This is a genomic window from Caenimonas terrae (assembly GCF_042655405.1).
In the GTDB taxonomy this organism is placed as follows: domain Bacteria; phylum Pseudomonadota; class Gammaproteobacteria; order Burkholderiales; family Burkholderiaceae_C; genus Ramlibacter; species Ramlibacter terrae_A.
The window spans coordinates 1-113,617 of sequence record NZ_JBHSMF010000006.1 but is presented as its reverse complement, the minus strand read 5'-3'; the positions used below and the strand labels follow the sequence as shown (position 1 = coordinate 113,617).

At 68.7% G+C, this 113,617-nt stretch carries 97 protein-coding genes, 1 tRNA gene and 1 pseudogene; 43 read left to right on the top strand and 56 right to left on the bottom strand.

Annotation, left to right across the window (positions count from 1 at the left end; genetic code table 11):
- Positions 1-119: 119 nt before the first annotated feature.
- A complete protein-coding gene (gene pbpG, locus ACFPOE_RS07380) occupies positions 120-1,142 on the top strand; it encodes a D-alanyl-D-alanine endopeptidase (RefSeq protein ID WP_376849389.1) in 1,023 nt (340 codons plus the stop codon).
- 54 nt (positions 1,143-1,196) lie between these two features.
- On the opposite strand, the gene ACFPOE_RS07375 is transcribed toward pbpG, so the two are convergent.
- From ACFPOE_RS07375 to ACFPOE_RS07355, 5 genes are all read right to left on the bottom strand, one after another.
- Positions 1,197-1,985, bottom strand: coding sequence for an IclR family transcriptional regulator (locus tag ACFPOE_RS07375; RefSeq protein ID WP_376849387.1), 789 nt, complete (start codon positions 1,983-1,985; stop codon positions 1,197-1,199).
- Positions 1,986-2,064: 79 nt separating this feature from the next.
- Complete coding sequence (locus ACFPOE_RS07370) at positions 2,065-2,802, bottom strand: arginyltransferase (protein WP_376849386.1); 738 nt, start codon at positions 2,800-2,802, stop codon at positions 2,065-2,067.
- A complete protein-coding gene (gene aat / locus ACFPOE_RS07365) occupies positions 2,799-3,542 on the bottom strand; it encodes a leucyl/phenylalanyl-tRNA--protein transferase (RefSeq protein WP_376849385.1) in 744 nt (247 codons plus the stop codon). The genes ACFPOE_RS07370 and aat overlap by 4 nt, the downstream gene beginning before the upstream one ends.
- 63 nt (positions 3,543-3,605) lie before the next feature.
- A complete protein-coding gene (locus tag ACFPOE_RS07360; protein WP_376849383.1) occupies positions 3,606-3,755 on the bottom strand; it encodes a hypothetical protein in 150 nt (49 codons plus the stop codon).
- 130 nt (positions 3,756-3,885) lie between these two features.
- Complete coding sequence (locus tag ACFPOE_RS07355; protein ID WP_376849382.1) at positions 3,886-4,797, bottom strand: glutaminase; 912 nt, start codon at positions 4,795-4,797, stop codon at positions 3,886-3,888.
- Between the two features lie 636 nt (positions 4,798-5,433).
- On the opposite strand from ACFPOE_RS07355, the gene ACFPOE_RS07350 reads away from it, so the two are divergent.
- The 7 genes from ACFPOE_RS07350 (at position 5,434) to ACFPOE_RS07320 (ending at position 13,601) form a co-directional block, all read left to right on the top strand.
- Positions 5,434-9,636 (top strand): RHS repeat-associated core domain-containing protein, encoded by a 4,203-nt coding sequence (locus ACFPOE_RS07350; protein WP_376849380.1) that lies wholly within the window; start codon positions 5,434-5,436, stop codon positions 9,634-9,636.
- Positions 9,637-9,646: 10 nt separating this feature from the next.
- Entirely contained in the window at positions 9,647-10,180 is a 534-nt protein-coding gene (locus tag ACFPOE_RS07345) for a hypothetical protein (RefSeq protein WP_376849379.1), read from the top strand.
- A gap of 382 nt (positions 10,181-10,562) precedes the next feature.
- Positions 10,563-11,120, top strand: a complete 558-nt coding sequence (locus ACFPOE_RS07340; RefSeq protein ID WP_376849377.1) for a hypothetical protein — start codon at positions 10,563-10,565, stop codon at positions 11,118-11,120.
- Entirely contained in the window at positions 11,117-11,974 is an 858-nt protein-coding gene (locus tag ACFPOE_RS07335; RefSeq protein ID WP_376849375.1) for an RHS repeat-associated core domain-containing protein, read from the top strand. The genes ACFPOE_RS07340 and ACFPOE_RS07335 overlap by 4 nt, the downstream gene beginning before the upstream one ends.
- Positions 11,975-11,990: 16 nt before the next feature.
- Complete coding sequence (locus tag ACFPOE_RS07330) at positions 11,991-12,218, top strand: hypothetical protein (protein ID WP_376849374.1); 228 nt, start codon at positions 11,991-11,993, stop codon at positions 12,216-12,218.
- A gap of 112 nt (positions 12,219-12,330) precedes the next feature.
- Positions 12,331-12,672 carry a hypothetical protein gene (locus tag ACFPOE_RS07325; protein WP_376849373.1) on the top strand — a complete coding sequence of 114 codons (342 nt, stop codon included), beginning with the start codon at positions 12,331-12,333 and terminating at the stop codon, positions 12,670-12,672.
- 287 nt (positions 12,673-12,959) lie between these two features.
- The gene (locus tag ACFPOE_RS07320; RefSeq protein WP_376849372.1) at positions 12,960-13,601 is read left to right on the top strand and encodes a glutathione S-transferase N-terminal domain-containing protein; all 642 of its coding nucleotides are present in this window, start codon (positions 12,960-12,962) and stop codon (positions 13,599-13,601) included.
- A gap of 108 nt (positions 13,602-13,709) precedes the next feature.
- On the opposite strand, the gene glgC is transcribed toward ACFPOE_RS07320, so the two are convergent.
- Positions 13,710-15,038: a glucose-1-phosphate adenylyltransferase gene (gene glgC, locus ACFPOE_RS07315; protein ID WP_376849371.1), complete on the bottom strand. Its 1,329-nt coding sequence runs from the start codon at positions 15,036-15,038 to the stop codon at positions 13,710-13,712.
- A gap of 135 nt (positions 15,039-15,173) precedes the next feature.
- On the opposite strand from glgC, the gene ACFPOE_RS07310 reads away from it, so the two are divergent.
- Positions 15,174-15,542: a SpoIIAA family protein gene (locus tag ACFPOE_RS07310; RefSeq protein ID WP_376849370.1), complete on the top strand. Its 369-nt coding sequence runs from the start codon at positions 15,174-15,176 to the stop codon at positions 15,540-15,542.
- Between the two features lie 53 nt (positions 15,543-15,595).
- Here the strand turns inward: ACFPOE_RS07310 and ACFPOE_RS07305 are convergent, their stop codons facing one another.
- Positions 15,596-15,802: a hypothetical protein gene (locus ACFPOE_RS07305; protein WP_376849369.1), complete on the bottom strand. Its 207-nt coding sequence runs from the start codon at positions 15,800-15,802 to the stop codon at positions 15,596-15,598.
- Positions 15,803-16,165: 363 nt separating this feature from the next.
- Here ACFPOE_RS07305 and ACFPOE_RS07300 point away from each other — a divergent pair, with 363 nt between their 5' ends.
- From ACFPOE_RS07300 to ACFPOE_RS07280, 5 genes are read left to right on the top strand one after another with little or no spacing between them, the layout of a single operon-like run.
- The gene (locus ACFPOE_RS07300; protein ID WP_376849368.1) at positions 16,166-17,287 is read left to right on the top strand and encodes a sugar ABC transporter substrate-binding protein; all 1,122 of its coding nucleotides are present in this window, start codon (positions 16,166-16,168) and stop codon (positions 17,285-17,287) included.
- Positions 17,284-18,810 carry a sugar ABC transporter ATP-binding protein gene (locus ACFPOE_RS07295; RefSeq protein WP_376850618.1) on the top strand — a complete coding sequence of 509 codons (1,527 nt, stop codon included), beginning with the start codon at positions 17,284-17,286 and terminating at the stop codon, positions 18,808-18,810. Before ACFPOE_RS07300 ends, ACFPOE_RS07295 begins: the two co-directional genes overlap by 4 nt.
- Positions 18,807-19,790: an ABC transporter permease gene (locus ACFPOE_RS07290; RefSeq protein ID WP_376849367.1), complete on the top strand. Its 984-nt coding sequence runs from the start codon at positions 18,807-18,809 to the stop codon at positions 19,788-19,790. Before ACFPOE_RS07295 ends, ACFPOE_RS07290 begins: the two co-directional genes overlap by 4 nt.
- Before the next feature lie 4 nt (positions 19,791-19,794).
- On the top strand, positions 19,795-20,763 hold the full coding sequence (locus ACFPOE_RS07285) for an ABC transporter permease (RefSeq protein ID WP_376849365.1): 969 nt from the start codon (positions 19,795-19,797) through the stop codon (positions 20,761-20,763).
- Positions 20,764-20,789: 26 nt separating this feature from the next.
- Positions 20,790-21,722: an SMP-30/gluconolactonase/LRE family protein gene (locus tag ACFPOE_RS07280; protein WP_376849363.1), complete on the top strand. Its 933-nt coding sequence runs from the start codon at positions 20,790-20,792 to the stop codon at positions 21,720-21,722.
- Here the strand turns inward: ACFPOE_RS07280 and ACFPOE_RS07275 are convergent.
- Genes ACFPOE_RS07275 through ACFPOE_RS07255 form a run of 5 tightly spaced genes read right to left on the bottom strand, consistent with a single transcriptional unit; the run spans position 21,719 to position 28,079 of the window.
- Complete coding sequence (locus ACFPOE_RS07275) at positions 21,719-22,471, bottom strand: FadR/GntR family transcriptional regulator (RefSeq protein WP_376849362.1); 753 nt, start codon at positions 22,469-22,471, stop codon at positions 21,719-21,721. The genes ACFPOE_RS07280 and ACFPOE_RS07275 overlap by 4 nt on opposite strands.
- 20 nt (positions 22,472-22,491) lie before the next feature.
- Positions 22,492-23,697, bottom strand: coding sequence for a multiple monosaccharide ABC transporter permease (gene mmsB, locus ACFPOE_RS07270; RefSeq protein WP_376849361.1), 1,206 nt, complete (start codon positions 23,695-23,697; stop codon positions 22,492-22,494).
- A complete protein-coding gene (gene mmsA / locus ACFPOE_RS07265) occupies positions 23,694-25,226 on the bottom strand; it encodes a multiple monosaccharide ABC transporter ATP-binding protein (protein ID WP_376849360.1) in 1,533 nt (510 codons plus the stop codon). The genes mmsB and mmsA overlap by 4 nt, the downstream gene beginning before the upstream one ends.
- A gap of 17 nt (positions 25,227-25,243) precedes the next feature.
- Positions 25,244-26,314 (bottom strand): multiple monosaccharide ABC transporter substrate-binding protein, encoded by a 1,071-nt coding sequence (gene chvE, locus ACFPOE_RS07260; RefSeq protein WP_376849359.1) that lies wholly within the window; start codon positions 26,312-26,314, stop codon positions 25,244-25,246.
- Between the two features lie 22 nt (positions 26,315-26,336).
- Complete coding sequence (locus tag ACFPOE_RS07255) at positions 26,337-28,079, bottom strand: IlvD/Edd family dehydratase (RefSeq protein WP_376849358.1); 1,743 nt, start codon at positions 28,077-28,079, stop codon at positions 26,337-26,339.
- A 149-nt stretch (positions 28,080-28,228) separates the two neighbouring features.
- Here ACFPOE_RS07255 and ACFPOE_RS07250 point away from each other — a divergent pair, with 149 nt between their 5' ends.
- From ACFPOE_RS07250 to ACFPOE_RS07235, 4 genes are read left to right on the top strand one after another with little or no spacing between them, the layout of a single operon-like run.
- Complete coding sequence (locus ACFPOE_RS07250) at positions 28,229-28,993, top strand: SDR family NAD(P)-dependent oxidoreductase (protein WP_376849357.1); 765 nt, start codon at positions 28,229-28,231, stop codon at positions 28,991-28,993.
- The gene (locus ACFPOE_RS07245) at positions 28,990-29,868 is read left to right on the top strand and encodes an SMP-30/gluconolactonase/LRE family protein (protein WP_376849355.1); all 879 of its coding nucleotides are present in this window, start codon (positions 28,990-28,992) and stop codon (positions 29,866-29,868) included. The genes ACFPOE_RS07250 and ACFPOE_RS07245 overlap by 4 nt, the downstream gene beginning before the upstream one ends.
- Positions 29,865-30,887 (top strand): aldose epimerase family protein, encoded by a 1,023-nt coding sequence (locus ACFPOE_RS07240; RefSeq protein ID WP_376849353.1) that lies wholly within the window; start codon positions 29,865-29,867, stop codon positions 30,885-30,887. Before ACFPOE_RS07245 ends, ACFPOE_RS07240 begins: the two co-directional genes overlap by 4 nt.
- Before the next feature lie 10 nt (positions 30,888-30,897).
- Positions 30,898-31,821 carry a dihydrodipicolinate synthase family protein gene (locus ACFPOE_RS07235; RefSeq protein WP_376849352.1) on the top strand — a complete coding sequence of 308 codons (924 nt, stop codon included), beginning with the start codon at positions 30,898-30,900 and terminating at the stop codon, positions 31,819-31,821.
- 3 nt (positions 31,822-31,824) lie between these two features.
- On the opposite strand, the gene ACFPOE_RS07230 is transcribed toward ACFPOE_RS07235, so the two are convergent.
- Positions 31,825-32,787: a LysR family transcriptional regulator gene (locus ACFPOE_RS07230; protein ID WP_376849350.1), complete on the bottom strand. Its 963-nt coding sequence runs from the start codon at positions 32,785-32,787 to the stop codon at positions 31,825-31,827.
- 120 nt (positions 32,788-32,907) lie between these two features.
- Here ACFPOE_RS07230 and ACFPOE_RS07225 point away from each other — a divergent pair, with 120 nt between their 5' ends.
- The 6 genes from ACFPOE_RS07225 (at position 32,908) to ACFPOE_RS07200 (ending at position 40,317) form a co-directional block, all read left to right on the top strand.
- On the top strand, positions 32,908-34,344 hold the full coding sequence (locus ACFPOE_RS07225; RefSeq protein ID WP_376849349.1) for an aldehyde dehydrogenase family protein: 1,437 nt from the start codon (positions 32,908-32,910) through the stop codon (positions 34,342-34,344).
- 46 nt (positions 34,345-34,390) lie between these two features.
- Positions 34,391-35,350, top strand: a complete 960-nt coding sequence (locus ACFPOE_RS07220) for an ABC transporter substrate-binding protein (RefSeq protein ID WP_376850617.1) — start codon at positions 34,391-34,393, stop codon at positions 35,348-35,350.
- 8 nt (positions 35,351-35,358) lie between these two features.
- On the top strand, positions 35,359-36,867 hold the full coding sequence (locus tag ACFPOE_RS07215) for a sugar ABC transporter ATP-binding protein (protein ID WP_376849348.1): 1,509 nt from the start codon (positions 35,359-35,361) through the stop codon (positions 36,865-36,867).
- Entirely contained in the window at positions 36,867-37,910 is a 1,044-nt protein-coding gene (locus ACFPOE_RS07210) for an ABC transporter permease (RefSeq protein ID WP_376849346.1), read from the top strand. Before ACFPOE_RS07215 ends, ACFPOE_RS07210 begins: the two co-directional genes overlap by 1 nt.
- Positions 37,907-38,932, top strand: coding sequence for a galactofuranose ABC transporter, permease protein YjfF (gene yjfF, locus ACFPOE_RS07205; protein ID WP_376849345.1), 1,026 nt, complete (start codon positions 37,907-37,909; stop codon positions 38,930-38,932). Before ACFPOE_RS07210 ends, yjfF begins: the two co-directional genes overlap by 4 nt.
- Positions 38,933-39,123: 191 nt before the next feature.
- Positions 39,124-40,317 (top strand): hypothetical protein, encoded by a 1,194-nt coding sequence (locus ACFPOE_RS07200; RefSeq protein ID WP_376849343.1) that lies wholly within the window; start codon positions 39,124-39,126, stop codon positions 40,315-40,317.
- A 47-nt stretch (positions 40,318-40,364) separates the two neighbouring features.
- Here the strand turns inward: ACFPOE_RS07200 and ACFPOE_RS07195 are convergent, their stop codons facing one another.
- From ACFPOE_RS07195 to ACFPOE_RS07180, 4 genes are read right to left on the bottom strand one after another with little or no spacing between them, the layout of a single operon-like run.
- Positions 40,365-41,294: a fumarylacetoacetate hydrolase family protein gene (locus ACFPOE_RS07195; protein ID WP_376849342.1), complete on the bottom strand. Its 930-nt coding sequence runs from the start codon at positions 41,292-41,294 to the stop codon at positions 40,365-40,367.
- A 7-nt stretch (positions 41,295-41,301) separates the two neighbouring features.
- Positions 41,302-42,213, bottom strand: a complete 912-nt coding sequence (locus ACFPOE_RS07190) for a TauD/TfdA dioxygenase family protein (protein WP_376849340.1) — start codon at positions 42,211-42,213, stop codon at positions 41,302-41,304.
- Positions 42,214-42,232: 19 nt separating this feature from the next.
- On the bottom strand, positions 42,233-43,381 hold the full coding sequence (locus ACFPOE_RS07185; protein ID WP_376849339.1) for an iron-containing alcohol dehydrogenase family protein: 1,149 nt from the start codon (positions 43,379-43,381) through the stop codon (positions 42,233-42,235).
- Entirely contained in the window at positions 43,378-43,794 is a 417-nt protein-coding gene (locus tag ACFPOE_RS07180) for a nuclear transport factor 2 family protein (protein WP_376849338.1), read from the bottom strand. The genes ACFPOE_RS07185 and ACFPOE_RS07180 overlap by 4 nt, the downstream gene beginning before the upstream one ends.
- Before the next feature lie 76 nt (positions 43,795-43,870).
- Here ACFPOE_RS07180 and ACFPOE_RS07175 point away from each other — a divergent pair, with 76 nt between their 5' ends.
- Positions 43,871-44,833 (top strand): LysR family transcriptional regulator, encoded by a 963-nt coding sequence (locus ACFPOE_RS07175; RefSeq protein WP_376849337.1) that lies wholly within the window; start codon positions 43,871-43,873, stop codon positions 44,831-44,833.
- On the opposite strand, the gene ACFPOE_RS07170 is transcribed toward ACFPOE_RS07175, so the two are convergent.
- Positions 44,820-45,800, bottom strand: coding sequence for a Bug family tripartite tricarboxylate transporter substrate binding protein (locus ACFPOE_RS07170; RefSeq protein WP_376849335.1), 981 nt, complete (start codon positions 45,798-45,800; stop codon positions 44,820-44,822). The genes ACFPOE_RS07175 and ACFPOE_RS07170 overlap by 14 nt on opposite strands.
- Positions 45,797-46,990 (bottom strand): alpha-hydroxy acid oxidase, encoded by a 1,194-nt coding sequence (locus ACFPOE_RS07165; protein ID WP_376849334.1) that lies wholly within the window; start codon positions 46,988-46,990, stop codon positions 45,797-45,799. The genes ACFPOE_RS07170 and ACFPOE_RS07165 overlap by 4 nt, the downstream gene beginning before the upstream one ends.
- A gap of 139 nt (positions 46,991-47,129) precedes the next feature.
- Here ACFPOE_RS07165 and ACFPOE_RS07160 point away from each other — a divergent pair, with 139 nt between their 5' ends.
- Positions 47,130-48,113, top strand: coding sequence for an NADPH:quinone reductase (locus ACFPOE_RS07160; RefSeq protein WP_376849332.1), 984 nt, complete (start codon positions 47,130-47,132; stop codon positions 48,111-48,113).
- Between the two features lie 16 nt (positions 48,114-48,129).
- On the opposite strand, the pseudogene ACFPOE_RS07155 reads toward ACFPOE_RS07160, so the two are convergent.
- The 3 genes and pseudogenes from ACFPOE_RS07155 to ACFPOE_RS07145 form a co-directional block, all read right to left on the bottom strand.
- Positions 48,130-48,314: pseudogene (locus tag ACFPOE_RS07155) on the bottom strand (carbohydrate ABC transporter permease); the annotation flags it as partial.
- 231 nt (positions 48,315-48,545) lie between these two features.
- On the bottom strand, positions 48,546-49,280 hold the full coding sequence (locus tag ACFPOE_RS07150) for a class I SAM-dependent methyltransferase (RefSeq protein WP_376849331.1): 735 nt from the start codon (positions 49,278-49,280) through the stop codon (positions 48,546-48,548).
- A 201-nt stretch (positions 49,281-49,481) separates the two neighbouring features.
- Positions 49,482-50,579: a hypothetical protein gene (locus ACFPOE_RS07145; protein WP_376849330.1), complete on the bottom strand. Its 1,098-nt coding sequence runs from the start codon at positions 50,577-50,579 to the stop codon at positions 49,482-49,484.
- Between the two features lie 568 nt (positions 50,580-51,147).
- Between ACFPOE_RS07145 and ACFPOE_RS07140 the strand changes: the two genes are divergently transcribed.
- The 3 genes from ACFPOE_RS07140 (at position 51,148) to ACFPOE_RS07130 (ending at position 55,467) form a co-directional block, all read left to right on the top strand.
- On the top strand, positions 51,148-52,539 hold the full coding sequence (locus ACFPOE_RS07140) for a D-alanyl-D-alanine carboxypeptidase family protein (RefSeq protein WP_465251309.1): 1,392 nt from the start codon (positions 51,148-51,150) through the stop codon (positions 52,537-52,539).
- A gap of 560 nt (positions 52,540-53,099) precedes the next feature.
- Positions 53,100-55,178, top strand: coding sequence for a transketolase (gene tkt, locus ACFPOE_RS07135; protein ID WP_376850615.1), 2,079 nt, complete (start codon positions 53,100-53,102; stop codon positions 55,176-55,178).
- Between the two features lie 19 nt (positions 55,179-55,197).
- Positions 55,198-55,467 carry a hypervirulence associated TUDOR domain-containing protein gene (locus ACFPOE_RS07130; protein WP_376849328.1) on the top strand — a complete coding sequence of 90 codons (270 nt, stop codon included), beginning with the start codon at positions 55,198-55,200 and terminating at the stop codon, positions 55,465-55,467.
- Here the strand turns inward: ACFPOE_RS07130 and ACFPOE_RS07125 are convergent.
- From ACFPOE_RS07125 to rpe, 10 genes are all read right to left on the bottom strand, one after another.
- Positions 55,456-56,991 (bottom strand): mercuric reductase, encoded by a 1,536-nt coding sequence (locus ACFPOE_RS07125; RefSeq protein ID WP_376849327.1) that lies wholly within the window; start codon positions 56,989-56,991, stop codon positions 55,456-55,458. The two genes, ACFPOE_RS07130 and ACFPOE_RS07125, sit on opposite strands and share 12 nt — an antisense overlap.
- A 28-nt stretch (positions 56,992-57,019) precedes the next feature.
- Entirely contained in the window at positions 57,020-58,279 is a 1,260-nt protein-coding gene (locus ACFPOE_RS07120) for a glucoamylase family protein (RefSeq protein WP_376849326.1), read from the bottom strand.
- A 40-nt stretch (positions 58,280-58,319) separates the two neighbouring features.
- Positions 58,320-59,975, bottom strand: a complete 1,656-nt coding sequence (gene pgm / locus ACFPOE_RS07115) for a phosphoglucomutase (alpha-D-glucose-1,6-bisphosphate-dependent) (protein ID WP_376849325.1) — start codon at positions 59,973-59,975, stop codon at positions 58,320-58,322.
- Positions 59,972-61,654 carry a glucose-6-phosphate isomerase gene (gene pgi, locus ACFPOE_RS07110; protein ID WP_376849324.1) on the bottom strand — a complete coding sequence of 561 codons (1,683 nt, stop codon included), beginning with the start codon at positions 61,652-61,654 and terminating at the stop codon, positions 59,972-59,974. Before pgi ends, pgm begins: the two co-directional genes overlap by 4 nt.
- A complete protein-coding gene (gene tal / locus ACFPOE_RS07105) occupies positions 61,651-62,745 on the bottom strand; it encodes a transaldolase (RefSeq protein WP_376849323.1) in 1,095 nt (364 codons plus the stop codon). Before tal ends, pgi begins: the two co-directional genes overlap by 4 nt.
- Positions 62,742-63,458 (bottom strand): HAD family hydrolase, encoded by a 717-nt coding sequence (locus ACFPOE_RS07100; RefSeq protein WP_376849322.1) that lies wholly within the window; start codon positions 63,456-63,458, stop codon positions 62,742-62,744. Before ACFPOE_RS07100 ends, tal begins: the two co-directional genes overlap by 4 nt.
- Positions 63,455-64,897: a glucose-6-phosphate dehydrogenase gene (gene zwf, locus ACFPOE_RS07095; RefSeq protein ID WP_376849321.1), complete on the bottom strand. Its 1,443-nt coding sequence runs from the start codon at positions 64,895-64,897 to the stop codon at positions 63,455-63,457. Before zwf ends, ACFPOE_RS07100 begins: the two co-directional genes overlap by 4 nt.
- On the bottom strand, positions 64,894-65,919 hold the full coding sequence (gene gnd / locus ACFPOE_RS07090) for a phosphogluconate dehydrogenase (NAD(+)-dependent, decarboxylating) (protein ID WP_376849319.1): 1,026 nt from the start codon (positions 65,917-65,919) through the stop codon (positions 64,894-64,896). Before gnd ends, zwf begins: the two co-directional genes overlap by 4 nt.
- Before the next feature lies 1 nt (position 65,920).
- Positions 65,921-69,799: a GH36-type glycosyl hydrolase domain-containing protein gene (locus ACFPOE_RS07085; RefSeq protein WP_465251308.1), complete on the bottom strand. Its 3,879-nt coding sequence runs from the start codon at positions 69,797-69,799 to the stop codon at positions 65,921-65,923.
- A 127-nt stretch (positions 69,800-69,926) separates the two neighbouring features.
- The gene (gene rpe / locus ACFPOE_RS07080; protein ID WP_376849317.1) at positions 69,927-70,598 is read right to left on the bottom strand and encodes a ribulose-phosphate 3-epimerase; all 672 of its coding nucleotides are present in this window, start codon (positions 70,596-70,598) and stop codon (positions 69,927-69,929) included.
- 158 nt (positions 70,599-70,756) lie between these two features.
- Here rpe and ACFPOE_RS07075 point away from each other — a divergent pair, with 158 nt between their 5' ends.
- The gene (locus ACFPOE_RS07075; RefSeq protein ID WP_376849316.1) at positions 70,757-71,683 is read left to right on the top strand and encodes a 2-deoxy-5-keto-D-gluconate 6-phosphate aldolase domain-containing protein; all 927 of its coding nucleotides are present in this window, start codon (positions 70,757-70,759) and stop codon (positions 71,681-71,683) included.
- A 600-nt stretch (positions 71,684-72,283) separates the two neighbouring features.
- On the top strand, positions 72,284-72,634 hold the full coding sequence (locus ACFPOE_RS07070; protein WP_376849314.1) for a hypothetical protein: 351 nt from the start codon (positions 72,284-72,286) through the stop codon (positions 72,632-72,634).
- 31 nt (positions 72,635-72,665) lie between these two features.
- Here ACFPOE_RS07070 and ACFPOE_RS07065 read toward each other — a convergent pair whose 3' ends face one another.
- On the bottom strand, positions 72,666-72,989 hold the full coding sequence (locus ACFPOE_RS07065; protein ID WP_376849313.1) for a hypothetical protein: 324 nt from the start codon (positions 72,987-72,989) through the stop codon (positions 72,666-72,668).
- 66 nt (positions 72,990-73,055) lie between these two features.
- Here ACFPOE_RS07065 and ACFPOE_RS07060 point away from each other — a divergent pair, with 66 nt between their 5' ends.
- Positions 73,056-73,199: a hypothetical protein gene (locus tag ACFPOE_RS07060; protein ID WP_376849312.1), complete on the top strand. Its 144-nt coding sequence runs from the start codon at positions 73,056-73,058 to the stop codon at positions 73,197-73,199.
- 288 nt (positions 73,200-73,487) lie between these two features.
- On the opposite strand, the gene ACFPOE_RS07055 is transcribed toward ACFPOE_RS07060, so the two are convergent.
- Positions 73,488-74,504 (bottom strand): IS110 family RNA-guided transposase, encoded by a 1,017-nt coding sequence (locus tag ACFPOE_RS07055; protein WP_376849311.1) that lies wholly within the window; start codon positions 74,502-74,504, stop codon positions 73,488-73,490.
- 288 nt (positions 74,505-74,792) lie between these two features.
- Positions 74,793-75,923: a PAS domain-containing protein gene (locus tag ACFPOE_RS07050; RefSeq protein WP_376849310.1), complete on the bottom strand. Its 1,131-nt coding sequence runs from the start codon at positions 75,921-75,923 to the stop codon at positions 74,793-74,795.
- 1,657 nt (positions 75,924-77,580) lie between these two features.
- Here ACFPOE_RS07050 and ACFPOE_RS07045 point away from each other — a divergent pair.
- Positions 77,581-78,417, top strand: a complete 837-nt coding sequence (locus ACFPOE_RS07045) for a hypothetical protein (protein WP_376849309.1) — start codon at positions 77,581-77,583, stop codon at positions 78,415-78,417.
- A gap of 228 nt (positions 78,418-78,645) precedes the next feature.
- On the opposite strand, the gene ACFPOE_RS07040 is transcribed toward ACFPOE_RS07045, so the two are convergent.
- The 10 genes from ACFPOE_RS07040 to ACFPOE_RS06995 all read right to left on the bottom strand — a co-directional run bounded on the left by ACFPOE_RS07040 (position 78,646) and on the right by ACFPOE_RS06995 (position 87,666).
- Positions 78,646-78,721 (bottom strand) — tRNA-Asn (locus ACFPOE_RS07040).
- A 68-nt stretch (positions 78,722-78,789) separates the two neighbouring features.
- Positions 78,790-79,893 (bottom strand): NAD(P)/FAD-dependent oxidoreductase, encoded by a 1,104-nt coding sequence (locus ACFPOE_RS07035; RefSeq protein ID WP_376849308.1) that lies wholly within the window; start codon positions 79,891-79,893, stop codon positions 78,790-78,792.
- Positions 79,894-79,902: 9 nt separating this feature from the next.
- Positions 79,903-80,232, bottom strand: a complete 330-nt coding sequence (fdxA, locus tag ACFPOE_RS07030; RefSeq protein WP_376849307.1) for a ferredoxin FdxA — start codon at positions 80,230-80,232, stop codon at positions 79,903-79,905.
- A 73-nt stretch (positions 80,233-80,305) separates the two neighbouring features.
- Complete coding sequence (locus ACFPOE_RS07025; RefSeq protein WP_376849306.1) at positions 80,306-81,646, bottom strand: sulfate adenylyltransferase subunit 1; 1,341 nt, start codon at positions 81,644-81,646, stop codon at positions 80,306-80,308.
- On the bottom strand, positions 81,647-82,579 hold the full coding sequence (cysD, locus tag ACFPOE_RS07020) for a sulfate adenylyltransferase subunit CysD (RefSeq protein ID WP_376849305.1): 933 nt from the start codon (positions 82,577-82,579) through the stop codon (positions 81,647-81,649). It abuts the gene before it with no gap.
- Entirely contained in the window at positions 82,576-83,337 is a 762-nt protein-coding gene (locus ACFPOE_RS07015) for a phosphoadenylyl-sulfate reductase (RefSeq protein ID WP_376849304.1), read from the bottom strand. Before ACFPOE_RS07015 ends, cysD begins: the two co-directional genes overlap by 4 nt.
- A 68-nt stretch (positions 83,338-83,405) precedes the next feature.
- Positions 83,406-83,798 (bottom strand): DUF934 domain-containing protein, encoded by a 393-nt coding sequence (locus tag ACFPOE_RS07010; RefSeq protein WP_376849303.1) that lies wholly within the window; start codon positions 83,796-83,798, stop codon positions 83,406-83,408.
- A 2-nt stretch (positions 83,799-83,800) separates the two neighbouring features.
- Positions 83,801-85,633 (bottom strand): nitrite/sulfite reductase, encoded by a 1,833-nt coding sequence (locus ACFPOE_RS07005; RefSeq protein WP_376849302.1) that lies wholly within the window; start codon positions 85,631-85,633, stop codon positions 83,801-83,803.
- Between the two features lie 109 nt (positions 85,634-85,742).
- Positions 85,743-87,389 carry an FAD-dependent 5-carboxymethylaminomethyl-2-thiouridine(34) oxidoreductase MnmC1 gene (mnmC1, locus tag ACFPOE_RS07000; RefSeq protein ID WP_376849301.1) on the bottom strand — a complete coding sequence of 549 codons (1,647 nt, stop codon included), beginning with the start codon at positions 87,387-87,389 and terminating at the stop codon, positions 85,743-85,745.
- Positions 87,390-87,393: 4 nt separating this feature from the next.
- Positions 87,394-87,666, bottom strand: a complete 273-nt coding sequence (locus tag ACFPOE_RS06995; protein WP_376849300.1) for an oxidative damage protection protein — start codon at positions 87,664-87,666, stop codon at positions 87,394-87,396.
- Positions 87,667-87,783: 117 nt separating this feature from the next.
- Here ACFPOE_RS06995 and ACFPOE_RS06990 point away from each other — a divergent pair, with 117 nt between their 5' ends.
- The 3 genes from ACFPOE_RS06990 (at position 87,784) to ACFPOE_RS06980 (ending at position 89,991) form a co-directional block, all read left to right on the top strand.
- Positions 87,784-88,809 carry a sulfate ABC transporter substrate-binding protein gene (locus ACFPOE_RS06990; protein ID WP_376849299.1) on the top strand — a complete coding sequence of 342 codons (1,026 nt, stop codon included), beginning with the start codon at positions 87,784-87,786 and terminating at the stop codon, positions 88,807-88,809.
- 114 nt (positions 88,810-88,923) lie between these two features.
- Positions 88,924-89,370, top strand: coding sequence for a DUF2141 domain-containing protein (locus tag ACFPOE_RS06985; RefSeq protein WP_376849298.1), 447 nt, complete (start codon positions 88,924-88,926; stop codon positions 89,368-89,370).
- A 66-nt stretch (positions 89,371-89,436) separates the two neighbouring features.
- On the top strand, positions 89,437-89,991 hold the full coding sequence (locus ACFPOE_RS06980) for an NADPH-dependent FMN reductase (protein WP_376849297.1): 555 nt from the start codon (positions 89,437-89,439) through the stop codon (positions 89,989-89,991).
- A gap of 30 nt (positions 89,992-90,021) precedes the next feature.
- Here the strand turns inward: ACFPOE_RS06980 and ACFPOE_RS06975 are convergent, their stop codons facing one another.
- Genes ACFPOE_RS06975 through ACFPOE_RS06960 form a run of 4 tightly spaced genes read right to left on the bottom strand, consistent with a single transcriptional unit; the run spans position 90,022 to position 92,257 of the window.
- Complete coding sequence (locus tag ACFPOE_RS06975; protein WP_376849296.1) at positions 90,022-91,005, bottom strand: tripartite tricarboxylate transporter substrate binding protein; 984 nt, start codon at positions 91,003-91,005, stop codon at positions 90,022-90,024.
- 45 nt (positions 91,006-91,050) lie between these two features.
- Positions 91,051-91,488, bottom strand: coding sequence for a DUF6691 family protein (locus tag ACFPOE_RS06970; protein WP_376849295.1), 438 nt, complete (start codon positions 91,486-91,488; stop codon positions 91,051-91,053).
- A 9-nt stretch (positions 91,489-91,497) separates the two neighbouring features.
- Positions 91,498-91,932: a YeeE/YedE family protein gene (locus ACFPOE_RS06965; RefSeq protein WP_376849294.1), complete on the bottom strand. Its 435-nt coding sequence runs from the start codon at positions 91,930-91,932 to the stop codon at positions 91,498-91,500.
- 4 nt (positions 91,933-91,936) lie between these two features.
- On the bottom strand, positions 91,937-92,257 hold the full coding sequence (locus ACFPOE_RS06960; RefSeq protein ID WP_376849293.1) for a metalloregulator ArsR/SmtB family transcription factor: 321 nt from the start codon (positions 92,255-92,257) through the stop codon (positions 91,937-91,939).
- A 91-nt stretch (positions 92,258-92,348) separates the two neighbouring features.
- Here ACFPOE_RS06960 and ACFPOE_RS06955 point away from each other — a divergent pair, with 91 nt between their 5' ends.
- Positions 92,349-93,233, top strand: coding sequence for an MBL fold metallo-hydrolase (locus ACFPOE_RS06955; protein WP_376849292.1), 885 nt, complete (start codon positions 92,349-92,351; stop codon positions 93,231-93,233).
- An 8-nt stretch (positions 93,234-93,241) separates the two neighbouring features.
- Here ACFPOE_RS06955 and ACFPOE_RS06950 read toward each other — a convergent pair whose 3' ends face one another.
- Positions 93,242-93,892 carry an FMN-dependent NADH-azoreductase gene (locus ACFPOE_RS06950; protein WP_376849291.1) on the bottom strand — a complete coding sequence of 217 codons (651 nt, stop codon included), beginning with the start codon at positions 93,890-93,892 and terminating at the stop codon, positions 93,242-93,244.
- Between the two features lie 116 nt (positions 93,893-94,008).
- Between ACFPOE_RS06950 and ACFPOE_RS06945 the strand changes: the two genes are divergently transcribed.
- Complete coding sequence (locus ACFPOE_RS06945; RefSeq protein WP_376849290.1) at positions 94,009-94,914, top strand: LysR substrate-binding domain-containing protein; 906 nt, start codon at positions 94,009-94,011, stop codon at positions 94,912-94,914.
- A gap of 98 nt (positions 94,915-95,012) precedes the next feature.
- Here the strand turns inward: ACFPOE_RS06945 and glgA are convergent, their stop codons facing one another.
- The 6 genes from glgA to glgB are packed head-to-tail and all read right to left on the bottom strand — an operon-like array spanning position 95,013 to position 108,707.
- Positions 95,013-96,470 carry a glycogen synthase GlgA gene (glgA, locus tag ACFPOE_RS06940; RefSeq protein WP_376849289.1) on the bottom strand — a complete coding sequence of 486 codons (1,458 nt, stop codon included), beginning with the start codon at positions 96,468-96,470 and terminating at the stop codon, positions 95,013-95,015.
- On the bottom strand, positions 96,467-101,527 hold the full coding sequence (locus tag ACFPOE_RS06935) for a malto-oligosyltrehalose synthase (RefSeq protein WP_376849288.1): 5,061 nt from the start codon (positions 101,525-101,527) through the stop codon (positions 96,467-96,469). Before ACFPOE_RS06935 ends, glgA begins: the two co-directional genes overlap by 4 nt.
- Positions 101,524-103,344, bottom strand: a complete 1,821-nt coding sequence (treZ, locus tag ACFPOE_RS06930; protein WP_376850614.1) for a malto-oligosyltrehalose trehalohydrolase — start codon at positions 103,342-103,344, stop codon at positions 101,524-101,526. Before treZ ends, ACFPOE_RS06935 begins: the two co-directional genes overlap by 4 nt.
- Before the next feature lie 20 nt (positions 103,345-103,364).
- Entirely contained in the window at positions 103,365-105,476 is a 2,112-nt protein-coding gene (gene glgX / locus ACFPOE_RS06925) for a glycogen debranching protein GlgX (protein WP_376849287.1), read from the bottom strand.
- Entirely contained in the window at positions 105,473-106,771 is a 1,299-nt protein-coding gene (locus tag ACFPOE_RS06920) for a glucose-1-phosphate adenylyltransferase (RefSeq protein ID WP_376849286.1), read from the bottom strand. Before ACFPOE_RS06920 ends, glgX begins: the two co-directional genes overlap by 4 nt.
- On the bottom strand, positions 106,755-108,707 hold the full coding sequence (glgB, locus tag ACFPOE_RS06915; protein ID WP_376849285.1) for a 1,4-alpha-glucan branching protein GlgB: 1,953 nt from the start codon (positions 108,705-108,707) through the stop codon (positions 106,755-106,757). Before glgB ends, ACFPOE_RS06920 begins: the two co-directional genes overlap by 17 nt.
- A gap of 228 nt (positions 108,708-108,935) precedes the next feature.
- On the opposite strand from glgB, the gene ACFPOE_RS06910 reads away from it, so the two are divergent.
- From ACFPOE_RS06910 to ACFPOE_RS06890, 5 genes are read left to right on the top strand one after another with little or no spacing between them, the layout of a single operon-like run.
- Positions 108,936-109,934 (top strand): sulfate ABC transporter substrate-binding protein, encoded by a 999-nt coding sequence (locus tag ACFPOE_RS06910; protein WP_376849284.1) that lies wholly within the window; start codon positions 108,936-108,938, stop codon positions 109,932-109,934.
- The gene (gene cysT / locus ACFPOE_RS06905; RefSeq protein ID WP_376849283.1) at positions 109,931-110,806 is read left to right on the top strand and encodes a sulfate ABC transporter permease subunit CysT; all 876 of its coding nucleotides are present in this window, start codon (positions 109,931-109,933) and stop codon (positions 110,804-110,806) included. The genes ACFPOE_RS06910 and cysT overlap by 4 nt, the downstream gene beginning before the upstream one ends.
- 1 nt (position 110,807) lies before the next feature.
- Positions 110,808-111,782, top strand: coding sequence for a sulfate ABC transporter permease subunit CysW (gene cysW / locus ACFPOE_RS06900; RefSeq protein ID WP_376849282.1), 975 nt, complete (start codon positions 110,808-110,810; stop codon positions 111,780-111,782).
- The gene (locus ACFPOE_RS06895) at positions 111,779-112,927 is read left to right on the top strand and encodes a sulfate/molybdate ABC transporter ATP-binding protein (protein WP_376849281.1); all 1,149 of its coding nucleotides are present in this window, start codon (positions 111,779-111,781) and stop codon (positions 112,925-112,927) included. The genes cysW and ACFPOE_RS06895 overlap by 4 nt, the downstream gene beginning before the upstream one ends.
- Positions 112,905-113,435 carry a disulfide bond formation protein B gene (locus ACFPOE_RS06890; RefSeq protein WP_376849280.1) on the top strand — a complete coding sequence of 177 codons (531 nt, stop codon included), beginning with the start codon at positions 112,905-112,907 and terminating at the stop codon, positions 113,433-113,435. The genes ACFPOE_RS06895 and ACFPOE_RS06890 overlap by 23 nt, the downstream gene beginning before the upstream one ends.
- Positions 113,436-113,617: the final 182 nt, after the last annotated feature.

Below are 113,617 nucleotides of genomic sequence, written 5' to 3'. Positions count from 1 at the left end.
GAAAGTGAGGATTCCTTCATAAGTCATTGATCTTGTGCACCTTTTCCGGCGGCAGTACACTACGCGTTCTGTTGCAGCGTTGTAGGAGTCTGCTGATGCCGGCGAGGTCACCTTTTCAAATGCGAACAACTTTCATCCGCTTGGCACAAACCCTTGCATGTTCATTGGTGGCTGCGGCCTGCATCGCCGGCCCCGCACATGCGGCCCGGCGGCAGGTTGTCACCGTTGAAAAGCAGACTTCGCCCAGCGTCAAGCGGCGCATCTCCCGCACCTTCGTGGTCGCCAGGCGGCGCGTTGCGGTGCACGTGGCGGATGCCCGTCCCTCTTTCGGCCAGCTCGCCGGTTTGCACTCCACCCAGGACCAACTGGACCTGAAGTCCAGCGTCGCCCTGGTGATCGACCAGGACACCCGCGAAGTGCTCCTGAGCAAGAACGATTCGGCGGTGTTGCCGATCGCGTCACTCACCAAGCTGATGACCGGCCTGCTGGTGAGCGAGGCCAAGCTGCCGATGGACGAGATGATCGAGATCACCCAGGACGACGTGGACACCGAAAAGGGCAGCAGCTCGCGCCTGCGCGTGGGCACGACGCTCAGCCGCGGTGAACTGCTGCACCTGGCGCTGATGTCCAGCGAGAACCGGGCGGCGCACGCGCTGGGACGCACCTATCCCGGCGGCCTGGCGACCTTCGTCGGCCTGATGAACGCGAAGGCCAAGGCCCTGGGCATGAAAGACACCAGCTACGTCGAGCCCACCGGCCTGTCCAGCCGCAACCAGTCCAGCGCCAACGACCTGGCCATGCTGGTGAGCACTGCTTACAACGACCCCAAGCTGCGCGAGCTGTCCACGTCGCCCGGCTACCAGGTGGCGGTGGGCAACCGCACGCTGAGCTACAACAACACCAACCGGCTGGTGAAGAACCAGAACTGGGACATCGGCCTGCAGAAGACCGGCTACATCCACGAGGCCGGCCAGTGCCTGGTGATGCAGGCCAAGATTGCCGGGCGCAAGCTGATCATGGTGTTCCTCGATTCGGCCGGCAAGCTCAGTCGCATCGGCGATGCCGAGCGGGTGCGCAAGTGGGTCGAATCCAACCCCCGGGTCATGCCGACGTCGACACTGATCCGGCAGGTGAACGGGTAGCGGTCGCCAGGGCGACGGACACGCTGGCCGCGAGGGCCGGCGACGCAAACGGGCCTAACGGCCCGTTTCTGCCTTGTGGCCCAGCGCGTTCGAGATCTCGTTGGCGGTGGCCTGCAGCTTGGTCAGCCAGCCCTCGTCGAGCCGGTCGGCCGGCGCCGAGATCGACAGGCCGGCGATCAGCTTGCTCTGGTCGTCGTAGATGCCGGCGGCCATGCAGCGCACCCCCAGTTCCAGCTCCTCGTTGTCGCGCGCGATGCCGTATTGGCGCGCCTTGGCCAGCTCGCGCTCAAGCACGGGCAGCTGGGTGATGCTGTTGCGGGTGTGGCCGGCCAGGCCGGTGCGGGTGGCGTAGGCGCGGACCCGCTGCGGATCGTCGGCCGCCAGGAACAGCTTGCCGGTGGAGGTGAGGTGCAGCGGCGCCCGGCCGCCGATGGCGCGGACCACCTGCATGCCGGAGCGCTCGCTGAAGGCGCGCTCGATGTACACGATCTCGTCGCCCTGGCGCATGCTCAGGTTCACCGGCTGCTGGATCAGCTTGTGCAGCTCGCGCATCGGCAGCAGCGCCGCGTCGCGCACGTTGAGCCGGCCCTTGACCAGATTCCCCAGCTCCAGCAGGCGCATGCCCAGCCGGTAGTTGCCGGCCTCCGGGCGGTCGACGAAGCGGCCGGTGGCGAGGTCGTTCAGGATGCGGTGGGTGGTCGACGGATGCAGGCCGGTCTTCTCGCTGATCTCCTTGAGCGACATCGCCTCTTCGCGCGAGGCGAGCACGTCGATCAGCGCGAACATGCGCTCGATGACCTGGATCGTGGGGGTGGCGGCAACGCCCGGCTCTGTCTTTCTCATGGGAGACCTGTGAAGTGCCTCCTATTTTACTTTGTGAAATCTGGCCTGCCGGCGCAGGCCCTTCCAGCCGGTGGCCCGCTCAGCTTCCGGGAATCCAGCGGCCGTCGGCCAGCACCTCGTGCGGCACGAAGCGGGCCTTGTAGTTCATCTTGGGGCTTTGCTCGATCCAGTACCCCAGGTAGACGTGGGGCAGGCTCAGCTTGCGGGCCTGGTCGATCTGCCACAGCACGCTGTAGGTGCCATAGCTGGCGGCCGGATCGGGTTCGTAGAACGTGTACACCGCCGAAATGCCGTCGTTCAGGACGTCCAGGATGGACACCATCCGCAGCGCGCCGGCAGAGCCGTCGGGCAGCGTCTCGCGGAACTCGACCAGCCGCGAGTTGACCCGGCTTTGCAGCAGGAACTGCGTGTACTGGTCGATGCTGTCGTGGTCCATGCCGCCGCCCGCATGGCGGCCGGTCTGGTAGCGCAGGTATAGGTGGTAGTGCTCCGGAACGAAGCACAGCTTAAGCACGCGCGCCTGCAGGTTCTTGTGCCTGGCCCAGGAGCGGCGCTGGCTGCGGTCCGGCTTGAACTGCCACGTCAGGACGCGCAGCGGCACGCAGGCCCGGCAGCCGTCGCAATAGGGCCGGTAGGTGAACATCCCGCTGCGGCGAAAGCCGCTGGTGACGAGGTCGGAATACGCGTCGTTGTGAATCAGGTGGCTGGGCGTGGCCACCTGCGATCGCGCCTGCTTGCCCGGCAGATAGCTGCAGGGATAGGGCGCCGTCGCATAGAACTGCAGGGTCTGGAGCGGAAGGTCCTTGAGGTGCGTCACGCTGGCTCACGCGGCAGTAGTTCGCTCCAGTATACGGGCTCGAATCGCCAGCGAGGAGGGGGCAGCAGGGCCTTCTGTGCCACCGTCGCCACAAAGTCGCTGCGGCGGATTTCGCGCGCCCCCATCGAGGCCAGGTGCTGCGTGTTCTGCTGGCAGTCGATCAGTCCGATGCCCTCGTGCCGGCAGATGGCGACCAGCGCCGCCAGCGCGATCTTCGAGGCATCGGGGACGCGGGTGAACATCGACTCGCCGAAGACCGCCTGGCCGATCGAGACGCAATACAGCCCGCCCGCCAGTTCCCCGTCGATCCAGGTTTCCACGCTATGAACATGGCCGGCGGCGTGGAATTGCTTGTAGGCCTCGACCATCGCAGGGACGATCCAGGTGCCGGACTGGCCCGGCCGGTCGCTGCTGGCGCAGGCACCGATCACCCTGTCAAAGGCGCTGTCGACGCGGATCTCGCAGCGCGGATCGGCCGCGAACCGCGTCAGGGTCTTGCGCAGCGAGCGATGGAGCTTGAATTCGGCGGTGAACAGCACCATCCGCGGATCGGTGCTCCACCACAGGATCGGCTGGCCGTCGCTGAACCACGGGAAGATGCCCCGGCGATAGGCGCGATGCAACGAATCGACATCGAGCGCGCCGCCCGCGGCCAGCAACCCGGGCGCCGGCTGGTCGGCGTCCCAGGCGCTGTCAGGGGGAGGAAAGGGATCGCCGGGCTCGAGCCAGGGCAGGTTCATGGATGCGCGACACACGGGGACATTGCCCCCGATTGTGGTCGCTGCGCGGCGCCGGCGGGCGCGTCAGGCAAAGATCCGCTGAGCCTTGTCTTCGAGTTCGCGCTGGCGCTGCATGATCCGCGGCACGTCCGGGTGCATGGGGTTGATCTCTTTCATCGCCCAGCTATAGAAGGCACGGGCGACCGTGACATGGATGAAGTTGAGAATTTTCATGTCCGCAATGGTGAAGACCCTTGGCATCCGCCCGTGTAGGAACCCCGCCCGAGCCCCGGCGGCGCTTTTTCCACGCCCTTTGTCGGACACCGCCCCGGTGCCACTTTTGTGCAATATCCGGCCTTTTTCCCTAGAAAATCGAGAGCCCGGTCTTGGCGGCGAACAGTTCTAGCGCCTTGATCCCGAGCAGCGAGTTGCCGCTGGGCTCCAGCGCCGGCGACCACACGCACAGGCTGAGGCGGTCGGGCACGACGGCGACGATGCCGCCGCCGACGCCGCTCTTGCACGGCAGGCCGATGCGGTAGGCGAACTCGCCGGCGGCGTCGTAAGTGCCGCAGGTCAGCATCAGGGCATTGACCCGGCGGGCCTGCCGCTCGGTCAGGATCGGCGCACCCGTGAGCGGGTGCGCGCCGTCCCGGCACAGGTAACCCGCGGCCCGCGCCAGCTGCAGGCAGTTCATGCGCAGCGCGCATTGATGGAAGTAGCAGTCCAGCACGCTGGCCACGTCGTTGTCGATGCGGCCGAAACTCTTCATGAAATTGGCCAGGGCGGCATTGCGGTAACCCGTGGCCGCCTCCGAGGCCGCGACCTCCTCGTCGAATTGCACCGCCTCGCCGCACAGGCTGGAGACGAATGCCAGGATCTGCGCCTTCGCGTCGAAGCGGCTGACCAGGCGATCCGCCACCGCGAGCGCCCCGGCGTTGATGAACGGGTTGCGCGGCTTGCCCATCTCCGCTTCGAGCTGGACCAGGGAGTTGAACGGATTGCCGGAGGGCTCGCGGCCGATCCGCTCCCACAGGGCCTCGCCCTGCTCGCGCATGGCCAGCGTCAGCGTGAACAGCTTGGAGATGCTCTGGATGGAAAAGGGCGTGGTGCTGTCGCCGGCATGCGCCTCCTCGCCGTCGCAGGTGCGCAGCGCGATGCCCAGGCGTTCGGCCGGCACGCGGGCCAGCGCCGGGATGTAGCTGGCCACCTCGCCGGCGCGGCCAAGCTCCGGGCGCAGGGTGGCAATGATGTCTTCGAGCAGCGGCTGGAATTGCATGGGGCATTGTCGGGCAGGGACGGTTGGCGCCGGCACCCGCCTCAGCGCTAAGTGTTTACCCGGCACATCTGTCATGACAGGGGGCGCCAGCGACCTTGGCGCGGTTGCATAGCAGACTTCCCGCGTCGTCTGAATCAAACACAACAACGCGGCTGCTGCGCAGCTTGAAGGGAGAAACATGCGATTCTCATCGGCCGTGCGCGCCGCCGGTTGCTGCGCGTTCATGTTTGCTGCGTCCACTGCGGCAGTCTCCCAGTCAAGCAATCCTCCGGGATGGACGCCGACCACGGTGATCACGCCCACGCGGCCGGCAGCCGGCCCGGCAAGGGCTGCGCCGCAAACACTTGCGCCGCCAACGTCGGTCACCTACACGGACACCAGCCTGACGGCCTGTCCTGCCGACCAGAAGCTGCAGTATTTCTACTACAACGAGCATGTCTCGGATGGCTACAACGCGGACACCTGGTGCGGTGCCGCGCAGGCGGACCTGAACTGGGCCAATGACACCGATCCCTTGCGGTGGCGCATTCCGTATCTACTCGATAGCTGCACCCCGGGCGTCTCCTGGAGCTATTCGCATTCTTTCCAGCATGGGACCCGCTACCACAGCCCCCAGTTCAGGGGCATCAACCTGGTGTGCTCGACCGCTCCGCCGCCGCCCCCCTGGGTTGCGCGAGCGGGGAGGGCGGCTTCATGTCCTGCCCGCCGAACTCCGGCTCGCCGCCCGTCGACCCGCCGCCCGTCCCACCCGGTGCGCCTGCGGGCGCGGGCCCGGGCCCCAACGGCGGCCCGCCTGGCGACCCCTGGTCGCCGGACGCGGTCGGCGAACCACCACCGCCGGATGAGCCGCCAGTCCAGCCCACTGCGGACGACGGCAACACGTGCGGGGCTGCCGTCGAAGCGGCCGGCAACCCGATCTTCACGGCCACCGGCAACAAGTTCCAGCAGGAAGTGGACTATCGCGGACCGCACGGGTTGAACCTCGTGCGCCGCTACAACTCGTCGCTGCCCGGATGGGTCCACAACTACAGCGTGCGCGTGTTCGCCGGTGCGGCGCTCGCGCGGGTGATCAGGCCGGACGGCCGCGCCCATCTGTTCTCCGGCAACGGCGCGGGTGAATGGACCGGCGAAGCGGCGGCCCGCGAACGGCTGTTCAAGCTGGCCCCGGCAGACGCGTCGCAGCCCTCGTGGAAGTACGTGACAGCGAACAACGCCACCGAGTGGTACGACGCGCAAGGCCGCATCCTGTCCATCACCCGCAACGGCGGGATGTCGTACACGTTCGAGCAACGCGACGGCCTGCTACGCAGCGTCAGGGACTCCTTCGGCGCGGCGCTTCAATTCGCCTATGACGGCCAGAACCGCCTGGTGGGGGTGACGACACCGGAAGCAACGACCATCACCTACGGCTACGACGGGCAAGGGCGCCTGAGCCAGGTCGGCTACCCCGACGGCAGCAGCCGCAGCTACCTCTACGAAGACACCAGCTATCCGCTTGCGCTCACCGGGCTGGTCGACGAGCGCGGAATCCGGCTGGCGACCTGGGCCTACGACGCCGCGGGCCGGGCCGTCTCCTCCGAGCATGCGGGCGGCGTGGATCGTTACCAGCTTGTGTTCAACAGCGATGGCAGCGTGGTCGTGACCGACCCCCTGGGCATGACGCGCACGCAGGCCTACAGCAAGGCCGGGGCGCGCCAGGTGTTTGCCGGCCAGATCCAGCCGTGTACCAACTGCAGCCGCGACGCTGCCAGCAACGTGGTCGATGCGGCAACCGGACTGCTGGTCCAGAGCACGGACTATCTGGGCGTCGCGACGCTGTTCACCAACGACCTGCAGCGCAAGCTGCCGGTCACCGTCACGCGCGCCGCCGGCCGTCCGGAACAGCAGCTGCGGCGCAGCGACTGGGCGCCGAACGTCCGGCTGCCTGCGCTGGTCAGCGAAGCTGGCAGGACCACGGCCTACAGCTACGACGACGCCGGCAACAAGCTGAGCCAGACCGTCACCGACCTGGCGAGCGGCCAGGCCCGCAGCTGGCAATGGACCTATACGGCCCAGGGCCTGGTTGCGACGATGACCGACCCCAAGGGCGCAATGTGGAGCTTCGGCTATGACAGCGCCGGCAACCGCGTGAGCGTGACGAACCCGCTCGGCCAGCAAACCAGCGCCAGCTACGACGCCGCCGGCAGGATCACCAGCCAGACCGCACCCAATGGCATGGTCACCACCTTCGCCTACGACGGCCGCGGGCGCCTCGTGCAACAGGTGCGCGGCGGCGACAGCAGCAGCTACGGCTACACCCCTGCCGGCCAGCTCGCCAGCGCCACCATGCCCAATGGCTACCAGGTCAGCTACAGCTATGACGCTGCGCAGCGCCTGGTCGGCGCGAGCGACAACCGGGGCGCCAGTGTCCAGTACACGCTGGACGCCGCCGGCAACCGCGTGCGGGAGGAGGTCAGGGATGCCAGCGGTGCCATCGCCCTGGTCACCAGCCGTGTCATCAACAGCCTGAACCAGGTGGCCGCGCTCCAGGGCGCGGCCGGTCAGACCACGGCGCTGGCTTATGACGGCAACGGCGAGCCGGTCGCGCAGACCGATCCCCTGAACCAGACCACGCGCCAGAGCCTGGACGGCCTGCGCCGCCCGGTCGCCACCACCTTCGCGGACAACACCTCGGCGACACAGGCCTGGAACCAGCTGGACCAGCTGACCCGCGTCACCGACCCCAAGGGCGTGGCCACCGCGTACCAGACGAACGCGTTCGGCGAAGTGGTGAGCGAGTCCAGCCCGGACATCGGCAGCATGCGCTACCAGCGCGACGCCGCCGGCGAAGTCACGGGCATCACCGATGCCGTCGGCAACGTCACCGCGATCACCCGCGATGCGCTGGGCCGGCCCACCACCATCGAATATTCGTCCGACAACCTCGCCGCCTTCAGCTACGACCAGGGCCAGGCGGGTTACCTGTCGAAGATCGACGACAAGAGCGGATCGACCACGTACGTGCGCGATGCCCAGGGCCGTGTCCTGGCCAAGACCCAGGCCGTCAACGACAACCCGGCCCGTCCCAGCCAGTTCAAGGTGCAGTACGGCTACACCGGCGGCGAGCTGGCCAGCATCACCTACCCCAGCGGCCTGAAGGTGACGTACAACCGGGTCGCCGGCCGGATCGCCGGAATCGACGTGCAGGAGCCGTCCTCCAACCCGCTTCGTTCCAAGCCGGTGGTGCCCTTCGTGAGCAACATCACGCACACCGCGCTGGGCCAGCCGAGGACCTGGGCGTGGACCAGCGGCGACCAGGCGAGCAGGACCTTCGACACCGACGGCCGCATGTCGGCCACCGAGTTCTCCAGCTACGTGTACGACGCCGCGGGCCGGATCACCGGCATCACCCAGGGCCTGTGGGCCAGCCGCGCGGCGGGCCCGGCGGCCGGCAAGCAGGCGTACACCACGCCGGTGAGCTGGACGGCCGGCTACGACAGCCGCAACCGCCTCACCAGCCTGGCACGCGACGGCGCTTCGAGCCGCTACACCTACGACGCCAATTCCAACCGCCTCACGGCGGTCGACAGCGCAACCAGCGACAGCGACCTGGACGGCGTGCTGGATGCCGGGGACTTCACCCAGTCCACCAGCCAGACCTTGAATGTGGAGGCGGCCAGCAACCGGCTGCTGGGCCTGGCGCAGACGGTCGCCAGGACCCAGAACGGCAAGACGAGGAGTGTGCTCACGACCTTCAGCTACAGCCTGGACGCCAACGGCGCGATGACCGGCGACGGCCTGCGGACCTTCGAGTACGACGCCGCGCGGCGCCTGTCCAAGGTCAGGATCTCGAGGGACCGTGAAGCGGCCAGGGTTGGCTACCTTCATAACGCGCTGGGCCAGCGCGTCTTCAAGACCGAGGCGACCGCCGACCAGACCGTGCCTGACCGGGCGGTCCTGGGCCAGGGCTTCATCGACTGGCTCCAGGCCAACTTCCGGTGGATGTTCCTGGCCGACCGGGAGAGCAACAGTGTGGGCACCGCCTTCGTGTACGACGAGGCCGGTAGCCTGCTTGGCGAATACGACAACGGCAGTTCGGCGGGCAGGGGCGCGCAGGAGTACATCTGGCTCCCCACCGATGATGGCCAGGCGATCCCGATCGGCATCTACAGCAGGAACAGGTTCTATGCGGTCCATGCCGACCACCTGGGAACGCCGCGGCTGATCACCGACGACGACAACAAGCCGGTGTGGCAATGGCCGTACAGCGCCTTCGGCAGCAACAAGCCCACCGGGGTATTGAAGGCAACGCCGAATCCGAAGGCAACGGGCAGCAAACAGGACGTGGCGCTCAATGCGACGGACACGGCGCTGGAGGTGAACCTGCGCTTCCCGGGGCAGTATTTCGACGAAGAATCGAATCTGAGCTACAACTACTTCCGCAGCTACAACGCGGCGCAGGGGCGATACAGTCAGCCCGATCCGATTGGACTTGATGGGGGGTGGAATCGATTCAGCTATGTAAGGGGGAATCCACTTTCGATGAGCGATCCCGAAGGCCTACTGGGACGAGCGCCGGGAAAAGGTCCGTCCCCGCCCCTCCCGTACGCGCCTGGGTTCAGCCCGCAGATGTGCAATGGCTACTACTCCCCTGGTACCACGCTCAATTTGATCTGCTCTAACACGGGCGATGAACCTGTCGCGAACTGCGCACGCCAGTGCCTTCACGACGCTCTCCCGGTGAACTCGTGCGGGAAGACAAATCCAGTTCAAAGCATGACGCAACCTCCGGCGAGTTGGTACTACGACGATCACCCGCGGTGCTGGAGCCAGTGTCGCTGGCCACTCGGTCAACCATGAGGGAGTAGCCATGATTTTCAGGGTCGCCAATTGGCTGTTCGTCCTTGAGTGCCTGTTCGCGGTCGCGTTCGTATTGACTGCAGTTCCCATTGGGGAAGTCGGAACCGCGCTCCTTCGCGCGAGTGCCGGAGCGCTCGGATTCGTCATTTTGGGGGGGTACTGTGTCCTTGCCGTCGGTGGACTACTCTACCTCTGGGTCGCAGTGGCGGGGATCCGCCGAGGTGTGGCGTCATTTTGGAGCAGCTTCTTGCCCGCAATCTTCGGTTTGCCGGTCATTGTCTGGGGTTTCGGCAAGGTGCAGGCCGCGAGCAATCCGAGCATCTCCGTGTTGAGCGGACTTGTGGCACTGCTGGTTGCAGTCTTCCTATTAGCTCGCACGCCAATCACGAAGTGGCGCGCTGTGCCGGCGCTTTTGCCTATCATCTTCTTCGCCACTTTAGATTTCGAAAAGGCTGGTTGGCTGCACCTCCTGATTGGTATGCTGCTCGTGGTCGCTCCGCTGCCAAGACTCTTGAATTCTCTCTGCGTGCGTGCGAGCGACTGACATCGGAAATCTTCAGCTATGCCGCAGGGAATCCGGTTTCCAAAATGGATCCTACCGGCAAAAGTTGGCTTCCTGTCGTAGTCGTTGTGGGCGGCGCCGCCTGCTATGCGATCGTCAGCAGGTTATGAAGTTATACGAGGCCGAACAAAATACCAAGCAGGCCCTTGACTTGGCGGTCACCGCTAGTCTGATGAATCAAGCTCTGCAGGAATGGGCTGCAAAAGGTGCGATGGGACCGCCTCCTTATACCCAGCAATAAGTGCAGGACGCAACGCAAGCAGCAGTGCAGGGAGCCGCCAACGCTGCGGCTGGACTGGGCCAAAATGTACCCGGAACGTCTATTAGTCCGGGTGGTCTCCCACGACCCGTTCGATAGCTTCACATGAAATCAAAGAACTGGAAATCGGTCCCATTCATAGTGTCGGCTTCGCTAGTCATAACCGCGCTGTTGCTTTCGGTAGTTGCCTGGTGTTTCTCAGATGCCGGCTTGGCCAACATCCAGCGCCACTGGATGCGCGACTACGGAGAAATGAAATGGCGTCCCGTCTCTCTGACCTACAGCGGTCAATGGATTGTGGAAACGGTTTCCAGGCCCACTGACGGAGCAGTACTGACCTACGGGCTCTGGCCTTCCGGCAAGACGATTCCAAGTGGTACCGCATCGATCGGTCTGAAGCGCCGGGTGACTGGTGAACAGGCTTCCATCGTATTAGCCCCCCTTGCTCCGGATAATGGACGCAGTAGCAATTTTGCTGAATGCCTTCGGACGGCGGCATGCCGATCAGCCTCGTCCTTCTTGGGCTTGACCACACCGGCCACCGTGGTTTCCGTTCATGACGGCGAGTGGGCTGTTCTTGAACGCTTCGCAACTTCAGTCCTTGTGCTTAACCCAGGACACGCTAGCACGAGTGACCTTCAGCTGCAGCCCACGTCCCATTGAGGTGGAGGAAAGGTTCAAAGCACCCTCGAAGAACCGCTTCCGGAACGAACGTCGACATCTGGCTCCCCACCGATGATGGCCAGGCGATCCCGATCGGCATCTACAGCAGGAACAGGTTCTATGCGGTCCATGCCGACCACCTGGGAACGCCGCGGCTGATCACCGACGACGTCAACAAGCCGGTGTGGCAATGGCCGTACAGCGCCTTCGGCAGCAACAAGCCCACCGGGGTATTGAAGGCAACGCCGAATCCGAAGGCAACGGGCAGCAAACAGGACGTGGCGCTCAATGCGACGGACACGGCGCTGGAGGTGAACCTGCGCTTCCCGGGGCAGTATTTCGACGAAGAATCGAATCTGAGCTACAACTACTTCCGCAGCTACAACGCGGCGCAGGGCAGGTACAGTCAGCCGGATCCTGTCGGTATGGCTGCAGGTCCTAACAGATTCAGCTATGTCAATAATGCTGCACTCAGCTTCGTTGATCCAATAGGCCTCATGGGACAAGGCAGTGGCGGCGGACGCGGATCCCCGGTGCCGGCAAGAGGAAGGCCAGCCAAGCAATCCTGTACATGTACGGCGGCCCAATACGCTTCCGGCCCAAATCTCGGTTTAACCGTCGCTAGAGCGATGGGTCTTGGTGCTGGCGCGGGGGCGGTCGCGGGCGGTGTTTGGGGGACCGCTACCAGCCTTGGTGAGATCGCTATCAGCGATGCGACAGCAACGGCAGCCATGGCAGGATCGACTCTTGGGGCGGCAACACTTGGCGTAGGTGCTGTTGTGGTCGTTGGCGGCATATACCTGTACAACGCAATGCAATCATCCCCGCCAATGGACCCTTCACAGTGTCAGTGACACACCGGAACATCAAATGAACGCAGAACGTATGCATCGCATCGGTAACGCCCCCAAAAGGAAGCGTGTCTTTATGTGGTATTCACTGATCGCTTTTGGCATACCAGCTGCGACCGGCATGGTCTGGATCTTCGACGCGTATGGTCATTGGCCATTGATGGCCTTTGTGACTGCTGTTTCTCTGGGCGCCGCATACGCGTGGGGGTTGCTCATGTGGCAATTCTTTGTGGGGCCTCCAAAGTAGGTGGCGCAACGGTAGTTCGCTAAGGCTGAAGGAGGTTGTTGCGGTAGCTGCCCGGCCGTATTTCTGCGCAACCGTCGCCATATGGACCAGCACCAACTAACCTTGAGCCGGCATGACAACAGAACGCTCCCTCTCACCTGAAGAGGTCTTCCACAATTGTTTTTACTATTCTGTGGAATTCCTGGCCGTCATTGCCGAAGGAATGTCACATGAGGTCGGGTCTGAAGATGGCGAAAACGCTGCATGGCAGCTTCACCAGGACATACTTGATTTCGGTCACGGCGTAGTGAGTGCAGCGGCTTCGCACTTAGAGGATCAGCAACGCGCAGCCGTAGAACTGTTCTTGGCCGAAGTTAAGAGCCTTCCATCCGAAGCACTTTCCGGAACAGACGCAATGAGCGACCCGCATGGACTCGGCTGCGGACGCATGCAACCCGTTTGCTGTCGGCACTGACATCAGCCATTGAACGGACGCAGACTTACCTCCAAGAAGAGCCGAGCGCTCTTTGAAGCCCGATACGAACGATGTCCTGGAGATCAGGGCACGGGCTGCCCTCCGGCTTCATCGAGCACCATAACGGCCGTGCCCGCTTCCGCGAGGCGCCTGCTGCGGCACCCAGTGGCGCTGCCACGCGCGGTGACGCGGGAACCGCTGTTCTGCGGTCCGTAAAATCAGGCCCCTGTGCGCAAGCGCCCGCCAGCGCTTGTCCTTTGCCACGCTGTCAGCCGCAGCCCCTCACCGTGCCGAAAGCTTCCCTGGCCCTCCCGCTGCTCTACACCTATCGCCGCTGTCCCTACGCCATGCGTGCGCGAATGGCGCTGCTGCAGGCATCGGTCACGTTTGACGCCCATGAGATCGTCCTGAGGGACAAGCCCCCTGGGTTGCTGGCGGTGTCGCCAAAGGCAACGGTGCCGGTCCTGGTCTTGCCCGATGGCCGGGTGATCCAGGAGAGCCTGGACATCATGCGTTGGGCATTCGAGGGGCGGGACCAGCAGGGCTGGTGGAGCAGGGCGCAGACCCCGGGCAACCAGGCGCTGGTTGCGCTCAACGACGGCCCATTCAAGCGAGAGCTCGACCTGTACAAGTATCCGCAGCGTGCTGTCGACGCCACGCCCGCCTTCCACCGCGACGAGGCCGCGGGCGGCCTGCTGCACGCCCTGGAGGAGCGCCTGGCGACTGCCCCGTGGCTGGGCGGCATCGCCCCCTGCGCGGCGGACCTGGCCGTCTTCCCCTTCGTGCGCCAGTTCCGCGCCGTGGATCCCGCCTGGTTCGACGGACAGGCGTGTCGCGCCACCCGGCAATGGGTGCAGGCCTGGCTGGACGGCGACCAGTTTCATCGGTGCATGAAGAAAATGCCGCCGGGCCTGAACTCGCCGTTCTGACGGCCCTTTCAGCTTCGCCTCATCCGGTCAACGATCCCAATATTCCTGGAACGATGTAGCCTTGCCCTGGTGGGCCCGGAACCGCTGGCCTGATGCGGTTTCGCCGTGCTATTCGCCGGCCGGCGCCGCCAGCTTCTCCAGCATCGCCTTGGTCACCAGCACCACGCCCTTGTCCGAGCGGTAGAAGCGGCCGGCGTCCAGTTCCGCGTTCTCGCCGATCACCATGCCATCGGGCAGCTTGCAGCCGCGGTCGATCACCACCTTGCTCAGGCGGCAGCCGCGGCCCACCTCCACGTCCGGCAGCAACACGGCCTGGCTGATGCGGCAGCAGGAATGGATGCGCACGCTGGAGAACAGCACCGATTCGCGCAGGTCCGAGCCCGAAACGATGCAGCCGCCCGAGACCATCACGTTCGCCGTCTCGCCGTTGTGGCCCTTCTCGTCGGGCACGAACTTGGCGGGCGGCAGCTGTTCCTGGTAGGTCCAGATCGGCCACTCGCGGTCGTAGATGTTCAGCTCCGGCATGTTCGACGCCAGGTCCAGGTTGGCGGCCCAGAACGCGTCCACCGTGCCGACGTCGCGCCAGTAGGGGTTGTGGCGGGTGGTCCACGGCACGCTGGACAGGTTCAGCGGGTGCGCCAGGGCCTGGCCGTCGGCGACGATGCGCGGAATGATGTTCTTGCCGAAGTCGTGGTCCGAGCCGTCGTTGGCCACGTCCGCGTCCAGCATCTCGTACAGGTAATCGGCGTCGAACACGTAGATGCCCATGCTGCCCAGCGCGCGGTCGGGCTTGCCCGGCATCGCCGGCGGATCTGCCGGCTTCTCCAGGAAGTTGGTGATGCGCCGGTTCTCGTCGATGGCCATCACGCCCAGCGCGGTGGCATCCATCCGCGGCACCTCGATGCAGCCCACGGTGCAGCGGCTGCCGCTTTGCGCGTGGTCCAGCAGCATCAGCGAGTAGTCCTGCTTGTAGATGTGGTCGCCCGCCAGCACCAGGATGTACTCGGGGTTGTAGGCCCGCAGGATGTCCATGTTCTGGAACACCGCATCGGCCGTGCCGCGGTACCAGAACGCCTCGTTCACGCGCTGCTGCGCGGGCAGCAAGTCGATGAACTCGTTGGATTCGCCGCGCAGGAAATTCCAGCCGCGCTGCAGGTGGCGCAGCAGCGAATGCGACTTGTACTGAGTCACCACGCCGATGCGGCGGATGCCGGAGTTGATGCAGTTGGACAGCGCGAAATCGATGATGCGGAACTTGCCGCCGAAGTAGACCGCCGGCTTGGCCCGGCGGTCCGTCAGGTCCTGCAGCCGGGAGCCGCGCCCGCCGGCCAGCACCAGGGCCACGGTGCGCGTGGGAAGCTGCCGCGCCAGGATCATTTGCTCGGTCGAGGCCTGCAGCGCGTGGCGCTGCAGTTCGGTGCTGACTGGGGTGTCCATTGCCATGGTCGTGCCGTTGCTGAGACGACTTTCCTCCAATGGCTGGGGCAGGAGTGTAGGACGGGCGCCCGTCGCTGCTGTCGGTCGTTGCTGGGCAGTGCACGGCCGGGCCGCCGTGGACGATAGACTCGGACCATGCCATTCGAAGTGACCGTCGACCGCCACCCCGATTACGTCCGGTACAACGTGGCCGGCCCGACCTCGTTGCGGGAATTCGCCGAGCTGACCCTGCTGGTGGCCGGCGACGTCGACCGCTACGAGGACGACCGCGTGCTGATCGACCTGCGCCGGGTGGAAGGCCGGCTGACCAGGCAGGAGCAGACCCTGATCGGGGAACTGGGGGCGGGAAAACTGCAGCTGCTGTTCAAGCTCGCCTCGATCGTTCCCCCGGGGGAGATCACCCGCAACACCGAGCAGGCGGCGGTTGCCGTCGGGCTGCAGATGCGCGTGTTCGACGCGGAGCCGGAGGCGCTCGCCTGGCTGCTGGACGGCCAACCGGGGTAGCGCCTGCCGCAGCTGGTGGGCGACGGCGCCGGCCCGACCGGCAGCGGCCGCGGTCAGTGCAGTTGCGCCGTCACGACGGCCGGCCAGCACAGCTCGCGGCCGACCATCGCCCGCGCATACAGATAGTTGTTGCGTGCCCGCTCGTTCAGGTGGTTCAGGTCGACCTGCCCTTGCGGGTCGCAGGGAAACGCAAAACCCCGCCCACTGTCGAACAGCGAACGGAACTGCAGCTGGAATTCGCAGGATGTGGACTCGATCATGAGGGGCCTCCGTGAATGGCAGGAACGTGCATCCACTATGGGCGGCGGCCGGCCGCGCCGACATCGGCCCTTCCTGATCCGGCCGGTCGGCTGGTTCCGGTTTGCGCCGGGGAATCGTCCGACCCGGATCGGACTTGTCCGATGCCGCTGCCGGCGCAGGGCGACCGGAGCTCCGCGGCGGGACTGCCGCGCAGCCCGGCGTCCGGGCCTAGGGTTAGTCCCGAGGCCGCCCCTCTGGCAGCCTGAATTGGTGTGATCGTATGATGATTGCGCAGCCTGCAGCAGGACAGAAGCGGGCGCTGAGTTGGGTGCCGGCGGCGCGCAAGCGCCATCGGCCGTTGGTTCCCACCCAAGGAGGCATCCATGATTTCACGCACATGCACCGTCGCCGCTGCGGCGGCGCTGATCGCCGGTTCGGCGCTCGCGGCCGGGCCGGCCGTCGTCAGCGGTCCGGGCGAAAACCCCGGCTGCTTCAAGCCCTGGGACGCCAGCACCAAGTACTTCCAGTGGCCCGCCAAGAAGGGCCCGTACCGCGTCGCGCTCGCCAACGGCTTCGTCGGAAACACGTGGCGCATCCAGATGATCAAGATGGCGAAGGCCTACGCGGCGACCCCGGAGATGAAGTCGCAGCTCAAGGAGTTCAAGATCGTCTCCACCGGCACCGACGTGGCGGCGCAGATCGCGGCGATCGACAACTTCATCAACTCCGGCTACGACGCGATCGTCACGATCGCCGTCAACCCCACCGCCTTCGCGCCGGTGATCAAGCGCGCCAACGCCAAGGGCGTGGTGATCGTGCCCTTCGACAACGTGCTGGACAGCACCGACGTGATGATGGTCAACGAAGACCAGCTGGCCATGGGCCAGCAGTCGGGCGAATGGCTGGTCAAGAACATCCCGTCCAAGTCCGGCAAGCTGCTGGAGGTGCGCGGCGTGCCGGGCAACTCGGTGGACCGCGACCGGCACCTGGGCTTCCGCAAGGTGGTGGAGGCCCCGGGCAACAAGTTCGAGGTGGTGGAGGTCGTCGGCAACTGGGACGACGGCACCGCCCAGAAGGCGGTGGCGGATGCGGTGGCCGTGCACAAGAGCTTCGCCGGCATGTTCGTGCAGGGCGGCTCCACCGGCGCGGTGCGCGCGCTGATCGACGCCAAGCACAAGATGATCCCGGTGGCGGGCGAGGCCGAGAACGGCTTTCGCAAGCTGTGCGCCGAGCGGGCCAAGGACGGCCTGCTGTGCGCGTCGCTCGGCCAGTCGCCGGGGCTGGTGGCCATCTCGATGAAGGCCGCGGTGGCGGCGCTGCAGGGCAAGGTGATGCCGCAGATGATCTCGGTGCCGATCCCGACGGTGACCCATCCCAACTTCAAGGCGGGCGAGAACTACTTCCCGAACCTCACGGACAACTTCTTCACGACCACCGACTTCCCGCCCTGCAACGTGACGCTCAAGGCCACGGACATCATGGCGAAGGACGAAAAGAACAACTGACGGCATCCGTGTCGGACCCCGTCCTGCGGCTGGTCGAGGTGTCCAAGCGCTACGGGGGCGTGCGGGCGCTGGAGCGCGCCAGCTTCGCCTGCGCCGCGGGCCGCATCCATGCGCTGCTGGGCGAGAACGGCGCCGGCAAGTCCACCCTGATCAAGGTGATGGCCGGCGTGGTGCAGCCGGACGAGGGGCGCATCCTGCTGCAGGGGCAGCAGCGCCAGTTTTCGCACCCGCAGGATGCGGTGGCCGCCGGCATCGCCTGCATCTTTCAGGAGCTGTCGCTGCTGCCGGACCTGAGCGTGGCCGACAACATCTGCATCACCAACCCGCCGCGCCGCTTCGGCCTGGTCGACCGCCAGGCGCAGCGCCGCATCGCGCAGGCGGCGCTGGAACGCGCCGGCGCCGGCGACATCCATCCGCTGGCAACGGTAGCCAGCCTGCCGCTGTCCAAGCGCCAGCTGGTGGAAATTGCCAAGGCACTGGCGCGCGCACCGAAGATCCTGATCCTGGACGAGGCGACGTCGGCGCTGCCGGCGGCGGAGGTGCAGCGCGTGTTCGCGCTGCTGCGGCGGCTGCGTGACGAAGGGCTGGCCATCGTCTACATCTCGCACCGCATGAACGAGGTGACCGAGCTGGCCGACGAATGCTCGGTGTTCCGCAACGGGCACGAGGTGGCCAGCTTCCCGGCCGGCACCCGCAGCGACGCCCAGGTGGTGGAGATGATGATCGGGCGCGACCTCGCGCATGTCTTTCCGCCCAAGCCGGCCGCCCAGGCCGCCGGCGCGGCGCCGGCGCTGGAGGTGCGCGGCCTGACGTGGGCCGGCCGCCTGCACGACGTCGACCTGGCCGTGCGGCCGGGCGAGATCGTCGGCCTCGGCGGGCTGGACGGCCAGGGCCAGCGCGAGCTGTTCCTGGCCTTGTTCGGGGTGCTGCGCGGCGTGGGCGGCGAGGTGCTGGTGGCAGGGCGGCGGGCGCGCATCGGCGGGCCGCGCGCGGCCAAGGCCCTGGGCATCGCCCTGGTGCCGGAGGACCGCAAGACCGACGGGCTGCTGCTGCCGATGTCGGTCAACGACAACCTGAGCCTGGCGGCGCTGGACCGGTTCAGCCGCGCGGGCGTGCTGCGGCTGGCGCAGGAGCGCAGCGCCGTCGCCGGCATCGTGCGCCGGCTGGCGATCAAGGCCGGCAGCATGGAGGACGCGGTGGGCACGCTGTCGGGCGGCAACCAGCAGAAGGTGGTGATCGGCAAGTGGCTGCTGAACGAACCGCGGGTGCTGCTGCTGAACGACCTGACGCGCGGCATCGACGTGGGCACCAAGCAGGAGATCTACGCGCTGGTGCGCACCCTGGCCGACGAAGGCGCCGCGGTGCTGTTCTATTCCACCGACTACGCCGAGCTGATCGGCTGCTGCGACCGTGTCGCGGTGTTCTACGGCGGCCGGATCGTGCGCTGGCTGGAAGGCGGGGCCCTGACCGAGCACGCGCTGGTGGCGAGCGCGCTCAACCTGAACGAAGAGGCGACTGCATGAACGCGGACTGGCGCTACCGGCTGCGCGAGCAGCGCGCCACGATGGGCGCGGTGGCGCTGTTCGCGGCGCTGTTCGCGCTGTACATCACCAAGCACCCGGTCGGCTGGGACCGGGCGGTGCTGGCCACCGCGGCCAACAAGGGCGTGCTGCTGGCCATCGTCGCCATGGCGCAGACGCTGCCGGTGCTGATGGGGGGGATCGACCTGTCGGTCGGGATGGTGTTCGTGCTGGCCAACTGCATCGCCTCGCACCTGGTGGTCGGCTCCGCGCTGCAGGCCGGCTTCGGCGTGGTGGCGGTGCTGGCGGCCGGCGCCGCCTGCGGCCTCGTCAACGGCCTGGTGATCGTGTTCGGGCGGCTGCAGCCGATCATCACCACGCTGGCCACCGGCATCATCTATTTCGGGCTGGCGCTGGGCCTGCGCCCGGTTCCCGGCGGCGACGTCCACGCCGGCCTGGCGGACGCGCTGACCGGCAGCCTGCCGGGCGGCGTGCCGGCCATGCTGGCGGTGCTGCTCGTGGTGGTGCTGGTGGTGTGGGTGCCTTATCGCCGCTCGGTGCTGGGGCGCGCCGCGCTGGCCATGGGGTCGTCGGAAGCGGCCAGCTACATGTCCGGCGTGGCCATGGGGCGGACCACGCTGGCCACCTACGCGCTGGCCGGCCTGCTGGCTGCCGTCGGCGGCCTGCTGCTCACCTTCGTCACCTACTCGGGCGAGGCGTCGCAGGCGATCGGCGGCGTCTACACGCTCAACTCCATTGCGGCCGTGGTGCTGGGCGGCACCTCGCTCGCCGGCGGCTTCGGCAGCGCGATCGGGTCGGTGTTCGGCGCCTTTGCGCTGCGCACCATCGGCGACCTGCTGTTCGTGTTCGACATGGAGCCGCTGTGGCAGCCGCTGTTCCAGGGCGTGATCCTGCTGGCCGCGGTCAGCTTCGGCTCGCTGCGGCTGCTGCGGGTGGGCAACCGGCTGGCGCTGTTCCGGTGAAGCCATGGCGACGCTCGCCCTGCGCCTGAGGAATTCACGCCATCTGCCGGTGATGGCGGGCGCCGCCTGCACCGTCGCGCTGCTGCTGGTGGGCAGCCTTTATTCGAGCAACTTCCTCTCGCCCGACTACCTGCTGCTGCAACTGCAGATCGCGTCCTTCCTCGGCATCATCGCCAGCGGCGCGATGCTGGTGATCCTGCTGGGCGGCATCGACCTGTCGGTGCCCTGGGTGGTGACGGTGGGCGGCATGATGTCGGCGGCCGCCGCCGACTGGTGGGGCGGGGCGGCCGGCGCATTCGCCATTCCCTTCGGCATCCTGTGCGGCGCGGCCCTCGGGCTGCTCAACGGCATCGGCGTCGCTTACCTGCGCGTGCCCTCGATGATCTTCACCCTGGGCATCAACGCCGTCGCGCAGGGGCTGATCGTGGTCTACACCGGCGGCTTCGCGCCGCAGGACCGCGCTACGCCGGCGATGCATCTGCTGGCCACCGGGCGCTCGCTGCTCGGCATCCCCAACGCCTTGCTGGTGTGGGCGGTGGTGGGCGGCGCGACGCTATTCCTGTTGCACCGGACCAGTTTCGGGCGCGGCGTCTACGCGGTGGGCAACCGGGAGCGCGCGGCCTATCTTTCCGGCGTGCCGACGCGGCGCGTCACCCTGCTGTGCTTCGTGATCGCCGGCGCCTGTTCGGCGGCGGCCGGCGTGCTGCTCACAGGCTATTCCACCAAGGCCTACCAGGCGATGGGCGACGCCTACCAGCTGCCCGCCATCGCCGCCGTGGTGCTGGGCGGCACCCACATCCTGGGCGGCCGCGGCTCCTACCTGGGCACGGTGGTCGGCGTGGTGGTGATCACGCTGCTGCAATCCATCCTCTCCGTGATGCAGATCCCGGAGATGGGCCGCCAGGTCGCCTACGGCCTGGTGATCATCGCGATGCTGCTGGTGTACGGCCGCGGCCGGCGGCACGCGGGCTGAAACGGGCGGCCGCAAGGAGACGGGACATGGCGATCGACCTGACCGACAGCTTCGAGGTGATCGACGAGCGCTTTCGCAAGCTCGCCTTCGGCAACGTGCACCTCGAGCGGCTGTACACCGGTTGCCGCTGGGCGGAAGGCCCGGCCTGGTTCGCGGCCGGCCGCTACCTGGTGTGGTCCGACATCCCGAACGACCGCATGCTGCGCTGGGACGAGACCGACGGTTCGGTGTCCGTGTTCCGCCAGCCGGCGATGAACAGCAACGGCCACACCGTGGACCGCGAGGGCCGCCTCGTCTCCTGCGAGCACCGCGGCCGCTGCGTGTCGCGCACCGAGCACGACGGCACCCGCACCGTGCTGGCCGAGCGCTTCGAGGGCAAGCGCTTCAACTCGCCGAACGACGTGGTGGTGAAGTCGGACGGCAGCATCTGGTTCTCGGACCCCAGCTACGGCATCGACAGCGATTACGAAGGCGATGCGGCGCCCAGCGAACTCGGCGCGTGCTGCGTCTATCGCATCGCGCCCGACCTGCGCGGCGTGACCCGCGTGGCGGACGACTTCGTGCAGCCCAACGGGCTGGCGTTCTCGCCGGACGAACGGCTGCTGTACATCGTGGATACCGGGGCCACGCACCGGGACGACGGGCCCCGGCACATCCGGCGCTTCCGGGTGAAGGAGGACGGCGCGTCGCTGGCCGGCGGCGAGGTGTTTGCCGAGTGCGGCAACGGGCTGTTCGACGGGCTGCGGAGCGATGTCCACGGCAACATCTGGACCAGCGCCGGGGACGGCGTGCACTGCTACGCGGCAGACGGCACGCTGATCGGCAAGGTGCTGGTGCCCGAGGCGGTGGCGAACGTCTGCTTCGGCGGGCCGAAGCGCAATCGCCTGTTCATCTGCGGGACCACCTCGTTGTATTCGGTGTACCTGAATACCAGGGGGGCGGGGCGCGGCATGCGCTAGACCAACCCGCCGTCCGGGTCCAGGATGCGCGAGATGTCCAGCCGGGTTTCCTCCAGCTGCACCATCGTCGCCTGGCGCGCGCCCAGCGGGTCGTGGCTGAGCAGCGCGGTGAGGATGGCCTTGTGCCGCGGCAGCGACAGGGCATGGGTGTTGGGCAGCTTGCTACTGAGCTTGATCGATTCGCGCAGGGCCAGCGACAGCATGTTGCCGATGTAGGCCAGCAGGTCGTTGCCGGTGGCCTCGGCGATGCGCCGGTGGAAGGCCAGGTCCGGCTCCAGCAGTTCGTCCGGGGTCTGCGCCGCCTCCATGCCGGCGTAGGCCTGCGCGATGCCCTGCAGCTGTTCGTCGCTGGCCAGGCGCGCGGTCAGGGCGGCCGCCGCCGGCTCGAAGATGCGGCGCACCGTCATCAGCGTCTCGACGAAATCGCCGGCCGGCTTGGCCTGGATCAGCCAGTACAAGACGTCGGGATCGAGCAGGTGCCAGTCGCTGCGCGGGCGCACGATCACGCCGGCGCGCTGGCGCGACACCACCAGGCCCTTGGCCACCAGCACCCGCACCGCCTCGCGCAGCACGGAGCGGCTGACCTGGAAGCTGGCCAGCAGCACCGCTTCCGCCGGCAGCCGGCTGCCGGGCGCGAACTCGCCGGCCACGATGCGCATGCCCAGGTCGCGCACGATCTGGGGGTGCATGCTCTTGCGCTGCGGCGGCCTGCGGTAGCTGGAATCGCGGTGGGCCGGTTGCACTGCCATGGTGGACGGGAGCGGCGCCTTCAGCGCCGGCTCTTGTTGGCGACGTCGACGAACACCGCGGCCAGCAGCACCAGGCCCTTGATCACCTGCTGGTAGTCGATGCCGATGCCCAGGATCGACATGCCGTTGTTCATCACGCCCATCACGAAGGCGCCCACCACGGCGCCGAACACCTTGCCGACGCCGCCGGAAGCGGAGGCGCCGCCGATGAAGCAGGCCGCGATCACGTCCAGCTCGAAACCGAGGCCCGCCTTCGGCGTGGCGGTGTTCAGGCGCGCCGCGAACACCAGGCCGGCCAGCGCCGCCAGCACGCCCATGTTGACGAAGGTGAGGAAGGCCAGCCGCTCGGTCTTGATGCCCGACAGCCGCGCCGCCTTCTCGTTGCCGCCCAGCGCATAGACGCGCCGGCCGATGGTGGTGCGCAGCGTCACGAAGTCGTAGACCACGATCAGCACCGCCATTACCACCAGCACGTTGGGCAGGCCGCGGTAGGCCGACAGCAGCGCGCTCAGCGCCACGATCAGCGCGACGAACACCAGGTTCTTCAGCAGGAAGAAGGCCAGCGGCTCGACCTCCATGCCGTGCCTGGCGGCCCGGCGGCGCTCGCGCAGCTTGAAGAAGACCAGCGCCGCGGCGGCCAGCACGCCCAGCAGCAGCGAGGTCAGGCGCAGCGAATCGCCGCCCAGCGGATCGGGCAGGAAGCCGGTGGACAGCAGCTGGAATTCGGGCGGGAAGGGCCCCACCGACTGCCCCTGCAGGGCCAGCAGCGCCAGGCCCTTGAACACCAGCATGCCGGCCAGGGTGACGATGAAGGAGGGGATGCGCATGTAGGCCACGAACCAGCCCTGGGCGCCGCCGATCACGGCGCCGGCCAGCAGGCAGGCCAGCGAGGCCGGCACGAAGTTCCAGTTCAGCTCCACCATCAGTACCGCGGCCAGCGCCCCGATGAAGCCGCAGACCGAGCCGACCGACAGGTCGATGTAGCCCGCCACGATCACCAGCAGCATGCCCAGCGCCATGATGACGATATAGCTGTTCTGCAGCACGAGATTGGTGAGATTGAGCGGCTGCATCAGCGTGCCGCCGGTCATGTACTGGAAGAAGGCCATGATGGCCACCAGCGACAGCAGCATCGCGTAGTCGCGCAGGTGGGCCCGCAGGAAGCCCAGGGCGCGGCCGCGGGCGGGGACGGTGGCGGCTGGCGCCTGGGCGAGTTCGGTGGTCATTGCAGGCTCCCCGATTGCACGATGGAACGCATGATCTTCTCCTGGCTGGCCTCGGCCGCGCCGAATTCGGCGACGAAACGGCCCTCGTTCATCACGTAGATGCGGTCGCACATGCCCAGCAGCTCGGGCATCTCCGACGAGATCATCACGATGCACTTGCCCTCGGCGGCCATCTGCGCCACCAGGCTGTAGATCTCGAACTTGGCGCCGACGTCGATGCCGCGGGTGGGCTCGTCCAGGATCAGCACCTCGGGCTGGGTGAACAGCCACTTGCCCAGCACCACCTTCTGCTGGTTGCCGCCCGACAGCTGGCCCACCTGCTGGCGCACGCCGGCGCTGCGGATGCGCAACTGCCGGCGGTAGCCGTCGGCCACCTCGAACTCGCGGCCCTCGTCGATCACGCCGCGGCGCGACACCGCCGGCAGGTTGGCCAGCGTGGTGTTGCGGGCGATGTCGTCGTCCAGCAGCAGGCCGTAGCCCTTGCGGTCCTCGGTGACGTAGGCGATGCCGTGGGCGATGGCGCGGCCGACGCTGGACACGTCCACCTCCCGGCCCTTCACCAGCACCTTGCCGCTGATGCGCTGGCCCCAGGAGCGGCCGAACACGCTCATCGCCAGCTCGGTGCGGCCGGCGCCCATCAGGCCGGCGATGCCGACGATCTCGCCGCGCCGCGCCTGCAGGTTCACGCCCTTGACCACCTGGCGCTCGGCGTGCAGCGGATGGTGCACGGTCCAGCCGCGCAGCTCGAACACCGTCTCGCCGATCTGCGGCTCGCGCTTGGGGTAGCGCTCCGCCATTTCACGGCCGACCATGTTGCGGATGATCACGTCCTGGCTGATCGCCTGGCCGCGGCAGTCCAGGGTCTGCACCGTGCTGCCGTCGCGCAGGACGGTGATGGTGTCGGCCACCTTCTCGATTTCGTTGAGCTTGTGCGAAATCAGGATGCTGGTCACGCCGTGCTTCTTCAGGCCCAGCAGCAGCTGCAGCAGGGCCTCGCTGTCGGTCTCGTTCAGGCTGGCGGTCGGCTCGTCCAGGATCAGCAGCTTCACCCGCTTGGACAGCGCCTTGGCGATTTCCACCAACTGCTGCTTGCCCACGCCGAGGTCGTCCACCAGGGTGGCCGGCGATTCGTCCAGTCCCACGGTAGCCAGCAGCTCGCGGGTGCGCGCATGGGCCGCATGGCGGTCCACCACGCCGGCGCGCGCCGGCTCGTTGCCCAGGAAGATGTTCTCGGCGATCGACAGCAGCGGCACCAGCGCCAGCTCCTGGTGGATGATGATGATCCCCAGTTCCTCGCTGCCCGAGATGTCGCGGAACTGGCGCGGCTGGCCGGCGAAGCGGATCTCGCCGTCGAAGGATCCGTGCGGGTACACCCCGCTCAGCACCTTCATCAGTGTGGACTTGCCGGCGCCGTTCTCGCCCACGACGGCGTGGATCTCGCCGGCGCGCACCGAGAGGTTGACCTCCTTGAGCGCGACGACGCCGGGGAAGGTCTTGGTGATGCCGCGCATCTCCAGGATGCTGTCCATGCCGACGGCTCCCTGGGTCACTTGAGTTGCGCTTCCTTGTAGTAGCCGCTGCCGACCAGCACCTGCTTCCAGTTGCTGGCGTCGACGCTGACCGGCTTGAGCAGGTAGGAAGGCACCACCTTGACGCCATTGTTGTAGGTCTTGGTGTCGTTGATCTCGGGCTTCTTGCCGGACAGCACGGCGTCGACCATGTTGGCCGCGACCTTGGCCAGCTCGCGGGTGTCCTTGAACACGGTGGAATACTGCTCGCCGCGCAGGATCGACTTGACCGACTGGACCTCGGCGTCCTGGCCGCTCACCACCGGGCAGGGCTGGCTGGCGGTGCAGTAGCCCACGCCCTTGAGCGACGACAGGATGCCGATCGACAGGCCGTCATAGGGCGACAGCACGGCGTTGACCTTGTCCTTGCCGTAGAAGGCCGACAGCAGGTTGTCCATGCGGGCCTGGGCCACGGCGCCGTCCCAGCGCAGGGTGCCGACCTTGTCCATGCCCATCTGCTTGCTGCGCACCACCAGCTTGCCGCTGTCGATGTAGGGCTTGAGCACCGACATGGCGCCGTCGTAGAAGAAGAAGGCGTTGTTGTCGTCCGGCGAGCCGCCGAACAGCTCGATGTTGAACGGGCCCTTGCCCTGCTTGAGGCCCAGCTTGTCGACGATGGAGGTGGCCTGCAGCACGCCGACCTGGAAGTTGTCGAAGGTGGCGTAGTAGTCCACGTTCTTGGAGCCGCGGATCAGGCGGTCGTAGGCAATGACCTTGACGCCCTTGTCGGCCGCCTTCTGCAGCGCATTGGACAGCGTGGTGCCGTCGATGGCGGCGATCACCAGCACCTTGGCGCCCTTGGTGATCATGTTCTCCACCTGGGCCAGCTGGTTGGGGATGTCGTCGTCGGCGTACTGCAGGTCGGTCTGGTAGCCGCGCTCCTTGAGCACCTTGACCATGTTGTTGCCGTCGTCGATCCAGCGCGCGGACGACTTGGTCGGCATCGAGATGCCGATCAGGCCCTTGCCCTGCGCGTGCGCGGCGGGCGCGAGGCCCAGCGCCGAGGCGGCCAGCACCAGGCTGGCGAGGATGGTTCTGCGGGTTGTCATTGCTTCTTCTCCTTGGTGTCGTTCAGTGGGAATGCTTGGGCACGGCCGCGCCGCGGCTGCCCACGAGGAAATCGAAGTCGCAGCCCTGGTCGGCCTGCAGCACGTGCTCGACGTACAGCTTGCGGTAGCCGGAGCCGTCGGCCGGGTCGGCCTGCTGCGCCGCGGACCAGGTGGCCAGGCGGCCGGCCAGTTCGGACTCGGCCACGTCCAGGTGCAGGCGGCCGGTTGCCGCATCCAGCTCGATCCAGTCGCCCTCGCGCACCACCGCCAGCGGGCCGCCGGCGCGCGCCTCGGGCGCCACGTGCAGCACCACCGTGCCGTAGGCGGTTCCGCTCATGCGGGCATCCGAGATGCGGACCATGTCGGTCACGCCCTGGGCCAGCAGCTTGGGCGGCAGGCCCATGTTGCCGACCTCGGCCATGCCGGGGTAGCCGCGCGGGCCGCAGTTCTTCAGCACCAGGATCGAGTCCGCCGTCACGTCCAGGGCGGGGTCGGCGATCCGCGCCTTGTAGTCGTCCAGGTCCTCGAACACCACGGCGCGGCCACGGTGGCGCAGCAGGCGCTCGGTGGCTGCGGACGGCTTGAGCACCGCGCCGCGCGGCGCCAGGTTGCCGCGCAGGATGCGGATGCTGCCGTCGGCCACCAGCGGCCGTTCCCAGTCGCGGATCACCTCGGGGTTGTACGAAGGCGCGTCCTTCACGTTGTCCCACAGGCTCTTGCCGTTGGCGGTGAGCGCATCGGGATGCGGCAGCCGGCCGGCCTCGCCCAGCCGGCGCAGCACGGCGGGCAGGCCGCCGGCGTAATAGAAGTCCTCCATCAGGAAGCGGCCCGAGGGCATCAGGTCCACCAGCGTCGGCGTGCCCTTGCCGACGGCGGTCCAGTCGTCCAGGTCCAGCGCGACGCCGATGCGCCCGGCGATGGCCTTCAGGTGGATGACCGCGTTGGTCGAGCCGCCGATGGCGGCGTTGGTGCGAATCGCGTTCTCGAAGGCCTGGCGCGTCAGCAGCTTGGAGAGTTTCAAGTCCTCGCGCACCATGTCGACGATGCGCATGCCGCTCATGTGGGCCAGCACGTAGCGGCGCGCATCCACCGCGGGGATGGCGGCGTTGTGCGGCAGCGTGACGCCCAGCGCTTCGGCCATGCAGGCCATGGTGGACGCGGTGCCCATGGTGTTGCAGGTGCCCGCCGAGCGCGACATGCCCGCTTCGGCCGACATGAATTCGTGCAGGGTGATGGTGCCGGCCTTGACCTGCTCCGACAGTTGCCACACGGCTGTGCCCGAGCCGATGTCGCGGCCCATGTGCTTGCCATTGAGCATCGGGCCGCCGCTTACCGCGATGGCGGGCACGTCGCAGCTGGCGGCGCCCATCAGCAGGGCGGGCGTGGTCTTGTCGCAGCCCACCAGCAGCACCACGCCGTCGATCGGGTTGCCGCGGATCGATTCCTCGACGTCGATGCTCGCCAGGTTGCGCGTGAACATCGCCGTCGGCCGCAGGTTCGACTCGCCGTTGGAGAACACCGGGAACTCCACCGGGAAGCCGCCGGCTTCGATGATGCCGCGCCGCACGTGCTCGGCCAGCTTGCGGAAGTGCGCATTGCAGGGCGTCAGCTCCGACCAGGTGTTGCAGATGCCGATGACCGGCTTGCCCTGGAACTCGTGGTCCGGGATGCCCTGGTTCTTCATCCAGCTGCGGTACATGAAGCCGTTCTTGTCCACGGTGCCGAACCAGGCGGCGGAGCGGAGCTTGACGGGCGGTTTCGACATGGATGGGACCTGGGTTGCCGAGGTGTGGGACGGGAATATAGTCTGACTACAAATAGAAGTTGAGCCCAGGGAAACCCTTAGACAGGGTTTTGTCGTGACCGTTTAAGTCGGACTACATAATCCCCATCCTTGCCGCACCGGGAGCCGCCATGAGTCCTTACGCCCGCTACCCCAGCCTCGCCGACCGCACCGTCCTGATCACCGGCGGAGCCACCGGCATCGGTGCCTGCCTGGTCGAACAGTTCGCCGACCAGGGCGCCAAGGTGGGTTTCATCGACATCGACCGCGGGTCCGGCGAGGCCCTGGCCCACCGGCTCGCCGGCAGCGCGCACGCGCCGCTGTTCGTGCCGGCGGACCTGTGCGACATCGCCGCGCTGGACGGGGCGATCGCCGCCGTGCGCGCGCGCTTCGGCCCGATCCGGGTGCTGTTGAACAACGCCGCCAACGACCGCCGCCATCGCATCGAGGACACCACGCCCGAGTCATGGGACGCCGGCATCGCGGTGAACCTGCGGCATCAGTTCTTCGCCGCCAAGAACGTGGCGTCGGACATGCAGGGGGCCGGCGGCGGCTCGATCGTCAACTTCGGCTCGATCAGCTGGATGCTCAAGCAGGGCGGGATGCCGGTCTACACGACGGCCAAGGCGGCGGTGCAGGGCCTGACGCGCAGCCTGGCGCGCGACTTCGGGCCGCACAACATCCGCGTCAACACGCTGGTGCCCGGCTGGGTGATGACCGAAAAGCAGATCAAGCTGTGGCTGACCGACGAAGGCCGCGCCGACATCGCCCGCGGCCAGTGCCTGCGCGCCGAACTCAAGCCGGAACACATCGCCCGCATGGCGCTGTTCCTGGCCGCCGACGACAGCGCGATGTGCACCGCGCAGGACTTCGTGGTGGACGGAGGCTGGGTGTGAGCGATGCCCGGCTGGCGGTCGCGGCCCGCAACCGCCTGGGCGAATGCGCACTGTGGTGCGAGCGCAGCGGCGCGCTGTACTGGACCGACATCGAGGGCTGCACCATCAGCCGGCTGCAGGGCGACGGCCAGCTGCGCGCCTGGACGCTGCCCGAGCGGGTCGGCAGCTTCGCGCTGTGCGCGGAAAGCGCGCCGCAGCTGCTGCTGGGCCTGGCCTCGGGCATCGCGCTGTTCGAACTTGAACGCGAGGCGCTGTCGCCGATCGTGCCGGTGGATGCCGACCAACCGGCCACCCGCATCAACGACGGCCGCTGCGACCGCCAGGGCCGCTTCGTGTTCGGCATGTTCAACGCGCCGGAGCAGCCGATCGGCCACTTCTATCGCGTGCATCCGGACCTGCGCGTGGAGCGGCTGCCGCTGCCGCCGGCGGCGGTGGGCAACAGCATCGCCTTCAGCCCCGACGGCGCCACCATGTACTTCACCGACTCGCCGACCCGCACCATCTGGCGCGTGGACTACGGCGCCGACGGCAGCCTGGGCAGGCCGCAGGAGTTCGTGCGGCTGGCCGGCGACGAGGGCTTTGCCGACGGCTCCTGCGTCGATGCGGATGGCGGGCTGTGGAACGCGCAGTGGGACGGCGGCTGCGTCGTGCGCTACGACGCCAGCGGCGCGGTGAGCGCGCGGCTGACCCTGCCGGTGTCGCGCCCGACCTGTCCCGCCTTCGGCGGTGCGGAACTGGACACGCTGTACGTCACCTCGGCGCGCGGCGGCCTGGACAAGGACGCGTTGCGGCGTGAACCCGAGGCGGGCGGCCTGTTCGCATTGCAGCCCGGCTGGCGCGGCCTGCCCGAAGCGCGCTTCGTTGCCGCACCATGAGCCCACCGCAGCCCGTGCGCGAGTTCATGCTGGACAACGGCGCCGGAATGTCGCTCACCGCGATCAACCGGGGCGGCATCGTGACGTCCCTGCGGGTGCCGGACCGGCATGGGCGCAGCGCCAACGTCGTACTCGGCCTGGCCACGCCCGGAGACTACACGCGGCCGCATCCGCACCTGGGGACCATCGTCGGGCGCTACGCCAACCGCATTGCGCGGGGCAGGTTCGCGCTGGCAGGCCAGGACGTCCAGCTGACGCTCAACGACGGCGCCAATACCTTGCATGGCGGCCCGCAGGGCTTCGGCACCCGCTGGTGGGAGATCACGCCGCTGCCGGCGGCCGCCGATGGCAGCGTGGCGCTGGAACTGCGGCTGGCCAGCGAGGACGGCGACCAGGGCTTTCCGGGCCGGCTCGCGGTGCGGGTGCAGTACACGCTGACCCCGCGCAACGAATGGCGGGTGGACTACGAGGCGCGCTGCGACCGCGCCACGGTGGTGAACCTGTCGCACCACGACTACTTCAACCTGGCGGGCGGCGGCAGCATCCTGGGCCATCTGCTGACCATCGCGGCCAGCCGCTATTGCACGGTGGACGCGGGCCTGATCCCGCTGGAGCTGGCCGGCGTGGACGGCACGCCGTTCGACTTCCGCCGGCCGCGCCCGATCGGCGAGCGCATCTGCGAGCCGCATCCGCAGCTGCTGCGGGCGCGCGGCTATGACCACAACTGGGTGCTGGACGAGGCGGCAGGCCTGCACTTCGCGGCCCGGCTGGAAGACCCGCAGACCGGCCGCGCGATGGAGATCCTCACCACCGAGCCGGGCCTGCAGTTCTATTCCGGCAATTTCCTGGACGGCACGCTGGCGGGCGCCAACGGCCAGGCAATCCGGCAGGGCGACGGCCTGTGCCTGGAGACCCAGCACTTCCCCGATTCACCCAACCGGCCGGACTTCCCCTCGACCGTGCTGCACCCCGGCCAGCTGTATGCCAGCACCACGGTGCACCGATTCACCTGTGCCTGAAAGGACCCCCATGACCACCGGACCCCGCTACCAGGGCGTGTTTCCCGTCGTGCCCACCACCTTCACCGAGGCCGGCGCGCTGGACCTGGACAGCCAGCGGCGCTGCGTCGACTTCATGATCGACGCCGGCTCCGACGGCCTGTGCATCCTGGCCAACTTCTCCGAGCAGTTCGTGCTGTCCGACGACGAGCGCGAGGTGCTGACCGCCGCCATCCTGCGGCATGTCGCCGGACGCGTGCCGGTGATCGTCACCACCACCCACTTCGGCACCCGCGTCTGCGCCGAGCGCAGCCGGCGCGCGCAGGAGCAGGGCGCCGCCATGGTGATGGTGATGCCGCCGTACCATGGCGCCACGCTGCGGGTGCCGGAAGCGCAGATCGTCGAGTTCTATGCCGCGCTCTCCGACGCCATCGACATTCCGATCATGATCCAGGACGCGCCGGTCAGCGGCACGGTGCTGCCCGCCGCGCTGCTGGCCCGGATGGCGCGCGAGATCGAGCAGGTGCGCTACTTCAAGATCGAGACGGCCGGCGCCGCCAGCAAGCTGCGCGAGCTGATCCGCCTGGGCGGCGACGCCGTCGAAGGACCGTGGGACGGCGAGGAGGCCATCACGCTGCTGCCGGACCTGCAGGCCGGTGCGACTGGCGCGATGACCGGCGGCGGCTATCCGGACGGCATCCGGCAGGTGATGGACGCCTGGCGCGCCGGCCAGCACGAGGCGGCGGCGCGCGCCTACGAGCGCTGGCTGCCGCTGATCAATTACGAGAACCGGCAGGGCGGCATCCTCAGTGCCAAGGCGCTGATGAAGGAGGGCGGCATCATCGCCTGCGAGGCGCCGCGCCATCCGTTCCCGCCCATGCAGCCGGCGGTGCGCCAGGGCCTGATCGAGACCGCCAGGCGGCTCGATCCGCTGGTGCTGCGCTGGGGCAAGTAGGGCTCAGAGCCCGGCCTCCAGCGGCACCCCGTACGAGTCGGCCGCGGCCGAGCGCACCGCCGCCATCATCACCGAGGCGGCCGGCGACAGCTGGCGGTCGGTGCGCGTGATGATGCCGAAGGCGTCCATTGCACAGGGCAGTGCGATCGGCAGCACCGCGACCAGGTTGTGGCCGGCGTAGTAGCGGCCCACGTCGCCGGCCATCAGCCCGATCATGTCGCCCAGGCCGATCATCTTGGTGACGAACAGCAGCGCCGCCGTCTCGATCAGGTTGGCGGGCGCCTCCAGGCTTTCCTCCAGGAACATCAGGTCGAAGCGGTGCCGCAGCACGCTGCCCTCCGGCGGCACGATCCAGCCCCAGCCGTTCAGGTCGCGCAGCGACAACGCGCTCACCTGCAGCAGCGGATGGCCGGGCCGCACCACGGCGACCGCCGGTTCCTCGGCCAGCGCCTCGAAGCGCAGCGCCGTCTTGTCGTGCTGGGCGAACAGCCGCGCCACGTTGAAGTCGATCTTGCCCTCTGACAGGCGCTCCATCAGCACGTCGCTGGTCTCCACCTGCAGCGAGACCCGCAGCGTCGGATTGGCCTGCTTGACGCGCGAGATGGCCTGCGGCAGCAGCATGATGCCGGGCGTGGTGATCGCACCGACGGACACCTGGCCGTAGCGGCCGGCCTTGAGCGCCAGCACCTCCTCGTGGGCGTGGTTCAGGCTGGCCAGCGCGCTGCGCGCATGGCGGATCATCGCCTCGCCATAGACCGTGGGCCGCAGGCCGCGCGGCAGCCGGTCGAACAGCGGCACGTCCAGCACCTGCTCGATGTCCTTGAGCAGCTTGGAGGCGGCCGGCTGCGTCATCTTCAGGACCTCGGCCGCGCGATGGATGTTGCCCTCCTCGTCCAGCGCGACCAGCAGCAGCAGCTGGCGCGTCTTGAGCCGCGCTCGGATGAACCAGTGCGTGTAGTTGATCATGCGCGCAGGGTGGGCCCTAGGGTTTCCATGAATGCCGGATCTTATATGGCAGCGGGCCGAGAAACGATTGGGAATGCATCGCCGCAATGCCTACGATCGGCGCACTTTGCACACCCAGCCATGCGCGAGCTCCTGAAGAACTACATCAACGGCCACTGGGAAAACGGCGTCACCACCGGCACCAGCGAGAACCCGTCGGACCTGTCGGCGCCGGTGGCCGAGTACGCCCGCGCCGACGCGCGCCAGGCCGAAGCGGCGATCCTGGCCGCCGTCGACGCCGCGCCCGGCTGGGCCATGGCCACGCCGCAGCGCCGCGCCGACGCGCTGGATGCGGCGGGCACCGAGCTGCTCGCGCGCCGTGACGAGCTGGGCGCGCTGCTGGCGCGCGAGGAGGGCAAGACCCTGGTGGAAGCGGTGGCCGAGGCGGCGCGGGCCGGGCAGATCTTCAAGTTCTTCGCCGGCGAAGCCCTGCGCATGCCCGGCGAAAGGATGGCCTCGCTGCGCCCCGACGTGGAAGTGGAGGTCACGCGCGAGCCGATCGGCGTGGTGGCCGTCATCGCGCCCTGGAATTTCCCGTTTGCGATCCCGGCCTGGAAGATCGCGCCGGCCCTGGCCTATGGCAACGCGGTGGTGTTCAAGCCGGCCGAGCTGGTGCCGGCCTGCGGCTGGGCGCTGGCCGACATCCTGAGCCGCGCCGGGCTGCCGGCCGGGGTCTTCAACCTGGTCAACGGCAGCGGGCGCCAGGTCGGCCGCACCCTGGTGGAGAGCCGGCTGGTGGACGGCATCACCTTCACCGGCTCGGAAGCCACCGGCGCCCAGGTGCTGCAACAGGCCGCCGCGCGCGGCGCGAAGGTGCAGCTGGAAATGGGCGGCAAGAATCCGCTGGTGGTGCTGGCCGACGCCGATCTCGACCGCGCCGTGGACTGCGCCCTGCAGGGCGCCTTCTTCTCCACCGGCCAGCGCTGCACGGCCTCCAGCCGGCTGGTGGTGGAGGCGAAGGTGCACGACGACTTCGTCGCCCGGCTGCGCAAGCGCATGGGCCAGTTGCAGGTGGGCCACGCCGAGGCGCGCGGCACCGACATCGGCCCCGTCGTCAGCGCCGCCCAGCTGGACCAGGACCTGGCCTGGCTGGAGACCGCCCGCGCCGAGGGCGCGGAGCTGGTGTGCGGCGGAGAGCGGCTGGAGCGGCCCACGCGCGGCCACTACATGAACCCCGCGCTGCTGCTGGCCACGCCGGCGCAGCGGGTGGCGCGCGAGGAGATCTTCGGGCCGGTGGCGGCCGTGCTGCGGGCCGACGGCTACGAGCATGCGCTGGCGCTGGCCAACGACACGCCCTACGGCCTGTGCGCCGGCATCTGCACCACGTCGCTCAAGCGCGCCAGCCACTTCCGCCGCCACGCCCAGGCCGGCATGGTGATGGTCAACCTGCCCACCGCGGGCGTGGACTACCACGTGCCGTTCGGCGGCCGCAAGGCCTCCGGCTACGGCCCGCGCGAGCAGGGCCGCGCGGCGGTGGAGTTCTACACCACGCTCAAGACTGCTTACACCTGCGCCTGAGCGCCACCCCTGTTTCATGAGCAACCACCAAGGAGACGACACCATGATGAAACGCCGCACCGCCCTGACGGGCACCGCCGCCCTGGCCCTGGCTGCCAGCCTGCCGTTGCCGGCGCTGGCGCAGAAGAAGATCGTGCTGGGCTTCAGCCAGATCGGCGCCGAGAGCGAATGGCGCACCGCCAACACCGAGTCGATCAAGCAGGCCGCCAAGGACGCGGGCATCGAGCTGAAGTTCGCCGACGCCCAGCAGAAGCAGGAGAACCAGATCAAGGCGATCCGCTCCTTCATCGCGCAGAAGGTGGACGTGATCGCCTTCTCGCCGGTGGTGGAGAGCGGCTTCGAGACGGTGCTGCGCGAAGCCAAGGCGGCCAAGATCCCGGTGATCCTGACCGACCGCGCCGTCAACGCCAAGGACGATTCGCTGTGGGTCACCTTCATGGGCTCCGATTTCCTCGAGGAAGGCCGCAAGGCCGGCCGCTGGCTGCTGGACAAGGAGAAGAACACCAAGGGCGACGTCAACATCGTCGAACTGCAGGGCACCGTCGGCTCGGCGCCGGCGATCGACCGCAAGAAGGGCTTCGAGGAGATCATCAAGACCCAGCCGCGCTTCAAGATCGTGCGCTCGCAGACCGGCGACTTCACCCGCGCCAAGGGCAAGGAAGTGATGCAGGCATTCCTGAAGGCCGACCCCAAGAAGATCAACGTGCTCTACGCGCACAACGACGACATGGCGATCGGAGCCATCCAGGCGATCGAGGAGGCCGGGCTGAAGCCCGGCAAGGACATCACCATCATCTCCATCGACGGCGTCAAGGGCGCGTTCGAGGCCATGATGGCCGGCAAGCTGAACGTGTCGGTGGAGTGCAGCCCGCTGCTCGGCCCGCAGCTGATGAAAGCGGTGCAGGACGTGGTGGCCGGCAAGCCGGTGCCCAAGCGCATCGTGACGCAGGAAAGCGTCTTCCCGATGGAAACCGCGGCCGCCGAATTCCCCAAGCGCAAGTACTAAGCCCGCGGATGGCGCAGACGCAGGACCCGGCGCTGGAACTGGCCGGCATCTCGAAGGACTTCCTCGGCGTGCGCGCGCTCGCCGGCGTCGGCCTGCGCCTGTTTCCGGGCGAAATCCACGCGCTGATGGGACAGAACGGCGCCGGCAAGTCGACCCTGATCAAGGTGCTGACCGGGGTGTACCCGGCCGACGCCGGCACCATCACCCTGCACGGGCACCCGGTGCGCCCGCGCTCGCCGCTGGAGGCGCAGCGCCTGGGCATCAGCACGGTCTACCAGGAGGTGAACCTGTGCCCCAACCTGTCGGTGGCCGAGAACGTCTTCGCCGGCCGCTACCCGCGCCGCTTCGGCGCGATCGACTGGAAGGCGATGGCGGCGCAGGCGCGCGCGCTGCTGGCGCGGCTGAACCTGGAGATCGACGTCACCCGGCTGCTGGCCAGCTACCCGGTGGCCGTGCAGCAGATGGTGGCGATCGCCCGCGCGCTGAGCGTCTCGGCCCGGGTGCTGGTGCTGGACGAACCGACCTCCAGCCTGGACGACGACGAAGTGCAGCGGCTGTTCGGCGTGCTGCGCAAGCTGCGCGGGGAGGGCATGGCGATCCTGTTCGTCACCCACTTCCTGGACCAGGTCTATGCGGTGGCGGACCGCATCACGGTGCTGCGCAACGGCGCGCTGGTGGGAGAGTACCCGGTGGGCGAGCTGCCGGCGCCGGCCCTGATCGCGGCGATGGTCGGGCGCGAACTGGCGGCGCGGCGCTCGCCGCAGCAGCCGCCGGCGGCGTGGGAGCGGGGCGCTGCGCCGCTGCTGGAACTGCGCGGGCTGGGCCGCCGTGGCGTGCTGCAGCCGGCCGACCTGGCAGTGCGGCCGGGCGAAATCGTCGGCCTGGCCGGCCTGCTCGGCTCGGGCCGCACGGAGCTGGCGCAACTGGTGTTCGGCCTGCAGCGGCCGGACCAGGGCCAGCTGCTGCTGAAGGGCCAGCTGCGGCAGGTGGAGACGCCGGCGGCGGCGGTGGCGCTGGGCATGGCGCTGCTGCCGGAGGACCGCAAGACCGACGGCATCGTCGGCGAGCTCTCGGTGCGCGACAACATCGTGCTGGCGCTGCAGGGCCGGCGCGGCGTCTGGAACCAGCTGTCGGCGCCGGAGCAGCAGCGGCTGGCCGAGCGCTTCGTGCGGGCGCTGGACATCCGCACCGCCGACGTCGACACGCCGATCGGCCTGCTGTCCGGCGGCAACCAGCAGAAGGCCCTGCTGGCGCGCTGGCTGGCCACGCAGCCGCTGCTGCTGATCCTGGACGAGCCGACCCGGGGCATCGACGTCGCCGCCAAGCAGGAAATCATGGACGAGATCGCCCGGCTGGCCGCCGAAGGGATGGCCGTGCTGTTCATCTCGTCGGAAGTCGACGAGGTGGTGCGGGTGTCGCACCGCATCGCGGTGCTGCGCGACCGGCGCAAGGTGGGCGAGCTGCCGGCCGGCTGCGGCGAGCAGGACGTGTACCACCTGATCGCGGAGCAGGCCTGATGGGATCGGTGTGGCGCCACCGCCTGTTCTGGCCGCTCGTGACCCTGCTGCTGCTGCTGGCGGTCAACGCGGCCTTCAACGCCAGCTTCCTGCGGCTGGAGTGGCGCGACGGCCACCTCTATGGCAGCCTGGTCGACATCGTCAAAAGCGCCGCGCCGCTGGCGCTGGTGGCGCTGGGCATGACGCTGGTGATCGCCACCCGCGGCATCGACATCTCGGTGGGCGCCGTGGTGGCGATCGCCGCGGCCGTCGCCGCCTGGATGATCGGCGGCTCGCTGGTGATCCATGACGGCGTCCCCACGCACGTGAGCCGCTTCCCGATGTGGCTGGCGCTGGCCTGCGCGCTGGCCGTGGCGCTGCTGTGCGGCGCCTGGAATGGAGCGCTGGTGGCGCTGGTCGGCATGCAGCCGATCGTCGCCACGCTGATCCTGATGGTGGCCGGCCGCGGCATCGCGCAGCTGGTGACCAGCGGCCAGATCATCACCGTGTACTACCCGCCCTTCTTCGAGATCGGCAACGGCTACCTGCTGGGGCTTCCGGTGCCGTTCTACATCGCCGCCGCCGTGCTCGCGGTGCTGGTGCTGCTGGTGCGCCGCACGGCGCTGGGGCTGTTCATCCAGGCCGTCGGCATCAATCCGTCGGCGGCCCGCCTGGCCGGCCTGCCGGCGCGTCGCATCGTGTTCTGGGCCTATGCCTTCTGCGGCCTGTGCGCCGGCGTGGCCGGCCTGATCGTCAGTTCGACGGTCAAGAGTGCCGACGGCAACAACGCGGGGATGCTGATGGAGCTGGACGCCATCCTGGCGGTGACGCTGGGCGGCACGGCCCTGACCGGCGGGCGCTTCAGCCTGGTGGGCAGCGCGATCGGCGCGCTGATCATCCAGACCCTGACCTATGCGATCTACTCGATCGGCGTGCCGCCGGAAGTGAACCTGGTGGTGAAGGCCGCGGTGGTGTTCGCGGTGATGCTGCTGCAGTCGCCCGAATTCCGCGGCACGGTCGCCGGCTGGCTGCGGCGGCCGGCGGCGACGGAGCCGGCACGATGAGCGCGGGCCTGAGCATGCCGGCCGTGGCCCCGGCGCCGCAGGCAGCAAGCCGGCGGCCCCATCGGCTTGATCCCAAGTTCGTGCCGGTGCTGGCGACCGTCGGCCTGTTCTGCGCGATGGGCACGCTGGGCTCGGTGTTCTACACCGGCTTCTTCTCGGCGCAGGTGTTCCTGAACCTGCTGATCGACAACGCCTTCCTGTGCATCGTGGCGGTGGGGATGACCTTCGTGATCATCTCCGGCGGCATCGACCTGTCGGTCGGCGCCGTGATCGCGCTGACCACGATGGTGTCGGCAGCGCTGGTGGAGCGCCATGGCTGGAGCCCGGCGCTGGTGCTGCCGCTGGTGCTGGCGATGGGCACGGCCTTCGGCGCGCTGATGGGCGTGCTGATCGAGCGCTTCCGGTTGCAGCCCTTCATCGTGACGCTGGCCGGCATGTTCCTGGCGCGCGGCCTGTGCTACCTGATCAGCATCGACTCGATCAGCATCGGCAACGAGTTCTACAGCGCGGTGTCGCAGGCCCGTATCACGCTCTGGGCCGATGCGTCGATCTCGATCGGCGCGGTGATCGCGCTGGCAGTGGTGGCGGCCGGCAGCCTGGTGGCGCACTGGACGCAGTTCGGCCGCACCGTCTACGCGATCGGCGGCAACGAGCAGTCGGCGGTGCTGATGGGGCTACCGGTGCGCTCGACGCTGGTCGGGGTGTATGCGCTGAGCGGCTTCTGCTCCGCGCTGGCCGGGGTGGTCTTCACGTTCTACATGCTGTCCGGGTACGGGCTGCATGCGGTGGGGCTGGAGCTGGACGCCATTGCCGCGGTGGTGATCGGCGGCACGCTGCTGTCCGGGGGCGTGGGCTATGTGTTCGGGACGCTGTTCGGCGTGCTGATGCTGGGGATGATCCAGACCCTGATCATGTTCGACGGCAGCCTCAGTTCCTGGTGGACGCGGATCGCGATCGGCGGATTGCTGTTCGCCTTCTGCCTGCTGCAGCGGGCGTTCGAGGCGCGCCACCGGGCCCCCTGACGCGGCGCACAAGGCCAGCGCAGACGCCACGCGGCCGCGCCGCGCGAGGCGGGCCTGGACGTCGCGGAGATCGACCGGCTGCGGCAGTTGGGCGTGGTGTGAGAGGCCTCGTGTAACGGTTTCGTCATGTTGGGCATCCATGATCGCCGGTGACCCAACACACCACGGACCCGTCCATGCGAAATCGCGCCTTGTTGCTTCTTCTTGCCACCGCCTGCCTGCTCGCCGGGTGCGGCGGCGGCGGTTCCGACCCCAGGACCTCGGTCGCCGTCATCGGCGACACGCCCTATGGCACCTCGCCCACCGACACGGCGGAGTTCCTGGCCACTCCCGCGTTCATCAATGCCATCAACCAGGACGCCGATCTGTCGCTGGTGATGCACGTCGGCGACATCCATTCCGGCAAGGAATATTGCACCGAGGCCTACGACCGGGCGATCTTCGGCCTGTGGAAGTCCTTCCGGATGCCGATGGTCTACACGCCCGGCGACAACGAGTGGACGGACTGCCACAAGGCAGGCGAGGGCGGCGGCAGCTACAGTGCCGCGACCGGCACCGTCAGCTACGTGCTCGACGCGAAGGGCGTCCCGGTCGACTACGCGAATGGCGACCCGGCCGCCAACCTGCAGCTGGTGCGGTCGATCTTCTTTGCCGCTCCCGGCAAGGCCGGCGGCGGCGGCAGCATGGACGTGCATTCGCAGGCGCTCGAATCCGATCCCGCCTTCCCGGCCGACAAGTCCTTTGCCGAAAATGTGTGGTGGGAGCAGTCCGGCGTGCTGTTCGTGACCCTGAACATGCCGGGCGGATCCAACAACGACACCGACCCCTGGTACGGCACGCCGGCGATGAGCGCCGCGCAGGCGGCGGAGGTGGCGGGCCGCACCGACGCCGACAGGCGCTGGCTGGACACCGCGTTCAGGCGCGCCGTCTCCAGCGGCGACCGCGCGGTGGTGATCCAGCTGCAGGCCGACATGTGGAGTCTCGATGGCGCCGCGGCCGGCCACATCGCGCAGTACCGGCAGTTCATCGACGCCATCGCAGCCAACACCCGCGCCTTCGGCAAACCGGTGCTGCTGTTCAATGGCGACAGCCACATCTACCGGTCCGACAACCCGCTGGCGACGGGCGCGCAGTGCGTGCTTGAGCCGTCCCCGGGCGCTGCCGCCGTGCCTTGCACCAGCGCCACGGTGGCCGCCAGCTACGGCAACGCCGACCCTTCCCTGAACCAGCCGGGCGTCTACAACGTCGCCAACTTCCGCCGGGTGACAGTGCACGGGAGCACCATGCCGCTGGAATGGCTCAAGCTGACGATCGACCCCGCCGCCGATGCGCCCAACGGCGCCGACGCGTTCGGTCCGTTCAGCTGGAAGCGCATCAAGCCTTGACCGGCCGGGGTCGGCGCAGGCGCACAGGCGCGCGCCACCGGGACGCGTCAGCCGACGATCGTCAGCAGCGTCCCGATCTCGTCGATGCTGATCTCGATGCGGTCGCCGGCGCCCAGCCAGGACGGCGGCGTGCGGAAGGCGCCGATGCCCGCGGGCGTGCCGGTGGCCAGCACGTCGCCGGGCTCCAGCGTCATGTACTGGCTCACGTAGCTGATCAGGGTGGCGACCGGAAACAGCATGTCCGCCGTGGTGGCGTCCTGGACCACCACACCGTTGACGACTGTGCGCAGGTGCAGCAGCTGCGGGTCGCGCAGGCTCTCCGGGGTCACCAGCGCCGGGCCCATCGGGCAGAAGCCGTCCATGCTCTTGGCGAAGGTCGTCTGCGGCGGGCTGATGTCGAACTGGAACTCGCGCGCGCTCAGGTCGTTCAGCAGCGTGTAGCCGCCGACGTAGTCGAGCGCCTCGTCGGCGCTCACGCGGGTGGCGAAGCGGCCCATCACGACCGCCAGCTCGCCTTCGAAATCCATCTTCTTGACGGACTGCGGCTTGGGCACCGTGGCGCCCGGCGCCGCGATCGAGGAAGAGACCTTGAAGATGATCCGGGGCTTCTCGAACGGGGCGACGCCCGTTTCCTTGGCATGGTCGGCGTAGTTGCGGCCCACGCCGACGATCTTGCCCGGCCGGGCCACCGGTGGCTGCAGGCGCAGGCCCGACAAGGGCAGGCGCGCGGCACCGTCGCCGGAGGCGGCACGGTCGCGGATCAGCTGCGCCGCCTGCCGGCGGGCCGCGTCACCGGCCTGCAGCCAGCGCATCAGGCCGCCGGTCGCCGGTTCGATGCCGCGGCTGGCCAGCGCTTCCCGCGCCGCGGCATCCGGCGCCATCGCGGCCAGCAGATCGCTGACGTCGACCACATTGCCGTCCTGCAGGACGCCGGTGGCGCGACCGCCGGTGGCGGATTCGTAGCAGACGAATCTCATCGCGGCCTCAGGCGGTGGCCGCGGCGCGCTGGCGCGGCGTGCCGTCGGCGTGGAAGAAACGTGTGGCCGCCACCTGGCAGCGCTTGATGAAGCGGTGCTCCTGCGGCAGGTAGTCGGCAACCGCGTTGTGGATGGTGCCCATGTTGTCCCACATCAGCAGGTCCTTCTCTTCCCACTGGTTGGCGTAGCGGAACTGCGCAGCGGTCTGGTGCGCGAACAGGAAGGCGAGCGCCTCGTCGCTGTCCTGTTGCGACATTTCGTTGATGCGCACCGAGTAGCCCGGATTCGCATACAGCACGCGCTTGCCCGTGATCGGATGGGTCAGGAAGATGGGGTGCGAGACCGGCGGCTTGGCGGCGCGCTGCGCATCGGTCAGCGGCGGGCGCGTGCTGCCGCGCTCGCGCCGCATCATGTCCCAGAACTTGTTGAAGTCGTGCATGACGGTCATCCCCTCCAGGCGCGTCTTCCATTCGTGCGGCAGTCCGTCGTAGGCCGCGTGCATGTTGCAGAACTCGGTGTTGCCCAGCGTCTTGCCGTCGCGGCGCGGGATGGTCAGGCCGTACAGGACGTTGGTGAAGGCGATCATGCGGCTGTAGGACATGTCGGTGTGCCAGTCCTGCCCGGCGTCGGCCAGGCCCAGCGGCTTGCCGTCCTGCACCATGTTCGACAGGATCATCACTTCGGGCAGCCCCGGCTCCTGGTAGGCGTTGGCGACGTTGATCTCCAGCTCGCCGAAGCGCGCCGCGAAGTCGCGCAGCTGCTGCGCGCTCAGCTCCTGCTTCGGGTACTTGAGCACGCCGTGGCGGCCCAGGGCCTGCAACAGGGCCTGGAAGGTCTCGTCGTCCAGGGGTTGCGAGAGGTCCAGGCCTTCCACCCGCGCGCCCAGCGTGGCGCCGCTGGGAATGATCCGCAATTGCATGAGTCGTTCTCCGATCGGTTCAGTACGCCTGCTGCAGCAGGCCGAGGATTTCGCCGGCGTCGTGCACCGGGCGAGGATTGAAATACAGGCCGCGTTCGCCCATCGTCTTGTTGGCGATCCGCTCCAGGTCATGCTGCGCAACGCCGATGTCGCGCAACCGCCGCGGCACGCCCAGGCTGCGCGTGAGTTCCTCGAGCCATTCGATGACGTCACGCCCTCCGAGGGCCGCCGACGCCTGCGCCAGTGCGGGTCCCACGGCCTCGCGGTTGAAGCGCAGCGCGTGCGGCAGCAGGGCCGCGTTCGCCTCGCCGTGCGGCGCCCCGGTCACCGACCCGATGGCGTGGCAGACCGCGTGATGCAGGCAGGTGCGCGCGTTCACCAGCACCAGGCCGGAGAGGTGCGCGGCATACAGCAACTCGCCGCGCGCCGCCACGTCGGCGGGCGCGGCATGCACGGCGGGCAGCGCCCGGGCGAAGCGCTGCATCGCATCGATCGCCAGCAGTTCGGCCAGCGGCGAGCGCTCCTTCGAATAGAGGCCCTCGATGCAGTGGGCCAGGCCGTTCATGCCGGTGGACAGCATCAGCGCGGCCGGCACGTCCAGGTTGGCCCTGGCATCCAGCAGCACCACGCGGCTGGCAAGCTGCGGGTCGGTGAACAGCAGCTTCCTGCCGTCGGCGTCGCGGATGCCCAGGCTGGGCGTGACTTCGGCGCCCGAGGCGGTGCAGGGAATCGTGACGATGGGGATCTTCGGCTTGGACAGCAGGGGAATGTGCAGCTGCGCGGGCGGGGTGAACCGGCTCGCGTGGTCGGCCAGCCGTCCGCCCTCGGCCAGCAGCAGCGCGACGGCCTTGGCGGTGTCGGAGCTGCTGCCGCCGCCCACGGCCACCACGGCCTCGATGCCGCGCTCCGCGCACTGGCGGGCCAGGCGCTCGACCAGGTCCACCGAGGAGTGCGCCGGCACGTCGTCGGCCTGCAGCACGTCCAGTCCCTGCAGCTGCAGCATCACCCGTGCGTGCAGCGGCGAGCGGCGCACGCTGGCGCCGCACACCAGCAGCACGCGCTGCGCGCGCAGCAGGCCCAGTTCGCCAGCGAGCGCGTCCACCGCGCCTTCGCGCACGATGGTCTTCATGGCGGGCGTGCGTTGCACGAATGCGGCGGCGGTGCTCATGCTGCCTCGAATTCAAACTCGCGCACGAGCTGCTGCTCGGCCAGCAGCCAGCGGCCGGCCTGGCGGCGGAACACGTTGCCCACCAGGTTGATGGAAAAGAGGGCCGGCGCCTGGTTCTCCAGGCGCCGGTAAGCCGTGAGGTAGGCCTGGACGTCGGCTTCGTCCGCGCCGCGCCGGGCGACGACCACGTTGGAAACGATGTGGCGCACGCGCGTGGTGGCCGGCCGGCCGTTCAGGGCGGCGGCGATCGCGGCGTGGCCTTCCAGCCACCGGCCCTGGCGCAGCCAGCGGCCCGCGGGCAGGAACATCGCGGCCAGCTCGCCGTAGCGCCGCTCGTCGAGGTGGTTGAAGAAGGCGTTGAGTCCTTGCGTCAGCAGGACGACGTCCTCGGCGGTGGCTGCGGGTTCGTTCATGGGTCGAGTTTAGGCAGCGGGCGCGCCGCGGGAGCGGCCCATCCGATAATGTGTCGTTTCCAAAATAGAAACCTCAATGGACCGACTGCGCTGCCTCCAGATCTTTTCCGAAGTCGCCCGCTGCCGCAGCTTCGTGCGCGCGGCATGGCAGCTGCAGCTGTCGAACTCGACGGTGACCAAGCACGTGGCCTGGCTCGAGAGTTCGGTCGGGTCGCAGCTGCTCCATCGCAGCAGCAAGCAGGTGACGCTGACCGAAGCCGGTGCGCGGGTGCTGGAAGGGGCGCAGGACCTGCTGGAGCGCTACGAGCGGCTGGCAGCCGATGTGCGCGACTCGGTGAATCTGCCGCGCGGCAGCATCCGGGTCGGCACGCCGCCGGCCTTCGGCATCCACCATCTGATGCCGGTGGTGGCGCGCTTCACGCAGCGCTACCCGGACATCGAGGTCACGGTGGTGCTCGACGACGGCCGCACCGACCTGCTGGCGGAGGCGCTGGACCTGTCGATCCGGATCGCGCCCCAGCTGCAGGACGCGTCGTACATCGCCTACCTGCTGATGAAGGCGCCGCAGGTGCTGGTGGCGTCGCCGGACTACCTGGCGCGCGCGGGCGTGCCCAGGGCGATCGGGGACCTGCCGCGGCACAACTGCCTGGTCCACACCATCAAGTCGGCGGGCGGCTCCTGGCGCTTTGCCGGCGACCCGCCGCAGGACGTGCGGGTGAGGGGGACGGTGCGCTCCAACATCGGCGAGGCCCTGAAGAAGGCCGCCCTGATCGGCGCCGGCATCGCCGTGCATCCGTACTACATGGTGTCCGAGGAGCTGCGCAGCGGCGCGCTGCAGGTGGTGCTGCCGCAGGAGACGCCCCAGGAGCTGGACATCTACGCCGTGTTCTCCACCCGCCGCAACATGCCGGTGCGCGTGCGGGCGCTGCTGGAGTTCCTCAAGGAATGGGCGGCCAAGCCGCCATCCTGGTCGCAACCGGCGCCAGCGGCGGCGCCGGCCGAGCCGCCGGCACGCCGCAAGCGCGTCACTCGATCCTGAGGTTCGCGGCCTTGATCAGCTGGCTCCAGCGCTGGGCGTCGCCCTTGAGCCATTCGCGGTATTCGGCCGGCGTCGAGCCGGCGACCACTGCGCCCAGGCCGCGCAGCCGCTCGCGCACCTCGGGCTTGGCCAGGGCCGCGCGGATCGCGGCGCTGAGCTTGTCGATCACCGGCGCCGGCGTGCCGGCGGGGGCGAGAAAGCCGACCGGGCCGACATAGGCTTCGAAACCGGGATAGCCGGCTTCCGCCATGGTGGGCGCATCGGGGTAGTCGGGATGGCGCTTCTCGGTGGTGACGCCCAGGATGCGCAGCTTCTTGTCCGCCACGTAGCTGCCCACGCCGATCATCGGATAGAACATGAAGGTCACGCGGCCGGACATCACTTCGGTCAGGGCCGGGCCGTTGCCCTTGAAGGGCACGTGCATCATCTTCGTGCCCGAGCGGTGGGCCAGCAGTTCGGCTGCCAGGTGGGCGGAGCCGCCGTTGCCCGCCGAGCCGAAGCTCAGCTTGCCGGGATCGGCCTTGGCCGCCTTCACCAGGTCGGCCAGCGTCTTGTAGGGCGAGTCGTAGGGAACGACCAGCAACTGCGGCAGCACCACCGCCAGGCTGACCGGGCTGAAGTCCTTGACCGGGTCGTACTTGGCGATGCCGGGGTTCATCAGCGGATTGACGTTGTGCGACAGCGTGTTGACGATGATCGTGTAGCCGTCGGCCGGCGCGCGCGCCACCGCTTCGGTCGCGATGTTGCCGTTGGCGCCGGCGCGGTTCTCCACGATCACCGGCTGGCCCAGCGTCTCGCCCACTTCCTTGCCGACGATGCGGGCGATGACGTCGGTCGGGCCGCCCGGGGCATAGCCGACCACGAACTTGATCGGCTGCTTCGGGAAGTCCTGCGCGTGCGCGCCGGAGGCGGCCAGTGCGGCCGCGGCCATGGCGGCGGCGAGGGCCGCGCGTCGGGTGAAGTTCATGTCGATGTCTCCTTGGGTGTGAATCGGTGGCGCAGCAGGTCGGCGGTCAGGCCCTGCGGGCTGGCGGCGCCGCACAGCTGCAGCGTGCGCAGGAATTCGTCGCGCAGGATGTCCAGCGCCTTCATGGCGCCGGCAGCGCCGCCGGCCGCCACGCCGAACAGCGTGGCGCGACCCAGCAGCACGGCGGTCGCGCCCAGGGCCAGCGCCTTGGCGACGTCGGTGCCGCGCCGGATGCCGCCGTCCAGCAGCACGGGCAGGCGGCCGGCGACCGCCTGCACCACCTCGGGCAGGGCGTCGAGCGTCGCGACGGCGCCATCGAGCTGGCGGCCGCCGTGGTTGGACACCACGATGGCGTCGCAGCCCAGGCCGACCAGCCGGCGCGCGTCGTCGCCGCGGCTGATGCCCTTGACGATCAGCTTGCGCGGCCAGCGCGCGCGCACCTCGGCCAGGCGATCCCAGTCGAAGGCCGGGTCGTAGCTGCGGCCGACCGACGAGGCGATCTCGGTCGCGCTGAGGGCCGCCAGCTCCAGTCCCCGCAGGTTCTCGAAGACCGGGATGCCGCGGCGCAGCAGGTCCAGGGTCCAGCGCGGGTGCCTGGCGAAGTCCAGCGCGTTGCGCCGGGTGATCCGGAAGGGGACCGAGAACTGGTTGTGGAAATCGCGCTCGCGCTTGCCGCCCACGGGCAGGTCCACGGTGATGACCAGCGCCTCGAAGCCGGCATGGTCGGCCCGCTCGATCATCTTCCAGAAGAAGTCCCGGTTGCGCAGCACATAGGCCTGGAACCACAGGCGGCCGGAAGAGGCCTTGGCCACCGCCTCGATCGAGGCCGTGCCGCTGCTGGACAGGGTGAACGGGATGCCATGGCTGGCGGCGGCGCGGGCCAGGTGCAGGTCGGCATCGCGCCAGCCGAAGGCCAGCGCACCGGTGGGCCCGACCGCCATCGGCAGGCCCAGCGGCTGCCCGAACAGCGAGGCGGCGGTGGATGCCGCGGCCACGTCCACCAGCGCGCGCGGGGCGAGGCGGTGCCGGCCGAAGGCGGCGCGGTTCTCCTGCAGCGTCGATTCGTCCTCCGCGCCTCCGTCGTAGAAGTCGAAGATGCTGCGGGGCAGGCGGTGGCGGGCGAGGCGCCGCAGGTCGTCGATGGAGTAGCAGGCCGCGACGCTGAACGGCCGCGGGGGGCAGGAACGCATCGGGCGATTATGGGAAGCGGCTCCCGGCGGCACGCGACGGCAAGCGAAACGCGACGTTTCCGAATTGCGAACGATGAGGCCGGCGCTGGCGCACAATCGCCGCTTCGCAACTGCCATTCGCCCCGGGAGGGGGCCCGCCATGAGAGCTGCCTGGTACACCCGCAACGGCGCGGCGCGCGACGTCCTCGTCCTGGGCGACATTCCGGTGCCGGCGCCGGCCGCCGGCGAGGTGGTGGTCCAGGTGCATGCATCGGGCGTCAATCCCTCCGACGTGAAGTCGCGCGCCGGCCGGCCGGTGGCGTCCGGCTTCATCGTGCCGCACAGCGACGGCGCCGGCATCATCGTCGAGGCCGGGCCCGGCGTCGACCGCGGACGGCTGGGCGAACGCGTCTGGCTGTGGAACGGGCAATGGAACCGGGACCTGGGCACGGCGGCGGACTACATCGTCCTGCCCCAGGAGCAGGCCGTGGCGCTGCCTGCGCAAGTCGGCTTCGAGGCCGGCGCATGCCTGGGCATCCCGGCACTGACCGCCATCCACGCCCTTCGCCGCGCCGGCGACCTCGGCGGCCGCACGCTCCTGGTGACGGGAGCCGGCAGCGCGGTCGGGCACTACGTCACCCAGATCGCGGCCCGCATGGGCGCCATCGTCATCGGCACGGCAGGCTCGCCGGCACGGCGCGATCATGCGCTGGCCGCGGGCGCTGCGCACGTCATCGACTACAAGCGCGAGCCGGTGGCCGACCGCGTGAAGGAGATCACCGGGGGTGGCGGCGTCGACGCGGTCATCGACATGGATTTCTCGGGCACGGCGCCGCTGCTGTCGCAGGGCCTGCTCAGGCCGCACGGCCGCTTCGTCTGCTACGGGTCCAACCAGCGCGGCGACCTGCCGATCGACTTCCGCACCATGCTGTGGGGCTCGCACGATCTCCTGTTCTTCCTGGTCTACGACCTGCTTGCGGCGGAACGCGCAGCCGCCCTGCGCGACCTGGCCGCGCTGCTGGCAGCCGATGCGCTGCGGCACACCATCGCCGCCTCCTATCCGCTGGAGCAGATCGCAGAGGCCCACGAGATGGTGGAGGCGGGCCACGCCGTCGGACACGTCGTGCTGCGCCTGCGCGAGTAGCCGTGCCGGGGCTGTGGATGTCCTTGAAGCCCGAATACAGCATCCACACCATGATCGCAGGTTCGACAGCGTGAACACGACGATCGGGGCGGTGAGCGAATCGAGCAGGCCGGCGGTCTGCGCCATCACGTAGATCGGAACCAGCGCGCCGACCGCCGGCATCATCTTGTTGGACAGCATCCACATCAGGATGTCGCGGGAGTTTGGTTTGCAGGGTCATGGGGTGTCTCCTCGAGGGATGTTGGACTGGGTGGTCTCGCGCATCGCGACGACGGTCAAATGAGATGAAGCGCGTGTCCACGCGCATGGACGGGGTGGACCGGCGCCGATACGCTATTGCGCGCACGACTCAGTGTTATCCCGGGTTCTCTGGAATCTCGTACTGAACCGGACTTCCGCGTGTGGCGCCGCGGCAATTGCCGGGCTGGACGGTCATCTCGAAGGGAAACGCCGCCCGATGGCTGAAGCCTTGCCCTCGCTCGCCTGCATGAAATAGGTCCTCGGCGCCGAGTAGTTGCCGAACACGCGGCGGCTCAACTGCCGCAGCGCGCCGGGCGTCCAGTAGCTCAGGCCCGTCCTGAAGTACCACTCATTCCAGCGCGCGATGTCGCGCCAGGTGCCGGGCTGCCCAGGCACCTTCACGCCTAAAAAGGCCCAGAGCTTGAACCACCAACTCGGACAATGCGGCCAGAGGAAATTGAGCAGCGGCACAAAGATGTGCGGCTCCAGCGGCAAATACCACTTCGATGGCAGGATGTGGATTGAGCAGCCGCCAGGTTTCAGAACGCGGTGAATCTCGGTGAATATCTCCTCCTTGTTTTGCGCATGCTCCAGCACGCTGGTGCTGACCACCACGTCGAACGTGCCGTCGGCGAACGGCAGGCGGTAGGGCCTGGCCTGGATAGCGCCCAGGCGTGCCGGATCCGTCAAGGCATGCGCCTGCCAGTGGCCGGTCACATCGTTGCCGTTCCAGAACTTGTTGTCGAGGTCGCAGCCGAATGCGTCAAAGCCCCGGTCGAGCAACGAGCTCACGAGGCCGCCGTTCCCGCAGCCGAAATCGAGCACCTTGGCCCCTGTTTCTTTCCCCCCGAGGTCCTTGATCGCCCCCGCGAGGAAGTCGGCCGCTGAGCGATTCATGCTATTGGTGGTGTCGACGATCGTTTCCATGCCGCTTTTTATAGCACGGGGCATGCGCGATACTCGCCGTCACTGCGGCACATGCCACGTATGTCAATAGTGGAACAACACCCCCCTGCGCGTACCGTGAAAGCCAGCACTGTGCGGCTGGCGACGGCGCATGTGCGCCGCTTTTACAGCTTGAATCCGACTTTGTGAAATCTCCCCAGATCCATGCGCCGGTCGTGCAGTTCACGCCGGCGCATAGTTGTCGTCGATTCTGAACTGCTTCGGGATCGTGCCGTCGTAGGAGGAGCCCGGGCCGCCGCCCCAGTGCAGCCGGCCCTTGGCCGTGTAGTTGGCGGTGCAGGTGACGGCGCCGTTCCTGCCGACACACTTGCCGCTGATGTGTACGTCATCGACCACGTTAGCCAGCAATGCGTTTGTCTCCACACCCCCCGGTGCGGTGTAGGTCACGATTTTCACCGGAGGCGCGGCGCCGGCGAGGTCCTCGATGTCGTATGTCACATGGATACCGGAGATCTCTCCCAGCGATGGGCCGATGTGGTTGATCAGAACGTGTGCAGTGGTCGTCAGGACCACGTTCTCGCGTTCGGAATAGCGGACGCGGATGCCCCGAGTCGGAAGGCCGCCGTCGCTGCGTGAGATGTTCACTGCCCCACTGTTGCTACGGGGGGCGCGGTTGACCACCTCGACCTCGTGCGCAGTCACGCCGTAGACAAAATACGGGCGGTAGCAGCGGTAAGCGCTGATCTTGCCGATGCCGACCCTGTCGCCCTGGTTCTGCGCATTGAAGCCGTAGTAGCAATCGTCGGCAACGATATGACCAACCACAATGTCGCGGACGCGGTCGGCCGCCGACACCGTGCCGTTGATCAAGAGCGGCGCGACGATGCGGTGGCCATGAATCGCCTCGATGTTGACGTCACCCCAGTTGTGGGCGGTGTGATTCGTCAGCAAGAATCCGACCGCACCCCGGATGGGGGTCGATAGCCCGTTGTAGCCCGTATCGCGGAAACTGGCCGTGCCTTTGACCGTGAAGTGGCTGTTGGACTCCAGCAGGAAGAACGCCGTGAGCGTGTTGTCCGTGGTGTTGCAGAGGAATTCCGCCCCAGCATCCACAATCATCGTAATGCCCGGGCCCAGCGCCGTTAGGTCGACCAACACCCCGTTTGCACCGATGTCCCCGAAGTTGTAGGTGCCCTGGGAGAACCTGACGGTCTTGGATGCGGCGAACGCCTTGCGGATGGCAACCACGTCCACGGTGACGCCGTCTGCAGCCGCGCCATAGTCCTTCGGCGTGACTCCCTCGATCCCCTTGTCCTGCAACGTACGAGCGACCGCTCCGACCCCGGGCTGGATTGTCCCGAGGAGCGTTGCGCCGGTCGCTGCCGCGAGAATCTGTCTTCGACTTAGGTCTCGCATTGGAAAAATGATCTTCGGAAGTAATACGCAGTGGAGGTCGATCGTGCTGAGGTTCTTGCGTCGCAGCGTTGCTTGGCATTCAGCATAAAGAGATCAAGCACCAAGTGACCTTGCTCAATCTGTATGGAGGAACTCGGGAGCGATGCAGTTCCATCTGTGTACTGAGTTACGTGCGGTTGAGCAGGGCAAGCACGCGGTTACCTTACAGCTGTCTGCTCCGCCTGCAGTCCTTGCGGATGGGATCCCCCTCAAGTCCGGCGGCTACTGCGCGCGCCTACCAATACAAACGGGGTTGGCCAGAAGTTCAGCTAACCCCTTGATTTTATTGACTTCCCCGACCTCGCCAAAGCCAGCGGTCGACGCCGCCGGGCCCGATCGAGGGGGGCATCAGCGTGTCGAGGCGCTGCCGTCCGGGGTACTCCCGGCAGCCCGCTAGACCGTCCGCTGATGCTCCCGGTGATTGGAGCCAGCGATGTGCGCGTTTGCAGTCGAGAAAGCAAGCAAGCGATTGACCCCGTTGTCCGCCGGGCCGATGCGTTGGCGTGCCAGCGTGCGCGCATCCGGGGAGGGCACCGGGATCGGCGCGCGATCCGCCACAATGTGCGATCTCTCACTGAACGCCATGCATTCCAAAAATCTCTCCATCCTCCCCCTCGTCTTCGCAATCGCCGCCGGCGCCCTGGCGCCCGCCTCTGTGACCCTCGCGGCCTCCAGGCACGCCGCACCCGCCGCGCACAAGAAGCCCGCGGCCGCGGCCCCTGCCGCAGAGCCAACTCCTGGACAGACGGCCGTGGCCGGCGGCGCGCCGGCGCTGCCTGCCAAGGCCTGGCTGCTGATGGACTTCGACTCGGGGCAGGTCCTCGCCTCGGCCAATCCGGACGAACCGCTGCCGCCGGCATCGCTGACCAAGATGATGACCAGCTTCCTGGTGGAACAGGCCCTTCGCTCCGGCAAGCTCAAGAAGGACGAGCTGGTGACGACCAGCCAGAACGCCTGGTGCCGCGGCTCGAGCACCGAGTCGTGCATGTACCTGCCGCTCAACGGCCAGGCCACGGTGATCGACCTGCTGCGCGGCATCATCATCCAGTCGGGCAACGACGCGTCCAAGGCGATCGCCGAGCACATGGCCGGCTCGGAAGAGGGCTTTGCCAAGCTGATGAACGCCGAAGCCCAGCGCCTGGGGATGACGCACACGCACTTCGTCAATGCCACCGGCCTGCCCGACCCGGCGCACAAGGCGTCGGCGCGCGACCTCGCCATCCTGGCGCGCGCGATCATCCACGACAGCGCCGATTTCTACCCGATCTATGCCGAGCGCGAGTTCAAGTACAACAACATCAAGCAGGGCAACCGCAATGCGCTGCTCTACACCGACCCCACGGTGGACGGCCTGAAGACGGGCCACACCGAGGAAGCCGGCTACTGCCTGGTCGCTTCCTCCAAGCGCAACGGCATGCGCCTCATCACGGTCATCCTCAACACCCATAGCGCGCAGGCGCGCGCCGACGAGACGCGCACGCTGCTCGGGTGGGGGTTCGGCAACTTCGAAAAGGCCACTCCGATCCAGGCGAACGCGGCTGTGGCGACGGCCAAGGTGAAGTTCGGCAAGGCAGACACTGTCGCCGCTGGCCTGGGTTCGCCGTGGTCCCTGACCGTGCCGCGCGGCCAGCAAGTGCAGACCTCGGCGCAGATCAATCCGGACCTGCAGGCGCCCCTGGCCAAGGGTGCCGTGATCGGCAAGGTCGTCGCGACCTCCAACGGCAAGCCGGTGGGTGAGGCGCCGCTGGTTGCACAGGCCGATGTGGAGCGCGCGGGGCTGATGCTGCGGGCGTGGCAGCACGTGGCTTACCTGTTCGGCAAGTGAAAGCGGATCAAGAAGCGCTAGATCGAGCGTCCTGGGAGCGGATTGCATGGCAGGAAACGGTGCAGAAGTCGTGCCCGTAAGCGATTGGCTTCGTGTCACGGCCATAGGCGCAACATCAGCATGCCACTGGGGCCACGCCTCCTTCGCAGCGGGCGATGCCAGAACGGGAACGCGCCGACAAGTTCCGCCAGGAGCAGGCGGCGGACCAGCAACGCGGCCGCGTCCCGTGGGTGGGCCAGATATTGGCGTTCGCAGCCTGGCCGACCAAGGCGCCCCCCAGCGCACCTAGAACGATGGAGCCCACGGGGTCGCCGTGGTGGGACCTGTCATATCCCGGCGGGGCGTCCGCTTCACGCGTGGTCAAGGGTCGTAGGCGCACATGCACATGCGGGGCGCCGCCTCAATGAACGTCGCACGCGGCAAGCGATTTCAATCCGCCGCGCTGGAGAGTATCCCGCCAACCACGCAGCGGTTGGAGGCGATCTTTCGCACTGATCGGCAGCGGTCCCTAAGTTCGTGTTGTCGAGCCACGGTGGGCACGTCACGTGGAACAATGGGACGTGACCAATCCAAAAGCGCTCGATCAACTGTGCATCGACACGATTCGCTTCCTGTCCGTGGATGCGGTGCAGCAGGCCAACAGCGGACATCCGGGCATGCCGCTGGGCGCGGCGCCGATGGCCTATGCATTGTGGACCCGGCAGCTCAAGTCCAATCCGCGCAACCCGGACTGGCCCGATCGCGACCGCTTCGTTCTTTCCGCGGGACACGGGTCGATGCTGCTTTACAGCCTGCTGTACCTCAGCGGCTATGACCTGTCGCTGGACGACATCAAGAACTTCCGCCAGTGGGGCAGCCGGGCGCCCGGTCATCCAGAGCGCGGTCACACTCCCGGCGTCGAAGTCACCACCGGTCCGCTCGGGCAGGGCTTCGCCAATGCGGTCGGCATGGCGATCGCCGAGGCGCAGCTGGCGGCGCGCTACAACCGCCCGGGCCACGAGATCATCGACCACCGCACCTACGTCATCGTCAGCGACGGCGACCTGATGGAAGGCGTGGCCTCGGAGGCCGCTTCGCTGGCAGGGCACCTGAAGCTGGGCAAGCTGATCTGCCTGTATGACGACAACCACGTGACCTTGTCGGCCGGCACCGACATCACGTTCACGGAGGATCGTGCCGCCCGCTTTGCGGCGTACAACTGGCACGTCGCGTCCGTTGCCGACGGCAACGACGTCGAGGCGATCGCGCAGGCGATCGAGGCCGCGTGCGGGGAGACGGCAAGGCCTTCCCTGATCCTGGTGCGATCCCATCTGGGCTACGGCTCGCCGAACAAGCACGACAGCTTCGAAGCCCACGGGTCCCCGCTGGGCCCGCAGGAAGTGCAGCTGACCAAGGAGCGTCTGGGCTGGCCGGCCGAACCGCCGTTCCTGGTGCCGGATGCGGCGCTCGCGCACATGCGCGAGGCGCTTGCGCGGGGCCTGCGCGACGAAGCGGCGTGGGACGCGCGCATGCTCGCCTACGCGCAGGCGTTTCCCGACCAGGCTGCACAGCTACGGGGCCGGCTGCGCGGCGAGCTGCCGGCCGGGTGGGATGCGGAGATTCCGTCATTTCCCGCCGACGCCGCCGGCATGGCCACCCGCGTGGCGTCGGGCAAGGTGATGAACGCCTTTGCCGCGAAGCTGCCGGCGCTCAGCGGCGGCTCGGCCGACCTTGATCCGTCGACCAAGACCGCGCTGAAGAATCTGGGGGACTTCAACCCGCCGGCGACGCCCGGCGAGGACACGCAGGGTGCCGATGGCGGCGGTTGGAGCCCCGGCGGGCGCAACATCCATTTCGGCGTGCGCGAGCACGCGATGGGCGCGATCGTCAACGGACTGGCCGCCCACGGCGGATTCATTCCGTACGGGGCCACCTTCCTGATCTTCTCCGACTACATGCGACCTGCCATCCGCCTGGCGGCGCTGGCGAAGCTGCATGTCGTGCATGTCTTCACCCATGACAGCATCGCGCTTGGCGAGGACGGCCCGACCCACCAGCCGGTGGAGCAGCTGGCCAGCCTGCGCGCCATTCCCAATCTCACGCTGCTGCGTCCGGCCGATGCCAACGAGACGGCGGTGGCATGGAAGGTGGCCATCGAAACCCGCGACCGGCCGGTGCTGCTGGCGCTCACCCGCCAGGACGTCGCGACGCTCGATCGCGCGCGCTACGCCGCCGCCGGCGGCCTGCGCCGTGGTGCCTATGTGCTGAGTGACGCGAAAGCCGGTCGACCTGAACTGATCCTGATTGCCAGCGGATCCGAGGTCGGCCTGGTGCTTGGCGCCGCGCAGCAGCTGGAGGTCGAGGGCGTCGCGGTACGCTGCGTGTCGATGCCAAGCTGGGATCTGTTCGATGCGCAGGCCCAAAGCTACCGCGACCAGGTCCTGCCGCCGGACGTGCCGGCCCGGCTGGTGGTCGAGATGGGCGTGCCCCAGGGCTGGCACCGCTATGTCGGCAGCGCTGGTGAGGTGCTCGGGGTCGAGCGTTTCGGCGCCTCGGCGCCCGCCGACGTCGTGCTGCGCGAATACGGATTCACGGTCGAGAACGTGCTGCTGCGCGCACGCGCGCTCCTGGCCCGGTCGCGAGCCGCCCACGGCAAGTGAATTCAAGGTCGGGCACCATGTGCGATGGAACTCCGAGGCGGGCCACGTGACCGGGCAGGTCGTCAAGGTCCACACGCGCGACACCGGCTACAGGGGCCACACGCACCGCTGCAGCGTCACCACGCCGACGTGCCCCGAGGTTCCCTGGTGGCACTGTCGTCGTCCGCTGATCGCCGACGTCTTGCGCCGGCGCGGCATCGCTGTGATCCACCTCGAGCATGGGACCCGCGGCATGGTGCCTCGGTGCACCTCGCCGGCCGGATCATCGATAGCCAGCTCAGCGACGTAGCGATCCACCGAACCATGCGCGGCGCAGCCAGTCCAGCAGCGGCAGGCGCCGCGAGCGCGCGCAGTTGATTGCTGCCGTCCTGATTGCTTCGGCCTGGGTCGGATAGGCGTGGATCACCCGGGCGACGGTGTCCAGGCCGACGCCGGCCACCATCGCCAGAGAAATGCCGTTGATCATCTCGCCGGCGTGGCGCGCCACCACCGTCGCACCCAGGATCCGGTCGCTGCCTTCGCGCACATGCAGCTTGACGAAGCCGTCTTCCTCGCCGTCCGCGATCGCGCGGTCGACGTCGTGCATCGGCACCGTGAAGGTCTTGACCGGGATGCCGCGGTCGCGGGCCTCGCGCACGTAGATGCCCACGTGAGCGATCTCCGGGTCGGTGTATGTGCACCACGGAATGGTGAGCGCACTGAGCCGCTGGCGCCCGGACAGCAGCGCGTTGTGCACCACGATGCGAGCCGATGCGGCGGCGCTGTCGGTGAACTGGTGCTCCAGGCAGACGTCGCCGGCCGCGTAGATGCGACGGTTGGTGGTGCGCAGGAAGTCGTCCACCTCGATCCCTTTGGCGGCATCGAAGGCGACGCCGGCTGCCTCCAGGCCCAGCCCCGCAACCGCCGGCACGCGGCCGATGCCGGTCAGGATCTGCTCGACCTGGATCTCGGCCACGTTGCCGTCGTTGACCGTCTGGATGCACTTGCGCCCCTGCGCGACGCGCACGCTGACGGCGCTGGTGTTGAGGTGAACCTCGACGCCGTCGCGGGCCAGCGCGTCGGACACCATCTGGGCCGCGTCGCGTTCCTCCCTCGGCAGGAACAGCGGCTCGTCGTGGGCGATGACGGTACGGCAGCCGAGCCGGCCGAACGCCTGTGCCAGCTCGCAGCCGACCGGGCCGCCGCCGATGACCAGCAGGCTGGCGGGCATTGTCGTCAGGTCGAACACCGTCTCGTTGGTGAGGTAGCCCGCTTCGGCCAGACCGGGAATGGTCGCCACCATGGACCGGGACCCGGTGGCGATCAGCGCCTTGCCGAAGCGCAGCCGGCTGCCGTCGACATCGAGCGTGTCGCCGCCGGTGAAGCGGCCGGTGCCGAAGAACAGGTCGATGCCGGCGGCGCCGAGCCGGGCGGCCGATTCGCGCCGGCTGATGCGGCTGCGGATGCGGCGCACCCGCTCCATCGCCATGGCGAAGTCGACCTGGATGTTGTCCGGGCAACGGGCCCCGAAGTTGGGGGCGTTGCGCATGTCGGCGTACAGCCGCGCCGTCCGGATCAGGGTCTTGGATGGCACGCTGCCGTAGTTGAGGCTGTCGCCGCCGAGCAGGTGGGATTCGACCAGCGCGACCCGGGCGCCAAGGGCGGCGGCGCTGCGTGCGGCCGCCAGTCCGGCCGGGCCGGAACCGACGACGACCAGGTGATAGTGCGGGCGCGGCCGCGGATTGGTCCAGCCCGGCGGACGTGCGTTGTCGCGCAGTTCATCGTCGTGGCGGCCCTGGACGGGCAGCTGCAGGGCAGGGGGGACTTGATGCATTCTGTGCCTGGGGCAGGACCGCCGGGCGCTACAGCCAGCCGCCGCTGAAGCCCGCGCGCCGCAGGCCGGCACGCACCGGCGCGCAGCCGCGTCCCAGCCGCCACGGCAGGCCGGAGCGGTGGTTCTCGACCATCAGCACGATCATCCCCTGGTCCAGACCGAAGGTCCCGGGCGAGACCCAGCCGCACGGGCCCGCCTCGTCCACCGTGCGGTTGAAGCCGCTGGCGCGCACGCGGTCGGCGTCCGCGGCGGCGCCGAGCGCCGCCATGCGGCGCACCGCCGGCAGGGCCAGCTCCGGCGCGAACACCAGGGACGACAGCGTGGCCGGGCCCGAGATCGTGCCGTCGTCGGGCCCGTAAGGCACGCCGCGGGCCGCATAGCCGTAGAAGGCCTGGCGCCGGCCGGCCACCAGCCGCGGGTCTGCGCTCGGGCCGTCGCCGGCCGACAGGCCCCAGCATTGCTCGCCGTAGCCGGCAAATCCGCGCGGGTTGCGGATGGCGTACTCGCGCTGGACATGGGTGGCCCGCCGGCTGTTCTCGAAATAGTCGCAGTCCTTTTCGCGCATGAAGGCGTCGCGGATACCGCGGAAATCGATCCACGCGTGGGAGAACTGGTGGATGAACAGCGGCCCCGCGTACAGGAAGTCCACGCCGTACAGGTTCTCCCACTGGTAGGTGAGGGTCCATGCCGCAAAGCTGCGCGCCGTGAGCGGATGGGTGGTCGCACCCAGCCCCAGCACGTACAGCAGGATCGCCTCGCTGTAGCCCTCCCAGCCGTAATGCAGGAAGCCGCATTCGGGCTTCCAGCCGTGCATCACGGCGCTGCCATCGGGCTGGGCCCAGCGCCAGTCGACCCGCTCATACAGGACGGCGGCGAGCCGGCGCAGCTCGGTCTCCGCGGGGGTCGGCGCGTCGAAATAGGCGGCGGCGAACAGCATCCCAGCCATCAGGAAGGCGGTGTCGATCAGCGACACTTCGCTGTGCCAGACCCGCTTGCCGCTGACCATGTCCAGGAAGTGGAAGTAGAAGCCGCGGTAGCCGGTGGCATCCGCCGCGCCGGACTGGTCGCTGTCCACGAAGAAGCGCAGCACCGTCAGCGTGCGGTCGACGGCATCGGCGCGCTCCATCCAGCCGCGCTCGACCCCCACCGCATAGGCCGACAGCGCGAAGCCGACCACAGCGATGCTTGACGGCGCGCCCTCGCGGGTGGTGTCGGCCACCAGCCCGTTGGAACGGCTTGCGTTGCGCGCGAAGTAGTCGAACGCGGCGCGCTGCAGGGTCGCCAGCAACGCATCATCGTCGGGCTCCGGCGCCGTGCCAGGGGCAGTCCTAGGCCGCATGGCCGACGGCCCCGTCGACGATCACCTGGGCCTGTTCCAGGATGGCGGCGAGATGGGTCGCGCCGCGCAAGCTCTCCGCGTAGATCTTGTAGATGTCCTCGGTGCCTGATGGCCGGGCGGCGAACCAGCCGCTGGCGGCCACCACCTTGATGCCGCCGATCGGCGCGCCGTTGCCCGGCGCCTTGTCGATGATGGCCTGGATCTTCTCGCCGGCCAGTTCGCTCGCCCGGATCGCGGCCGGCGCCAGGGCAGCCAGCTGCTTTTTCTGCTGCGGCGTCGCTGGCGCCTCCACCCGGTCGGCCACCGGATCGCCCAGGTCAGCGGCCAGCTTGCGGTACAGGCTGCCCGGATCGCTGCCGCAGCGGGCGGTGATTTCGGCCGACAGCAGCGCCGCCGTGATGCCGTCCTTGTCGGTGGTCCAGACCGTGCCGTCGCGGCGCAGGAACGAGGCGCCGGCACTCTCCTCGCCGCCGAACCCGAGCGATCCGTCCAGCAGGCCATCGGCGAACCACTTGAAGCCCACCGGCACCTCGTACAGCGCCCGCCCCAGGCGCGCGGCGACAAGGTCGATCAGCCGGGTGCTGACGACGGTCTTGCCTACGGCGGCGCCGGCGCCCCACTGCGGCCGGTGGCGGAACAGGTAGTCGATGGCCACCGACAGGTAGTGATTGGGCGGCAGCAGGCCGGCCTGGGCGGTGACGATCCCGTGCCGGTCGTGGTCGGTGTCGCAGGCGAACGCGATGTCGAACCGGTCCTTGATGGCCAGCAGGCGCTGCATGGCGTAGGGCGACGACGGGTCCATGCGGATGCGGCCATCCCAGTCCAGCGTCATGAAACGGAAGGTGGGGTCGACCACCTCACTGACGACGGTGAGGTCGAGCCGGTACCGCTCGGCGATCCGGCCCCAGTAGTGGACCCCGGCACCGCCCAGGGGGTCGACGCCCAGGCGCAGCCGCGAGCTTCTGATCGCATCCATGTCGATCACCTGGCCCAGGTCGGCCACGTAGGCGCTCAGGAAGTCGTGGCGGTGGGTGGTCGCGGCGGCCAGCGCGCGCGCGTGTTGCATCCGCGCCACGCCCGCGAGCCCGGCCTCGAGCAGGCGGTTGGCGGTGGCCTCGATCCAGCCGGTGATGTCCTGGCCGGCCGGCCCACCCTGCGGCGGGTTGTACTTGAAGCCGCCGTCTTCCGGCGGATTGTGCGACGGCGTCACCACGATGCCGTCGGCCAGGGCCGTGCTGCGGCCCCGGTTGTAAGTGAGGATCGCGTGCGAGATGGCCGGTGTGGGCGTGTACTCGTCGCCGGCGGCCAGCATCACCTGCACGCCGTTGGCGGCCAGCACTTCGAGCGCGCTGGCGCACGCCGGCGGCGACAGTGCGTGGGTGTCGATCCCCAGATACAGCGGGCCGTCGATGCCCTTGGCCTTGCGGTAGCGGCAGATCGCCTCGGTGATGGCCAGCACGTGCCATTCGTTGAACGAGCGATCGAACGCGCAGCCGCGGTGCCCCGAGGTGCCGAAGGCGACCCGCTGCGCCGGCACCGAGGGATCGGGAATCGCGCTGTAGTACGCACTGACGAGTGCGGCCACGTCGACCAGAGTGGACCCCGCGGCGGGCTTGCCGGCTTGCGGACTGATTCGGGTGGTCATGCTGGCTTTTCTCCGTGTGCGGCCGGCGCGCTGCGCAGGCGCCGGTAGCGCCGCATCAGCGCGTTGGTGGAGCCGTCGTGGGTCAGCGCGGGCTGCGGGTCGGCCTGCAGTTCGGCCATGGTGCGCAGCGCCAGCTGCTTGCCCAGCTCGACGCCCCATTGGTCGAAGGAATCGATGCCCCAGACCACGCCCTGGGTGAACACGCTGTGTTCGTACAGCGCCACCAGCGCCCCCAGCGTGGCGGGCGCCAGGCACTCGGCCAGCACGGTATTGGTCGGCCGGTTGCCTTCAAAGACCCGGTGGGCCACCAGCGCCGGGTCGGCGCCCCCGGCCGCCGCCTGCGCCGCCGTCTGACCGAACGCCAGCGCCTCGGTCTGCGCAAGCAGGTTGGCCATCAGCAGGTCGTGCTGCTGCCCCGACGGGTTCAGGCTGCGGCAGAACCCGATGAAGTCGCAGGGAACCAGCCGCGTGCCCTGGTGCAGCAACTGGTAGAACGAGTGCTGGCCATTGGTTCCGGGTTCGCCCCACAGGATCGGCGCGGTCTCGCAGCCGACCGGCGTCCCGTCGCGCGTCACGTGCTTGCCGTTGCTCTCCATCGTCAGCTGCTGCAGGTACGCCGGTAAGCGCTTGAGGTACTGGTCGTAGGGCAGCACCGCGCAGCTGGCCGCGCCCAGGAAGTTGTTGTTCCAGACCGCCAGCAGGCCGAGCAGGGCTGGCATGTTGCGTTCCAGCGGCGCCGTGCGGAAGTGCTCGTCCATCGCGTGGAAGCCGGCCAGCAGCTCCCGGAAATGGCCGGGCCCGATGGCGATCATGGTCGACAGGCCGATCGCGCTGTCCATCGAATAGCGGCCGCCGACCCAGTCCCAGAAGCCGAAGGTGTTCTGCGCGGCGATGCCGAACGCCGTCACGGCCTCGATATTGGTCGAGACGGCGGCGAAGTGACGGGCCACCGCCTGCTCGTCGCCCAGTTCACCGACGATCCACTGGCGCGCGGCCCGGGCGTTGGTCAGCGTCTCGAGCGTGGTGAAGGTCTTGGAGCACACGATGAACAGCGTCTCGCCAGCGTCCAGGTCGCGCGTCGCCTCGGCCAGGTCGGTCGGGTCGACGTTCGAGACGAAGCGCAGGGTCAGGTCGCGCTGGCTGTAGTGGCGCAGCGCCTCGTAGGCCATCACCGGTCCCAGGTCGGAGCCGCCGATGCCGATGTTGACGATGTTGCGGATGCGCTTGCCGCCATGGCCGCGCCAGCCGCCACTGCGCACCGCTTGTGCGAACGAGGTCATGCGCGCGAGCACCGCATGCACCTGGGCGACGACATCGACCCCGTCGACGACGATCCGGCTGCCTGCCGGGGCGCGCAGCGCCACGTGCAGCACCGAGCGGTGCTCGGTGGTGTTGATGGCATCCCCGCGAAACATGGCCGCCGTGCGCTCGGGCAGGGCGCACTCCACCGCGAGGGCCTGGAGCAGGCTCAGCGTCTCGTCGCTGACCCTGTTCTTCGAATAGTCCAGGTACAGGCCCGCCGCCTCCAATGCCAGGCGCTCGCCACGGCCGGGATCGGCGGCGAACAGCTCGCGCAGATGGACGCTGCCGATGCGCGCATGGTGTTGCGCCAGCGCCCGCCAGGCCGGCTGCGCCGGCCCGGTCCGTGCGCCCTCAGGTCCGCTGGGCGAGGATGTCATCTTGCGTCCGCTCCGGCCAGGCTGGCCCGTTTCTCGTCGATGCGGGCCAGCAGGGCGGTCCACGATCTGGAAAACGCCTCGGCACCTTCGCGCTGCAGGCGTTGCGCCAGCGCCTGGTCGTCGATGCCCTGGCTGCGCAACTGCGCCAGCACGGCCTCGGCGTCGCCGCCATCGGCCGGCATCAGCGCGCCGACCTTGCCGTGGTCGGCGAACGCCTGCAGGGTCTTGTCGGGAATGGTGTCGATCGTGTCGGGTGCGGCAAATGCTTCGATGTACAGGGTGTCCGGCGCGGCCGGATCCTTGGTGCCGGTGCTGGCCCACAGCAGCCGCTGCGGGTGGGCCCCGGCGGCGGCAAGCCGTTGCCAGCGCGGCGACGCCAGCAGATCCCGGTACGCCTTGTAGGTGCGCATCGCGATCGCGATGCCCAGGCGGTTGTGGAACTGCGGCGCCAGCTGCTCCTTCACGGCCACGTCCCAGCGGCTGACAAACAGCGATGCCACCGACTCGACCCGGGGATCGAGCCCGGCGGCGATCCGGCGCTCGATGCCGCGCAGGTACGCCTCGGCGGCGGCCAGGTAGTGCTCGCGCGAGAACAGCAGAGTGACATTGATCGGGACGCCGGCGAAGATCGATTGCTCGATCGCCGCAACGCCGGCCGGCGTGCCCGGGATCTTGATGAACAGGTTGGGGCGTTGCGCCTGCGCGTGCAGCCGCCGGGCGGCCTCGATGCTGGCCTGGGTGTCGTCGGCCAGCAGCGGCGACAGTTCCAGCGAGACCCAGCCGTCGACCCCTGCGGTGGCATCGTGTATTGGCCGCAACAGGTCGGCCGCCTGCTGCAGGTCCTGCAGCGCGAGCGCGAAGAACAGTCGCTCGCCCGCCAGGCCCTGGCGCGCCAGCGCGGCGATCGCCTCGTCGTAGAACGTCCCCTCGCCGATGGCCTTCTCGAAGATGGTCGGATTGGAGGTCAGGCCGGTCACCGACAGGTCGCGGATGTAGCGCGCCAGCGTTCCGTCGGCGAGGATTTCGCGGCTGATGTTGTCGAGCCAGAGACTCTGGCCGACAGCCTGAAGCCGTTGGGTATTGGGGTTCATGATTGCTCCTTCATCGCGGTTGCGAGATGCACCGGCAGGCCCGGCAGGCTCGCCAGGTCCAGCTGCGCGAGATCGCCGATGCGTTCGATCGACAGGTCGGCGGCCGGATACCGGGCCAGGTTGGCCGGATCGGCCGCGTAGTGGCCCTGGCGCGGAAACACCGTCGTCAGGCGCTCGCCCAGAACCTCCTTCATGGCGGCGAGGACCCGCAGCTTGTCATCGACCATGACGTAGTGGCGGGCCGGATGGTTGCGCTGCATCGCTTCCAGCATCAGTTCCTTGTGGATGTGGATCTGGACGCGGCCGGCGACGGCGTCCCACAGGCCCGAGCGCTGCACCTTGCGCGGCTGGAACACGACGTCGCCGTCGGACAGGATCACTGTGGGGCCGAAAGCGCCCAGGCGCGCGATGACGGCCAGCGCGTCCGGGTACAGGCGCTCGGCAAACGGATAGTCGATGAGGAAGCCCGACATCAGCAGCAGCCGGCTCGCGTCCGGATCGGTGCCCTCCAGGCCGGCGCGATAGCGCTGCAGCGCGCCCAGGTAGTCGGCGTAGCCGAGTTCCTGGCGCAGCCCTTCGAAGATGTCCCAGTAGCGTCCGGCGCAGGCACTGCCGAACTGCTGCTCCAGATGCTGCCGCAGGTCGGCCACGATCCGGTCGTTGTCGAGGAGGGTGTTGTCGACATCGAGCAGGAACACAACATCCGGCGTCATGTTGTCGCTCCGGCTTTGCCGCAGCCGCTGTCCGGTTGCGGGTTGTGCCAGCCGCCCGGCGGCGCGACCAGCGCGTCGGTCGCGGCCGGGCCCCAGCTGCCGGGCGCATAGGGCAGGGCACGATGGTGCCGCGCCAGCACCGGATCGACGGCGGCCCAGGCGGCTTCCACCGCCTCCTGGCTGGTGAACAGCGCGCCATCGCCGGCCATGGCGTCGCCCAGCAGGCGTTCGTACGGGGACTCGTCGCCCAGGGCGTCCTCGCACAGATGGAGTTCACGCTGCTCGCCGACGAATTCGTGGCCGGGCCGCTTGACCCGGGCTGCCAGTGCGATCGCCGGGACCGGATGCAGGGCGATGCGCAGGTAGTTGGCCTGGCCGTCCGCCGGCACGGCGTCGTCGAACAGCCGCTGGGGCGGCGCGCGCCACTGCACGCGCACTTCGGTCGCGTCGGCCGCCAGCTCCTTGCCGGAGCGCAGGTACCACGGCACGCCGGCCCAGCGCCAGGAATCGATGAACAGCCGCAGCGCGCAGAAGGTCTCGACGTCGGAATCGGCGGCCACGTCCTTTTCCTGCCGGTAACCATCGTACTGGCCGCGCACCAGGTCGTCAGGCGCCAGCGGGCGCATGGCCCGAAAGACGCTCGCCTTGGCACTGTGCAGCGCCGCGACGCTCCGATCGGCCGGGGGGTCCATCGCCAGCAGCGCGACGATCTGGAACAGGTGGTTCTCCACCACGTCGCGCAGGCAGCCGGCGGATTCGTAGAAGCCGCCGCGCCCGCCGATGCCGAAATCCTCGGCCAGCGTGACCTGCACGCTCTCGACATGCTGGCGGTTGAGGATCGGCTCCAGGAAGGAATTGGCAAAGCGCAGGTAGAGGATGTTCATGATCACCTCCTTGCCCAGGTAGTGGTCGATGCGAAAGATCGAGGCCGGCGCGAACACCGAGCGAGCGACCGCGTCGAGCGCGATCGCCGAGGCCAGGTCGCGGCCGAACGGTTTTTCGACGATCACCCGGGCGTCCTGCGCCAGGCCGGCCGCGCCCAGGCCCTGGATCACGGTGGCGAACAGGGCCGGCGGTATGGCCAGGTAGTGCGCCGGGCGCCGCGCGCCGCCCAGGGCGGCCTTGAGCGCCGTGAATGTCTCGCTGCTGCGGTAGTCGCCGCAGCAGTAGTGCAGCAGGGACAGCAAGCGCTCGAGCGCGGCGTCGTCGTCGATTCCTCCCTGGCGCTGCAGGCTGCCCCGCACCAGCTGCCTGATCTGGTCGATGTCCAGCACGGAGGAGGCGACGCCGATGACGGGGACCGTCAGCGTCCCCTTCCTGGCCATCGCGTAGAGCGCCGGAAAGATCTTCTTGCTGGCGAGGTCGCCGGTGAAGCCGAACACCACCAGCGCGTCCGAGTGGACGGCATCCGTGCGTTCCATGCTTGCCGCGGGGGTCATCGCGCGCCTTCCGCCGGCCGTTCGACGTGGCCGCCGAACTCGTGCCGCATGGCCGACAGCAGCTGGTTGGCGAAGTCGCCCTGGCCGCGCGAGGCGAAGCGCTGGAACAGCGCCGCGCTCAGGACCGGCACGGGCACCGCCGCGTCGATGGCCGCCTGCAGCGTCCAGCGTCCTTCGCCCGAATCGGAGACCCGCCCGCCGTAGCCCTGCAGCTGCGGGTCGTGCAGCAGTGCGCCGGCCGTCAGGTCGAGCAGCCACGACCCGATCACGCTGCCGCGCCGCCAGACCTCGGCGATGGCGGGCAGGTCCAGGTCGTACTGATAGAACTGCGGATCGCGCAGCGGCGTGGTTTCGGCGTCAGCGGGGCGCGCCTGCCTGCCGGCGCCTGCATTGCGCAGGATGTTGAAGCCCTCCGCATAGGCGGCCATGAGCCCGTACTCGATGCCGTTGTGCACCATCTTGACGAAGTGGCCGGCGCCGTGCGGGCCGCAATGCAGGTAGCCTTCCTCGACACCGGCGACAGCGCCGCCGCGCCCGGGTGTGCGCGCGGCCGTCCCGGCGCCCGGCGCCAGCGCTGCCAGGACCGGCTGCAGGCGCTGCACGGCCTCGGGTTCGCCGCCCACCATCAGGCAATAGCCGCGATCGAGGCCGGCCACGCCGCCGCTGGTGCCGACGTCGACATAGTGGATGCCGGCCGCCGACAGTTCGGCGGCGCGGCGGATGTCGTCCCGGTAGTAGGAGTTGCCGCCGTCGATCACGATGTCGCCGGAGTCCAGGTGAGGGACCAGCTGCGCGATGACGCCGTCGACCAGTGCCGCCGGCACCATCAGCCAGACCGCCCGCGGCCGCGCCAGCTGCGCGGCCAGCTCCTGCATCGACGTCGCGCCGCTGGCGCCTTCGCTTTGCAGGCCGGCAACGGCGGCCGGCTGCGTGTCATGGACGACGCATTGCAGCCCCCTGGCCAGCATGCGCCGCACCATGCTCCCACCCATCCGGCCCAGCCCAATCATCCCGATCTGCATGTCATGCTCCTGGTTCGCTTTCCGCCGTCACTCCTGCGCGCCACACGCTGACCACGACGCGATGTTCGCGGCCGTCGTCGACCATGGCGATCACGCCATCCTGCAGCTGCTGGCCGTCCAGCAGCACGCCCGCCGCGCCGGCCTGTCCCACCGCACGGCAGTCGATCCGGTAGGTCGACCCGCCGAAGCGGTAATCCATCGAGAATCCTGGCCACTGCGCGGGCAGCAGCGGCCGCAGCGTCAATGCGTTGCCGCTGCGTTGCAGCCCCAGCAGGGACTCGACGATCAGGCGGTACAGCCAAGCCGCCGAGCCGGTGTACCAGCTCCAGCCGCCCCGGCCGGTATGGGGCGCGAAGGCGTACACGTCGCCGGCGACCACGTAGGGCTCGACCTTGTAGGTCGCCGCGGCCGCGGCGCTGCCCGCGTGCTTGAGCGGGTTCAGCAGCGCGCACAGGTCCCAGGCGCGCGCGCTGTCGCCGAGCGCGGCAAAGGCGCAGGCCGCCCAGACCGCGGCGTGGGTGTACTGGCCGCCGTTTTCGCGCACGCCGGGGACGTAGCCCTGGATGTAGCCGGGCGAAGGCCGCGACAGGTCGAACGGGGGATCGAGCAGCTGCACCAGCTGCGTGTCGCGATGCACCAGCCGGCGATCGACCGAATCCATGGCGCGGCGCGCGCGTTCCGGTCCCGCGACGCCCGACAGGACCGACCAGCTCTGCGCGATCGAGTCGATCTGGCACTCGGTGCCGGTGGCCGAGCCCAGCGCGGTGCCGTCGTCGAACCAGGCGCGCAGGTACCAGTCGCCGTCCCAGGCCGACGCCTCGATGCGCTCGCGCAGGCTCGCCGCCTCGTCTTCGCACAGCGCGGCGAACGGCGCATCCCCGTGCCGGCGCGCCAGCGGGGCGAACCCGGTCAGCACGGCGACCAGGAAGAAGCCGAGCCAGACGCTCTCGCCCCGGCCACCGGCACCGACCAGGTTCATGCCGTCGTTCCAGTCGCCCGCGCCCATCAGCGGCAGCCCGTGCTGCCCGAACCGCAATGCGTGCCGGATCGCCCGGGTGCAATGGTCGTACAGGCCCGCGCTGTCGTCGGACTGCTGCGGCAGGTCGTAGTTCGACTGTTCGTCCTCGGCCAGCGGGCGGCTGTGCAGGAAGCGGCACGGCACATCGAGCACGCCGGTGTCGCCGCTGACCTCGACGTAGCGGCTGGTCGCCAGCGGCAGCCAGAGGAAGTCGTCGGAGCAGCGCGTGCGCACCCCCTTGCCGGACGGCGGATGCCACCAGTGCTGCACGTCACCTTCCGGGAACTGGCGGGCGGCGCAGCGCAGCAGGTGTTCGCGCACCAGCGCCGGCTGGCAGTGCACCAGGGCCATCACGTCCTGCAGCTGGTCACGAAATCCGAACGCGCCGCTCGACTGGTAGAACGCCGTGCGGCCCCACAGGCGCGCCGAGATCAGCTGGTAGACCAGCCAGCCGTTGGTCAGGGCATCCAGGGCGGGATCGGGCGTGCGCACCGCGACCGCGCCGAGCGTCGCCTTCCAGTACTGGCGCACCGCGGCTAGCGCGCCGCGGGCGGCGTCGGCGGGGCGCCAGCGCTGCACCAGGGCGCGCGCCTGATCGACCGACTGGCCCGCACCCAGCCGGAACACCAGCTCGCGCTGCGCCCCCGGTGCCAGCTCAAAGGCGACCCGCAGCGCCGCGCACGGATCGGGCGCGGTTCCCGCGCCGGCGGGCAGCGGCGACGCGCTCGCCAGGCCGACCGGTGCCGCCGGCGTTCCGCAGCGCCCGAGGAACGCGGCGCGGTCGACGCAGAAGTCGCGGCTGGCCTGATCGACATCGAAGAACGCCACCCGCGCGGCGAAGTCGGTGCTGTACGGATTGCGCGCGAACAGCGCGCCGGTCTGGGGATCGACCTCGGTGACCAGGTGCATCTGGGTCTTGCCCCGCTCGTCCCCGAGCACCCAGTCGAGGTAGCCGGTGACGGCCAGCCGCCGTGTCCGGTCCGACACGTTGCGCAGCGTCAGCACCGAGAACTTCACCGGCGAGTCGATCGCGACGTAGACGCTCAGCTGCGAGTCGATGCCGGCTTCGCAATGGTCGAAGCGGCTGTAGCCGAAGCCGTGGCGCGCGACGTAGGCTCCAGCGCCCGGCGCCGGCAGCAGGGTGGGTGACCAGAGCTGCCCGCTGTCGTCGTCCCGGATGTAGAGCGCCTCGGTGCTGGCGTCGGACACGGGATCGTTCGACCACGGCGTCAGGCGGAATTCATGGGCGTTCTCGCTCCAGGTGGTGGCGCTGCCGCTCTCCGACACCAGGGTTCCGAACTGCGGATTCGCCAGCACGTTGACCCAGGGCGCGGGCGTCATGTGGGAGCTGGTCGCCGTGACGACGTATTCGCTCGCATCCGCCGTGAACCCGCCCCAGCCGTTGCCGGCGGCCGGCGCGGTCGGCGGCAGCACGGCTGGGTCCTGCGGGCTGGGCGGTGGCGCCGCGTCGGCGTGCGCGGCGCTGCCACCGGCAGGGGCGTGGCCTTCGGGCCAGCCGGCGCGCGCCGGGCCGCAGCGCTGCTCGATCTCCCCGGCCAATGTGGCGCCGGCACCGGCGAGCGCGACCCGGGCCGCGCTGCGCAGCAGGCCGCGGCCAACGCCGTCCAGCGTCGTGCCGTCGAGAACAAAGATGGCGCCGCTGCGGTCCGGCGCGCTCCTGGCCGGCGCCGCGGCGACCGCCTCCTTCACCCGGCCTGCGAGGGCGTCGCCACCGCCGTCGGGGGTGACGAGGATGACCAGGTCGGTGTTCAGGCCATAGGCCCGCCAGTAGGCCTGGGCCCGGGCCAGCTGCTCCACCAGCTCGATCTGGCACAGTTCCGTCACCTCCAGCAACACGATGGCCAAGTCGCCGGAAATACCGAAGCGCCACAGGCCGGGCTGCCCGCCGGCGGCGTCCCCGCTGCCTGCCGCGTTGGCGCGCAGGGCCGGGCCCGCATACAGGATCGACGGGCAGATGCGGTCGAACAGCAGCGCGTCATCCTCGCCGATGCGCAGCGCCTGGAGCGTAGCCCGGCGGTAGCTGGCAGAGCGATCGAGGAGGCGCTGTCCCGAGTCGGCAGATTGTCGGCGCGCCAGCGCCATGCACTCGGCGCGCGAGGGCGCAACGCCGGTGAGCCAGTCGATGACACGCGAGGCGCCCGGCTCCAGGACGAACGGGACCCGGATCGCTGCAACCGCATCGAGCACAGCGCCGGACGTGCCCGACAGCGCCGAGTCGCCTTGCAGGGCCTGCGGGTCGGCCGTGGTGCGCCCGCGCCCGATGAAGCGCATGCGGTCCGTTTCGCAGGAGATCGGGGTCGCGCCCGCATCGCCCGCCAGCGCCAGGTGGAACAGCCATGGTGTCGGGTCGGTGGGCTTGCTCGGCCGGCGAGTGGCCAGGATCGCCTGCAGCTCGCGATCGATCGCGGTCTCGACGAACAGCTTGCTGAAGGCGAGGTGGGCCGAATCGGTTGCGGCGTCCGCCAGCACGATTTCGGCATAGCTGGTCGCGCTCAGCGTTCGGCGGCGCGCCGACAGATTGGTGATGCGGACCCGGCGCAACTCGACGTCGTCGTCGGGGGAGACGGCGATGTCGGTGCAAAGCTCGATCCCGTGGTCGCGGCGAACGAAGCGCACCGATCCCGCGCCGAAGGTCGCTTGGCCGGTCCCGGCGATCTGCAACGCCGGCTGGACCGTCGTCGACCACACCGCCGCGTCATCGTTGTCGCGCAGGTAGCAGAACGAGCCCCAGTTGTCGCGCGTCGCATCTTCGCGCCAGCGTGTCAGGGCCAGCCCGTTCCACCGGCTATATCCGCCCCCCGCCGCCGTCACCATGAGGTGGTACGAGCCATTGGAAAGCAATTTCGCTTCGGGCATTTAGGAGGAGCTGCGCTGGTGCGCAGATCCCATCTAAGCAGGCCTGAAATGTCGGTGAGATCGGATGAGCACCGGAGAGCCCGTAGGACCAGACCGACGTCCGGCCGGGATGTCAGCTTGCAATCAGGGGCGGGCGCAGCCGCGCGATCGCGGATGCATAGTCGATTGCGCGGAACACTGCCGAGCCGGCGACCAGCGCGTTCGCTCCGGCCGCACGCACCGAGGCGGCATTGGCGTCGTTGATCCCGCCGTCCACCTCGATCCACGGGTCCAGGCCGCGGGCGTCGCACAGTTGCCGCAGGGCGCGGATCTTCGGCAGCACTTCGGGCAGGAAGGCCTGGCCGCCGAAGCCCGGGTTGACCGACATCACCAGCACGATGTCGCACAGGTGAAGCACCTGCTCGACCCACGCCAGCGGGCTGGACGGATTGAGCACGACGCCCGCCTGCAGGCCGAGCTCGCGGATCCGGGACAGCACCCGATGCAGGTGGGTCGTCGAGGAGGGCTCGCAGTGGACCAGGAGATGGTCGGCCCCGGCGCTGGCGAAGGCCTCCAGGTAACGTTCGGGCTGCGCGATCATCAGGTGGACGTTCAGGGGCCTGGCGGTCGCCCGGCGAACCGCTTCGATCACCACCGGCCCGATGGTGATGTTGGGCACGAACATGCCGTCCATCACGTCGACATGGATCCAGTCAGCGCCGGCCGCATCGACGGCCCGCACTTCCTCGGCCAGCCGGCCGAAGTCGGCGGACAGGATGGACGGGGCGATGACGAGCTGCTTCATGGATTGCGGGGCAGGCGATGTCTGTTCCTTATACCGCCTCGGCAGTCCGGCGGGGCACCCCGCCGGACGGTCCGTGCGCTACGATGGGCGCGGAGCCGCGCGCGTCGACCGGGTGCGAGCGGACAGTCGCAACGCCGGTCAGCGCATGGAGGTCAGCCATGGATCCCGGCTACGACAAGCCTCTCTACCTGCTACCGTTCGATCACCGGCATTCGTACGTGAGCGACATGTTCAAGTTCACGCCGCCGCTCTCTCCCGCGCAGCATGACAGGGTTGCCGCCAGCAAGCGCGTCATCTACGAGGGCCTGCTGCAGGCACTGGCCGATGGTGCTCCCAGGCAGTGCGCGGGGATCCTGGTGGACGAGGAATTCGGCGCGAGCATCCTGAGCGATGCGGCCGGAGAAGGACTGGTCACGGCGGTGTCGGTCGAAAGGAGCGGAAGCGACGCGTTCGAGTTCGAGTACGGCGACGCGTTCGGCCAGCACATCGATCGCTTCAGGCCGACGTTCGCGAAGGCCCTGGTGCGCTACAACCCTGACGGGGATGCGGCGCTCAACATCCGTCAGACGGCGCTGCTGCGGAAGCTCTCGGACTTCTGCCGCCGGTCCGGCACCCGTCTGATGTTCGAACTGCTGGTGCCGGCGACGCCGGCGCAGATGGCCAGCGCCGCAGGAAGCAAGGACAGCTACGATTCGCAGGTGCGTCCAGGCCTGATGCTGAGAAGCCTGCGCGCATTGCAGGACGCGGGGGTCGAACCGGATGTCTGGAAGATCGAGGGACTGGACCGCCGCGACGATTGCGAGCGTGTGGTCGAGACTGCCAGGCGCGACGGCAGGCGGGACGTGGCGTGCATCGTGCTGGGGCGCGGAGCCGATCGGGCGAAAGTGGCCGGCTGGCTCACGACCGCGGCCACGGTGCCGGGCTTCACCGGATTTGCGGTCGGCCGCACGACCTTCTGGGACGCGGTCGCCGGATTCGAGGCGCAACGGCTCACGCGCGGGCAAGCCATCGCCAGCATCGCGCAGCGCTATCTGGAGTGGGTCGCCATCTTTAGCCGGCGCCCGGGTCTCGCGCCCGCGGCATAGCACGCGACGGGAAACCGGGCATGCAGGCGGACTCCTGCGGTGCGCAGTGATCGGAGGACCGGCGATGCCCGGCCGCGGCGCTTTGCGGTGCAGGGCGCAGGCCCGTGACCGACGGGTCATTGCGGTGCGATCGACTGTCACCCAGAGCCAGGCCGGGCCCCCACAGGTCGCGCCGGCCTGGTCACGCAAGGCCGGTTGTTGGGGGCCACAGGCGTGGTGGGCTACAACGGGACTGGGTTCGCAGACAAGCACATCGTGACTGTGATGGCCGATGGCGCTGCAATCGCCAGCGGCCCAAGCGACGTACCGTTCCGGACCGTTTCCAACCGGCGCGACTGGTAGCCCAGTGTTCTAACTGTGCGAATACTCTAGGTTGCGCGATTGACACCGATAAGCCGCGCCGTTGCTGAGGGCACCTTGGCTGGCAAGAAACCCGATCTCCGGCGACTGGGTGGGACCATGTCCCTGATCATCGGGTTCAGTTCCGTGCAACCTCGACCTTGTGCATTCCGTTACGACCCGTACCGGAGCTTTGCCTTCGGCGCCCTTGCCCGGACACGATCAGCACCGAACTCGTAGAGGCTACAGAAGGAGCAGTTCATGAAATCCAAATTCGCAAGCTTGGCCGTCGCCGCCACCATCGGCCTCGGATCGGTGTCCGCGTTTGCCCAGGACCACTATCGTGACGGTGGCGGTCAACGGGCGTGGCAGCACCAGCGGGCCGAGCAGGCCCGCGACCGTTGGGGCCACGGAGACCGTTGGGAACACGACCAGCGGTACTCCGCGCCAGCCTATTACGGGCCTTACTACGACGATCGCCGCGATGACGGTGACGTTGTAGGCGCCATCGTTCTGGGGGCCTTGGCCGGCGCCTTGCTGGGCCAGGCTACCAATGCCCAACACTACGGCACGCCCCCGGCCGCCTACTACAACCCGGGTTACGCCTACTAGGGCAAGCGGCTTCAGCGCAACGTCGGGCGCCTCAGCGGTGCGAACGCTGCCAGTTCGCGTACGCGGCATCCATGCGCGATTGCCGGCCCGAAGACATGCTGACGTTTTCGGGACCGGCGCCCATGGTGCTGGTCTGAACGTGGCCGCGTTGCTGGTCCGCCGCTTGTTCCTGGCGGAACTTGTCGGCGCGCGCGATTCGGTGCAGGTCCTGGCGCAAGGACGAGCCAATCTGGTGGGCATCCTGCTTCACCGTGGCCAGCACGCCCTGCTTCTTCAGGGTGGGGTTCGGGGGGACGGCAGCGAAGGCCGAGGCACACACGGCCAGGGCGGTGGCGATGACGAGGGCGGATTTCATCCAGGTCTCCTTGGTGCGATGAGTCCGATCAGATCGCGGGCGCAGGAGGCTGCACGTAGGACGGCTTTGACCCCGGGCGTCGGTGCGATTCTTCTCGCCGCCATGCTGCATCCATGGGCGGTTGGCCCGGCAGAAGTGAGCGGCCAGACGCAACTCGACATCGCCCAGGCGGCGCTGCCGCGCACGGCCATGATCTGCGAAGCGCCGTGACGCCGTGTCTTGGGGGCTCGGTGCCGAACAGGCCTTCGCGGTGTGTCGGTTGAAATGTGTACAAGGCGAGAAGATGACCTCGAGCCGAGGCGCCCAAAGGAGGAGAGACCAACCGGACGTCAGCAGCGTCGATGCGTTCCAACGCCGCCTCCCGTTCTACATGCCGGTCAACGTTAGCCGAGGACGACCAGGGCCGCCTCCCGGAGTTGAACAGGCACACCCCGCGCAGGTCCAACCTTCACACCATCAACGCTTGCACATCACGCGTTGGAACACGGCTGCTGGCGCTCACGCTGGCAGCCTGAAACTTTCTCCCCTGGTCAGCACCGCCCAACACAGGCGCGCGTTCTTAGCGGCGATAGCCACGATGGCCTTCCAGTAGCCCACCCGCGCCTCCAACTGCACCGCCCATCGGCTGATCGGATCCCCGCGATTCTTTGCCGACTGCAGCACCGCTCGGGCGCCGAGGATAAACAGCATCCGCAGGTAAGGATCGCCTGCTTTGGTGATGCGGCCCAGACGCTGCTTGCCGCCCGAGCTGTACTGCCCTGGCACGAGGCCCAGCCACGCGGATAGCTGCCGACCGCACTTGAACTCCTGGCCGCGGCCGATCATCGCGACCAGGGCCGTTGCCGTCGTCGGGCCGACACCAGGCAGTTGCATCAGCTGCCTTGCCGGCGCGCTCTCCTTGGCGATCTGGTCGATGTGGTGGTCATACTGCGCGATGAGCTCGTCTAGACGAGTCACCTCGCTGAGCAAGTCGCCGACCACCGTGTTGGTCCACCCCGGCAGATCCTCCAGCTGGCGCAGTGCCTCGCGCCGCACGGTGGCGGCCTTGAGCGGCAGCACGATGCCGAACTCGGACAGCAGGCCGCGGATGCGGTTGATGGTGGCCGTGCGGTGCTGCACGAAGCCTTGGCGGGCGCGGTGCACGAGCAGCTGCGATTGCTGCTCCAAACTCTTGGGCGGCACAAACCGCATGTTGGGCCGCGTGACGGCTTCGCAGATCGCCGCGGCATCTGCTGCGTCATTCTTGCCGCTCTTGCCAGAGAGCCGGTACGGAACGACGAACTTCGGCGCCATCAGCCGCACGGTGTGTCCGTGCGCTGCGAACAAGCGGGCCCAGTGGTGCGCGCCGGAACACGCTTCCATGCCGATCAGGCAGGGGGGCAACGCTGCGATCAACTCCAACAACTTGCCGCGCGCAACGCTCGGACGGACCAGGACAGCACGCCCTGTGGCGTCCGCGCCATGCAGGGCAAACACGTTCTTGGCGAGATCGATTCCCAAGGTAACAATAGCCATGGACTTCCCCTTTCCAAGTGAGTGCGCGGCTAGCTCGGGACGGGGAAGTCCCTTTCATTCGTTAGACCGTATGGAGGCAGCGTTGTAGTGTTCGTCCGACGCTTCAGGCCACCCAAGCGCTTGCCGCTGCGCGGCAGCGCTTCTTGGGCGCCGGTGATTTGCAACGTTAGTCCGATGCCAAGGTGTCTTGAACAGCGCATAGCTCTCGCGTCAGCGTAAAAGGTTCCTTTAGGACTTACGGGGCATGGACCGCAGACTACGCCGCCCGGCCGTCCAAGCACCGGTGAGCTAGGGCGGCAGCTCGCGCAAGATCACCGTGTAGAGCCTCCCTTCCTCATCCGGCGCCACGGACACCGTCGCCTCGGCACGGAAGGTGCTGCCGTCGCTGCGCAGGCCCTCGATGACGCGCCCTCCGGCCATGGCATGGGCGCCATCCTGCGCCATGCTTTCGCGCAGCTGCCGGTGCTGCGCGCGGTAGGCCGTCGGCACCAAGGATTCAACGGTCATGCCGATGGCGTTCTCCCGTGGCAGGCGGAACATCCGTTCGGCCGCACAATTGAACAACACCACGCGGCCCTTGTCGTCGGCGGTGAGGATCGCGTCCTGCGCCGTGTCCAGGATGCTGTGCATGCGGGCCTCCAGCCGCCTTTGCGTCGCCACCGCGTCCTCGGCCGAAGCGGTCGCATGCAGCAGCGCCTGCCCGAGCTGGTGCGCTTCACGGAAGACGGGTTCCGGCAGGCGCACCGGCACGTTGTGGCCGGCGGCGCGCATGGCGCCGCCGAGCTGATCGATCGAAGCGCTCAGCTTGCCGGCCATGCGCCACGCCAGCCACAGCGTCAGCAGCATCACCATCCCGGTGCCACCCAACAGCACGGCGGTGGAGCGCAGGATCGGCTGCTGCAGCTCCTCGCGCGGCATGCCGATCGCTACCGACCAGCCGGTGCGCTCGGACCGGCTGAATGCAGTGATCACCGGCACGCCGTCCACCGTCACGCTCTCGACCGCGTCCTCCGGCACCTGCCGGATGCGCGCGATCAGCGCCGCACGCGCTGGCGTGCCGACGAAGCGCTCGGCTTCGTGGGTGCGGCTGACGATGCGCCCGGACTGGTCGAGGACCGCGGCGATCCAGGTGGCTGGCAGTTTCTGGCGCAGCAGCACATCGCGCAGCCAAACGGGCTCGACCGCCCCCTGTGCCGCAAGGTCGCCACCGACAAGCCCCTGCGCGCGCTGCATCGCGTCGAGGTGATCATCGACCGCAGCCATCAGCGCGCGCGCAGTGGCAATCGTGTCGTGCTCGAGCTGGCGCCGGTCGCGTTGGTACTCGTAGGCAACCAGTCCCAGCGCAAGGCCCGCCATCGGCAGCACGCACCCCAGCGTCAGGAGGATCAGCAGTTGGCGAAAGGAAGGCAGGGTGGGCATGGGACGCGGCGTCGGACAACACCGCACGGTGCTGCGTCCCATAGCATGCGGCCTCCGTATCCAGGTCTCTTGCGCTGCATCAAGCCAACTGGCAAATTGCCGAACGTTTCGGCTTCTGGGACAGGATCGAGTCGCGCTGCAGCTGGAGCCTGGCCACTCCAACCGGTTGGTGGAGCGCGAGGTGCTGCGGCTCGGCGGCATCAAGTCGCTTTCTTCGGACAGCTTCTTCACTCGCGAGGAATTCGCCTCGGCCCATGGGCAGGCGCCGTACGATGGGCTCAAACGCCGCTACGACCCGCAGGGCCGGGCGGCTGTACGACAAATGCGTGCGGCGCTGCTGAGGCCGGACCGGAGCCTGAGGCCCGTCTGCATGAGGCCACCTTCGACGGCGTCCGCGGGGTCGCTGGAGTGGGACGGGAGAACAGCGGGGTGGACAAAGGGGATCGCCTGGCGCGCCTCTTATTGATGAGGCACCTTTAAGGGCGTCCGCTATCTAACGCTTGAGCAGTCGGAACCGTTGCCGGGGATCGCTGCTAGCCGGGTGCTGTGGGGCGCATCGGTCCAAGGATCTGCGGGTGAGCTGCTAAGGGCGAGCGGAGGCGGGCGGAAAGGAGAACTTATGGCCCGTAACGAAGGAATCTACCGGCGACCGGATTTCGGTTTCTGGTGGGTCAATGCAACGCTCCCCAACGGAAAAAGAGTACGCCAAAGTGCTGGGACTGAAGACCGACAGGATGCCGAAGCGTCTCTAGCGAAACCCAAGCTGGACCTGGTCCGTTGTCCAGGGCGAGCTCAAGAAGGGCAACAAACCCGCCACGGTGAACCGGTACCTGGCGACGATTCGCAGCCTTCTCCGGATGGCCCACGACGAGTGGCAATGGATCGATACCTTTCCGAAGATCAAGCTCTTGTCCGGTGAAGGCGAGCGGGACCGCTGGTTGACGCGTCCGGAAGCGGAGACACTTATCCGTTGTTGTGCGCCTCCGCCCTTCCTTGCCCGTTGGCATGCGCGTCTTGCTGTTCGGCGGGATCATTCCCCACTGCCCGACCGCACTCGCACCGTGAGCCATTACAAAGGGTGCGGGCTTGAGTGGGGCGATGGTGTCGGCGTACAGAAGCTCGGGGAGAGCAGGCGCAGCTAGTCCGTGGCTGGCAACCGTGGATCTACCGGGCCAAAGTCCGCGGAGGGGAAAGCGCGATCCTCCCGCAACAGCCTAAAGCACGGCGAGCGGTCCGCGAGGTCCATTGAACAACAACAGGAATTTAGAGCGATCCTGCGCGAGTTTGCCTGCGGCTTGATTGATTGATAAAGCAGGCGGTTAGCCAATTGATTTCGTGTTCTGTGGCGTGCGATGAGTAGCGGCGGTATGCGCCCGGTCAGGTCGCCCTAGCTATAAAGCCAAGGCAGATGATTTGCTGCGGATCGCAATGTGAGCGCCGAACAAGGAACCGGGGTTAACGATAGTGTCAGATCTGACAGGGGCTCCGCGCGTCGTATGTTGGCTGTGCGATGGGTGTACTTCACAAGGCAGCCTCAGTGTTCGACCTGTCAGCACTGACAGGGATGGGTAACAACAAGACACACCTGGGGACCGCCGGGAACTACAACAATTGCCGCTTCCACCGACCGGTCTTTAACCAAGGAATATGTATGCGAATGACGCTTTCCAAAGTGATTGCTGTGGGTTGCTGTTTGTGGGCGGCCAGTGCGAGCGCCGTCACATACGAAGACTGGTCGTCACCGCAGGTGAGCTATTCCGGCACCCTTCTTAACGACGGCACCACCTGGCTGACTGATCCGTCGAAACGCTGGGCAATCAACAACTGGAGGACGGTTTGCGGAGCCGACCCGGCTGGTCCCAACAGGTGCTACCTCCCGGGTAACGGCCAACTCGGGATGCACGCGGAGGGTGCGGGGCCTGTCACTGGGGAAGGATTTACATTCGGGTCCACAAATCCCATCTCTTTCACGAACGGGATCACCATCGAAGCTCAGGTAACGCCACATTGCTACCAAGGTGCTACCGACTCTAACCCCAGCCGATGCGGCTTCAATCTGGGCCTTTGGGAGAGCGAGCGAAACTACAGGTCAATTGGGTTCAAGAGCTATCCAGGCAGCAGCGATCTTTACCTGAACCTCTGGGGACCCACGACGGATGGTGGGGGCGGTGAAACCTCCTTCAACGGAACGGCTCCGTACTACAACTCGATCCCAACACCGGCATTCGCCACCTACACGGTCAAGGTGCAATACTGGAACTCACCGTCCGGATGGCGTTGGGATTATTTCCTCAATGGCAACTGGGTGGCTGGTCAGTCGGCCATAGCTGCGAACGATCAGTACCACATGGGTCCCGGGTACTTCCCTTCGAATCAGGTCCGATTGCAGTTCACAGGTTTCTCATACAACCCCCGGCCTGATAATCTCGAGGAGAAATATCCGTGGAGCGCCTTTGAAGGGCAGATTGGTCCGATTACGTACACCACCTTTTAGGCGCCTGTAGCCGACGGCACCGCGGGTGGTCTGGGAGCATAGGGGTTACTTCATCTTGAGCCCGTGGAGCCGCCGAGCGTTGGTCTCGTCGCGCTCAAGTGGCATCGCGCCCGCTTAGCGGGTCTTCAGCTTCGGTCGGACCGAAAGTGCGTTTTCATCCGTACTTACATGGCTCGCCAGAAACAGAAAAGGGTTAGCCAGTACTTACCGGCTAACCCTTGCTGATTATGGCTCCTCGACCTGGGCTCGAACCAGGGACCTACGGATTAACAGTCCGGCGCTCTACCAACTGAGCTATCGAGGAACAAGCCTTTGATTATAGCGTCCTTTTCCAGCCCTCTTTTCGCAGGGCGAGGAGGGCGCGCCGGGATGTCAGTCGAACACCGGCGATTCCACGCCCAGCACCTTGTGCAGCTTCGGGCTGGTGGTGGTGTATTGCAGGTGGATCTTCTTGTCCGGGAAGATGAAGGGCGCGGCGCCGAAAGCGGCCAGCGCGCATTCATGGAAGCCCGACAGGATCAGCTTCTTCTTGCCCGGATAGGTATTGATGTCGCCCACGGCGAAGATGCCGGGCGTGCTGGTGGAGAACTTCTCGGTGTCCACCTTGACCTGCTTGCGCTCGATCTCCAGGCCCCATTGCGCAATCGGTCCCAGCTTGGGCGACAGGCCGAAGAACACCAGCAGCATGTCCAGCGGCACGACGCGCGTCACGCCGTCCGAGCCGGTCACCTTGGCGCCGGTGAGCTTGCCGTCCTTCTCCTCGTAGCCGGTGACCTGGCCGACGATGAACTGCATCTCGTACTTGTCGCACAGGTCGCGCATCTTGGCCACCGATGCCGGGGCGGCCTTGAAGCCGTCGCGGCGGTGGATCAGGATCACGCTCTCGGCCTTGTTCGGGCCTTCGGCCGCGAAGTTCAGCGTCCAGTCCAGCGCCGAATCGCCGCCGCCCACGATCACCAGGTTCTTGCCTGCGAAGTCGGCCGGGTTCTTCACCCGGTAATGCAGCTGCGTGCCCTCGAACTTGTCCAGGCCCTCCACCTTCAGCAGCCGCGGCTGGAAGGCGCCGACGCCGGCGGCGATGAAGATGGTCTTGGTCAGGAAGCGCGTGCCCTTGGACGTCTCCACGTAGAAGCGGCCGTCTTCCTGCTTGTCCACCACGGTCACTTCCTGGCCGAAATGGAAGGTCGCGCCGAACGGCTCGATCTGCTTGAGCAGGTTGTCCGTCAGCTCCTGGCCGGTGCACACCGGCACGGCAGGGATGTCGTAGATCGGCTTGTCGGGATACAGCTCCACGCACTGGCCGCCGGGGTAGGCCAGCGAGTCGATGACGTGGGCCTTGATCTCGAGCAGGCCGAGTTCGAACACCTGGAACAGGCCGACCGGCCCGGCCCCGACGATCACGGCATCGGTTTCGATCGCGCCAACTTCGTGGGCCAGGGCGGTCTTGATCACTTCTTGATTCAGTTGCGGTTCCATAAACCTCGGTCAGCGGATCAGCTCGGAGAGCTTGCCCGTCTTGTCCTTCCATTCGTCGGCGTCCGGCGGGGCCGGCTTGCGCTTGGTGATGCTCTTCCAGCCGGCCGCGTGCGACAGCTCGGTGTTGAGCTTGATGAAGGCAATCTGGTCGGCCGGCACGTCTTCCTCTGCATAGATCGCGTTGACCGGGCACTCGGGGATGCAGACGGCGCAGTCGATGCACTCGTCCGGATCGATCACCAGCATGTTCGGTCCCTCGCGGAAGCAGTCCACGGGGCAGACGTCCACGCAGTCGGTGTACTTGCAGCGGATACAGGATTCAGTGACGACGTGGGTCATGTTGTTCTGGTGACGTTTGTTCGACGGGCAGGGGGAAAACCCTTGATTTTAACCCGCCGTTCCCGGGAGGACCTCAGCGTACGAGGACGGCCCCTGCGGTCTTGTGGCTGGCCGTGTCCACCAGCACCAGCGAGCCCAGGATCCGCGACCGCAGGTAGGGCAGGGTGGCCAGCGGCTCCTGCAGGGCCAGCTCCACGTGGCCGATCGAGTTGGGCTCCAGGTGATCGGCGTCCGCCTCGGCCAGGGTGTCGATGTCCAGCTTGTGCACGATCCGCTTGACCCTGGCCTTGACCCAGCGGTGGCCGTGCAGCGCCCAGTACACCCGTCCCGCCACCAGCGGCTCGTCGTCCATCCAGGCGATGGTGGCCGAAAGCTCGCGCGACGGCTCCAATGCGCCGGGCGTCAGCAGCCAGTCGCCGCGCGAAATGTCCACCTCGCGGTCCAGCACGATGCCGGCGCTGTGGCCGGCGTCGATGTCGCGCGGCTTGCGCGCGTGGTCGATGACCTGGGCCACCGTGGCGCTCTTCCCGCTGGGCAGCACCTTGACCTGCGTCCCCGGCCGCACCGAGCCGGTGGCGACGCGGCCCCAGAACACCCGGCGGCCCTGGCTGGTGTCCGCCGAGGACGAGAACTTCTCCACCCACTGGACCGGGAAGGAAAACGCTTCCTGCGTCTCCTCGCCGGTGCAATCGAGCTGCTCGAGCAATTGCAGCAGCGAGGGGCCGTGGTAGCCGCACCAGCCCGGCCGGGCTTCCACCACGTTGTGGCCCTTCAGGGCCGACACCGGGATGGTGGCGCGCGCGGTGATGCCGGCGGCCTTGGTGAACGCCGCCAGCGCCGCGCCGATGTTGGCGAAGGCCAGCACCGGGTCCTGCACCGCGTCGAGCTTGTTGACGGCGAACACGATCGCCGGCACCCGCAGCAGGTTGACCAGCAGCGAATGGCGCCGCGTCTGCGGCAGCAGGTCCAGCGCCGGATCGGCCCAGTCCAGCTTGGTGGCGTCCACCAGCACCACGGCGGCGTCGGCGCTCGAAGCCGCCGTCACCATGTTGCGCGTGTATTGTTCGTGGCCGGGCGCGTCGCCGATGATGAACTTGCGCCCGGGCGTCGCGAAGTAGCGGTACGCCACGTCGATGGTGATGCCCTGTTCGCGCTCGGCCGACAGGCCGTCGGTCAGCAGCGCCAGGTCGGTTTCGCCCGAACGCTGCACGCCGGCCAGCTGGTCCTGCAGCACCGACTTGCTGTCCACCAGCAGGCGGCCGATCAGCGTGCTCTTGCCGTCGTCGACCGACCCGCAGGTGATGAAGCGCAGGGCGGAATCATGATCGCGGGGAGCCGTTCGGGCTGAGCCTGTCGAAGCCTGAGCGAGCCCTTCGACAAGCTCAGGGCGAACGGGTTGATTGGGCGTGCTCATTCAGAAATACCCATCCTTCTTGCGCTTTTCCATCGAAGCATCCGATGTCTTGTCGTCCATGCGGGTGGCGCCGCGCTCGCTCACTTCCACCGTCAGCGTCTCGAGGACCACTTCGCCGGCATCGGCCGCCACGCTCTCCACCGGGCAGGTGCAGGTGATGTCGCCGACGGTGCGGAAGCGCACGGTCCTCGTCACCACTTCCTCGCCGGCCTTGGGCGGGGTCAGCGGCGTCACCGGCACCAGCAGGCCCTTGCGCTCGATCACCTCGCGCCGGTGCGCGTAATAGATCGACGGCAGCGCGATGGCCTCGCGCTCGATGTACTGCCACACGTCCAGCTCGGTCCAGTTGGAGATCGGGAACACCCGGAAGTGCTCGCCGGGCTGCAGCCGGGTGTTGAACAGCGTCCACAGCTCGGGCCGCTGGTCCTTGGGCTGCCACTGGCCGAAGCTGTCGCGGTGCGAAAAGATCCGCTCCTTGGCGCGGGCCTTCTCCTCGTCGCGGCGGGCCCCGCCGATCAGCGCGTCGAAGCGGAATTCCTCGATCGCTTCCAGCAGCGTCACCGACTGGTGGACGTTGCGCGATTCGCCGGCATGGGACAGGCGCACGGTGCCGCGCTGCATGGAATCTTCCACGCTGCGCACGATCAGCTGCGCACCCAGCTCCTGGGCGCGGAGGTCGCGGAAGGCCGTCACTTCGGGGAAGTTGTGGCCGGTGTCGATCATCAGCAGCGGATAGGGGATGCGGCCGGCGCCGAAGGCCTTCTCCGCGCACTTGAGCAGGACCAGTGAATCCTTGCCGCCGGAAAACAGCAGGGCCGGCCGCTCGGCCACGGCGGCCACTTCGCGCAGGATGAAGATCGTCTCCTCCTCCAGCGCGTCAAGGTGGCGGTTGCTCAGTTGGCCGAGCAGTTGGGGTTCGGCGCGGGCGTTCATGCTGTCATCCGATCGTCCTGGGCTTGTCGAAGGGGGGTGTCTTGGTTCACGTGCAGTCCGCACTCCTTGGCGTTCTCGTCTTCCCACCACCAGCGGCCGGCGCGGAAGTCCTCGCCCAGGCTGATGGCGCGGGTGCAGGGGGCGCAGCCGATGCTGGGGAAGAACTCGTCGTGCAGCGGGTTGTAGTCCACCCGGTTCACGGCGATGTAATGCCAGACGTCGCCCCAGCTCCAGTTGGCCAGCGGATTGAATTTCGTTCTCGCAGCGGTGCTGTCGATCAGCGGCACCTCGGCGCGCGCGTTCGACTGCTCGCGCCGCAGGCCGGTGATCCAGGCCTTCTGGCCGGCCAGCGCGCGTTCCAGCGGCTCCACCTTGCGGATGTGGCAGCAGGCCTTGCGCAGCGCGATGCTCTTGTACATCGGCTCGCTGCCTTCGCGGGCCACGAACTCGATCACGGCCTCGTTGCGCGGCCGGTAGACGTGCACCGGTGCCCGCGAATTCGCTTCCGTGCGCTCCAGCAGTTCCAGCGTCTGCGGATGCAGCATGCCGGTGTCCAGCACGAAGATCGGGATGTCCAGTTGCAGCGCGTTGATCAGGTGGGTGATCACCACGTCCTCGGCGCCCAGGCTGGAGGCCTGGGTCAGCGGCGAGAATTCGGCGGCGGCGCGGATCAACAAGGCCTCGGTTTCAGCCAGCTTCGCGTCGAAATCCTTCGACGGGCGGGCGTGCAGGTCGATCGCGCCGCGTGTGGCCCCCACGCTTGTCACTTCGTGGACTGCGCTGCCCCCCGAGGGGGCCTTCGCGCCTTGGGACGGCCCGGCGGCGCTCATGCCACTTCCCTGAACAGCGGCTCGACGATCACGGCGTCGCCCTGGTAGAAGCGGCCGAAGCGCTGGAACTGGCGCAGCGCGTCGGCGATGTCCTGGTCGGCGCGCAGCACCGCGCTGGTGAAGCCGGTGCGCTGCATCTGCACCAGCTGGTCGATCAGCACGTCGCCGGTGGCGCGGATCTCGCCCGCAAAGCCGAGCCGGCGCCGCAGCACGAAGGCCTGGCTGTAGGCGCGGCCGTCGCTGAATTTCGGGAACAGCAGGTCGATCCGGTCGATCCCTTCCAGCGAGACCTCGCGCGGGTCGGCGTCGTTGGGCAGTTCCAGCACGTTGAGGATCGACGCTTCCAGGTCGGCGTCGCCGGCCGCGATCAGGCGGAGGTTGAATTCCATGGTCAGGCTTCCTGCTGTTCGGTGAAGCGTGCTGCGTTGGCGGCCGCCTTGAACGGGTCCAGGCCGACGCGGCGCAGCGTGGCGATGAAGGTCTCGGCCTTGCCTCCGGCGGACTGGCGCTCACGGCGATAGGTGTCCAGCACGGCCTCGATCACTTCCGGCACTTCGGCGGCGGAGAACGAGGGGCCGACCACTTTGCCCGCTGTCGGCGTGCCGGACAGCAGCGAGCCGTCGGAGCCGCCGAGCGTCACCTGGTACCACTCCTTGCCGTCCTTGTCGACGCCCAGGATGCCGATGTGGCCGCTGTGGTGGTGCCCGCAGGAGTTGATGCAGCCGCTGATGTGCAGGTCCACCTCGCCGATGTCGTGCAGTTCGTCCAGGTCCTGGTAGCGCTGCGTGATCGCCTCGGCGATCGGCAGCGAGCGGGCATTGGCCAGCGAGCAGAAGTCGCCGCCGGGGCAGGCGATCATGTCCGTCAGCAGCCGGATGTTGGCCTTGGCCAGGCCCGCCACCTTGGCGGCGTGCCACAGCTCGGGCAGGTCGTCCTGGTGGACCCAGGGCAGCAGCAGGTTCTGGTCGTGGGTGACGCGGGCCTCGCCGGCGGAGAAGCGGTCGGCCAGGCCGGCGGCCGTGTCCAGCTGCTCGCCGGTGGCGTCGCCGGGCGCCTGGCCCAGGCGCTTGAACGACAGCGTGACGGCGCGCAGCTGCGGGTTCTTGTGCGCGGCCACGTTCTGCTGCAGCCAGCGGTCGTATTCCGGGTCGGCCTCGGCGCCCGCACGCACGATCTCGTGCACCTTGGCGGCCGCGCCCTTGATCGAACGCGACAAGGCCGGCGGCAGGAAGTTGGCGGACACGCGGTCCAGCTCCGCCTGGGTGATGGTGTGGGGCGCCCCGTCGATCTCGACGATGCCCTTGTATTCCGCTTCCACCTCGTCGATGTAGCGCTGGCCCTCGGCCTTGACCAGGATCTTGATCCGGGCCTTGTAGATGTTGTCGCGACGGCCCCAGCGGTTGTAGACCCGCACCACCGCTTCCAGGTAGTTCAGCACCTGGTCCCAGGGCAGGAATTCGCGGATGACGGTGGCGATCACCGGCGTGCGGCCCATGCCGCCGCCGACCAGGAAGCGGAAGCCCAGCTGGCCGGCTTCGTTCTCGACCAGGTGCAGGCCGACGTCGTGCCAGAAGGTGGCGGCGCGGTCTTCGCGCGCGCCGGTGACGGCGATCTTGAACTTGCGCGGCAGGAAGGCGAACTCCGGATGCAGCGTGCTCCACTGGCGCAGGATCTCGCAGAACGGGCGCGGGTCGGCGATCTCGTCGACGGCGATGCCGGCGCGCTCGTCGCTGGTGATGTTGCGGATGCAGTTGCCGCTGGTCTGGATGCCGTGCATGTCGACGCTGGCCAGCAGCTCCATCACGTCGGCGCTGTCCACCAGCGGGATCCAGTTGAACTGCACGTTCTGGCGCGTGGTGAAGTGGCCGTAGCCGGTCTTGAGGTGCGAGCGCACCGACCCGCCGCCGGGAAAGCCCGCCGGCAGCGGCACCGGGCCGAGCGCGTCCTGTTTGGACTGCGCCTCCTGCAACAAGGCGGCGGCAGGCTGGTCGTAGTCGCGCGCGATGGTGGCCAGGGCACGCAGCTGGCGGCTGGACAGCTCGCCATAGGGGACGGCGATGCGCAGCATCGGCGCGTAGCGCTGGATGTACCAGCCGTTTTGCAGGCGCAGCGGCTTGAACTCCTCGTCGCCGAGCTTGCCGGCCAGGTTGCGCTCCAGCTGGTCGCGGTATTGCGCGGCGCGGGCGCGGACGAACTGCTTGTCGAATTCTGTGTATTGGTACATGCGGGCGTGTGTGACAGCGCGCGGCTGCACAGCCACGCAAGGCCGCGACTTTAAGAGAGGCGCTTATGGAACCAAACGATTTTTTGGTTCGCGCGATATCCGGATAAGCTTATTCGCCAGCGCTGGCGCGGGTTCCCGGCCGGTTTTTGCGGCGGTCCGGAGAAAGCGCGCGGGCCAGGTTTCGGGCCAGCGGCAGCGGCTCGCCGTGGATTCGGGCCGCGATCAGCTCGCCGGCCAGCGCGGCAAACGTCAGGCCGCGCGAGCCCATCGCGGTGCTCAGCCACAGCCCGTCGTGGCCTCCCTCTCCAACCGGGCCGACCAGCGGCCGGCGGTCGTTGGATGCGCAGCGAATGCCGACCCACGCCTGCAGCGGGCGCGACGCCGGCTCCATTTGCGCCGACACCGAAGGCAGCAGCCGGCGCAGCCGGTCGATGTTCTCCTGCTGGTCTGCTTCACGCGGCTGCAGGTCGGTGGCGCCGCGCTCGAAGCTGGCACCGCAGACCCAGGCCGGACCGGCTTGCGTCGGCACGGCGGGGATGAAGCTGCCGTCACCGTTGACCGGGAACGGCGGCAGGGCCAGCGGGCCGTCGTGCAGCGCCCAGGTGACCTGTCCGCGCACCGGCTGCAGCGTCAGGCCGTCCACCAGCAGGGCGCTGCCGACCGCGGCCGCGACGATCACGACCTCGCCCGCGGCCAGCACGCGGCCGTCCGCAGCCAGCGCCGTCCAGCCCGACGCGTCGCGCCGCAGCCGCCCCACCCCGGCACCGCATTGCAGCGCGATGCCCGGCTGCGCCAGCCAGGCCTGCACCAGCCGCGCCGGGCGGATCCAGGCCGCCTGCTGGTGCCAGTCGGCTGCGGCCTGTGCATCCAGGGCGGCGAGCCGCTTCTGGCCGGGATCGGCCGGCCGGTTCCACACCGCGGCCGCCGGCGATGGCGGCGGTTGCGATGGCGGGCCGTCGAGCCGGTGTTCGAGCACGCCGCTGAGCTCGAAGTCCTGGCCGGCCACCAGCAGCGCCTGCGCCTGCTGCAGCGTCGCCCGCGCGCCGTCGCGCGACAGCCGCGACAGCAGGTTGTCGTCGGGAGAACTGTGCGGCACCAGCACGCCGGCCGGCAGGCCCGACGCGCCGCAGGCAGGCGCCGGCCCCGCCTCCAGCACCTGCACGCTCCAGCCGCGCCGGGCCATGCTGGCGGCGGCTGCTGCGCCCGCCAGCCCGGCGCCGACCACGATGCAGCGGCCCGCAACGGCAGCGGGCGCCGGCCGGGGCCCACGCGGCTGCCACGCCGGCGCGAACTCGCCGCGCAGCGCGGCATCGTCCGTCTCCTGCAGGACGAAGCCATGGCCTTCCAGCGCCTGCCGCATGCCGGCGGCCGGATCGCGCACTTCGATGCCGGTGCCACGGCGGCAGCAGCGGGCCAGCGCCTTCAGGTGGATCGGCGCATCCCCATGCAGCAACACCGCGTCGGCATGGAAGTCGAGCTGGCGCAGCATGCGCTCGGTGTCGCCGATGCACAGCGTGAGCAGCACATGGCCGCCCTCGAACACCAGCCGGTGCACGCCCGGCAGCAGGCCGTACCACGCGTGCGGCTGCGGCAGCTCCTGCCCGTGCGGGGCCTGTTCGGCGATGGCGACGTAATGCAGGATCCGCGGCCCCTGCGGGTCGTCCTTCCAGGCCTGCCAGGCGGCGACGAAGGCCTGGCCCTGGCCGAAGCGGGTGTCCAGGATGCGCCGCTGCGGCAACCCGCGGGCGCCGCTCATGGCGTCAGGGTGTCGGGGGCACGTAGCCCTGCGCGACGTCGGCGCCGCCGCCGAAGAAATGGTTCTCCATCTGGCGCGCCAGGTACTGGCGGGCGCGCTGGTCGGCCAGGTTCAGCCGGTTCTCGTTGACCAGCATGGTCTGCTGCTTGAGCCAGGCGGCCCAGGCCTCCTTGCTCACGTTCTCCCAGATGCGCTTGCCCAGTTCGCCGGGGTAGGGCGGAAAGTCGAGGCCCTCGGCCTCCTTGCCCAGCTTGATGCATTGAACGGTACGGGCCATGTGGGCCTCCTGATTAGCTTATGCGGATAAGTAACTGAGAACTCGGTCGTTCCAGTTCGAGAGTGTGGCTTCCAGAATGGGTTGGTCCGATCACGACCCTGCCGGGAAGGAAACCCAATGAGCCTGCGCCGCGACTTTATCAAGATTCCCCTGGCCGCCGCCCTGGCCGGCGCCTTGGCCCTGCCGGCCCGGGCGGTGCTGGCCGGGCCGGTGACCCTGCTGAACGTCTCCTACGACCCGACGCGCGAGCTGTTCGCCGAGTACAACGCGGCCTTCGCCAGGTACTGGAAAGCCAGGACCGGCCAGGACGTGGCGATCCGGCAGTCGCACGGCGGCTCCGGCAAGCAGGCCCGCTCCATCATCGACGGGCTGGATGCCGACGTCGCCACCCTGGCGCTGGCCGGCGACACCGACGCGCTGGCGGCACACGGCGGCTGGCTGGCGCCCGACTGGCAGAAGAAGCTGCCGCACAACGCCTCGCCCTACACCTCCACCATCGTGCTGGTGGTGCGCAAGGGCAACCCCAGGGGCATCAAGGACTGGGACGACCTGGTCAGGCCCGGCGTCGCCGTCATCACGCCCAACCCGAAGACCTCGGGCGGCGCCCGCTGGAACTACCTGGCGGCCTGGGAATTCGCCAGGCGCAAGTACGGCGGCGATGCCAGGGCCAGGGACTTCGTCGCCAGGCTGTACGGCAACGTGCCGGTGCTGGACACCGGCGCGCGCGGCTCCACCATCAGCTTCGCCCAGCGCGGCCAGGGCGACGTGCTGGTCGCCTGGGAGAACGAGGCACATCTGCTGGAAAAGGAGTTCGGCGCCAAGTTCGACGTGATCGCACCGTCGATCAGCATCCTGGCCGAACCGGCGGTCGCGGTGGTGGACAAGAACGTCGACCGCAAGGGCACCCGCGCCGTCGCCGAGGAATACCTCAGGTACCTGTATTCCGAAGAAGGCCAGGACATCGCCGGCAGGAATTTCTACCGGCCCGCGGTCTCGGCCAGGGCCCAGGCCAAGTACGCCAAGCAGTTCCCCAGGCTCAACCTGTTCACCATCGATGCGGCCTTCGGCGGCTGGGCCGCGGCCGACAAGGCGCATTTCGCCGAGGGCGGCAGCTTCGACCAGATCTACAGCAAGGGGAAGTGACCTGCCGGCCCGGCAACGGCGCGCGGCGGCCGGTTTTCTTGCGCCCGTTTGATCCAACGCAGGGTGCCGTCCGGCGCAGCGCGTTTACTGGAGCGGTCGACAGGGGACGCAACCATGACTGCCTCATTCGCTCGCGGCGCCGCCGCCTCTGTGCTGTTCGCCTTGCTGCCGGGCCTGACGGCTGCGCAGTGCCCCGGCATCCACGTCAAGATCCTGAACATCAGGAACAGCACCGGCACCGTGGCCTGCGCGCTGTTCGACTCGCCGGCCGGCTTTCCGCAGGACTACCTGAAGATGGCCACCAACGTGATGGTGATCAAGGTGCGCAAGAACGAGGCGCGCTGCGACTTCGAGGACATCCCGCCGGGCACCTATGCGATGGCGGTGGTCCACGACGAGAACATGAACGGCCAGCTGGACACCAACTTCCTGGGCATTCCGCGCGAAGGCTACGGCTTTTCCAACGACGCCACCGGCCCGCTGGGCGCGCCGCCGTTTTCGGCTGCCAGCTTCCACTACAACGGCCAGAACGTCGACATGACGATGAGCTTGCATTACTGAGCGCAGGGGCAACCACATTTGGGCCGTGCCCGCCCATAATCGGCGATCGTCTGTGAAGGAGATTCCATGAGTTCGACCAAGATCGCTGTCGTCGTCGGCAGCATCCGCAAGGATTCCATCAACCGCAAGCTGGCGCTGGCGCTGGCCGGGCTGGCGCCGTCCGGGTTCACGTTCGAGGACGTGCGCATCGACGACCTGCCGCTGTACAACCAGGACCACGACGGCACGCCCTCGGAGCAGGTCAAGCGGCTGAAGACGCACATCGCCGGTGCCAACGGCGTGCTGTTCGTCACCCCGGAATACAACCGCTCGATCCCCGGCGTGCTCAAGAACGCGATCGACCACGCCTCGCGCCCCTATGGACAGAGCGCCTGGGCCGGCAAGCCGGCCGGCGTGATCGGCGCTTCGGGCGGCGCGATCGGCTCGGCGCTGGCGCAGCAGCACCTGCGCAACGTGCTGGCTTACCTGGACATGCCGACGCTGGGCCAGCCCGAGGCCTTCGTGCAGTTCAAGGAAGGCCTGGTCGACGCCCATGGCAAGGTCACGGTCGAGGCCACCCAGAAGTTCCTGCAGACCTGGATGGAGAAGTTCGCCGCCTTCGTCAAGCTGCACCAGGGTTGAACGTCGTGCCGGGCTCGACCCGGCGTGCGGTCAATCCAGCCTGGCGCCGGTGGCCTTGATGATCGGCTCCCACTTCTTCATCTCGGCCAGGATGTAGGCGTTGTATTCCTCCGGCGTGGAGGCAATGGTTTCCTGGCCGATCTCGCGCACCCGCGCAGCCACCTCCGGCTGCCGCAGCACCGCCGCGAAATCGTCGCGGATCCGGCGGATCAGCGCCGGCGGCGTGCCGGCCCGCGCCACCAGGCCGAAGGCGCCCGAATAGTCGTAGCCCGGCACCGCGGTGGACATCAGCGGCACGCCGGGCGTCAGCGGCGAGGGCTGTGAACCCAGCACCGCGATCACCTTGAGCTTGCCGTTCTTGGCATGGTCCACGGTGCTTTGCAGCACCGGGTCGATCATCAGCTGGGTGTGGCCGCCCAGCACGTCCGTGAGGGCCTGCGCGCTGCCCTTGTACGGCACGTATTGCATCTTGGTGCCGGCCATGGCGTTGAGCCGTTCCATGCCCAGGTAGCTCTGGGTGGTGGCGGAGCCATAGGCCACCCGGCCGGGTTCCTTCTTGGCCAGCGCGATGAGTTCGGCCGGGTTGTTGGCCGGGAACGAGGGATGGGCGTACAGCGCCATCTGGAAGCCGGTCAGCAGCATCACGCCGGTCAGGTCCCTGAGCGTGTCGTACGGCATCTTGGCGGTGAGCAGCGGATTGATCACGTGCGAGCCGGTGACGATGCCCAGCGTGTGGCCGTCGGCCGGCGCCCTGGCGACCGCCTCGGTGCCGATCATGGTGTTGCCGCCGGGCCGGTTGTCCACCAGCACCGGCTGCTTCCACAGCAGCGTCAGCTTCTCGGCGATCTGCCGCGCCAGCGCATCGGTGGCGCCGCCGGGCGGGAAGGGCACCACCAGCCGCACGGCGTGGGTCGGGAAGGGCGCGGTCGCGGGGTCGGTGCCCTGGGCACTTGCGGCCAGGGGCAGCAGCGCCGCCGCCACCAGCGCGGCGCGGCGAGAGATCGTCGGGATCATGCAGGTCTCCTTGTGTTGCCGCATCTTAGCGAGGGCAACACCCGGTCACGCCGCGTCGGTCGCAGTGCGCAATTCCCCGCGCTCGAGCAGTTCGAAGATCGCCATGCCCGCCAGCATCGCGGCGACGAAGGCTGCCGCCTTCGGCTCGCCCATGCCGAGCGCGACCAGCGCCGGCCCCGGGCAGAAGCCCGCGATGCCCCAGCCGACGCCGAACATCGCGCTGCCGCCCATCAGCCGGGCGTCGATCGGACCGCCGGTGGGAAGCCGCATTTCCAGGCCGAGGACCGACAGCGCGCGGCGGCGGGCCAGCGCGAACGCCAGCACGCCGACCGCGATCGCGCCGGCCATCACCAGCGCCAGCGACGGATCCCAGCGCCCGGCCAGGTCCAGGAAGCCGAGCACCTTGGCCGGGTTGCTCATTCCCGACAGGATCAGGCCCAGGCCGAAGATCAGGCCGGTGAACAGGGAGACGATGATGGGCATGGCAGTTCCTCAGGCGCCCAGCAGGTGGCGCACCACGAGCACGGTGGCGAAGCCGGTCCCCATGAAGACCGCCGTGGCGACGAGCGAGCGGGGCGACAGCCTGGAGATGCCGCAGACGCCGTGGCCGCTGGTGCAGCCGGCGCCGTAGCGGGTGCCCACGCCGACCAGCAGGCCGGCCACCACCAGGGCGCCCCAGCCGATGTCGATCTGCGGCCGCGGCAGGGCCGTGGCCAGCAGCCAAACGGCCGGCGCCGCGACCAGGCCGAGCACGAAGGCGGCGCGCCACGCCACGTTGCCCCGCGCCGGGCGCAGCAGCCCGCCCAGGATGCCGCTGATGCCGGCGATCCGGCCGTTGAGCAGCATGAACATCGCCGCGGCGATGCCGATCAGCACGCCGCCGGCCAGCGAGGACCAGGGCGTGAATGCATTCCAGTCGATCGTCATCGGTTCATTCTCCAGTGCAGTAAAGGCGATACAGCAGCGCGATCAGCTGCACCAGTTTAGGGTCGGCCAGGCTGTAGATGATGCGCTTGCCGTCGCGGCGGGTCTCCACCACCCCTTCGGCACGCAGGATGCCCAGCTGCTGCGACAGCGTGGGCTGGTGGATGTCCAGCGCCTCTTCCAGGTCGCTGACGCACATCTCGCCCCTGGACAGCTGGCACAGCAGCAGCAACCGGTCCTCGTTGGCCAGCAGCTTGAGCGCGCCGACGGCGTGGTCCGCCGCGTCGCGCAGCACCGCCGGGTCGATGATGGTTCGTCTGGGTGCCATGGCCTGGTTCGAATGACGACTTGGGATAACGGACTTATTATATCAAGATATATAATATCAATCAATCGAACGAACCGGCCAGGAGCCCGTCATGCCCGACAGAACAACCATCGAGCCCTTCTACGATGCCAAGACCGGCACCGTCTCCTATGTCGTGGCCGACAAGGCGAGCCGGCACGCCGCGGTGATCGACCCGGTGCTGGACTTCGATTTCTCCTCGGGGCACACCGCCACCGCTTCGGCGGACCGCATCCTGGCCTACCTGCGGGCGCAGGGGCTGACGCTGGACTGGATCCTGGAGACGCACGCCCATGCCGACCACCTTTCCGCGGCGCACTACCTGCAGCAGCAGGCCGGCGGCCGGATAGCGATCGGCGAGCGCATCCGCGAGGTGCAAGCCACCTTCGGCAAGCTCTACAACCTCGAGCGCGGCTTCCTGCCGGACGGCAGCCAGTTCGACCACCTGTTTCGCGACGGCGAGACCTTCCGGATCGGCGAGGTCGAGGTCACGGCGCTGCTGGTGTCCGGCCACACGCCGGCCGACATGGCCTATTTGGTGGACGGCGCGGTGTTCGTCGGCGACACGCTGTTCATGCCGGACCTGGGATCGGCGCGCGCCGATTTTCCCGGCGGCGACGCCCATGCGATGTACAAGTCGATGCGCCGCATCCTGGACCTGCCGCCGCAGACGCGCATGTTCGTGTGCCACGACTATCCGCCGGCGGGCCGCGAGCCGCGCTGGGAAACGACGGTCGCCCAGCAGCGCAAGGAGAACATCCACATGCGCGACGGCATCGACGAGGCGGCATTCGTGGCGATGCGCACCGCGCGCGATGCCACGCTGGACGTGCCCACGCTGATCCTGCCCTCGATCCAGGTCAACGTGCGGGCCGGCCGGCTGCCGCCGGCCGACGAGAACGGCGTGGCCTACCTGCGCATCCCGCTCAACGTGCTGGACAAGCCCAAGCGGGCCTGACCCCAGGCTCAGGCGGCGATGGTCGCCCGGTCCGCGTTGGCCGCGGTGAAGGTCGGCACGCCGATCGCCGTCGCCGCTGCCTGCAGCGCCTGCGCCTTGGCGTCCGGCCCCATCGCCACGCCTTCGGCGCGCACGAAGCGGATGTCGGTCACGCCGAAGAAGCCGAACACCGTGCGCAGGTAGCTTTCCTGGTGGTCCAGCGCGGCCAGCGCCGGGTTGCTCGAGTACACCCCGCCGCGGGTGGAAGCCACGATCACCGTCTTGCCGCCGGCCAGGCCCTTGGGGCCCTGGTCGGTGTACGTGAAAGTGCGGCCGGCCTGCGCCACCCGGTCGATCCAGGACTTCAGCTGGCTGGGCACCGAGAAGTTGTACATCGGCGCGCCGACCACCACCACGTCCGCCGCCAGGAACTGGCTCACCAGCCGCTCGGAGATGGCGTTCTCGCGCTGTTGCGTCTCGCTCAGGCCGGCGGTGCCGGGAGCGAGCCGAAAGCCGAGCGAATCGGCGTTCAGGTGGCTGGGCGTGTCCGTCGCCAGGTCGAGGTACTCCACGCTGGTGCCCGGGTGGGTGGCCTGCCACTGGGTGGCGATCGCCTTGGTCAGTTCGCGCGAGACGGAATTGGCGCCGAGGGCGCTGGAATCGATGTGCAGCAGTTTCATGGGTTCTCCTGATTGGTCCGGTTGCAGCCGTGGAAGTATTGTGAAGTGAGGCTAATGCTTTGATAAGACGGCTGATTCGCATTACATTGTTCTGTCAGTAGGACGATGGAGCGACCATGCAAGACCTGAACGACATGCTGTATTTCGCCGAGGTGGTGGACCGGGGCGGTTTCGCCGCCGCCGGCCGGGCCCTGGGCATCCCGAAGTCGCGGCTGTCGCGACGGGTCGCCGAGCTGGAGGAGCGGCTGGGCGTGCGGCTGCTGCAGCGGACCACCCGCAAGCTGTCCCTGACCGAGGCCGGCGAGCTCTATCACCGCCACTGCGTCGCGATGCGCGAGGACGCCGAGGCGGCGCAGGAGGCGGTCTCTCAGGTGCTGACCGAGCCGCGCGGCACCATCCGCGTCACCTGCCCGGTGACGCTGGCGCAGAGCACCATCGGCCAGTTGCTGCCACGCTTTCTGGAGCGGCATCCGCACGTGCGGGTGGACATGCAGGTGGACAACCGCGTGGTCGACCTGGTGCAGGAGGGCGTGGACGTTGCGCTGCGCGTGCGGCCCACGCTCGACGACAGCGGCAGCCTGGTGGTGAAGAACCTCGGCATCACCTATGGCGTGCTGGTGGCGTGTCCGCAGCTGCTGAAGAAGCACGGCGGCATCGCATCGCCGGACGACCTGCACAAGCTGCCCACCGTGGCGATGTCGGCCGCCGACGGCCGCGCCAGCTGGAAGCTGGTGGGCCCGGGCGGGCGCATCCACGAGTTGCAGCACCGGCCCTGCTACACCGCCAACGACCTGACGACGCTCAAGTTCGCGGTGCTGCAGGGCACCGGCATGAGCGTGCTGCCCGACTACATGTGCGCCGACGAAATGAAGGCCGGCCGGCTGGTCTGCGTGCTCAAGGGCTGGGCGCCGCCGCCGGGATTCGTGCACGCGGTGTTCCCCTCGCGCCGCGGGCTGGTGCCGGCAGTCCGGCGCTTCCTCGATTTTCTAGGCGACAACATGGCCGGCGTGCTGGAGAAATGATCTGTCATCCCGGGCTTGACCCGGGATCCATCCTTCTGCGCGCCTTCTTGTTCGCATGAACTTGCGCGCGGACGGCCAGGCCGGGCAGGGCGCCCGGATCAGGCCCGTGACGACAGTGCTTTCCGGTACACCTGGACGTATTCCGCCGCGCTCCGGTCCCAGCCGAAGTCGCGCGCCATGCCGGCGGCCTGGATGCGGCGCCAGCGCGGGGTCTCCGCATAGGCGGCGCGGGCGCGCTGCAGGGCGTCGGCAAAGCCGGCGCTGTCCGCCGAGCGCATCACGAAGCCGGTGCCGTCGCTGGCGGCGTCGCTGTCGGTCACCGAATCCGCCAGCCCGCCGACCGCATTGACCAGCGGCGGCGTGCCGTAGGCCTGGCTGTACATCTGGTTCAGGCCGCAGGGCTCGAAGCGCGACGGCATCAGGAAGCAGTCGGCGCCGGCTTCGATCAGGTGCGCCAGCGCCTCGTCGAAGCCCACGTGCACCGCGACGGCGCCGGGATGGCGCGCCGCTGCGGCCACCAGCGCGGACTGCAATTCCGGCTCGCCCTGGCCCAGCACCGCCAGCTGGCCGCCGCCCTCCACGATCGACGGCAGCGCCTCCAGCACCAGGTCGATGCCCTTTTGCGCGGTGAGCCGGCTGACGACGGCGAACAGCATTGCTGCCGGGCGCGGCTGCAGGTGGCAGCGCGCCTGCAGCGCCGACTTGTCCAGCGCCTTCAGCGCCAGCGACCTGGCGTCGTAGCGGTGCGGCAGCAGCGCGTCCGTCAATGGATTCCAGACCCCCGTGTCGATGCCGTTGAGGATTCCGCTCAGGCGCCCGGCGCGCGAGCGCAGCATGCCGTCCAGGCCGACGCCGGCCTCGCGGGTCTGGATCTCGCGCGCGTAGGTCGGGCTCACGGTGGTGATCGCGTCGGCGAACTGCAGGCCCGCCTTGAGCATGGAGAGGTGGCCGTAGAACTCCACCCCGTCGATGCCGCGCCAGTGCCAGGGCACGCCCAGCGCATCGGCGCTCTCCATTGGGAACAGGCCCTGGAACAGCAGGTTGTGGATGGTCAGCACGCTGGCGGCCACGCTGCCGGCGGGCCCCTCTTCGCGGGCCTGCGCCAGGTACAGCGGCGCCAGGCCCAGCGGCCAGTCGTTGGCGTGGACGACGTCGGCCTGCCATTGCGGCAACGGGCTGCGCGCCGTGCCAAGCCGTGCCGCGACGTGGCTGAGAAAGCCGAAGCGCAGGGCGTTGTCGTGGTGGTCCGCGCCATGCGGGTCGACGTAGGGGCTGCCGGCGCGTTCGTACAGGGCGGGGCAGGCCAGCAGCAGCAGGCGCACGCCGGTGCCGGCGTCGACCTCCAGCAGCTGCGCCGCCGGCCATTGCGCTTGCGCCGGAACGTCGACGGTCGCCAGCACGTCGCCCGACAACTTGAGGCCGGCGTAGGCGGGCATCAGCAGCCGCACGTCGTGGCCCAGGCGGGCCAGCACCGGCGGCAGCGCGCCGCTGACGTCGCCCAGGCCGCCGGTCTTGACGAAGGGCGCGCATTCGGGCGTGGCGAACAGGATCTTCATGGCGCCGGCACCTCGTCGTCGGGCAACAGCACGGCGAACGGCAGCGGCGCATGGCCATTGCCCGCGAACACCTGCGACAGGTCCAGCGTGGCGCTGCCATCGGCCTGCGCCGTCGCCGGCACGCTGCGGCCCGTGATCCAGTCGCGCCAGGCGCCGATCCGGTTCAACGCCGGCTGGTCGGCGCCGATCCGCAGCAGCGTGCCGGACCAGGCCGTGCCGCCCCAGCGCCCGGTCTCGCCCCCGCACAGCGTGTAGGTCAGGCGCGACGCCACCACCAGCAGCGCGTCGCTGTCGCGGCTGCGGGCGAAGGCGGCGACGTGCTGCGCCGCCTCGCCCTCCGCGGGCACCGGCAGGTAGGCGCCGTGCTGCAGCAGCAACTTGCGCGAACGGCGCAGTTGCAGCAGCCGCCAGGTGAGCAGCTGCTTGAGCCGGTTGTCGCCGACGCTGCGCTGCAGCTCCTGCCAGTGCGCGGCGCGCGGATGCCCCTGCGCGTACAGCGGCTGCAGCGCTTGCAGCTGCGCCGCCAGCCGGGCGAAATCCACCGGCGCGCGGTTGTCGGGATCGACCAGCCTGAAGTTCCATTCCTCGCAGCCCTGGTACAGGTCTGGCATGCCGGGCACGGTGAACTTCAGTGCCAGCTGGCTCATGCTGTTGTGCAGGCCGAAGGGTGCGATCTGCGCAGCGAACTCCTGCAGGTCGGTGAGGAAGGGATTGGGGCCGCCCGAACGCAGCAGGCCGGCGATGCAGTCGCGCAGCGCGGTCTCGTAGGGCTGGTCCGGGCTGGTCCAGCTGGTGCGGCACTTGGCCTCGCGCACCGCCTTGAGCATGTAGGCCTGCACCCGTTCGCGCAGCGCGTCGACGGCTTCGGCCGCCGGCGGCTGCGCCGGCCAGACGCCGGCCAGCGTCTGGAACAGCAGCCACAGGTCGTTGCGCGAGGGGGCGTCGCCGGCGTCGGTGCGCGTCACGTAGCGCTGCGCCATGTCTGCCCAGCGCCCGGCGCGTTCCAGCCAGACCCCGGGCAGCTCCGACAGCACGTCGATGCGGGCCCGAAGGTCTTCCGAGCGCTTGCTGTCGTGGGTGGAGGTGGCCAGCATGCCGTGCGGGCGAAAGCGCGAGCGCGACTGGTTGGCCGCGTGGAAGGCCGCCACCGACAGGCCGAAGCGGCCCGGGTCGCCGCCGACGTCGTTCAGGGACGCCAGCCGCAGGTAGCGGTAGAAGGCGGTGTCTTCCACCGACTTGGCCATCACCGGCGCGGTGAACTGCTGCCAGCGCGCCACGAAGCGGTCGCGCAGGGCAGGTTCCACCGGCAGCTCCCCGAGCAGCACCTTGCGCAAGTGGTCCAGCACCGCGCTTTCGGCCCCGCCCAGGCGCCGGCCGGCCGCTGCGATGGCCCAGTCGATGTGCCGGGTGTCGGTGGCCGTGGCCTCTTCGCCCGGCCGCAGGTAAGTGCGGTAGACCGGAAAGGCCGCGGCCACTTCGGCCAGCGCGTTGCGCAGCCGGTTGCGCGTGAAGTCGCAGGTGCGGCGGTCGGCGCGGCTGATGCGCGCCAGCTGGCCGCTGAGCCAGTCCAGCTCGCTGAACAGCGCCGTCTCCACGATCAGCTTCTTGCAGCGATAGACGATCTCCTCGAAGCTCTCGTCCTGCCCGCTGAAGGCGCGGTAGGCGCGGTCGAACTCCTCGGCCCGCTGCGCGTCCACGAACAGCGCGTTCACCAGGCTGGCGAAGCGGTAGCCGGTGCCGCCGTGCACCGGCCAGCCGGCCGGCATCGCCTCGTGGTCGGCCAGGATCTTCTCCACCACCAGGTACAGCGCGCGCGGTTCGCCGCCGGTGAGGGTGGCCATCGCCGCATAGCGCGATTGCAGCCGCTCGAAGTACTGCTGCGGGTCGCTCAGGCCGTCCGGGTGGTCGATCCGCAGCGCCGCCAGGTGGCCGTCCTGCAGCCAGCGCAGCACCCGCCGGTGGGTGGCCTCGAACACGTCCGGCCGCTCCATCCGCAGGCCGGCCAGCGTGTTGACGTCGAAGAAGCGCCGGTAGTTGACGTCGTCGCTGGCCACCCGCCAGTCGGCGGCCCGCCAGGCCTGGCGCAGGATCAGCGCGTGCAGCGGATCGTGGCTGGCGCTGTCGCCCGGCTGGCCGTTCAGGTGCAGCAGGCACTGGTCGATCCAGCGCGCCAGCCAGCCGTGGCTGCGGACCAGCCGCGCCAGCGCGCGCTTGTGCAGGCCGCTGTCGCGATGGCGGCGCTGGCGCGACGCTGCGTCGGTGCGTTCGCGCGGCGGCAGGTTGGAAAAGGCGTCCAGCAGCGAGGCGACCACCGCGTGGGCATCGCGCTCGCCGTCGTCGGCGGCCGGCGGCCAGGGCGCCGCGCTGAAGATCGCCGGCGTGTCGCGCGGGTCGATCGGGAACCGGTGTGCGTAGTAATGCAGGCTGAACTCGCCGGCCTCATGGTCGAACTTGAGCTGCAGCTCGCCGGCGTCCAGCACCTTGCCGTAATGGTCGCCCAGCACCGGCAGCAGCACGCGGCCTTCCATGCCGGGTTCGGCCGGGTGCCATTCGATGTCGAAGGTCTCGGCGTGCAGCGAGGCCTGGCCGTGTTCCAGCACGTCCAGCCACCAGCCGTTGTCGGTCTCCAGCACGCCCATGTGGTTGGGCACCACGTCCAGCATCTGGCCCATGCCGTGCCGGCGCAAGGCCCGGCACATGCGCTCGTGCTCCTGCTCCGTGCCCACTTCCGGGTTCACTTCGTTGTGGTCGACGATGTCGTAGCCGTGGGTGCTGCCGGGCCTGGCCTTCAGGTACGGCGAGCTGTACAGATGGCTGATGCCGAGCGCCGCGAGGTAGGGGACGGCGGCCGCCACGTCGTCGAAGCGGCAGCCGGCATGGAACTGCACGCGATAGGTGGACAGCGGGATCAGCGCGCTGTCCAGCGGCGCAAGGGCGGCGGCATCCATCGGCGCCGGGCCCGTGCGCTGCTGGCGCAGCGCACCCGCCACGGCGAGGAAGCGCGCGTCCTCGCCGAGCCGGTCCACCGGCACCCCGATCTTGCGCCGCCAGTTGGGATAGGTGTCCTCGCCGGTGCCGGGCACGTTGACCTGCAGCAGCTGGCCGGTGACGTCTTCCAGCTGCACGCCCACCAGCCAGCAGGGCGTGCGCGCCAGGTAGGCATACACGGCTTCCACCAGTGCCGGCGTCGCGTCCGGCAGCGACGTGTCCTGCACCGTCGCCCCGGCCGGCAGCAGCCGCTGGTGCTCCAGCGCCAGCAGCAGCCGCGCCCGGTCGCGCGAGCGGTCGATCACGGCGCGGTCGAAGCTCTCCTGGTTCGGGTACAGCCCGAGCCGCTGCTGCAGCTGCAGGTCCTCGCCGCGCCAGAAGCCGCGCAGCGTCGGCAGGTCGTGGGTGCTGACCACGGCCAGCGCCTGCGCCTGCCACTGGCCGGGCGCGCGGAAGCTGCCGTCCTCGTTGCGCTCGAACAGCAGCGGCTTGTACGACAGCAGCACCTTGTCGTGCATGGCCTGGCGCATCTCCGGCGCCACGTTGCCCAGGTCCTCGCCGATCACCATGCAGCGATGCCGGTGGCTCTCAAGCGCCAGGATCGCCAGCAGCGCTTCCAGCGGATAGCGCACGTAGGTGCCGCCCTCGCTGCCGGTCCAGAACAGGCGCATCAGGCCCATCACGTGGTCCAGCCGCAGCGCGCCGGCATGCCGCATGTTGGCGCGGATGGTGTCGATGAAGGGCTTGAACTGGCCGCCGGCCAGCCGCAGCGGGTTGAGCGGCGGCAGGCCCCAGTCCTGGCCGCCGGTGGCCAGCGGGTCGGGCGGCGCGCCGATGTGCATGCCCAGCGCGTACATCGAGGGATCGCTCCAGGTGTCGGCGCCGCCCTCGTTGACCCCCACAGCGAGGTCGCAGTACAGGCCCAGCCCCATGCCGTGCGCGCGCGCCAGCCGCTGCGCCGCTTCCAGCTGCTCCTCGGCCAGCCACTGCAGCCAGAGCCGGTATTGCACGGCGTCGCCGTGCTTGTCGGCGAAGCCGGCCACGCAGTCGCCGTGCGGATCCTTGAACGCCTGCGGCCAGGCCGGCCAGCCCCAGACGTCGGCGTCGGCCGCGAACAAGTGGGCCTGCAGGGCCTCGAACAGCGCGTGCCGGCCCAGCGTCTCGCGCCGCTCCTGCGCGAAGGCGCGGAAGCGCTCGCCGCGCGGCGTGCGGGCGTCCAGCTCGTGGCGGCGGAAGTGCGGCCACAGCAGCGACAGCACTTCGTCCTTGGCCGCCAGCACGCCCGGATAGTCGACCATCTCGGCGTCGCGCAGCTCGCGCAGGCGCTGCTGGAAGCCCTCGCTGTCCACCAGCGCGCCGGCCTGGCGGCAGGCGGCCAGTTCCGGCAGCGACTGCACGTCGATGTAGAGCGGGTTGAGGGCGTTGCGGCTGGACGGGCTGTAGGGGCTCGCCACCTGCGGCCGGTGCGGGAACAGCGCGTGCAGCGGCGACAGGCCGATGAAGGAGCCGCCCTGGCGCGCCAGCATCACCGCCAGCTGGCGCAGGTCGCCGAAGTCGCCGATGCCCCAGTTGCGCGAGGAGCGCAGCGCGTACAGCTGGATGGTGCAGCCCCACCAGCGCTCGCCGGCGGCCAGCGCCGGATGCACCCAGCAGCGCGGCGGCGCGACGATCACCAGGCATTCGGCCTCGGTTCCGTCCACGCGCAGTGCATGGTAGCCGGGCGCGAGGTCGGCGCCGAGCTCGATCGCTTGCCCGCCCTCGTGCGCCACGCTCTCGCCGCTGCGCGCCCCGCCTTCGCCGCTGAGCTGCCAGCGCACCCGGCCGGCGCCCGCGCCCAGCAGCACCCTGGCGGGCGTTCCTTCGTCGGTGACAAGGACGGGCGCAAGCAGGCCGGTTTCCGGCGCCCCGGCAGGCGCATCCGGGTCCACGCCCATCGCCGTCAGCGCCTTGCGCAGCACCTCGTCCGGCACCGCCTTGTCCTCGCCGTAGAAGCTGTAGTAGCGCACCGCCACTCCGCTGCGCTCGGCGAGCTGCTGCAGGCTGGGGGATGCTTGGACGTGGTCGTTCATGCTGAGGTCGCGCCATTGTTGCCCAGCCACCAGAGCGCCGACCAGGCCGGCCAGTGCGCCGTCCGCGGATCTCGGTCGCCGCGGCCGTGCGCGAACAGCACCTGGCCGGCCGCTTCGCCGGAGGCCGGCACGTCGATGGCTGCCGGCCCGATGTTCAGATCGAGCGCCAGCACCGCGCCGCCGGCGTAGTTCCAGCGCACGCGGATGCCGGTGGCGCCGACGCGCCCGGACCGATGCTCGCCCTGCAGTAGCAGGTGCTGCCGCGGCACGATGAACTGCCGCCGCATCGCCAGCGCGTCCCCGACCATCTGCAGCCAGCGGCGGCCCCGTTCGCCGTGGCGGTGCTCGTCGTCCAGGCGCGTCGAGGCGAAGGTCGCCTCGCTGCATGGATCGGGCAACTCGTGCGCCTGGCCGTCCGCGCCTTTGGCCGCGTGGCTGAACTCGCGCCGGCGGCCGCTGCGCACGGCGTCGCGCAGCTCGCCCTCCCAGTCGGCGAAATACAGGAAGGGCGTGTCGGCGCCCGTTTCCTCGCCGAATAACAGCAGCGGCGTCGCCGGCGTCAGCAGGGCCAGCAGGGTGGCCAGTTCGGCGGCGGGCGGCGGCACCAGCCGTGCCAGCCGTTCGCCGAAGGCGCGGTTGCCGACCTGGTCGTGGTTGTGGGCGGCGTTGACCATCGCCGGCAGGTGCTGCGGCGGGGCGGCGATGCACTGCTCGCGCGCGCCGCCCGGCCAGCGGTGCGACCCCTCGAACAGCATGCCGTGGGTCAGCGCGCGGGCCAGCAGGTCCACCGGCCGGCTGCCGTAGTCGTGGTAGTAGCCGCTGCTGTCGCCGGTCAGCGCCACGAACAGCGCGTGGTGGAAATCGTCGTTCCACTGGCCGTCATAGCAGCCCGGCTGCGGCCGCGGCGCCAGCCGCTGGTGGACGTTGTCCTCGTTCTCGCCCACCAGGTGGACGTGGCGCCCGCCGGCGGCGGCGCGCACCCGCGACGACAGTTCCTCCAGCAGGTCGGGCCGGCTGGCGTCGACGATCGCGTGGACCGCATCCAGCCGCAGGCCGTCGATGCGGTATTCCTCGATCCAGTACAGCGCGTTGTGGATGAAGAACTCGCGCACCGGGCGGCTGCCCGGGCCGTCGAAGTTCAGGGCCGCGCCCCACGGGCTCTGGTGCGTCGCCGAGAAGAACTGCGGCGCGTAGGCATGCAGGTAATTGCCGTCCGGCCCGAAGTGGTTGTAGACCACGTCCAGGAACACCATCAGGCCGAGCCGGTGCGCCTGCTGCACCAGCTGCTTGAGGTCCTCGGGACTGCCGTAGGCGGGATGCGGCGCGTACGGCAGCACGCCGTCATAGCCCCAGCCGAAGCGGCCGCCGTAGGCGCCGACCGGCATCAGCTCGATGGCGGTGATGCCCAGTGCGGCGAGCTGGGCCAGTTTCGACGCGGCCGCTGCAAACGTTCCCTCCGGGGTGAAGGCGCCGACGTGCAGCTCGTACAGCACCACCTCGCTCCAGGGCCGGCCGCGCCAGTCTTCGTCCCACTCGAAGCGCGCGGGGTCGACGACGCAGCTCGGGTGGTGCACGCCGTCCGGGTTGCTGCGCGAGGCCGGATCCGGCGCCAGCAGGCCGCCGTCGATGCGCCAGCGGTAGCGGCTGCCGGCGGCCGCTCCCGGCCGGAAGCAGTGCCACCAGCCGTCGGCGTCGCGCTCGGCCGCCAGCAGCTGCTCACCGCTGGCGCCAAGCACCAGGTCGCAGCGCTGCGCAGCGGGGGCCCAGAGCCGGAAGTCGACGCCGCCGCCGGCGCGCGGCGCCGCCCCGAACGGCATCGGATGCACGCAGCGCATGCTCAGGAACCCGTCGGCTGGACCAGCACCGCCATCGCGTGGCTTTGCAGTTCCAGCTGGCCGCCGGCGGCGATCGCCGGCGCATCGGCCGCGCCGAAGTGGCCCTGGGCGGTGTCGATGCGCAGCGACCAGTCGGCGCTGCCCTCCGGCTGCGGCGGCAGGGTGAACGTGACGGCGTCGCGGGACGCGTTGAAGGCCAGCAGCACGGTGGCGCCGGGTTCGTCGCCGCAGCGGCCGTCCAGCAGCGCCGCCACGCAGCGCACGGCCGGATCGTCCCACTCCTCCTGCGTCATCTCCTGGCCCCAGACGCTGAACCAGCCGATGTCGCGCACGCCTTGCGCGTCCTCGTCGCCGGTCAGCCACTGGTTGCGGCGCAGCACCGGCAGTTGCTGGCGCAGCTGCGTCAGTGCCCGCACGAAATCGATCAGCGGCTGCTGCTGGCGGGCGCGCTCCCAGTCCACCCAGCTCACCTCGTTGTCCTGGCAATAGGCGTTGTTGTTGCCGCCCTGGGTGCGGCTCATCTCGTCGCCGCCCAGCAGCAGCGGGACGCCGCGCGAGACCAGCAGGGTGGCCAGGAAGTTGCGCTTCTGGCGCTCGCGCAGGGCCTGGATCGCGGGGTCGGCGGTCTCGCCCTCCTCGCCGCAGTTCCAGCTGCGGTTGTGGCTTTCGCCGTCGCGGTTCTCTTCCTGGTTGGCCTCGTTGTGCTTGTCGTTGTAGCTGACCAGGTCGTGCAGCGTGAAGCCGTCGTGCACGGTGATGCAGTTGACGCTGGCCTCGGGATTGCGCCCCGACCCCGCGTAGATGTCGGCCGAGCCGCACAAGCGGGCCGCGAACTCGCGGATCGCGCCTTCCGAGCTGCGCCAGAAGTCGCGCACCGCGTCGCGGTAGCGGCCGTTCCATTCGGACCAGCCGGCCGGGAAGCCGCCGACCTGGTAGCCGTTCTCGCCGATGTCCCAGGGCTCGGCGATCAGCTTGACCCGGCGCAGCACCGGGTCCTGCGCCACCGCCGCCAGGAACGGCGCCCGGTGGTCGAACTCGCCGGCGCCGTTGCGGCCGATGGCCGGCACCAAGTCGAAGCGGAAGCCGTCCACGTGCATCTCCTGCACCCAGTAGCGCAGGCTGTCCATCACCAGCCGCAGCGTCGGCGGGTTGCTGGCGTCCACCGTGTTGCCGGTGCCGGTGTAGTCGATGTAGTAGCGCGGGTCCGGCGCCAGCCGGTAGAAGGCGCCGTTGTCGATGCCCTTGAAGCAGACCGTCGGCCCCAGGTGGTTGCCTTCTGCCGTGTGGTTGTAGACCACGTCCAGGATCACTTCCAGGCCGGCCGCATGCAGCGCCTTGACCATGCCCTTGAATTCGGCGACGCCGGCGGCGCCGGCCTGCGAGCTGTAGCGCGGATCGGGTGCGAAGAAGCCGACGGTGTTGTAGCCCCAGTAGTTGCCCAGGCCCAGGTCGATCAGCCGCCGCTCGTCGTTGAACGCGTGGACCGGCAGCAGTTCCACCGCCGTCACGCCCAGGCCCTTGAGGTAGTCGATCGCGGCCGGGTTGGCCAGCCCGGCGTAGGTGCCGCGCAGCTCCTGCGGCACCCCGGGCAGCTGCCGGGTGAAGCCCTTGACGTGCAGCTCGTAGAACACGCTGCGCGCCATCGGAATCTCGGGCGGGGCGTCGCCGCCCCAGTCGAAGGCGTGGTCCACCACCACGCACTTGGCGGCTTCGCCGGCGTTGTCGGTGTCGTCGCGCAGCAGGTCCTGTTCCTCGTTGCCCAGCACGTAGGCGTATTGCCAGGCCGCGCCGTGCAGCGCCCGGTCCAGCGCGCGGGCATAGGGATCGAGCAGCAGCTTGGCCGGATTGCAGCGCACGCCGGACTCGGGCTCGTAGGGGCCGTGCACCCGCAGGCCGTACTTCGCGCCGGGCTGCAGGCCGGGAACGAAGCCGTGCCAGATCGCGTCGCTGCGGCAGGGCAGGGCGATGCGGCGGGTCTCGGCCATGCCGTCGGCATCGAACAGGCAGATCTCCACCTTGGCGGCGACGCCGGAATACACGGCGAAGTTCACGCCGCCGGCGCCCACGGTCGCGCCGAGCGGCCAGGGCCGCCCGGGCTGGCAGGGCTCGCTCACGTGAGCACCTCCATCCCAGGCGCGTGGTCGGACCAGGCCTCGGACGGCGCCTGCGGCGACAGGAAGGGGTTGGCGGTGGCGCGCGGCGGGAAAAAACCGGCCGGCACCACCACGATGCCGCTCTCGGTGACCTGGAAGCGCTCGCGGTCCTGCACCAGGTCGAAGCCGATCCGCTCCTGCGGCGGCACGTCGTTGTCCTGGTCGATGATGGCGCGGCGCACCAGCGCTCCGGTGCCGATGCGCGAGCGCTCCATGATGATGCAGTGCTCCAGCCGGGCGTCCCGCTCCACCAGCACCGAGCGCCGCAGCATCGCGTGGTCCAGCGTGGCGCCGTCCACCACGCAGCCGGAGCCGACCACCGAGCGGTGGATGGTGCCGTGCTCGATCTGGGCCGACTCGGCCTGGTCGGGGCTGGCGTAGATCGGCCAGCGGCTGTTGGTCATGCGGAACTTCGGGGTTGCGCCCAGGGTGTCGAAGTGCGCCGCGAAGTACGAGTCGATGGTGCCGACGTCGCGCCAGTAGGCGTGCTCCTCGTACGACTCGGTGCCGGGGATGCTGTTGGTGTCGAAGTCGTAGGCCACTAGCTTGTGGCTGGAGACCATCGACGGCAGGATGTGCTTGCCGAAGTCGGACTGGCCGGTCTCCTTCATCCGGTGCAGCGCCTGCAGCAGCACGTCGGCGTTGAAGATGTAGTTGCCCATCGAGGCCAGCGCGTGGGTGCTGCTGCCCGGCATCGGCTTGGCGCTCTCGGGCTTTTCGCGGAATTCGGTGATGCGGTGGTCCTCGTCGATCTCCACGATGCCGAACTCGCCGCACTGCTCCAGCTTCACCGGCAGCGTGGCGACGCTGGCCTGGGCGCCGGTCTTCACGTGGAAGTCGATCATCTGGCGCACGTCCATCCGGTAGATGTGGTCGGCGCCGAACACCGCGACGATGTCGGGCTTGAAGCTCTCGATCAGGTGGATGTTCTGGAACACCGCGTCGGCGGTGCCCTGGAACCACTCGGGTCCGTTGCGCATCTGCGGCGGCACCACGGTGACGAAATGGTCCTTGATGAAGCGGGTCATGGTCCAGGACTGGCGGATGTGCTCGATCAGCGATTGCGATTTGTACTGCACCAGCAGGTAGATCGAATAGATCTCGGAGTTGACCAGGTTGGACAGCACGAAATCGACGATGCGGTGCTTGCCGTTGAAGGGCACGGCCGGCTTGCAGCGGGTGGCGGTCAGCGGGTGCAGGCGCGAGCCTTCGCCGCCGGCCATCACGAAGGCCAGGACTTTATGGTTGGAGGGCATTGCTCGGGGCTCCGGGGAGGATCGGTGGAAATGAATCGATGGGCCGGTCGCACAGGACCAGCGTGGCCAGCGGCGGCAGCGTCAGCGTGGCGCTGGCGGGCTGGCCGGCCAGCGGCTCGGCCGCGGCCTGCAGCACGCCCAGGTTGCCGACGCCGCTGCCGCCGTAGACGGCCGCGTCGCTGTTGAGGATTTCGTGCCAGGGGCCGGCGTGCGGCAGGCCGATGCGCATCGCGTGGTGGACGGCGGGCGTCATGTTGGTGATCGAAACCACGGTGGCGCCGTCGCTGCCGCGCCGCAGGAAGGCCAGCACCGTCGGGTCGCCGGGCTGCAGCGGCGCCCAGCCGAAGCTGCCGTGCTCGAAGTCGGTGGCGTGCAGCGCCGGCACCCGGCGGTAGGCGGCGTTCAGGTCGGCGATCCAGCGCGCCACGCCGGCGTGGGCGGGCAGCTGCCACAGCGGCCAGTCCAGCGTGCGCTCGTGGTGCCACTCGCGCGGCTCGGCGAACTCGCCGCCCATGAACAGCAGCTTCTTGCCCGGATGGGTCCACATGTAGCCGTACAGCGCGCGCAAGCCGGCGAAGCACTGCCACTCGTCGCCGGGCTGGCGCTCCAGCAGGCTGCCCTTGCCGTAGACCACCTCGTCGTGCGACAGCGGCAGGATGAAGTTCTCGTCGAAGGCGTAGACGGCGGAAAAGCGGATGTCGTCGCCATGCCACTTGCGAAAGAAGTGCGGCCGAGCGACGTAGCGCAGCGTGTCGTTCATCCAGCCCATGTTCCACTTCATGCCGAAGCCCAGGCCGGCGTCGTGCACAGGGCGCGTCACGCCGGGCCAGGCGGTCGATTCCTCGGCCATCACGTGCACGTCGGGGAACTGCCCGTACACCGAGCGGTTCAGGTCCTGCAGGAAGGCCACGGCTTCGTGGTTCCTGTTGCCGCCTTCCGGATTGGGCAGCCACTGGCCGGGCTCGCGGGCGAAATCCAGGTACAGCATCGAGGCCACGGCGTCCACGCGGATCGCGTCGAAGTGGTACTTCTCCAGCCAGAACACGGCATTGCTGATCAGGAAATCGCGCACCTCGTAGCGGCCGTAGTTGAAGATCAGGCTGTTCCACTGCGGATGGAACCCCAGCCGCGGGTCGGCGTGCTCGTACAGCTCGGTGCCGTCGAAGCGGGCCAGCGCGAAGGCGTCGGACGGGAAGTGCGATGCCACCCAGTCCAGGATCACGCCGATGCCGCTCTGGTGCAGCGCGTCCACCATCGCCATCAGGTCCTGGGGCGCGCCGTAGCGGGCGGTGGGTGCGTAGTAGCCGGTGGTCTGGTAGCCCCAGGAGCCGTAGAACGGGTGCTCGGTGATCGGCATCAGCTCCACGTGGGTGAAGCCCAGGGCCTGGCAGTGGGCGGCCAGGCGCCGGCCGATCTCGCGGTAGTTGAGGAACTTGCCGTCGTCGGCGCGCTGCCAGGAGCCCAGGTGGACCTCGTAGATCGACATGGCGCTGGCCTGCGACTGGCGCTTGCCGCGCGCCGCCATCCAGGCGTGGTCGTTCCATTCGTACTGCAGGTCCCAGACCACCGACGCCGTGCCGGGCGGGTGCTCGCAGCGCAGCGCGTACGGATCGGCCTTGTCGACGGTCTGGCCGTCGGCACCCTGGATGCGGTACTTGTAGCAGTCGCCCGGCGCCGGTCCGGCGATGGTGGCGCCCCAGCGGCCGCTGCCGTCCTGCAGCCGTTGCAGCGGCTGCGCCTTCCAGCCGTTGAAGGCGCCGACCACCGCCACCGACCGGGCGTTGGGCGCCCACACCATGAAACGCGTGCCCTCGGCCCGGTGCTGCGCACCCATGACTTCGAACTGGCGATGGTGGTGGCTGGGAACCGGTCCGGCGGCGGCGCTCGGCAATGTCGTTGGCGGCGAGGCGCCCTGGAGGGTCTGGCTGGGCGTCATGGCGATGAATGGATGACCTATTCTTCGCCCCCGCCCACGCAGCCTGTGCAGGAAGTCGTTGTCGGCTGCGGTAGGTTCCGGCCTACAGCCGCGGCGCATGCAGACCTACCGGCGCCGAGTCGGCGCCCGGTCGTTATGCAATTTACGAGATTAAGTAACAACGACATAGTCGTTTGAGTTTGAAGGGACCGTCCCCAGAATTCGATCCTTCAACAAGAACGGTGTTTCATGAACAGCAGGACCAAGATTTTCCTGGCCGCACTGGCCGTCGCCGCCAGCGGGCTGGCCAGCGCGCAGCAGCAGACGCTGCTCAATGCCTCCTACGACGTCGCGCGCGAGTTCTACAAGGACATCAACGCCGCCTTCGTGCCGGCCTACAGGAAGGCCACCGGCAAGGAGGTAAAGATCGACCAGTCGCACGGGGGCTCCAGCGCGCAGGCCCGGGCCGTGGCCGACGGCCTGGACGCCGACGTGGTGACGATGAACACCACCACCGACATCGAGTTCCTGGCCGACCGCGGCGTGGTCGCCAGGGACTGGGCCAACCGCTTTCCGAACAACGCCGCGCCCACGTCGTCGACCATGCTGTTCCTGGTGCGCAAGGGCAATCCCAAGGGCATCAGGGACTGGGATGACCTGGTCAGGCCGGGAGTGCAGGTGGTCGTGGTCAACCCCAAGACCGGCGGCAATGGCCGCTACGCCTATCTCGCGGCCTGGGGCTATGTGAAGAAGAAGGGCGGCACCGATGCCCAGGCCCAGGACTTCATGGCCAGGTTGTACAAGAACGTGCCGGTGCTGGCCCGGGGCGGGCGCGACGCCACCACGGCCTTCCTGCAGCGCAACACCGGCGACGTGCTGGTCACCTTCGAGTCGGAAGTGGAATCGGTCAACAAGGAGTTCGGCGCCAACAAGGTGGACGCGGTCTATCCGTCGATCAGCATCGTGGCCGACAACCCGGTGGCGGTGGTGGAGCGCACGGTGGCCAAGAAGGGCACGGCGGAACTGGCCCGGGCCTACCTGAACTTCCTGTATTCGGACGAAGGGCAGGAGATCGCGGCGAAGCATTCGATCCGTCCGCACTCGCCGGCGGTGCTGAAGAAATACGCCGCGACCTTCAAGCCGATCCGGCTGTTCACCGTGCAGGAGCTGTTCGGCTCGCTGGCCGAGGCGCAGAAGCTGCACTTCAACGACGGCGGCCGATTCGACCAGATCTACACCGTGAAATGACCGCAGCTTCCATCGGCGTGCCGCTGCCGGCAGTGGCGGCACGCGCCCCGGGCGCGAACCGCAAGGTGCTGCCCGGCTTCAACCTGACGCTGGGCTACACGCTGCTGTACCTGGGCCTGATCGTCCTGATCCCGCTGTCGGCGCTGGTGCTCAAGACCTTTACCCTGAGCTGGGAGCAGTTCTGGGCGGCGGTCAGCTCGCCGCGCGTGCTGGCGTCCTATCGCCTGACCTTCGGCGCCTCGCTGATCGCGGCGCTGGTCAACGCCGTGTTCGGCCTGCTGGTGGCCTGGGTGCTGGTGCGCTACCGCTTCCCCGGCAAGAAGCTGGTCGATGCGCTGGTGGACCTGCCGTTCGCGCTGCCCACGGCCGTGGCCGGCATCTCGCTCACCGCCCTGCTGGCGGGCAACGGCTGGATCGGCCAGTACCTGGAGCCGCTGGGCATCAAGCTGGCGTTCAATCCCAACGGCGTGGTGATCGCGCTGATCTTCATCGGCCTGCCGTTCGTGGTGCGCACGGTGCAGCCGGTGCTGGAAGACACGGAAAAGGAGCTGGAAGAAGCGGCGATGTGCCTGGGCGCCACCCGGCTGCAGACCTTCCTGCGCGTGATCCTGCCGTCGATCGCGCCGGCGCTGCTGACCGGCTTCGCGATGGCCTTCGCCCGCGCCATCGGCGAGTACGGCTCGGTGATCTTCATCGCCGGCAACGTGCCCATGGTGTCGGAGATCACCCCGCTGGTGATCATCGGCAAGCTGGAGCAGTACGACTACGCCGGCGCCACCGCGGTGGCCACCGTCATGCTGATGCTGTCCTTCGTGCTGCTGCTGGTGATCAACGCGCTGCAGGCCTGGCAGCGCAAGCGCTCGGGGGCCTGACATGGGTGCGGGCAATCTCTCCGTCAGGCGCGTCAGCACCACCGAGGCGCCGTGGGTGCGCTGGACGCTCACCGCCATCGCGCTGGCCTTCCTGCTGCTGTTCCTGGTGCTGCCGCTGGCCGCGGTCTTCGCCGAGGCGCTGCGCAAGGGCCTGGGCGCCTATCTCGACGCCTTCCGGGAGCCGGATGCCTGGGCGGCGATCTGGCTGACGCTGGTCACGGCCGCCATCGCCGTGCCGATGAACCTGGTGTTCGGCGTGGCGGCGGCGTGGTGCATCGCCAAGTACGAATTCCGCGGCAAGGCCTTCCTGACGACGCTGGTGGACCTGCCGTTCTCGGTCTCGCCGGTGGTTGCCGGCCTGATCTACGTGCTGATGTTCGGCGCCCAGGGCTGGTTCGGCCCCTGGCTGGCGGCGCACGACGTCAAGATCGTCTTCGCCGTGCCCGGCATCGTGCTGGCCACCATCTTCGTCACCTTTCCCTTCATCGCGCGCGAGCTGATCCCGCTGATGCAGGCGCAGGGCAACGACGAGGAACAGGCCGCCATCGTGCTGGGCGCCAGCGGCTGGCAGACCTTCCGCTACGTGACCCTGCCCAACATCAAGTGGGGCCTGATCTACGGCGTGATCCTGTGCAACGCGCGGGCGATGGGCGAGTTCGGCGCCGTCTCGGTTGTCTCGGGCCACATCCGCGGCCAGACCAACACCATGCCGCTGCACGTGGAGATCCTCTACAACGAATACCAGTCGGTCGCCGCCTTCGCCGTCGCCTCGCTGCTGGCGCTGCTGGCATTGGCGACGCTGGCGATCAAGAGCGTCGTCGAATGGCGGCACAGGCGCGAGATGAAGAATGCGGCCGATGCATCGCCCGAGCGGCCGGCCGCGCAAATTGATTCCGTTCGGGCTGAGCCCGTCGAAGCCCCGGCGCGGGCCCTTCGACAAGCTCAGGGCGAACGGCTTGGAAAGGACACCCCATGACCATCGACATCCGCCACGTCAGCAAGACCTTCGGCGACTTCCACGCACTGCGCGACGTGTCGCTGGACATCCGCTCGGGCGAACTGATCGCGCTGCTCGGCCCCTCGGGCTGCGGCAAGACCACGCTGCTGCGCATCATCGCCGGCCTGGAGACGGCGGACGCGGGCAGCATCCTGTTCTCCGGCGCGGACACGACCGGCGTCCACGTGCGCGACCGCAACGTCGGCTTCGTGTTCCAGCATTACGCGCTGTTCCGCCACATGACGGTGTTCGAGAACGTCGCCTTCGGCCTGCGCGTGAAGCCGCGCAGCCAGCGCCCGAGCGAGGCGCAAATCAGGAGCAAGGTGCACGAGCTGCTAAGCCTGGTGCAGCTGGACTGGCTGGCCGACCGCTTCCCCTCGCAGCTGTCCGGCGGCCAGCGCCAGCGGATCGCGCTGGCGCGGGCGCTGGCGGTGGAGCCCAAGGTGCTGCTGCTGGACGAGCCGTTCGGCGCGCTGGACGCCAAGGTGCGCAAGGAGCTGCGGCGCTGGCTGCGGCGGCTGCACGACGAACTGCACGTCACCAGCATCTTCGTCACCCACGACCAGGAAGAGGCGCTGGAGGTGGCCGACCGCGTGGTGCTGATGAACGCCGGCCGGGTGGAGCAGGTCGGTTCGCCGCAGGAGGTGTGGGACCACCCGGCCAGCCCCTTCGTCTACGGCTTCCTGGGCGACGTCAACCTGTTCCACGGCCGCGCCCACGAGGGCGAGGTGACGCTGGAGGGCATGCACCTGCAGTCGCCCGAGCACGCCGGTGCGCAGAACGCCAGGGCCCTGGCCTATGTGCGGCCGCACGACCTGGAGGTGCAGCGCCACGTGCCCGGGCAGGGCCTGGACGCCGGCGGCCGGCCGCGCGGGATCGTGGTCAAATTGGACCGCGCGGTGGTGGTCGGGCCGATCGCGCGGCTGGAACTTATTCCGGTCGAGGCAACCCAACAGCCGGGGAAGGACTCCATCGTCGAGGCGCAGATCCCTGCGCAGCAGTACAGGGACATGGGGTTCCGGGAGGGCGAGACGCTGGTGGTGACGCCGCGCCGGGCCCGCGTGTTCGTGGAGGGCGCCGCATGGACGCCCCAGACGGGAGATGAATTTGATCCAGTGGTTTGACAGCGCGCCGCGGCGCATCCTGGGGCTGGTCTGCCTGGCCTGCGTCGCCATGCTGGCCTTCGGCCTGTACCTGCAGCACGTGGTGGGACTGGAGCCCTGCCCGATGTGCATCGTGCAGCGCTACGCCCTGGTGCTGGTGGCGCTGGTGGCCGGCATCGGCGGCGCGCTGCGCCAGCGCGGCGCGCACATCGCATCGGCCCTGCTGGTCCTGCTGTTCTCCGCCCTCGGCGCCTTCGTCGCGGCCCGCCAGAGCTGGCTGCAATGGAACCCGCCCGAGGTCGCTTCCTGCGGCCGCGACATCTACGGGATGATCGAGACCTTCCCGCTCAAGCGCGCCATCCCGATGATCTTCCGCGGCGGCGGCGATTGCACCAAGGTGGACTGGACCTTCCTCGGCGGTTCGATCGCCAACTGGTCGTTCCTGGTGTTCATCGCCCTGGCCGTCGTCGCCATCGCGCTGCTGGTGCGCCGGATCGCCGTCCGCCCCGGCCGCGCCGTCTACGCCTGAGCCGACCCTCCGACCTCCGGACCGGACCCGGGTTCTTCCTGCCGTGATCCCGGACTTGATCTGGGATCCATGTCCTCTGTCTTTTGCCCTTCCGGCTTCCGCGCCGATGCCTCGTTGGCGAGGCCGCCGGCCAGGGTGGGTCGTTCTCCGGTCACGCTCGCGGGCGTCATCCTGTGGACGCG

Coding starts and splice junctions, on each gene's coding strand:
- pbpG (WP_376849389.1), top strand. CDS start 120: ATGCGAACAACTTTCATCCGCTTGGCACAAACCCTTGCATGTTCATTG.
- ACFPOE_RS07375 (WP_376849387.1), bottom strand. CDS start 1,985: ATGAGAAAGACAGAGCCGGGCGTTGCCGCCACCCCCACGATCCAGGTC.
- aat (WP_376849385.1), bottom strand. CDS start 3,542: ATGAACCTGCCCTGGCTCGAGCCCGGCGATCCCTTTCCTCCCCCTGAC.
- ACFPOE_RS07360 (WP_376849383.1), bottom strand. CDS start 3,755: ATGAAAATTCTCAACTTCATCCATGTCACGGTCGCCCGTGCCTTCTAT.
- ACFPOE_RS07355 (WP_376849382.1), bottom strand. CDS start 4,797: ATGCAATTCCAGCCGCTGCTCGAAGACATCATTGCCACCCTGCGCCCG.
- ACFPOE_RS07345 (WP_376849379.1), top strand. CDS start 9,647: ATGATTTTCAGGGTCGCCAATTGGCTGTTCGTCCTTGAGTGCCTGTTC.
- ACFPOE_RS07340 (WP_376849377.1), top strand. CDS start 10,563: ATGAAATCAAAGAACTGGAAATCGGTCCCATTCATAGTGTCGGCTTCG.
- ACFPOE_RS07330 (WP_376849374.1), top strand. CDS start 11,991: ATGAACGCAGAACGTATGCATCGCATCGGTAACGCCCCCAAAAGGAAG.
- ACFPOE_RS07325 (WP_376849373.1), top strand. CDS start 12,331: ATGACAACAGAACGCTCCCTCTCACCTGAAGAGGTCTTCCACAATTGT.
- glgC (WP_376849371.1), bottom strand. CDS start 15,038: ATGGACACCCCAGTCAGCACCGAACTGCAGCGCCACGCGCTGCAGGCC.
- ACFPOE_RS07310 (WP_376849370.1), top strand. CDS start 15,174: ATGCCATTCGAAGTGACCGTCGACCGCCACCCCGATTACGTCCGGTAC.
- ACFPOE_RS07305 (WP_376849369.1), bottom strand. CDS start 15,802: ATGATCGAGTCCACATCCTGCGAATTCCAGCTGCAGTTCCGTTCGCTG.
- ACFPOE_RS07300 (WP_376849368.1), top strand. CDS start 16,166: ATGATTTCACGCACATGCACCGTCGCCGCTGCGGCGGCGCTGATCGCC.
- ACFPOE_RS07290 (WP_376849367.1), top strand. CDS start 18,807: ATGAACGCGGACTGGCGCTACCGGCTGCGCGAGCAGCGCGCCACGATG.
- ACFPOE_RS07285 (WP_376849365.1), top strand. CDS start 19,795: ATGGCGACGCTCGCCCTGCGCCTGAGGAATTCACGCCATCTGCCGGTG.
- ACFPOE_RS07280 (WP_376849363.1), top strand. CDS start 20,790: ATGGCGATCGACCTGACCGACAGCTTCGAGGTGATCGACGAGCGCTTT.
- ACFPOE_RS07275 (WP_376849362.1), bottom strand. CDS start 22,471: ATGGCAGTGCAACCGGCCCACCGCGATTCCAGCTACCGCAGGCCGCCG.
- mmsB (WP_376849361.1), bottom strand. CDS start 23,697: ATGACCACCGAACTCGCCCAGGCGCCAGCCGCCACCGTCCCCGCCCGC.
- mmsA (WP_376849360.1), bottom strand. CDS start 25,226: ATGGACAGCATCCTGGAGATGCGCGGCATCACCAAGACCTTCCCCGGC.
- chvE (WP_376849359.1), bottom strand. CDS start 26,314: ATGACAACCCGCAGAACCATCCTCGCCAGCCTGGTGCTGGCCGCCTCG.
- ACFPOE_RS07255 (WP_376849358.1), bottom strand. CDS start 28,079: ATGTCGAAACCGCCCGTCAAGCTCCGCTCCGCCGCCTGGTTCGGCACC.
- ACFPOE_RS07250 (WP_376849357.1), top strand. CDS start 28,229: ATGAGTCCTTACGCCCGCTACCCCAGCCTCGCCGACCGCACCGTCCTG.
- ACFPOE_RS07240 (WP_376849353.1), top strand. CDS start 29,865: ATGAGCCCACCGCAGCCCGTGCGCGAGTTCATGCTGGACAACGGCGCC.
- ACFPOE_RS07235 (WP_376849352.1), top strand. CDS start 30,898: ATGACCACCGGACCCCGCTACCAGGGCGTGTTTCCCGTCGTGCCCACC.
- ACFPOE_RS07230 (WP_376849350.1), bottom strand. CDS start 32,787: ATGATCAACTACACGCACTGGTTCATCCGAGCGCGGCTCAAGACGCGC.
- ACFPOE_RS07225 (WP_376849349.1), top strand. CDS start 32,908: ATGCGCGAGCTCCTGAAGAACTACATCAACGGCCACTGGGAAAACGGC.
- ACFPOE_RS07220 (WP_376850617.1), top strand. CDS start 34,391: ATGAAACGCCGCACCGCCCTGACGGGCACCGCCGCCCTGGCCCTGGCT.
- ACFPOE_RS07215 (WP_376849348.1), top strand. CDS start 35,359: ATGGCGCAGACGCAGGACCCGGCGCTGGAACTGGCCGGCATCTCGAAG.
- ACFPOE_RS07210 (WP_376849346.1), top strand. CDS start 36,867: ATGGGATCGGTGTGGCGCCACCGCCTGTTCTGGCCGCTCGTGACCCTG.
- yjfF (WP_376849345.1), top strand. CDS start 37,907: ATGAGCGCGGGCCTGAGCATGCCGGCCGTGGCCCCGGCGCCGCAGGCA.
- ACFPOE_RS07195 (WP_376849342.1), bottom strand. CDS start 41,294: ATGAGATTCGTCTGCTACGAATCCGCCACCGGCGGTCGCGCCACCGGC.
- ACFPOE_RS07190 (WP_376849340.1), bottom strand. CDS start 42,213: ATGCAATTGCGGATCATTCCCAGCGGCGCCACGCTGGGCGCGCGGGTG.
- ACFPOE_RS07185 (WP_376849339.1), bottom strand. CDS start 43,381: ATGAGCACCGCCGCCGCATTCGTGCAACGCACGCCCGCCATGAAGACC.
- ACFPOE_RS07180 (WP_376849338.1), bottom strand. CDS start 43,794: ATGAACGAACCCGCAGCCACCGCCGAGGACGTCGTCCTGCTGACGCAA.
- ACFPOE_RS07175 (WP_376849337.1), top strand. CDS start 43,871: ATGGACCGACTGCGCTGCCTCCAGATCTTTTCCGAAGTCGCCCGCTGC.
- ACFPOE_RS07170 (WP_376849335.1), bottom strand. CDS start 45,800: ATGAACTTCACCCGACGCGCGGCCCTCGCCGCCGCCATGGCCGCGGCC.
- ACFPOE_RS07165 (WP_376849334.1), bottom strand. CDS start 46,990: ATGCGTTCCTGCCCCCCGCGGCCGTTCAGCGTCGCGGCCTGCTACTCC.
- ACFPOE_RS07160 (WP_376849332.1), top strand. CDS start 47,130: ATGAGAGCTGCCTGGTACACCCGCAACGGCGCGGCGCGCGACGTCCTC.
- ACFPOE_RS07150 (WP_376849331.1), bottom strand. CDS start 49,280: ATGGAAACGATCGTCGACACCACCAATAGCATGAATCGCTCAGCGGCC.
- ACFPOE_RS07140 (WP_465251309.1), top strand. CDS start 51,148: ATGTGCGCGTTTGCAGTCGAGAAAGCAAGCAAGCGATTGACCCCGTTG.
- ACFPOE_RS07125 (WP_376849327.1), bottom strand. CDS start 56,991: ATGCATCAAGTCCCCCCTGCCCTGCAGCTGCCCGTCCAGGGCCGCCAC.
- pgm (WP_376849325.1), bottom strand. CDS start 59,975: ATGACCACCCGAATCAGTCCGCAAGCCGGCAAGCCCGCCGCGGGGTCC.
- pgi (WP_376849324.1), bottom strand. CDS start 61,654: ATGACATCCTCGCCCAGCGGACCTGAGGGCGCACGGACCGGGCCGGCG.
- tal (WP_376849323.1), bottom strand. CDS start 62,745: ATGAACCCCAATACCCAACGGCTTCAGGCTGTCGGCCAGAGTCTCTGG.
- ACFPOE_RS07100 (WP_376849322.1), bottom strand. CDS start 63,458: ATGACGCCGGATGTTGTGTTCCTGCTCGATGTCGACAACACCCTCCTC.
- zwf (WP_376849321.1), bottom strand. CDS start 64,897: ATGACCCCCGCGGCAAGCATGGAACGCACGGATGCCGTCCACTCGGAC.
- gnd (WP_376849319.1), bottom strand. CDS start 65,919: ATGCAGATCGGGATGATTGGGCTGGGCCGGATGGGTGGGAGCATGGTG.
- rpe (WP_376849317.1), bottom strand. CDS start 70,598: ATGAAGCAGCTCGTCATCGCCCCGTCCATCCTGTCCGCCGACTTCGGC.
- ACFPOE_RS07075 (WP_376849316.1), top strand. CDS start 70,757: ATGGATCCCGGCTACGACAAGCCTCTCTACCTGCTACCGTTCGATCAC.
- ACFPOE_RS07070 (WP_376849314.1), top strand. CDS start 72,284: ATGAAATCCAAATTCGCAAGCTTGGCCGTCGCCGCCACCATCGGCCTC.
- ACFPOE_RS07065 (WP_376849313.1), bottom strand. CDS start 72,989: ATGAAATCCGCCCTCGTCATCGCCACCGCCCTGGCCGTGTGTGCCTCG.
- ACFPOE_RS07055 (WP_376849311.1), bottom strand. CDS start 74,504: ATGGCTATTGTTACCTTGGGAATCGATCTCGCCAAGAACGTGTTTGCC.
- ACFPOE_RS07050 (WP_376849310.1), bottom strand. CDS start 75,923: ATGCCCACCCTGCCTTCCTTTCGCCAACTGCTGATCCTCCTGACGCTG.
- ACFPOE_RS07045 (WP_376849309.1), top strand. CDS start 77,581: ATGACGCTTTCCAAAGTGATTGCTGTGGGTTGCTGTTTGTGGGCGGCC.
- ACFPOE_RS07035 (WP_376849308.1), bottom strand. CDS start 79,893: ATGGAACCGCAACTGAATCAAGAAGTGATCAAGACCGCCCTGGCCCAC.
- fdxA (WP_376849307.1), bottom strand. CDS start 80,232: ATGACCCACGTCGTCACTGAATCCTGTATCCGCTGCAAGTACACCGAC.
- ACFPOE_RS07025 (WP_376849306.1), bottom strand. CDS start 81,646: ATGAGCACGCCCAATCAACCCGTTCGCCCTGAGCTTGTCGAAGGGCTC.
- cysD (WP_376849305.1), bottom strand. CDS start 82,579: ATGAACGCCCGCGCCGAACCCCAACTGCTCGGCCAACTGAGCAACCGC.
- ACFPOE_RS07010 (WP_376849303.1), bottom strand. CDS start 83,798: ATGGAATTCAACCTCCGCCTGATCGCGGCCGGCGACGCCGACCTGGAA.
- ACFPOE_RS07005 (WP_376849302.1), bottom strand. CDS start 85,633: ATGTACCAATACACAGAATTCGACAAGCAGTTCGTCCGCGCCCGCGCC.
- mnmC1 (WP_376849301.1), bottom strand. CDS start 87,389: ATGAGCGGCGCCCGCGGGTTGCCGCAGCGGCGCATCCTGGACACCCGC.
- ACFPOE_RS06995 (WP_376849300.1), bottom strand. CDS start 87,666: ATGGCCCGTACCGTTCAATGCATCAAGCTGGGCAAGGAGGCCGAGGGC.
- ACFPOE_RS06990 (WP_376849299.1), top strand. CDS start 87,784: ATGAGCCTGCGCCGCGACTTTATCAAGATTCCCCTGGCCGCCGCCCTG.
- ACFPOE_RS06985 (WP_376849298.1), top strand. CDS start 88,924: ATGACTGCCTCATTCGCTCGCGGCGCCGCCGCCTCTGTGCTGTTCGCC.
- ACFPOE_RS06980 (WP_376849297.1), top strand. CDS start 89,437: ATGAGTTCGACCAAGATCGCTGTCGTCGTCGGCAGCATCCGCAAGGAT.
- ACFPOE_RS06975 (WP_376849296.1), bottom strand. CDS start 91,005: ATGATCCCGACGATCTCTCGCCGCGCCGCGCTGGTGGCGGCGGCGCTG.
- ACFPOE_RS06970 (WP_376849295.1), bottom strand. CDS start 91,488: ATGCCCATCATCGTCTCCCTGTTCACCGGCCTGATCTTCGGCCTGGGC.
- ACFPOE_RS06965 (WP_376849294.1), bottom strand. CDS start 91,932: ATGACGATCGACTGGAATGCATTCACGCCCTGGTCCTCGCTGGCCGGC.
- ACFPOE_RS06960 (WP_376849293.1), bottom strand. CDS start 92,257: ATGGCACCCAGACGAACCATCATCGACCCGGCGGTGCTGCGCGACGCG.
- ACFPOE_RS06955 (WP_376849292.1), top strand. CDS start 92,349: ATGCCCGACAGAACAACCATCGAGCCCTTCTACGATGCCAAGACCGGC.
- ACFPOE_RS06950 (WP_376849291.1), bottom strand. CDS start 93,892: ATGAAACTGCTGCACATCGATTCCAGCGCCCTCGGCGCCAATTCCGTC.
- ACFPOE_RS06945 (WP_376849290.1), top strand. CDS start 94,009: ATGCAAGACCTGAACGACATGCTGTATTTCGCCGAGGTGGTGGACCGG.
- glgA (WP_376849289.1), bottom strand. CDS start 96,470: ATGAAGATCCTGTTCGCCACGCCCGAATGCGCGCCCTTCGTCAAGACC.
- ACFPOE_RS06935 (WP_376849288.1), bottom strand. CDS start 101,527: ATGAACGACCACGTCCAAGCATCCCCCAGCCTGCAGCAGCTCGCCGAG.
- treZ (WP_376850614.1), bottom strand. CDS start 103,344: ATGCCGTTCGGGGCGGCGCCGCGCGCCGGCGGCGGCGTCGACTTCCGG.
- ACFPOE_RS06920 (WP_376849286.1), bottom strand. CDS start 106,771: ATGCCCTCCAACCATAAAGTCCTGGCCTTCGTGATGGCCGGCGGCGAA.
- glgB (WP_376849285.1), bottom strand. CDS start 108,707: ATGACGCCCAGCCAGACCCTCCAGGGCGCCTCGCCGCCAACGACATTG.
- ACFPOE_RS06910 (WP_376849284.1), top strand. CDS start 108,936: ATGAACAGCAGGACCAAGATTTTCCTGGCCGCACTGGCCGTCGCCGCC.
- cysT (WP_376849283.1), top strand. CDS start 109,931: ATGACCGCAGCTTCCATCGGCGTGCCGCTGCCGGCAGTGGCGGCACGC.
- cysW (WP_376849282.1), top strand. CDS start 110,808: ATGGGTGCGGGCAATCTCTCCGTCAGGCGCGTCAGCACCACCGAGGCG.
- ACFPOE_RS06895 (WP_376849281.1), top strand. CDS start 111,779: ATGACCATCGACATCCGCCACGTCAGCAAGACCTTCGGCGACTTCCAC.
- ACFPOE_RS06890 (WP_376849280.1), top strand. CDS start 112,905: ATGAATTTGATCCAGTGGTTTGACAGCGCGCCGCGGCGCATCCTGGGG.